The organism is Streptomyces sp. BK79, from assembly GCF_044142145.1.
Classification (GTDB): domain Bacteria; phylum Actinomycetota; class Actinomycetes; order Streptomycetales; family Streptomycetaceae; genus Streptomyces.
In genome coordinates this window covers 171,034-261,764 of record NZ_JBHVOC010000010.1, presented here as the reverse complement: position 1 = coordinate 261,764, position 90,731 = coordinate 171,034, and the positions used below count along the sequence as shown (strand labels likewise).

Annotated in this window: 77 protein-coding genes and 3 tRNA genes (1 of these 80 running past the window's edge); 47 read left to right on the top strand and 33 right to left on the bottom strand. The window is 71.4% G+C overall.

Annotated elements, in window-relative coordinates:
• A partial coding sequence (locus ACFIF2_RS15300) for a CCA tRNA nucleotidyltransferase (protein ID WP_395573172.1) occupies positions 1-1,412 on the bottom strand: 1,412 nt, incomplete at its 3' end.
• A 226-nt stretch (positions 1,413-1,638) separates the two neighbouring features.
• Between ACFIF2_RS15300 and ACFIF2_RS15295 the strand changes: the two genes are divergently transcribed.
• From ACFIF2_RS15295 to trxA, 7 genes are all read left to right on the top strand, one after another.
• On the top strand, positions 1,639-4,035 hold the full coding sequence (locus ACFIF2_RS15295; protein ID WP_395573171.1) for a DUF6049 family protein: 2,397 nt from the start codon (positions 1,639-1,641) through the stop codon (positions 4,033-4,035).
• A 43-nt stretch (positions 4,036-4,078) separates the two neighbouring features.
• Positions 4,079-6,484, top strand: coding sequence for a murein biosynthesis integral membrane protein MurJ (gene murJ, locus ACFIF2_RS15290; RefSeq protein WP_395573170.1), 2,406 nt, complete (start codon positions 4,079-4,081; stop codon positions 6,482-6,484).
• A 140-nt stretch (positions 6,485-6,624) separates the two neighbouring features.
• A complete protein-coding gene (locus tag ACFIF2_RS15285; protein WP_395573169.1) occupies positions 6,625-8,316 on the top strand; it encodes a protein kinase family protein in 1,692 nt (563 codons plus the stop codon).
• A 29-nt stretch (positions 8,317-8,345) separates the two neighbouring features.
• A complete protein-coding gene (sigM, locus tag ACFIF2_RS15280) occupies positions 8,346-9,068 on the top strand; it encodes an RNA polymerase sigma factor SigM (RefSeq protein WP_395573168.1) in 723 nt (240 codons plus the stop codon).
• 17 nt (positions 9,069-9,085) lie between these two features.
• Positions 9,086-9,973 (top strand): anti-sigma factor family protein, encoded by an 888-nt coding sequence (locus ACFIF2_RS15275; RefSeq protein ID WP_395573186.1) that lies wholly within the window; start codon positions 9,086-9,088, stop codon positions 9,971-9,973.
• A gap of 172 nt (positions 9,974-10,145) precedes the next feature.
• A complete protein-coding gene (gene trxB / locus ACFIF2_RS15270; protein ID WP_395573167.1) occupies positions 10,146-11,114 on the top strand; it encodes a thioredoxin-disulfide reductase in 969 nt (322 codons plus the stop codon).
• Between the two features lie 43 nt (positions 11,115-11,157).
• The gene (gene trxA, locus ACFIF2_RS15265; protein WP_063482508.1) at positions 11,158-11,490 is read left to right on the top strand and encodes a thioredoxin; all 333 of its coding nucleotides are present in this window, start codon (positions 11,158-11,160) and stop codon (positions 11,488-11,490) included.
• Positions 11,491-11,571: 81 nt separating this feature from the next.
• On the opposite strand, the gene ACFIF2_RS15260 is transcribed toward trxA, so the two are convergent.
• The 9 genes from ACFIF2_RS15260 to rpmH all read right to left on the bottom strand — a co-directional run bounded on the left by ACFIF2_RS15260 (position 11,572) and on the right by rpmH (position 18,509).
• Complete coding sequence (locus tag ACFIF2_RS15260) at positions 11,572-12,189, bottom strand: GNAT family N-acetyltransferase (RefSeq protein WP_395573166.1); 618 nt, start codon at positions 12,187-12,189, stop codon at positions 11,572-11,574.
• 329 nt (positions 12,190-12,518) lie between these two features.
• Positions 12,519-13,619 carry a ParB/RepB/Spo0J family partition protein gene (locus ACFIF2_RS15255; protein ID WP_395573165.1) on the bottom strand — a complete coding sequence of 367 codons (1,101 nt, stop codon included), beginning with the start codon at positions 13,617-13,619 and terminating at the stop codon, positions 12,519-12,521.
• Complete coding sequence (locus ACFIF2_RS15250) at positions 13,616-14,689, bottom strand: ParA family protein (RefSeq protein WP_395573185.1); 1,074 nt, start codon at positions 14,687-14,689, stop codon at positions 13,616-13,618. Before ACFIF2_RS15250 ends, ACFIF2_RS15255 begins: the two co-directional genes overlap by 4 nt.
• A gap of 263 nt (positions 14,690-14,952) precedes the next feature.
• Positions 14,953-15,672: a 16S rRNA (guanine(527)-N(7))-methyltransferase RsmG gene (rsmG, locus tag ACFIF2_RS15245; RefSeq protein WP_395573164.1), complete on the bottom strand. Its 720-nt coding sequence runs from the start codon at positions 15,670-15,672 to the stop codon at positions 14,953-14,955.
• Between the two features lie 126 nt (positions 15,673-15,798).
• Positions 15,799-16,311: a protein jag gene (locus tag ACFIF2_RS15240; protein ID WP_395573163.1), complete on the bottom strand. Its 513-nt coding sequence runs from the start codon at positions 16,309-16,311 to the stop codon at positions 15,799-15,801.
• A gap of 15 nt (positions 16,312-16,326) precedes the next feature.
• Positions 16,327-17,604 carry a membrane protein insertase YidC gene (gene yidC, locus ACFIF2_RS15235; protein WP_395573162.1) on the bottom strand — a complete coding sequence of 426 codons (1,278 nt, stop codon included), beginning with the start codon at positions 17,602-17,604 and terminating at the stop codon, positions 16,327-16,329.
• Between the two features lie 3 nt (positions 17,605-17,607).
• On the bottom strand, positions 17,608-17,982 hold the full coding sequence (gene yidD / locus ACFIF2_RS15230; RefSeq protein WP_395573161.1) for a membrane protein insertion efficiency factor YidD: 375 nt from the start codon (positions 17,980-17,982) through the stop codon (positions 17,608-17,610).
• Positions 17,979-18,350 carry a ribonuclease P protein component gene (rnpA, locus tag ACFIF2_RS15225; RefSeq protein WP_395573160.1) on the bottom strand — a complete coding sequence of 124 codons (372 nt, stop codon included), beginning with the start codon at positions 18,348-18,350 and terminating at the stop codon, positions 17,979-17,981. The genes yidD and rnpA overlap by 4 nt, the downstream gene beginning before the upstream one ends.
• Positions 18,351-18,371: 21 nt before the next feature.
• Positions 18,372-18,509, bottom strand: a complete 138-nt coding sequence (gene rpmH, locus ACFIF2_RS15220) for a 50S ribosomal protein L34 (RefSeq protein ID WP_003975051.1) — start codon at positions 18,507-18,509, stop codon at positions 18,372-18,374.
• Between the two features lie 376 nt (positions 18,510-18,885).
• Between rpmH and dnaA the strand changes: the two genes are divergently transcribed.
• The 9 genes from dnaA (at position 18,886) to ACFIF2_RS15175 (ending at position 31,975) form a co-directional block, all read left to right on the top strand.
• Positions 18,886-20,865, top strand: a complete 1,980-nt coding sequence (dnaA, locus tag ACFIF2_RS15215; protein WP_395573159.1) for a chromosomal replication initiator protein DnaA — start codon at positions 18,886-18,888, stop codon at positions 20,863-20,865.
• A 1,058-nt stretch (positions 20,866-21,923) separates the two neighbouring features.
• Positions 21,924-23,054 carry a DNA polymerase III subunit beta gene (gene dnaN, locus ACFIF2_RS15210; RefSeq protein ID WP_395573184.1) on the top strand — a complete coding sequence of 377 codons (1,131 nt, stop codon included), beginning with the start codon at positions 21,924-21,926 and terminating at the stop codon, positions 23,052-23,054.
• Between the two features lie 227 nt (positions 23,055-23,281).
• The gene (gene gnd / locus ACFIF2_RS15205; RefSeq protein ID WP_395573158.1) at positions 23,282-24,157 is read left to right on the top strand and encodes a phosphogluconate dehydrogenase (NAD(+)-dependent, decarboxylating); all 876 of its coding nucleotides are present in this window, start codon (positions 23,282-23,284) and stop codon (positions 24,155-24,157) included.
• Between the two features lie 63 nt (positions 24,158-24,220).
• Positions 24,221-25,342 carry a DNA replication/repair protein RecF gene (gene recF / locus ACFIF2_RS15200; protein ID WP_395573157.1) on the top strand — a complete coding sequence of 374 codons (1,122 nt, stop codon included), beginning with the start codon at positions 24,221-24,223 and terminating at the stop codon, positions 25,340-25,342.
• Positions 25,339-25,899, top strand: coding sequence for a DUF721 domain-containing protein (locus ACFIF2_RS15195; protein ID WP_395573156.1), 561 nt, complete (start codon positions 25,339-25,341; stop codon positions 25,897-25,899). Before recF ends, ACFIF2_RS15195 begins: the two co-directional genes overlap by 4 nt.
• A 457-nt stretch (positions 25,900-26,356) precedes the next feature.
• Positions 26,357-28,417: a DNA topoisomerase (ATP-hydrolyzing) subunit B gene (gene gyrB, locus ACFIF2_RS15190; RefSeq protein ID WP_395573155.1), complete on the top strand. Its 2,061-nt coding sequence runs from the start codon at positions 26,357-26,359 to the stop codon at positions 28,415-28,417.
• Between the two features lie 42 nt (positions 28,418-28,459).
• Entirely contained in the window at positions 28,460-31,054 is a 2,595-nt protein-coding gene (gene gyrA / locus ACFIF2_RS15185) for a DNA gyrase subunit A (RefSeq protein ID WP_395573154.1), read from the top strand.
• Between the two features lie 18 nt (positions 31,055-31,072).
• Positions 31,073-31,798: a DUF3566 domain-containing protein gene (locus ACFIF2_RS15180; RefSeq protein WP_395573153.1), complete on the top strand. Its 726-nt coding sequence runs from the start codon at positions 31,073-31,075 to the stop codon at positions 31,796-31,798.
• A 100-nt stretch (positions 31,799-31,898) separates the two neighbouring features.
• Positions 31,899-31,975: transfer RNA gene (locus ACFIF2_RS15175), tRNA-Ile, on the top strand.
• Between the two features lie 62 nt (positions 31,976-32,037).
• Here the strand turns inward: ACFIF2_RS15175 and ACFIF2_RS15170 are convergent.
• The gene (locus ACFIF2_RS15170) at positions 32,038-32,376 is read right to left on the bottom strand and encodes a hypothetical protein (RefSeq protein ID WP_395573152.1); all 339 of its coding nucleotides are present in this window, start codon (positions 32,374-32,376) and stop codon (positions 32,038-32,040) included.
• A gap of 345 nt (positions 32,377-32,721) precedes the next feature.
• Positions 32,722-36,873 carry a hypothetical protein gene (locus ACFIF2_RS15165; protein ID WP_395573151.1) on the bottom strand — a complete coding sequence of 1,384 codons (4,152 nt, stop codon included), beginning with the start codon at positions 36,871-36,873 and terminating at the stop codon, positions 32,722-32,724.
• 488 nt (positions 36,874-37,361) lie between these two features.
• Between ACFIF2_RS15165 and ACFIF2_RS15160 the strand changes: the two genes are divergently transcribed.
• Both ACFIF2_RS15160 and ACFIF2_RS15155 read left to right on the top strand, forming a co-directional pair.
• Entirely contained in the window at positions 37,362-37,556 is a 195-nt protein-coding gene (locus tag ACFIF2_RS15160; RefSeq protein ID WP_395573150.1) for a ferredoxin, read from the top strand.
• Between the two features lie 62 nt (positions 37,557-37,618).
• Positions 37,619-38,506, top strand: a complete 888-nt coding sequence (locus ACFIF2_RS15155; RefSeq protein WP_395573183.1) for an FkbM family methyltransferase — start codon at positions 37,619-37,621, stop codon at positions 38,504-38,506.
• 37 nt (positions 38,507-38,543) lie between these two features.
• Here the strand turns inward: ACFIF2_RS15155 and ACFIF2_RS15150 are convergent, their stop codons facing one another.
• Together ACFIF2_RS15150 and ACFIF2_RS15145 are read right to left on the bottom strand one after the other, a co-directional pair.
• Positions 38,544-39,311, bottom strand: a complete 768-nt coding sequence (locus ACFIF2_RS15150; RefSeq protein ID WP_395573182.1) for a glycosyltransferase family 2 protein — start codon at positions 39,309-39,311, stop codon at positions 38,544-38,546.
• A 240-nt stretch (positions 39,312-39,551) separates the two neighbouring features.
• Positions 39,552-39,917: a DUF6344 domain-containing protein gene (locus tag ACFIF2_RS15145; protein WP_395573149.1), complete on the bottom strand. Its 366-nt coding sequence runs from the start codon at positions 39,915-39,917 to the stop codon at positions 39,552-39,554.
• Between the two features lie 349 nt (positions 39,918-40,266).
• Here ACFIF2_RS15145 and ACFIF2_RS15140 point away from each other — a divergent pair, with 349 nt between their 5' ends.
• Both ACFIF2_RS15140 and ACFIF2_RS15135 read left to right on the top strand, forming a co-directional pair.
• Positions 40,267-40,395: a DLW-39 family protein gene (locus ACFIF2_RS15140; RefSeq protein WP_003999697.1), complete on the top strand. Its 129-nt coding sequence runs from the start codon at positions 40,267-40,269 to the stop codon at positions 40,393-40,395.
• 379 nt (positions 40,396-40,774) lie between these two features.
• A complete protein-coding gene (locus ACFIF2_RS15135) occupies positions 40,775-42,058 on the top strand; it encodes a hypothetical protein (protein WP_395573148.1) in 1,284 nt (427 codons plus the stop codon).
• A gap of 48 nt (positions 42,059-42,106) precedes the next feature.
• Here the strand turns inward: ACFIF2_RS15135 and ACFIF2_RS15130 are convergent, their stop codons facing one another.
• On the bottom strand, positions 42,107-43,594 hold the full coding sequence (locus ACFIF2_RS15130) for a serine/threonine-protein kinase (RefSeq protein WP_395573147.1): 1,488 nt from the start codon (positions 43,592-43,594) through the stop codon (positions 42,107-42,109).
• Between the two features lie 86 nt (positions 43,595-43,680).
• Positions 43,681-44,229, bottom strand: a complete 549-nt coding sequence (locus ACFIF2_RS15125) for a helix-turn-helix domain-containing protein (RefSeq protein ID WP_395573146.1) — start codon at positions 44,227-44,229, stop codon at positions 43,681-43,683.
• 178 nt (positions 44,230-44,407) lie between these two features.
• Here ACFIF2_RS15125 and ACFIF2_RS15120 point away from each other — a divergent pair.
• Together ACFIF2_RS15120 and ACFIF2_RS15115 are read left to right on the top strand one after the other, a co-directional pair.
• Positions 44,408-44,480, top strand: a tRNA-Ala gene (locus ACFIF2_RS15120).
• Between the two features lie 482 nt (positions 44,481-44,962).
• Complete coding sequence (locus ACFIF2_RS15115; protein WP_395573145.1) at positions 44,963-45,739, top strand: isoprenyl transferase; 777 nt, start codon at positions 44,963-44,965, stop codon at positions 45,737-45,739.
• 89 nt (positions 45,740-45,828) lie between these two features.
• Here ACFIF2_RS15115 and ACFIF2_RS15110 read toward each other — a convergent pair whose 3' ends face one another.
• Positions 45,829-46,530 (bottom strand): DUF5324 family protein, encoded by a 702-nt coding sequence (locus tag ACFIF2_RS15110; RefSeq protein WP_395573144.1) that lies wholly within the window; start codon positions 46,528-46,530, stop codon positions 45,829-45,831.
• 395 nt (positions 46,531-46,925) lie between these two features.
• Between ACFIF2_RS15110 and ACFIF2_RS15105 the strand changes: the two genes are divergently transcribed.
• On the top strand, positions 46,926-47,459 hold the full coding sequence (locus ACFIF2_RS15105; protein ID WP_395573143.1) for a peptidylprolyl isomerase: 534 nt from the start codon (positions 46,926-46,928) through the stop codon (positions 47,457-47,459).
• A gap of 102 nt (positions 47,460-47,561) precedes the next feature.
• A complete protein-coding gene (locus ACFIF2_RS15100; protein WP_395573142.1) occupies positions 47,562-48,449 on the top strand; it encodes a rhomboid family intramembrane serine protease in 888 nt (295 codons plus the stop codon).
• Between the two features lie 246 nt (positions 48,450-48,695).
• Here the strand turns inward: ACFIF2_RS15100 and crgA are convergent, their stop codons facing one another.
• Positions 48,696-48,950: a cell division protein CrgA gene (gene crgA, locus ACFIF2_RS15095; protein ID WP_382718195.1), complete on the bottom strand. Its 255-nt coding sequence runs from the start codon at positions 48,948-48,950 to the stop codon at positions 48,696-48,698.
• A gap of 121 nt (positions 48,951-49,071) precedes the next feature.
• On the opposite strand from crgA, the gene ACFIF2_RS15090 reads away from it, so the two are divergent.
• Genes ACFIF2_RS15090 through ACFIF2_RS15070 form a run of 5 tightly spaced genes read left to right on the top strand, consistent with a single transcriptional unit; the run spans position 49,072 to position 52,559 of the window.
• Positions 49,072-49,851 carry a DUF881 domain-containing protein gene (locus tag ACFIF2_RS15090; RefSeq protein ID WP_395573141.1) on the top strand — a complete coding sequence of 260 codons (780 nt, stop codon included), beginning with the start codon at positions 49,072-49,074 and terminating at the stop codon, positions 49,849-49,851.
• A gap of 45 nt (positions 49,852-49,896) precedes the next feature.
• The gene (locus tag ACFIF2_RS15085) at positions 49,897-50,094 is read left to right on the top strand and encodes a hypothetical protein (protein ID WP_395573187.1); all 198 of its coding nucleotides are present in this window, start codon (positions 49,897-49,899) and stop codon (positions 50,092-50,094) included.
• Positions 50,091-50,729, top strand: coding sequence for an aminodeoxychorismate/anthranilate synthase component II (locus tag ACFIF2_RS15080; RefSeq protein WP_395573140.1), 639 nt, complete (start codon positions 50,091-50,093; stop codon positions 50,727-50,729). The genes ACFIF2_RS15085 and ACFIF2_RS15080 overlap by 4 nt, the downstream gene beginning before the upstream one ends.
• A complete protein-coding gene (locus ACFIF2_RS15075) occupies positions 50,726-51,772 on the top strand; it encodes a class E sortase (protein ID WP_395573139.1) in 1,047 nt (348 codons plus the stop codon). Before ACFIF2_RS15080 ends, ACFIF2_RS15075 begins: the two co-directional genes overlap by 4 nt.
• Before the next feature lie 13 nt (positions 51,773-51,785).
• Positions 51,786-52,559: a class E sortase gene (locus tag ACFIF2_RS15070; protein ID WP_395573138.1), complete on the top strand. Its 774-nt coding sequence runs from the start codon at positions 51,786-51,788 to the stop codon at positions 52,557-52,559.
• 548 nt (positions 52,560-53,107) lie between these two features.
• Here ACFIF2_RS15070 and pknB read toward each other — a convergent pair.
• The 6 genes from pknB to fhaA form a co-directional block, all read right to left on the bottom strand.
• The gene (pknB, locus tag ACFIF2_RS15065) at positions 53,108-55,132 is read right to left on the bottom strand and encodes a Stk1 family PASTA domain-containing Ser/Thr kinase (protein WP_395573137.1); all 2,025 of its coding nucleotides are present in this window, start codon (positions 55,130-55,132) and stop codon (positions 53,108-53,110) included.
• 189 nt (positions 55,133-55,321) lie between these two features.
• Complete coding sequence (locus ACFIF2_RS15060) at positions 55,322-56,794, bottom strand: peptidoglycan D,D-transpeptidase FtsI family protein (RefSeq protein ID WP_395573136.1); 1,473 nt, start codon at positions 56,792-56,794, stop codon at positions 55,322-55,324.
• Positions 56,791-58,227, bottom strand: a complete 1,437-nt coding sequence (locus ACFIF2_RS15055; RefSeq protein ID WP_395573135.1) for an FtsW/RodA/SpoVE family cell cycle protein — start codon at positions 58,225-58,227, stop codon at positions 56,791-56,793. The genes ACFIF2_RS15060 and ACFIF2_RS15055 overlap by 4 nt, the downstream gene beginning before the upstream one ends.
• A 27-nt stretch (positions 58,228-58,254) precedes the next feature.
• Complete coding sequence (locus ACFIF2_RS15050) at positions 58,255-59,814, bottom strand: Stp1/IreP family PP2C-type Ser/Thr phosphatase (protein WP_395573134.1); 1,560 nt, start codon at positions 59,812-59,814, stop codon at positions 58,255-58,257.
• A 141-nt stretch (positions 59,815-59,955) separates the two neighbouring features.
• Positions 59,956-60,474 (bottom strand): FHA domain-containing protein, encoded by a 519-nt coding sequence (locus ACFIF2_RS15045; protein WP_395573133.1) that lies wholly within the window; start codon positions 60,472-60,474, stop codon positions 59,956-59,958.
• A gap of 10 nt (positions 60,475-60,484) precedes the next feature.
• Positions 60,485-61,375 carry an antibiotic biosynthesis regulator FhaA gene (fhaA, locus tag ACFIF2_RS15040; protein ID WP_395573132.1) on the bottom strand — a complete coding sequence of 297 codons (891 nt, stop codon included), beginning with the start codon at positions 61,373-61,375 and terminating at the stop codon, positions 60,485-60,487.
• 523 nt (positions 61,376-61,898) lie between these two features.
• Here fhaA and ACFIF2_RS15035 point away from each other — a divergent pair.
• Positions 61,899-61,985: transfer RNA gene (locus ACFIF2_RS15035), tRNA-Leu, on the top strand.
• 99 nt (positions 61,986-62,084) lie between these two features.
• Here the strand turns inward: ACFIF2_RS15035 and ACFIF2_RS15030 are convergent.
• Positions 62,085-62,960 (bottom strand): carbohydrate-binding protein, encoded by an 876-nt coding sequence (locus ACFIF2_RS15030; protein WP_395573131.1) that lies wholly within the window; start codon positions 62,958-62,960, stop codon positions 62,085-62,087.
• A gap of 370 nt (positions 62,961-63,330) precedes the next feature.
• Between ACFIF2_RS15030 and ACFIF2_RS15025 the strand changes: the two genes are divergently transcribed.
• The 6 genes from ACFIF2_RS15025 (at position 63,331) to ACFIF2_RS15000 (ending at position 69,194) form a co-directional block, all read left to right on the top strand.
• Entirely contained in the window at positions 63,331-64,827 is a 1,497-nt protein-coding gene (locus ACFIF2_RS15025; protein ID WP_395573130.1) for a DUF2252 domain-containing protein, read from the top strand.
• A 58-nt stretch (positions 64,828-64,885) separates the two neighbouring features.
• Positions 64,886-65,701, top strand: a complete 816-nt coding sequence (locus ACFIF2_RS15020) for a hypothetical protein (RefSeq protein WP_395573129.1) — start codon at positions 64,886-64,888, stop codon at positions 65,699-65,701.
• 49 nt (positions 65,702-65,750) lie between these two features.
• Entirely contained in the window at positions 65,751-66,080 is a 330-nt protein-coding gene (locus ACFIF2_RS15015; RefSeq protein ID WP_395573181.1) for a rhodanese-like domain-containing protein, read from the top strand.
• A 182-nt stretch (positions 66,081-66,262) separates the two neighbouring features.
• Entirely contained in the window at positions 66,263-67,081 is an 819-nt protein-coding gene (locus ACFIF2_RS15010) for a DUF5819 family protein (RefSeq protein ID WP_395573128.1), read from the top strand.
• The gene (locus ACFIF2_RS15005) at positions 67,078-68,430 is read left to right on the top strand and encodes an HTTM domain-containing protein (RefSeq protein ID WP_395573127.1); all 1,353 of its coding nucleotides are present in this window, start codon (positions 67,078-67,080) and stop codon (positions 68,428-68,430) included. The genes ACFIF2_RS15010 and ACFIF2_RS15005 overlap by 4 nt, the downstream gene beginning before the upstream one ends.
• Entirely contained in the window at positions 68,427-69,194 is a 768-nt protein-coding gene (locus tag ACFIF2_RS15000; protein WP_395573126.1) for a TrmH family RNA methyltransferase, read from the top strand. Before ACFIF2_RS15005 ends, ACFIF2_RS15000 begins: the two co-directional genes overlap by 4 nt.
• On the opposite strand, the gene paaN is transcribed toward ACFIF2_RS15000, so the two are convergent.
• Positions 69,191-70,885: a phenylacetic acid degradation protein PaaN gene (gene paaN, locus ACFIF2_RS14995; protein WP_395573125.1), complete on the bottom strand. Its 1,695-nt coding sequence runs from the start codon at positions 70,883-70,885 to the stop codon at positions 69,191-69,193. The genes ACFIF2_RS15000 and paaN overlap by 4 nt on opposite strands.
• Positions 70,886-71,058: 173 nt before the next feature.
• On the opposite strand from paaN, the gene ACFIF2_RS14990 reads away from it, so the two are divergent.
• Together ACFIF2_RS14990 and ACFIF2_RS14985 are read left to right on the top strand one after the other, a co-directional pair.
• A complete protein-coding gene (locus ACFIF2_RS14990; RefSeq protein WP_395573124.1) occupies positions 71,059-72,576 on the top strand; it encodes a 3-hydroxyacyl-CoA dehydrogenase in 1,518 nt (505 codons plus the stop codon).
• Positions 72,573-73,175, top strand: a complete 603-nt coding sequence (locus tag ACFIF2_RS14985) for a TetR/AcrR family transcriptional regulator (RefSeq protein WP_395573123.1) — start codon at positions 72,573-72,575, stop codon at positions 73,173-73,175. Before ACFIF2_RS14990 ends, ACFIF2_RS14985 begins: the two co-directional genes overlap by 4 nt.
• Positions 73,176-73,289: 114 nt before the next feature.
• On the opposite strand, the gene ACFIF2_RS14980 is transcribed toward ACFIF2_RS14985, so the two are convergent.
• Entirely contained in the window at positions 73,290-73,814 is a 525-nt protein-coding gene (locus ACFIF2_RS14980) for an Lrp/AsnC family transcriptional regulator (protein ID WP_395573122.1), read from the bottom strand.
• 174 nt (positions 73,815-73,988) lie between these two features.
• Here ACFIF2_RS14980 and pdhA point away from each other — a divergent pair, with 174 nt between their 5' ends.
• From pdhA to ACFIF2_RS14950, 6 genes are all read left to right on the top strand, one after another.
• Positions 73,989-75,146 (top strand): pyruvate dehydrogenase (acetyl-transferring) E1 component subunit alpha, encoded by a 1,158-nt coding sequence (pdhA, locus tag ACFIF2_RS14975; RefSeq protein ID WP_395573121.1) that lies wholly within the window; start codon positions 73,989-73,991, stop codon positions 75,144-75,146.
• Positions 75,143-76,147, top strand: a complete 1,005-nt coding sequence (locus ACFIF2_RS14970) for an alpha-ketoacid dehydrogenase subunit beta (RefSeq protein WP_395573120.1) — start codon at positions 75,143-75,145, stop codon at positions 76,145-76,147. Before pdhA ends, ACFIF2_RS14970 begins: the two co-directional genes overlap by 4 nt.
• Entirely contained in the window at positions 76,147-77,670 is a 1,524-nt protein-coding gene (locus ACFIF2_RS14965) for a dihydrolipoamide acetyltransferase family protein (RefSeq protein WP_395573119.1), read from the top strand. Before ACFIF2_RS14970 ends, ACFIF2_RS14965 begins: the two co-directional genes overlap by 1 nt.
• Before the next feature lie 92 nt (positions 77,671-77,762).
• Positions 77,763-78,833, top strand: a complete 1,071-nt coding sequence (locus tag ACFIF2_RS14960) for an NTP transferase domain-containing protein (protein WP_395573118.1) — start codon at positions 77,763-77,765, stop codon at positions 78,831-78,833.
• Entirely contained in the window at positions 78,830-80,221 is a 1,392-nt protein-coding gene (locus tag ACFIF2_RS14955) for a molybdopterin molybdotransferase MoeA (protein WP_395573117.1), read from the top strand. The genes ACFIF2_RS14960 and ACFIF2_RS14955 overlap by 4 nt, the downstream gene beginning before the upstream one ends.
• Positions 80,218-81,315 (top strand): potassium channel family protein, encoded by a 1,098-nt coding sequence (locus ACFIF2_RS14950; RefSeq protein WP_395573116.1) that lies wholly within the window; start codon positions 80,218-80,220, stop codon positions 81,313-81,315. The genes ACFIF2_RS14955 and ACFIF2_RS14950 overlap by 4 nt, the downstream gene beginning before the upstream one ends.
• Before the next feature lie 88 nt (positions 81,316-81,403).
• Here ACFIF2_RS14950 and ACFIF2_RS14945 read toward each other — a convergent pair whose 3' ends face one another.
• Together ACFIF2_RS14945 and ACFIF2_RS14940 are read right to left on the bottom strand one after the other, a co-directional pair.
• A complete protein-coding gene (locus ACFIF2_RS14945; RefSeq protein WP_395573115.1) occupies positions 81,404-82,252 on the bottom strand; it encodes an ABC transporter permease in 849 nt (282 codons plus the stop codon).
• Entirely contained in the window at positions 82,249-83,289 is a 1,041-nt protein-coding gene (locus ACFIF2_RS14940; RefSeq protein WP_395573114.1) for an ATP-binding cassette domain-containing protein, read from the bottom strand. Before ACFIF2_RS14940 ends, ACFIF2_RS14945 begins: the two co-directional genes overlap by 4 nt.
• Before the next feature lie 207 nt (positions 83,290-83,496).
• On the opposite strand from ACFIF2_RS14940, the gene ACFIF2_RS14935 reads away from it, so the two are divergent.
• Complete coding sequence (locus ACFIF2_RS14935; protein WP_395573113.1) at positions 83,497-84,477, top strand: NAD(P)H-quinone oxidoreductase; 981 nt, start codon at positions 83,497-83,499, stop codon at positions 84,475-84,477.
• A 46-nt stretch (positions 84,478-84,523) separates the two neighbouring features.
• Here ACFIF2_RS14935 and ACFIF2_RS14930 read toward each other — a convergent pair whose 3' ends face one another.
• Positions 84,524-85,330, bottom strand: a complete 807-nt coding sequence (locus ACFIF2_RS14930; protein ID WP_395573112.1) for a hypothetical protein — start codon at positions 85,328-85,330, stop codon at positions 84,524-84,526.
• Between the two features lie 180 nt (positions 85,331-85,510).
• On the opposite strand from ACFIF2_RS14930, the gene ACFIF2_RS14925 reads away from it, so the two are divergent.
• Positions 85,511-86,053 (top strand): bacterial proteasome activator family protein, encoded by a 543-nt coding sequence (locus tag ACFIF2_RS14925; RefSeq protein ID WP_395573111.1) that lies wholly within the window; start codon positions 85,511-85,513, stop codon positions 86,051-86,053.
• A gap of 103 nt (positions 86,054-86,156) precedes the next feature.
• Here ACFIF2_RS14925 and ACFIF2_RS14920 read toward each other — a convergent pair whose 3' ends face one another.
• A complete protein-coding gene (locus tag ACFIF2_RS14920; protein ID WP_395573110.1) occupies positions 86,157-87,821 on the bottom strand; it encodes a protein kinase in 1,665 nt (554 codons plus the stop codon).
• A 346-nt stretch (positions 87,822-88,167) separates the two neighbouring features.
• Here ACFIF2_RS14920 and ACFIF2_RS14915 point away from each other — a divergent pair, with 346 nt between their 5' ends.
• On the top strand, positions 88,168-89,790 hold the full coding sequence (locus ACFIF2_RS14915) for a protein kinase (protein WP_395573109.1): 1,623 nt from the start codon (positions 88,168-88,170) through the stop codon (positions 89,788-89,790).
• Positions 89,791-89,872: 82 nt separating this feature from the next.
• On the opposite strand, the gene ACFIF2_RS14910 is transcribed toward ACFIF2_RS14915, so the two are convergent.
• Both ACFIF2_RS14910 and ACFIF2_RS14905 read right to left on the bottom strand, forming a co-directional pair.
• Positions 89,873-90,286, bottom strand: a complete 414-nt coding sequence (locus tag ACFIF2_RS14910; RefSeq protein WP_395573108.1) for a pyridoxamine 5'-phosphate oxidase family protein — start codon at positions 90,284-90,286, stop codon at positions 89,873-89,875.
• A gap of 107 nt (positions 90,287-90,393) precedes the next feature.
• Positions 90,394-90,731, bottom strand: partial view of a response regulator gene (locus tag ACFIF2_RS14905; protein WP_395573107.1) — the 3' portion only. Its footprint extends 319 nt past the window's final position; 338 of the gene's 657 nt are visible here — the last part of the coding sequence; the start codon falls outside the window, past its right edge; the stop codon is at positions 90,394-90,396.

Below are 90,731 nucleotides of genomic sequence, written 5' to 3'. Positions count from 1 at the left end.
GCGGCCACCGCGGCGTCGTGCCCCATCGGTCCGTTCTCCAGGCGGAGCTCCAGCAGATGCTTGTAGGCCTGACCGACGGCGGGCCCGGGACGGATACCGAGGATTTCCATGATCTGGTTGCCGTCGAGGTCCGGGCGGATCGAGTCCAGCTCCTCCTGCTCCTGCAGCTTCGCGATCCGCTCCTCCAGCCCGTCGTACGCACGGGAGAGCGCAGCGGCCTTGCGCTTGTTGCGCGTGGTGCAGTCGGAGCGGGTCAGCTTGTGGAGACGGTCGAGCAGGGGGCCGGCGTCCCGGACGTACCGGCGGACCGCCGAGTCCGTCCACTCGCCCGTCCCGTACCCGTGGAAGCGCAGGTGCAGCTCGACCAGGCGCGAGACGTCCTTCACCAGGTCGTTGGAGTACTTGAGCGCGGTCATGCGCTTCTTCGTCATCTTGGCCCCCACCACCTCGTGGTGATGGAACGAGACCCGGCCGTCCTTCTCGAAGCGGCGTGTACGCGGCTTGCCGATGTCATGCAGCAGAGCGGCCAGGCGGAGGGTCAGATCGGGCCCTTCGCTCTCCAAGGCCATCGCCTGTTCCAGGACGATGAGCGTGTGGTCGTAGACGTCCTTGTGCCGGTGGTGCTCGTCCCGCTCCAGCCGCAGTGCCGGCAGCTCGGGCAGGACCCGGTCGGCGAGACCGGTGTCCACCAGCAGGGTCAGGCCCTTGCGCGGGTGCGCGGAGAGGACCAGTTTGTTCACCTCGTCCCGGACCCGCTCGGCCGAGACGATGTCGATACGCCCGGCCATGTCCTTCATGGCGGCGACCACCTCGGGCGCCACCTCGAAATCGAGCTGTGCGGCGAAACGCGCGGCCCGCATCATCCGCAGCGGGTCGTCCGAGAAGGACTCCTCCGGAGTGCCCGGGGTGCGCAGCACGCGCGCCGCGAGGTCGTCGAGTCCTCCGTGCGGGTCGATGAACACCTTCTCCGGCAGCGCCACGGCCATCGCGTTCACCGTGAAGTCGCGCCGGACGAGATCGTCCTCGATGGAGTCGCCGTACGACACCTCAGGCTTGCGGGAGGTGCGGTCGTACGCCTCCGACCGGTAGGTGGTCACCTCGATCTGGAAGCCGTCCTTCTGCGCCCCGACCGTACCGAAGGCGATCCCGACCTCCCAGACGGCGTCCGCCCACGGCCGCACGATCTTCAGCACGTCCTGCGGGCGGGCGTCGGTCGTGAAATCCAGGTCATTGCCGAGCCGCCCGAGCAACGCGTCCCGGACCGAGCCGCCGACCAGGGCAAGAGAGAACCCGGCCTCCTGGAATCGGCGGGCGAGGTCGTCGGCGACAGGGGCGACCCGCAGCGGTTCACTCACCACGCGGTGCTGCTCCTGGCTCACGGCACTGAGGCTGGCTTCATTGGCGTTCGGCACAACAGAACAGGGTACGTGGCCCGGACCAAGACCCGCGCCCCCATTGATCCCGTACCGAACCCCCCTACTCTCGCCCCGCTCCCTCTATAGGCGCACATACGGCACAGCCACGCTCCACGGCGGATCTTGTGGCGTACGCCGCGGCACTTCCCCTCGGCGCGCATCGTTACCATGCGTGGACGCACATTCCGACGACCACTGACGACGACGAGGGACGGGCGAGCGCGTGGCCGAGGCGGCAGACTTCCAGGGGACCAGTCCCTCACCTGCCCGCCGGTGGCTACGGCGCAGCACGGCACTGCTGGCCGGGGCGCCGCTGCTGGCGGGCCTGGTCCAGCTCCCCGCCGCCGGCCCGGCGCACGCCGACGAGCCGTCCTCCCCCAAGGCCGCCGGTGACTCCGGCTCGGTGACCGTCGCCGTCGACTCGCTCACCCCCTCCGCGCCCACGGACGGGGACACCGTGACCGTCTCGGGCACCGTGACCAACAAGGGCGAGCAGACCGTCACCGACGCCCACGTGGGCCTGCGCGTGGGCCCCGAGGTCCACACCCGGTCGTCCGTCGACAGGATCGCCAAGGACGGTGACGATCTCCAAGGGACCATCGCTCCGGAGATCGACGACAAGTACACCGACAAGTTCGCCAAGCTCGCCCCCGGTGTCGCCGAGCACTTCAACATCTCCGTACCCGTCGACGACCTCCCCCTCGGTGAGGACGGCGTCTACGAGTTCGCCGTCTCGCTGTCCGGGGAGACCTCCGCCCAGCCGTGGGAGCAGATCCTCGGCATCCAGCGGACCTTCCTCCCCTGGCAGCCCGACGCCGCCGGCACCAAGACGAGGACAACGGCTCTGTGGCCGCTCGTCTCCACCACGCACATGGCCGCCGAGACGGGACCGAACGAGGAACAGACGCCGGTCTTCCTCAACGACGACCTGGCCAAGGAGATCTCCCCGGGGGGCCGGCTGAACCAGATGGTGACGCTGGGCAAGGATCTCGACGTCACCTGGGTGGTCGACCCCGACCTGCTGGCCTCCGTCGACGCGATGACAGGCAGCTACCGCGTCCGGGACGGTGACAAGACGGTCGCGGGCACCCACCAGGCGGTCGCCAAGCAGTGGCTCGCCGACCTTCAGGACGCGGTCGCCGACGAGGAAGTCGTCGCCCTGCCCTTCGCCGACCCGGACCTCGCGTCCCTGGCGCACAACGGCACCGACGTCACCGGCTCGCTCAACCAGCTCAAGAGCGCCACGGACGTCATCGACTACACGGTCCCGCCGATCCTCCACGTGAAACCGAACACCGACTTCGCCTGGCCCGTGGACGGCGCCGTCGACCGCTCGATCGTCAAGGTCGCCACCTCCGCGGGCGCCGACAAGGTGATCGTCCGCAGCGACAGCCTCGAGGAGGGCGACGGCCTCTCCTACACGCCCTCCGCGGCCCGGCCGATCGGCGGCGGCACGACAGCCGTCGTCTCGGACGCGAGGCTGTCCACGGCGTTCGAGGGCGATCTGACGAAGGCGTCCGCGTCCACGCTCGCGGTGCAGCGGTTCCTCGCCCAGAGCCTCGCCCTGGGCCTCCAGACCGGCAAGCAACGCAGCATCGTCATCGCCCCCCAGCGGATGCCCACGGGCAGCCAGGCACGGGCGATGGCCGAGGCTCTGCGGACACTGCAGGACGGCACCTGGTCCGAGCCCCAGAAGCTGGCCGCGGCCTCCGCCGCCAAGCCGGACCCGGACGCCACCACGAGGGTGCCGGGAACCTCCTCCTACCCCTCGGCGCTGCGCAAGAAGGAACTGCCGCGGTCGGCGTTCGTGCAGACCGCGCGGACCCAGGACACGCTCGACAACTTCAAGGTCGTCCTGTCGGACCCGTCCCGGGTCGTGACGCCCTTCGGGCGCGCTCTCAACCGGGAGATGTCCGCGTCCTGGCGCGGGCGTGCCGCCGAGGCCCAGTCGTTCCGCGCCGGCGTGAAGAAGTACCTCGACGGACTGACCGGCCGGGTCAGACTGATCGACAAGTCCGAGACGAAGCTCTCCGGCCGCAGCGCCACGATCCCCGTGACGGTGCAGAACAACCTCGTGCAGGACGTCGGCCCCCTGGTCCTGCGGCTCACCTCGACCAACCCGACGCGCCTGGAGATCGACGGCGCCGACTACGAGGAACAGCCGATCTCGGTCTCCGGCGGCCACAGTCAGTCGGTGAAGTTCACCACGTCGGCCAACGCCAACGGCCGGGCCACGGTGATCGCCCAGCTGTACACGATGGACGGACGCAAGTACGGCGAGCCCGTCACCTTCGACGTGAAGGTCACCGAGATCACGGCCACCGTGATGCTCGTCATCGGCGGCGGCGTCCTGCTGCTCGTCCTCGCCGGCTTCCGGATGTACACGCAGCGCAAGCGGGCCGCCGCCCGCGACGCCGCCAAGGCCGAGTCCGGTGACGCGGACGGGCCCGATGACACCGAGGCCGACCCGGACGACCCGGAAGGCACCGACGAACACCTCGACGAGGAGTCCGACGCCCGCCCTGGGGCAGGCGAGGCCGAGCAGCCGAGTGACCCGACCCCGGACACCGCAGCGGAAAGCGCCGACCCGTCCGGCACGGGTGAGAGAGTGGACCGTTGAGGATGTCGTGGCCGTGGGCCCGGGACGATGAGGTGGGGTAACCATGAACGCGCCGTACGACGGTGACCGCGGTCAGACCGTGGACGGCTCGGGTCACCCCGAGGGTCCGCCGCCCGGCCCCGGCCAGACACCGCCGCAGCCACCCGCGGACATGTACCTCCAGGACGCCTACGACCAGGATCCCTACCGGGCGCAGGACCTCTCCGCCCAGGACCCGGTCTCCGAGGCGCTCTACGACCGCGCCGCGCACCCTCCGCCGCCGCCGGGCACGTACCCGCCGCAACAGCAGCTGTACTCCCAGCCCGCCCAGTCTCCCTACGCCCCCGACCCCCGCGTCTGGGCCCAGACGCCGGCCCCCGAGCCGGACGGGGCGACGCAGTACCTGCCGTACGGCGACGACCCGCGCACCACCCAGTACGTCGGCGTCGACGACCTGGTCACGCAGGCCGGGGAGCAGCGGCACGAGCCGGACGCCTTCGCCCACCTGTTCCGCGACCAGCAGCAGGGCGGCGGCCACCCCTCCTACGACGACCACGCGTCCGTGCCCGCCCCCGCCCCCGCACCGGGGCAGTACGGCGGGCCCCCCGGAGCGGGGCAGTACGGCGGCACCCCGGCGCCGGGCCAGTACGGCGGCCACCAGGGGCCCGACCCGTACGGAAACGCTCCGGCACCCGGCCAGTACGAGACTCCGGCACCGGCGCAGTACGCGGCGCCCGCGCCGGGCCAGTTCGCGGCGGCACCCACGCCGGAAGCGGCCGAGGCCACTCTCCAGGCGCCCGAGCCCGCCCCCGCGGCGCCGGCCGCCGCGCCCAGGAAGGGCGGGCGTGCGGGTGGCCTGCTGAAGTCCAGCGCGGTCATGGCGGCCGGCACGATGGTGTCGCGGCTCACCGGATTCATCCGGTCCGCGATGATCGTCTCAGCCCTGGGCCTCGCGCTGCTCGGCGAGTCGTTCCAGATCGCCTACCAGCTGCCGACGATGATCTACATCCTCACCGTCGGCGGCGGTCTCAACTCGGTCTTCGTCCCCCAGCTCGTCCGTGCCATGAAGGACGACGACGACGGCGGCGAGGCGTACGCCAACCGGCTCCTGACCCTCGTCATGGTGGCCCTGGGCGTCCTCACCGCGCTCGCCATGCTCGCGGCCCCCCTGCTGGTGCGGGCGCTGTCCAACCCCGTCGCCACGAACCCCGCCGCCAACGAGGCGGCCGTCACCTTCACCCGGTACTTCCTGCCCTCCATCTTCTTCATGGGCGTCCACGTGGTGATGGGGCAGATCCTCAACGCCCGCGGCCGCTTCGGCGCGATGATGTGGACCCCGGTCCTCAACAACATCGTCATCATCGTCACGCTCGGCACCTTCATCTGGGTCTACGGCACCGCCGCCGACTCCGGAATGACGGTGGACAACATCCCGCCGGAGGGCGAGCGACTGCTCGGCGTCGGCGTTCTCCTCGGCCTCGTGGTCCAGGCCCTGGCGATGGTCCCCTACCTCCGCGAGACCGGGTTCAAGCTGCGGCTGCGGTTCGACTGGCGGGGTCACGGCCTGGGCAAGGCCGCGATGCTCGCCAAGTGGACGATCCTCTTCGTCCTCGCCAACCAGGCGGGCGCGCTCGTCGTCACCCAGCTGGCCACGGCGTCGGTCACCGACACCAACATCCCCGGCACGGGCTTCAGCGCATACGCCAACGCCCAGCTGATCTGGGGCCTGCCGCAGGCCATCATCACCGTCTCCCTGATGGCCGCCCTCCTGCCGCGCATCTCCCGCTCGGCGTCCGAGGACGACGCGGGCGCGGTCCGCGACGACATCTCCCAAGGTCTGCGCACGACGGCCGTCGCCATCGTCCCGGTCTCCTTCGGCTTCGTCGCCCTCGGCATCCCGATGTGCACCCTGATCTTCGGGTCCTCGGGCACGGGCGCGGCCACCAACATGGGCTACATGTTGATGGCCTTCGGCCTCGGCCTCATCCCCTACTCGGTGCAGTACGTCGTCCTGCGCGCGTTCTACGCCTACGAGGACACCCGGACGCCCTTCTACAACACCGTCATCGTGGCCGTCGTCAACGCGACGGCGTCGGGAATGTGTTACGTCCTGCTGCCCGCGCGCTGGGCCGTCGTCGGCATGGCCGCCTCCTACGGCCTGGCCTACGTCATCGGCGTCGGTGTCGCCTGGCGCAGGCTGCGAAAGCGGCTCGGCGGAGACCTGGACGGCGCCCGCGTGCTGCGGACGTACGCCCGCCTGTGCATCGCGTCCGTGCCCGCCGCCCTGCTCAGCGGTGCGGCCTGCTACGCGATCAGCAGGGAGCTCGGCCAGGGCGTCCTGGGATCGTTCGCCGCACTGCTGGCCGGCGGGCTGCTCCTGTTCGGCGTCTTCTTCGTCGCCGCCCGCCGCATGCGCATCGAGGAAGTCAACTCGCTGGTCGGCATGGTGCGCGGACGCCTGGGACGCTGAGACCCGGGGTAGGCGCACAACCATCGTCCGCCGCCGTGTGTCGTGCATAGCGGCGGACTGTGGGCACAATTGGGTTCGGCGTCGGACTGCGCGCATCGGGAGCCGGCCGGCGCGCAACGAATGGGGAGGCAGGAACGACGGTGGCGGAACGGAGCACAGCTGCCGTCGACGTGGCAGACAACAGCGGTGACGAGCCGCTGACCGCACAGGCGGACCAGTCCACGGCCGACGGGGTGGCCAACAACCGGGAGCGGGACACGGACAGCGACGAGGTACAGGGGAACCCCACGAGCGAGGGCTCCGGCAAGAACTCGCCCCCCGAACTGCACAGCGGACACAAACTCGCCAGACGCTACCGCCTCGAGGAATGCGTCACCCGTCTGGACGGCTTCAGCAGTTGGCGGGCCGTCGACGAGAAGCTCCGCCGCGCCGTCGGCGTCCACATCCTCCCGGCGGACCACCCGCGCGCCCGCTCCGTACTGGCCGCGGCACGCTCCTCCGCCCTGCTCGGCGACCCCCGCTTCGTCCAGGTCCTCGACGCCGTCGAGGACAACGACCTCGTCTACGTCGTGCACGAGTGGCTTCCCGACGCCACCGAGCTGACCGCGCTCCTCGCCTCCGGGCCACTGGAGGCGTACGACGCCTACCAGATGGTCAGTCAGGTCTCCTCCGCCATGGCGGCCGCCCACCGCGAGGGCCTCGCCCACCTGCGCCTCAGCCCCACCGCCGTACTGCGGACCTCGACGGGCCAGTGGCGGATCCGGGGACTCGCCGTCAACGCCGCGCTGCGCGGCATCAGTTCCGACACTCCCCAGCGCACCGACACCGAGGCCATCGGCGCCCTGCTGTACGCCACCCTCACCCAGCGCTGGCCCTACGAGAGCGACGCCCACGGCCTGGCCGGTCTGCCCAAGGACATCGGACTGATCCCGCCGGACCAGGTGCGCGCGGGCGTCCACCGCGGCCTGTCCGAGCTCGCCATGCGGGCGCTCGCCAACGACGGCGCCACCGCCTCCCGCCACGAGTCCCCGTGCACCACGCCGGAGGAACTGGTGAAGGCGATCAGCGAGATGCCTCGCATCCGCCCGCCGGAGCCGACGTACACCGCCCCGCCCACGTACCAGCGCACGGCCTATCAGCAGGGTGCCTACGGCCGTCCGGCACCGCATCTCGGTGTGACCCAGCCGGTGCCCTCGCCTCCGCCCCCTCTGCAGAGCCGTACCGGCAGGGCACTGAAGTGGAGCGTCTCCGCCCTGCTCATCGCCGCGCTCGGTCTCGGCAGCTGGCAGCTCGCGGACGCGCTCATGGAGCGGGGCGGCAAAGCCGACGACCAGAACCAGACGCAGACGGTGGATGGGGACAACGACAAGGGTCAGAAGAAGCCGGTGAGCCGGCCGATCTCGATCGCGGGCGGGCACGACTTCGATCCGTTCGCCCCCGACGGTTCCGAATACCCAGAGGACGTCAGCAAGGCCTACGACGGCGACCCCGCCACCTTCTGGCAGACGAGCCACTACGCGAGTGCCGACTTCGGACGGTTGAAGCAGGGCGTGGGCATCGTGATCGACCTGGGCAAGGTGCAGCAGGTCGGCAAGGTGGCGGTGTCGTTCGTTGGCGACACGTCGGTGGAGCTCCGCGCCGGAGGCGACACAGAGTCGGAACCGCAGTCCTTCAACGGCTACACGAAGGTGACCAAAGGCTCCGGCACGACCGTGGAACTCCAGCCGGACGAGACACTCAAGTCCCGCTACCTGCTGGTCTGGCTGACCGAGCTGCCACTGACGGACGGGCAGTTCCGAGGCCGCGTCACCGATATCAAGGTGGCCAGCTGAGGTCGTCTGCCGACAGGGGAGAAGGTCCGATGGCGGAAGGCGCCGAGTACGCCGGGGTGAGCGATCAGGACCTGCTCGCCCGCCATGTCGAAGGCGACCCCGAGGCCTTCGGTGAGCTCGTCCGGCGGCACCGTGACCGTCTCTGGGCGGTGGCCCTGCGGACTCTGGGAGACCGCGAGGAGGCCGCTGACGCCGTCCAGGACGCCTTGGTCTCCGCCTACAGGGCCGCCCACACCTTCCGCGGGCAGGCCGCCGTCACCACCTGGCTGCACCGGATCACGGTGAACGCCTGCCTGGACCGCGCCCGCAAGGCCGCTTCCCGGAAGACCGCCCCCGTCGATGACACCGAGCGCCTGGAGCAGCTCCTGGAGCCGCACGAGTCGGCCGCGGCACCCGCCGAGCGCAACGACCTGCACCGTCAGCTCCTGGAAGCCCTGGGCACCCTGCCGGCCGATCAGCGGGCGGCCCTCGTCCTGGTGGACATGCAGGGCTATCCCGTCGCCGAGGCGGCCCGCATCCTCGACGTGGCGACCGGCACGATCAAGAGCCGGTGCGCCCGTGGCCGGGCGAAGCTCCTGCCGCTGCTCACCCACCTGCGTCCGGACGGCGGCGAGACCAGGAAGATGACCGCGGAACGGAACCGGACGCAGGAGGCATCCGTCCCACCCGCAGCGGGACCCGGCCGTGCGGGCTCCCCGGACACGGACCAGAGTGACGCGGCAGCAGTGAAGGGCGGAGGTGGACGAGCGTGACGTCGTCGACGACAGACATGGCCGGGCACCCGGACGTCGCGGAGATCTCCGACCTCGCGGAGGGCCTCCTCCCGCCCTCCCGGACCACGGAGCTACGACTGCATCTGGAGTCCTGCGAGCTCTGCGAGGACGTCTACGCCTCACTGAAGGAGATCCAGGGGCTGCTCGGAACGCTCCCAGGGCCGTCACGGATGCCCGACGACATCGCCGGCCGTATCGACGCCGCCCTTGCGGCCGAGGCACTGCTGAGCGCCTCGGCACCCGGCCTCCCGGAGAGTGCGGCTTCCGCTCCGTCGCCCGGGCACGGCGACCGTGGTGACGACAGCACCCGTGTTTCACGTGAAACATCGGCGACAGGAAGCCGTCCCGCCGGGCACGCCCGTCCCTCCGCCACCGGTCCCGGTCGTAAGCAACGCCGGAGCGGCGGACGGCGCAGGATCGCCCTTCTCGGGGCGGTCGCCGCCGCTGCCGCCATCGGGCTCGGTTCCGTGATCGTCTCCTCGGTGACCGGGGAGGACCCGTCCGACAGCACCGCCCTCGCGGACACCTTCTCCGAGGGAAAGCTGAAGGCAGAGGTCACCGGCCTGATCGCGGACGAGCCGGACTCCCAGAGCGGGCCGCGCACGCCGCGCAGCTTCGGAATGGAATCCGAGACCGGCACCGAGAACCGCGTGTTCAAGCAACCGGCGGTCCCCGAGTGCGTGCAGAAGGGCATCGGCCGCGACGACCCGGCGCTCGCCACCAAGGAAGGCGTCTACAAGGGGAAGGAAGCCCTTCTCGTGGTGCTGCCCGACGCCGCCAACGACAGCAGGGTGACCGCCTACATCGTTGAGTCCAGCTGTGTGGATCAGCCTGCCGTCAGCAAGGCCGAGGTCATGCTCACCCACTCGTACGCGCGTTCTTGAACGTCTGACGAGCCCCGGCAGCGGGTTCCTGCCTCCATGCCCAGGCCCTCGGCTCCGTGTGCCCGGACACAGCGGGAATGCGCGCCCCGTAGGATCCGTTGGGTGGGGTGAGAGTTCCGAGAGAAGCTCCGCCCGGCCCTGAAGACGCAGTCCAGAGACGAGGAATGAAGCCGTGAGCGACGTCCGAAACGTGATCATCATCGGCTCCGGGCCCGCCGGCTACACGGCGGCGCTCTACACCGCGCGCGCGTCGCTGAAGCCGCTGGTGTTCGAGGGCGCCGTCACCGCGGGCGGGGCACTGATGAACACCACCGAGGTGGAGAACTTCCCGGGCTTCCAGGACGGCATCATGGGCCCCGAGCTCATGGACAACATGCGCGCCCAGGCGGAGCGCTTCGGCGCCGAGCTGATCCCGGACGATGTCGTCGCCGTCGACCTGACCGGTGAGATCAAGACCGTCACCGACACCGCCGGCACGGTGCACCGGGCCAAGGCCGTCATCGTCACCACCGGCTCCCAGCACCGCAAGCTGGGCCTGCCGAACGAGGACGCGCTGTCCGGCCGGGGCGTCTCCTGGTGCGCGACCTGTGACGGGTTCTTCTTCAAGGACCAGGACATCGCCGTGATCGGCGGCGGTGACACCGCGATGGAGGAGGCCACGTTCCTCTCCCGCTTCGCGAAGTCCGTGACGATCGTCCACCGCCGTGACACGCTGCGCGCCTCCAAGGCGATGCAGGAGCGCGCGTTCGCCGACCCCAAGATCTCTTTCGTCTGGGACAGCGAGGTCGCCGAGGTCCAGGGTGACCAGAAGCTGTCGGGTCTGAAGCTGCGCAACGTCAAGACGGGCGAGCTCTCGGATCTGGCAGTGACCGGCCTGTTCATCGCGATCGGTCACGACCCGCGCACCGAGCTCTTCAAGGGCCAGCTCGAGCTGGACCCGGAGGGCTACCTGAAGGTGGAAGCCCCCTCGACCCGCACCAACCTCACTGGTGTCTTCGGTGCCGGTGACGTGGTCGACCACACCTACCGCCAGGCGATCACCGCCGCCGGTACCGGTTGCTCCGCAGCCCTCGACGCGGAGCGCTACCTCGCCGCGCTCACGGACGAGGACAAGGCCGAGCCCGAGAAGACGGCCGTCTGAACCCCTACCCCACCCCACGCACCAACCAGTTAAGGAGCCCGCCGTGGCCGGCACCCTGAAGCAAGTGACCGACGACTCCTTCGAGCAGGATGTCCTCAAGAGCGACAAGCCCGTCCTGGTGGACTTCTGGGCCGCCTGGTGCGGTCCGTGCCGCCAGATCGCCCCGTCCCTCGAGGCCATCGCCGCCGAGTACGGCGACAAGATCGAGATCGTCAAGCTCAACATCGACGAGAACCCGGGTACGGCCGCCAAGTACGGCGTCATGTCCATCCCGACCCTGAACGTCTACCAGGGTGGCGAGGTCGCCAAGACCATCGTCGGCGCCAAGCCCAAGGCCGCGATCGTTCGCGACCTCGAGGACTTCATCGCCGACTGACGTTTCACGTGAAACACGAAGGGGCCGACCCCGGCGGGTCGGCCCCTTCGCCGTGCCTCGGTGTCCTGCGCCGCCGTCGCCCTACAGCGGACGCAGCGCAGGCTCCTTCTGCACGGCTCCCAACAGGCGGTCCAAGGCCATCTCGACGTCTTCCTTCCAGGACAGCGTGGACCGAAGATCCAACCGAAGCCGCGGATGACTGGGATGGGGGCGTACCGTCTTGAAGCCCACGGCCAGTAGATGATCGGCCGGCAGGACGCAGGCGGGCTCCTTCCAGCGGGCATCCCCGAACGCCTCGATCGCCTTGAAGCCCCGGCGCAACAGATCCTTGGCGACCGTCTGGACCATCACCCGCCCCAGCCCCTGACCCTGGTAGTCCGGCAGGACGAACGCCGTCATCAGCTGGACCGCGTCGGGCGAGACAGGACTCGTGGGAAACACCGCCGAGCGGGGGATGTAGGCGGGAGGCGCGTACAGGACGAAGCCCACCGGAACATCGTCGACGTAGACCACCCGGCCGCACGATCCCCAGTCCAGCAGGACGGCGGAGATCCAGGACTCCTTCTCCAGCGCCGCCGTGCCCGCCCTTACCGCGGCTTCACCGCTGACGGGGTCCAGCTCCCAGAAGACGCACGTGCGACAGCGCTGGGGAAGGTCCTGAAGGTTGTCCAGCGTGAGCGGTACGAGCCGGCGCCCCATGAAGGCTGTTCCTCGCTTCCTTCGCCCGCCGCGTCGCGGGCGGCTGTCAGAGCGCTCCGTTCCCTGAGCAGGCTGCCGATGAACCCACCGACCGCGCCCAGCCCCAAGCCCGCGCTCACCAGGCCGGTACGGCTCATGGTCCGCATGGCCCCTGCCTTCCTCTCAGAAGTACTGCCAGGTGACTGCGCCATCCCGATCGCATCGTATCCACGATGGAGTGCCCCCGACACCGACGGAAAGCAAAGGGCGGGCCGTGTCCCGGTACTCACCGGACACGACCCGCCCCGTCGGCCGGCGGAGCACCGGTCAGTGCTCCGCCGACCCGAGCATCAGGAGTCGAGCTCGTCCTCTTCACTGTCCAGGAGGCCCTTCTGCAGCACGGGCCCCTCACCGGGAGCGAGGCTCCCGAGGATCCGCTCCAGGTCCTCCATGGAGGCGAACTCCACGGTGATCTTGCCCTTCTTCTGCCCCAGGTCGACCTTCACCCGCGTCTCGAAACGGTCCGAGAGCCGCGTCGCCAGGTCCGACAGCGCCGGGGAGACCAGTGAGCCGGCCCGGGGGCCCTTGGCCCGCTGCGGCTTCTGGGGCCGGGAACCCATGAGCGTCACGATCTCCTCGACCGCCCGTACCGAGAGCCCTTCGGCCACGATCCGGTGGGCCAGCCGCTCCTGCTCCTCCGAGTCCTCGACAGAGAGCAGCGCCCGTGCATGGCCGGCGGAGAGCACTCCGGCGGCCACCCGGTTCTGGACCTTCGGGGAGAGCTTCAGAAGACGCAGCGTGTTGGAGACCTGGGGACGGGAACGCCCGATGCGGTCGGCCAGCTGGTCATGGGTGCAGTTGAAGTCCTTGAGCAGCTGGTCGTAGGCAGCGGCTTCTTCCAGCGGGTTCAGCTGAGCCCGGTGCAGGTTCTCCAGCAGCGCGTCCAGGAGGAGCTTCTCGTCCTCCGTGGCACGCACGATCGCCGGGATGGCGTCCAGACCGGCCTCACGGCAGGCCCGCCAGCGGCGCTCACCCATGATGAGTTCGTAGCGCGCCGGCCCCACCTGACGGACGACGACCGGCTGGAGGAGGCCGACCTCCTTGATGGAGGTGACCAGCTCGGCCAGAGCGTCACTGTCGAAGACCACACGCGGCTGCTGCGGGTTCGGCGTGATGGCCTCGATGGGGATCTCGGCGAAGTGGGCTCCCGGGGGAGGCGTCGGAGTGTCCGCACCACCCCATACCGACGGCTCCTCTGTTTCACGTGAAACAGGCGGCAGCGTGGCCACCTTCGCCGCGGCGACGCCACGGTCGCTGGGCACCAGGGGCATCGCGCCCTGGGAAGCGGGGCCCGCATGACCCAGCGCTGCCGAAGCCACCGACTTCTCCGTCGGGGCATTGGGGATCAGTGCGCCCAGACCACGACCCAGCCCCCTTCGTCGCTCACTCATTGGATCCCCTCCGCCATGCTCGAGTCATTCTGTGCGCCGATGTGGGCGTGCGTGGCGTCATAGCTGACCCCCACCCCCTTCAACGCGATCTCGCGGGCCGCCTCCAGATAGGAGAGGGCTCCGCTCGATCCTGGATCGTAAGTCAGTACCGTCTGCCCGTAACTCGGGGCCTCCGAGATACGCACCGAGCGGGGAATGCTCGTCCGCAGCACTTCGTCACCGAAGTGGCTGCGCACCTCGTCGGCGACCTGGGACGCGAGCCGCGTCCGGCCGTCGTACATGGTGAGCAGGATCGTCGACACGTGCAGGGTGGGATTGAGATGCCCCCGCACCAGGTCGACGTTGCGGAGCAGCTGCCCCAGCCCTTCCAGCGCGTAATACTCGCACTGGATCGGGATGAGTACCTCCTGGCCGGCGACGAGCGCGTTGACCGTCAGCAGGCCGAGGGAAGGCGGGCAGTCGATGAGGATGTAGTCCAGCGGCTGCTCATACGCCTGGATCGCACGCTGAAGCCGGCTCTCACGAGCCACCAGGGACACCAGCTCGATCTCCGCACCGGCAAGATCGATCGTGGCAGGAGCGCAGAAGAGACCCTCGACGTCAGGAACCGGCTGGACCACCTCCGACAGGGGCCTGCTCTCTACGAGCACGTCGTAGATGGACGGCACATCGGCGTGGTGGTCGATACCGAGCGCGGTGGAGGCGTTGCCCTGTGGATCGAGATCGACGACCAGGACCCGGGCACCGTGCAGAGCGAGCGACGCGGCAAGGTTGACGGTCGTCGTCGTCTTGCCCACTCCGCCCTTCTGGTTGGCGACCACCATGACCCTGGTCTGCTCGGGCCGTGGCAGGCCCTCGCCGGCGCGGCCGAGAGCCTCCACCGCCAGTTGGGCAGCACGACCGATCGGAGTGTCGTCCATCGGAGGCGGTGTTTCACGTGAAACATCCGCCCCCATCGACTCGGTTCGGGGACCGGGGACCGGATCGGTCATCGGTCCCGCGATGTTGGCGTCGGACCGCAAGGATTCACTCTCCTCGACTTCAGGCTCGCAATGAACAGAGCCTCCCATGTCTTCGGGGTCATGAACCAGTGAGGCCTGGCGTTCTGTGGAGAAATCCACCTCTGTGGACAACTCCGTGCCCTCTCCGAGCGACCCGAGAGGCTTTCGGTCACGGGGGTCGGCCGCAGCGCGGCCCCGACTGATGATGCCGTGCAGCAGTGAGCGACGTTTCACGTGAAACACGATGCACAGCAGCCGATGCCGAACTGTCGCGACACTCCGGCATGCCTAGGTTCGGCAGCTTGTGTGGAGTACGGCCGACCGCCAGACGGCTAGCCCCGACGCCGCCGGGTCCGTCCCGTCCTCGCCGCCTTGGCACGCTTGGCGGCGAAACGCACGCCGCCAGGGCTCTCCCCCACCTCGACCCGCACCACGGTGGACATGGGGTCCACCACGCCGTCACCCACGTGCAGGATGGACGTCTCCACCGCACCCAGCTTGCTCAGCGCCGTGGCCGCCGCCTTCAGCTCTTCCTCGGCCGTGTCACCCTTCAGGGCGAGCATCTCGCCGTACGGGCGCAGCAACGGCACCCCCCAGGTGGCCAGGCGGTCCAGCGGGGCCACGGCCCGGGCCGTCACCACGTGCACGGGCGGCAGCTTGCCCATGACCTCCTCGGCCCGGCCCCGCACGACGGTCACGTGGTCCAGGCCCAGCAGCTCGACGACCTCGGTCAGGAAGTTCGTGCGCCGCAGCAGCGGTTCCAGAAGGGTGATCTTGAGATCGTCCCGCACCAGCGCCAGCGGGATCCCGGGCAGCCCGGCACCGGAACCGACGTCGCACACCGTCACACCCTCGGGCACGACCTCGGAGAGCACCGCGCAGTTCAGCAGGTGCCGCTCCCAAAGGCGCGGCACCTCACGCGGGCCGATCAGACCACGCTTCACCCCTGCCTCGGCGAGCAGCTCGGCGTAGCGGACCGCGTCCGCGTACCGATCGCCGAACACGTCGCGTGCCTGCTCGGGCACAGGGGGAAGCTCCGCTGCCTCCGTCACGGGGGACCGTCCTTCCGTACGACACCGGCGTACCAGGCGCCGCTGCCAGAACCACCAGAACTATCAGGCTGACAAAAATTCGGCCCCGCCTGCGCAACAGACGGGGCCGGAGAACGTGGGAACCGATCAGGCGGGCAGAACGACGACGAAGCGCTCCGGCTCCTCGCCCTCGGACTCGCTGCGCAGTCCCGCCGCCTTGATCGCGTCGTGCACGACCTTGCGCTCGAACGGTGTCATCGGCTTCAGCCGCACGGACTCGCCGCTGCTCCTGACCTCGGCCGCGGCCTTGGCACCCAGCTCGGACAGCTCGGCGCGCTTCGTGGCCCGGTAACCCGCGATGTCGAGCATCAGCCGGCTGCGGTCACCGGTCTCGCGGTGCACGGCCAGGCGCGTGAGCTCCTGGAGAGCCTCCAGCACCTCGCCGTCCCGGCCGACCAGCTTCTGCAGGTCACGGCTGTTCGTGTCGCTGATGATCGAGACAGCGGCCCGGTCGGCCTCGACGTCCATGTCGATGTCACCGTCGAGGTCGGCGATGTCGAGCAGACCCTCCAGGTAGTCCGCGGCGATCTCGCCCTCGTTCTCGAGGCGAGTCAGGGTGTCTGTGCCCTCGGCAGCGGCGGAGGTGGTGCCTTCCGTCACGGGATGGACTCCTTCTTACTTCTTCGACGGGGACTTGGGCCGCTGCGGACCCTTGCGCTGTCCGGACTGGGCCTTGCTGCGGCCACCGCCCCCGGACTTCTGCGCCGGCTTCTTGGCGGCCGCGGGCTTGCTGTCCTGCTTGCCGTCCTGCGGCTCGTCCGACTTGGTCAGCGAGGTCTTCGGTTCGGTCTCACCGACCGCCCTGGCCTGGCGCTGGGACTTGCTCTGCCGCTTGGGCTGCTGACGCTTGGGCGTGGCCGCGGTGGTCACCGCGCCGTCCTCGGTCTGGGCGGTGACAGCGGTCTCGCTCTTCACCACGGTTCCGTCGGCCTGGGCCGCCAGACCCGCCTTGTTGAGACCGTTGATGAACTTGCGCTCGAACTCGTTGCGGTCCCGGCCCTTGGCGACGATGGCCTTCACGATGGCCCGCTGACCACGACCGCGCGTCTTGCCGCTCTCGGTGACGTGCTTGTGCAGTCGCTCCAGGTAGGCGGCCTGAGCCTTGGAACCGGGAGTCGGGTTGTTGCGGATGACGTACATCTGCTGGCCCATGGTCCACACGTTGGTGGTCAGCCAGTAGACGAGGACACCGACGGGGAAGTTGATGCCGAAGACGGCGAACATGACCGGGAAGACGTACATCAGCATCTTCTGCTGCTGCATGAACGGCGTCTTCACCGTCGTGTCGACGTTCTTGGTCATCAGCTGGCGCTGGGTGAAGAACTGCGACGCCGACATCAGCACGATCATGATCGCGGTGACCACGCGGACGTCCGTCAGCGAGGACCCCAGGGCCTCCACCTTGGCCGAGCCGTCGGTGAACTTCGCGGCCAGCGGAGCACCGAAGATGTGGGCCTTCTGCGCGCTCTCCAGCAGACGTTCGTTGATCACGCCGATGGTGTCGTTCGACGCGATGCTGTTGAGCACGTGGTACAGGGCGAAGAAGAACGGGGACTGCGCCAGGATGGGAAGGCACGAGGAGAGCGGGTTGGTACCCGTCTCCTTGTACAGCTTCATCATCTCTTCGGACTGGCGCTGCTTGTCGTTCTTGTAGCGCTCCTGGATCTTCTTCATCTCCGGCTGGAGCGTCTGCATCCCGCGCGTCGCCTTGATCTGCTTCACGAAGAGCGGGATCAGGCAGATACGGATCAGGATCACCAGGGACACGATGGACAGGCCCCAGGCCCATCCCGTGTCAGGGCCGAAGAGGGCGCCGTACACGCTGTGGAACTGGACGATGACCCAGGAGACAGGTGTCGTGATGAAGCTGAAGAGGCTGGCAATCGTGTCCACTAATCATGCTCCTTGGGCATGGGACTGGGTCTCTGCGGCCGGGCTCGGAGGACCGGGCGGACTCGTGGGAGAGGCCTGTCCTTCGATGGCCGGTTCGGCGGCGGAGGGCCCGCCCCTACGTGCACGCCACGCGTCACGCAGCATTTCGTGCCACCGCGGGCGCTTGCGCTGCGGGACATGGTCCACACCGCCCGGCGACCACGGGTTGCACCGCAGGATGCGCCAAGCGGTGAGCGCCGTGCCCTTGATGGCACCGTGCCGGTCGATGGCCGTGTAGCCGTAGTGGGAGCACGACGGGTAGTACTTGCAGACCGGCCCCAGCAGCGGACTGATCGTCCACTGGTACAGCTTGATCAGAGCCAGCAGCGGGTACTTCATCGCGCGCCCCCTCCCAGTAGCCGCTCCAGGGCGGCGTCCAGGTCTCGGGCCAGCTGTGCATGGTCGGCGTCACCCGCAGGGGGCAGCGCTCGTACGACTACCAGGCTACCGGGGGGAAACCGGTCGACCCGGTCGCGCATCAGATGGCGAAGCCTGCGCTTCACCTTGTTGCGCACCACCGCACCACCCACAGCTTTGCTCACGACGAAACCCGCACGTGTCGGGGGAGCGCTCTCCCCAGGCGCGTGCGGGTCCGTGGCACCGCTTCGAAGGTGGACGACGAGGGCCGGGCGGCCGGCCCGGCGACCTCGTCGTACCGCGGTCGCGAAGTCCTCGCGCCGCCTCAGCCGGTTCTCGGTGGGCAGCACGATGTCATGACCTGACCGGGATCAGGCGGACAGACGGGCGCGACCCTTGCTGCGGCGGGTCGCGAGAATCGCGCGGCCGGCACGGGTGCGCATACGCAGCCGGAAGCCGTGGGTCTTGGCGCGACGACGGTTGTTCGGCTGGAAGGTGCGCTTGCTCACTCGGGGGCTCCAGAAAGAATCGGGGTTGGCGGGGTGCCGTCCTGGCTGTCACCGTGCGCCCACGAGTAGCTCGCGTTACGCCCGAGTGCACCGCTTTTGGATCACCTTGGACGTGACCTGTGCCCATCGGAGGCAGGCGGCAGCAGCCATCGACAACTCGACCTGGTCACGGTACGTGGGACTGCGCCATTCGGTCAAACCAACGATGACCGGGAGACACTTGTCCACAGGCTGGGGACAACAACTTGAACCCTACCGGTCGCGCTGACTACCGTGACTGGACTCCGATTCGTTCCCTTATCCCTGCCCCACCCGAGTTTCATCCCGACCCGTCCCCGAATCACACCTTCGAGGGACTCGTGAGAGAGCGTGCCCTGTGGCTGACGTACCTGCCGATCTTGCCGCAGTGTGGCCACGCGTACTGGAGCAACTCCTCGGAGAGGGCCGCGGGCAGGGCGTCGAGTCGAAGGACGAGCGCTGGATCCGGCGCTGCCAGCCCCTCGCGCTGGTCGCCGACACCGCCCTGCTCGCCGTACCGAACGAATTTGCGAAAGGCGTACTGGAGGGCCGCCTCGCCCCCGTCGTCAGCGAAACCCTGAGCCGGGAATGCGGCCGCCCCATCCGCATCGCGATCACCGTCGACGACACCGCCGGCGAACCCGCGGGCCCCACCCCCCAGGCACCGCCCACCCGCCCCCAGCCCCGCTACGAGGAGCCCGAGCTCCCCGCCCCGGGCCAGGGCCAGGGCCAGGGCGGCCGCGACGAGTACGAGGGATACGGCCGCCACCGCGCCGACCAGCTCCCCACCGCCCGCCCCGCCTACCCGCAGGAGTACCAGCGCCCCGAGCCCGGCTCCTGGCCCCGCCAGCCGCAACAGGACGACTACGGCTGGCAGCAGCAGCGCCTCGGCTTCCCCGAGCGGGACCCCTACGCGTCCCCACCGCAGGACGGGTACGACCAGGAGCCGTACCCGCAGGACAAGTACCCGCAGAACTACCGCCCGCAGGCACCCGAACGCCCGTCGTACGACGCCCAGCGCGGCGGCTCCCAGCGCGGCGACTACGAACGTGCCGACTACGAACGCGGCGAGTACGAACGCGGCGGCGACTACGAGCAGTCCCGCAAGGACTACGACCAGCAGCGCGGTGATTACGACCAGCAGCGCGGCGACTACGAGCAGCGTCCCCCCCGCCGCGACCTCCCCGAGCCGCCGCCCGGATCCGGCCACGTCCACCGCGGCGGCCCCGTCGGCCCCGGGCCCGCCACCGGTGCCCCCGGCCCGCTGGCCGCGCAGCCCGCGCCGGCGACCGGGCCGGGCGAGCCGACCGCGCGCCTGAACCCGAAGTACCTCTTCGACACCTTCGTCATCGGCGCGTCCAACCGCTTCGCCCACGCGGCGGCCGTCGCCGTCGCGGAAGCACCCGCGAAGGCCTACAACCCCCTCTTCATCTACGGCGAGTCGGGCCTCGGCAAGACCCACCTCCTGCACGCCATCGGGCACTACGCGCGCAGCCTCTACCCCGGCACGCGCGTGCGGTACGTGAGCTCCGAGGAGTTCACCAACGAGTTCATCAACTCCATCCGCGACGGCAAGGGCGACAGCTTCCGCAAGCGCTACCGGGAGATGGACATCCTGCTCGTCGACGACATCCAGTTCCTCGCGGACAAGGAGTCGACGCAGGAGGAGTTCTTCCACACCTTCAACACGCTCCACAACGCCAACAAGCAGATCGTGCTCTCCTCCGACCGGCCGCCCAAGCAGCTGGTCACACTGGAGGACCGGCTGCGGAACCGTTTCGAGTGGGGCCTGATCACCGACGTCCAGCCGCCCGAGCTGGAGACGCGCATCGCGATCCTGCGCAAGAAGGCCGTGCAGGAACAGCTCAACGCGCCCCCGGAGGTGCTGGAGTTCATCGCCTCGCGGATCTCGCGCAACATCCGCGAGCTGGAGGGCGCGTTGATCCGGGTGACGGCGTTCGCGTCGCTCAACCGGCAGCCGGTCGACCTGGGCCTGACGGAGATCGTCCTGAAGGACCTCATCCCCGGCGGCGAGGACTCGGCACCGGAGATCACCTCCACGGCCATCATGGGCGCGACCGCCGACTACTTCGGCCTCACCGTCGAGGACCTGTGCGGTACCTCGCGCGGGCGCGCGCTGGTGACGGCCCGGCAGATCGCGATGTACCTGTGCCGCGAGCTGACGGACCTCTCCCTGCCGAAGATCGGCGCGCTGTTCGGCGGCCGGGACCACACCACGGTGATGCACGCCGACCGCAAGATCCGCAACCTGATGGCCGAGCGGCGCTCCATCTACAACCAGGTGACCGAGCTGACCAACCGCATCAAGAACGGCTGACGGCCGCCGGAACCACTCCCGACGAGGCGCCCCCACGGAGACCTGGGGGCGCCTTTTCCATGCCCTGGCGGCGATTTCCACGCCGCGCCGCCGGCGGCTTCCCCGCCCCACCACCGGGCCTTGCACGCCTCACCGTCGGCGCCTTGCACGCCCCGTCGGCGGCGGTTTCCGTGCCTCGGTGCCGCCGCGTACGCCCCCGACCCGCCCCTCGCACCGGCTCGCACCGGCTCGTCCCGTCCTCGGCTCCCCCTGCGGCTCGCACGCACGCTCCCCCCGGTGTTCGAATACCTGCCGGGTTACGGCCGCTCTCCACAGATTCGGTGACTTTTTTCCGTCCACACCTTGGGGACTGGGAAGTTGTCCCGATCCTGTCCACAGGCCAGAGTGTTGAAGGATCATCAGGCCAGGTCAGCTGCCTGTGGATTCGTGGACGAACGATCTCCACAGGCTGTGGACGAAGAAATGATCCACAGGCTGTGCATCGAGTTGTCCACCGGCAACCCACAGGCTGGAGCCGGTTGTCCCCAGCGATCCCCAGCTTCTCCACATGCCTGTCCACTGTTCGGCAACGTGACGCGCCCTCTCACCGCCCCGAGTGAAAGGCGTCACACCAAGGTGCCAGGTTGGCCTGTGGGAAAGTCGGGTAAAACTGGGGACGGCGCTGGGGAGAAGTCGCCCTTGCCTGTGCACGGAGTGTGCAGAACTTTCTGTTCTCCACAGATACGCCCGGTTGTCCACCGGCTCCGCCCACAGGCCCGGTGGACAAAGTTCGTGCTCTGACCTGGGAAAACGAGGTTATCCACGGTATCCACAGGCCCTACTACTACTCCCGACTAGAGAGAGTGCGGAATCCGTTTCGAAGCGGGGCCTGTGCACAACTCGCTCTCTCGAGCCCGACCGCCCCTCGGCACGACTTGACCCCGAACGGCACCTACTGTCAGTGGGGTGCGTCAGACTGGTCCCCGGTGTTCTGCCCCCGAGGGGGACCGATGACACCGACCCAGACGACGAAGGCCAGGCAGGGCGAGCAGCGCCGGCAACAGCAGGAGGCGGCAACAGTGAAGATCCGGGTGGAACGCGACGTACTCGCGGAGGCAGTGGCCTGGGCGGCTCGCAGCCTCCCGGCCCGTCCGCCGGCGCCGGTCCTCGCGGGCCTGCTGCTGAAGGCCGAGGAGGGGCAGCTGAGCCTGTCCAGCTTCGACTACGAGGTCTCCGCGCGGGTGTCCGTCGAGGCGGAGATCGAGGAGGAGGGCACGGTCCTCGTCTCGGGCCGTCTGCTCGCCGACATCTCCCGCGCCCTCCCCAACCGGCCGGTGGAGATTTCCACAGACGGTGTACGGGCGACGGTGGTCTGCGGCTCCTCGCGGTTCACCCTCCACACCCTGCCGGTGGAGGAGTACCCGTCCCTGCCGCAGATGCCGGAGGCCACGGGCACCGTCCCGGGCGAGGTCTTCGCCGCTGCCGTGCAGCAGGTGGCCATCGCCGCGGGCCGCGACGACACGCTGCCCGTGCTCACCGGTGTGCGCATCGAGATCGAGGGCGACTCGGTGACCCTGGCCTCCACCGACCGGTACCGCTTCGCGGTCCGCGAGTTCCTGTGGAAGCCGGAGAACCCGGAGGTCTCCGCGGTCGCCCTGGTGCCCGCCAAGACGCTCCAGGACACCGCCAAGGCGCTGACCAGCGGTGACCAGGTGATCCTGGCGCTGTCGGGCTCCGGTGCGGGCGAGGGCCTGATCGGTTTCGAGGGCGCGGGCCGCCGGACGACGACGCGGCTGCTGGAGGGCGACCTCCCGAAGTACAAGACGCTGTTCCCGACGGAGTTCAACAGCGTCGCCGTGATTGAGACCGCCCCCTTCGTGGAGGCCGTCAAGCGCGTGGCCCTGGTCGCCGAACGCAACACCCCGGTGCGGCTCAGCTTCGAGCAGGGTGTGCTGATCCTGGAGGCCGGCTCCAGTGACGACGCACAGGCTGTGGAAAGGGTTGACGCCCAGCTGGAGGGCGACGACATCTCGATCGCCTTCAACCCGACGTTCCTGCTGGACGGCCTGAGCGCGATCGACTCGCCGGTGGCCCAGCTGTCCTTCACGACGTCCACGAAGCCGGCGCTGCTCAGCGGCAAGCCCGCGGTGGACGCCGAGGCGGACGAGGCCTACAAGTACCTGATCATGCCGGTGCGGCTGAGCGGCTGAGCGGCTGGATGCCCTGAGCCCGGCAGGGGTGCGACGTCGGTTGTCCCGGTTGTCCACAGGGTGAGGACAAACCCGCAGGTGGGGGCGTACGTCTGAGCGCGTACGCCCACAGCTGTGCACGGACGTCCGGGTTTAGGCTCGGACGTGGGTACGAAAGTGCCGCGGCACGCATCCGGCGGGTCAGGACGTGCCGTCCCGCCACCTCGCACACCTAAGGAACGCAACTGATGGAGCTCGGTCTCGTCGGCCTCGGCAAGATGGGCGGCAACATGCGCGAGCGGATCCGCCGCGCGGGCCACACCGTCGTCGGATACGACCGCAACCCGGACCTCGCCGACGTCCACAGCCTCGAGGAGCTTGTGGGCAAGCTCAGCGCACCGCGCGTGGTCTGGGTCATGGTCCCGGCCGGTGAGGCCACCCAGGCCACCGTCGACCGCCTCGGGGAGCTGCTGGAGCCCGGTGACGTGGTCGTCGACGGCGGGAACTCCCGCTGGACGGACGACGAGAAGCACGCCGGGGAGCTGGCCGCCAAGGGCATCGGCTTCGTCGACTGCGGCGTCTCCGGCGGCGTCTGGGGCCTGGAGAACGGCTACGCGCTGATGTACGGCGGCGACGCGGAGAACGTCGCCAAGGTGCAGCCGGTCTTCGACGCCCTCAAGCCGGAGGGCGACTTCGGCGCCGTGCACGCCGGCAAGGTCGGCGCGGGCCACTTCGCGAAGATGGTCCACAACGGCATCGAGTACGCCATGATGCAGGCCTACGCCGAGGGCTGGGAGCTGCTGGAGAAGGTCGACTCCGTGGAGAACGTCCGCGAGGTCTTCCGCTCCTGGCAGGAGGGCACGGTCATCCGTTCCTGGCTGCTGGACCTGGCCGTCAACGCGCTCGACGACGACGAGCACCTGGAGGGCCTGCGCGGCTACGCCCAGGACTCCGGTGAGGGACGCTGGACCGTGGAGGCCGCCATCGACAACGCGGTGCCGCTGCCGGCGATCACCGCGTCGCTGTTCGCGCGGTTCGCGTCCCGGCAGGACGACTCGCCGCAGATGAAGATGATCGCCGCGCTGCGCAATCAGTTCGGCGGGCACGCGGTCGAGAAGAAGTAGGCAGTACCCGAGGGCCGAGGCCCGAAGGTCAACACCCGAAGGTTGGGAGGTCGGCGAACGACCATGCACGTCACGCATCTGTCGCTGGCCGACTTCCGTTCGTACGTCCGGGTCGAGGTCCCGCTGGACCCGGGCGTCACCGCCTTCGTCGGTCCGAACGGGCAGGGCAAGACGAATCTCGTCGAGGCGGTCGGCTATCTCGCCACCCTCGGCAGCCACCGGGTGTCCTCCGACGCGCCCCTGGTGCGCATGGGCGCCGAGCGCGCGGTGATCCGCGCGCAGGTGAAGCAGGGTGAGCGGCAGCAGCTGATCGAGCTGGAGCTGAACCCGGGCCGCGCCAACCGTGCCCGTATCAACAGGTCCTCGCAGGTCAGGCCGCGTGATGTGCTCGGCATCGTGCGCACCGTGCTGTTCGCGCCGGAGGATCTCGCGCTGGTGAAGGGCGATCCCGGTGAGCGGCGCCGCTTCCTGGACGAGTTGATCACCGCCCGTTCCCCGCGGATGGCCGGGGTGCGCTCGGACTACGACCGGGTCCTCAAGCAGCGCAACACCCTGCTGAAGTCGGCGGCGCTCGCCCGCCGGCACGGGGGTCGCACGATGGACCTGTCCACGCTGGACGTCTGGGACCAGCACCTCGCGCGCGCGGGCGCCGAGCTGCTCGCCCAGCGTCTCGATCTGATCGCCGCCGTGCAGCCGCTGGCCGACAAGGCGTACGAGCAGCTGGCCCCGGGGGGCGGTCCCGTCACCCTGGAGTACAAGCCGTCGGCGCCCGGCGAGGCGCACACGCGCGAGGACCTCTACGAGCAGCTCATCGCAGCGCTCGCCGAGGCCCGTAAGCAGGAGATCGAGCGGGGCGTCACCCTGGTGGGGCCGCACCGGGACGATCTGCTGCTGAAACTGGGCTCGCTGCCCGCCAAGGGGTACGCCTCCCACGGCGAGTCCTGGTCGTACGCGCTGGCGCTGCGTCTCGCGTCGTTCGACCTGCTGCGGGCGGAGGGCAATGAGCCGGTCCTCGTCCTGGACGACGTCTTCGCCGAGCTGGACGCGCGGCGTCGAGAGCGGCTGGCGGAGCTGGTGGCGCCCGGTGAGCAGGTGCTGGTGACGGCCGCGGTCGACGACGACGTGCCGGGGGTGCTGGCGGGGGCGCGGTTCTCGGTGGCGGAGGGGTCGGTGGAGCGCGTATGAGCGCGGACGGGCCGGTTCCGGAGCAGGCGCCCGGTGCGGGCGGCAAGGCGCCGCAGCCCTCGGGTGTCGATCTGGCGCGCGTGGCGCTCAGGGCGGCGCGGGAGGCGGCACGCGCGCGTGGGGACGCGGCGCAGCAGAAGAAGCAGGCGCGGCGTGGCGGGCTGCGCTCGGGGGCGCGGGCCGACGGCCGTGATCCGATGGCGCTGGGGTCGGCGATCAACCGGCTGATCACGGAGCGCGGCTGGGAGACGCCGGCCGCGGTGGGCGGGGTGATGGGCCGGTGGCCGCAGATCGTCGGTGAGGACGTGGCGAAGCACTGTGTGCCGGAGCGGTACGACGAGGACGAGCGGGTGCTGGTGGTCCGTTGTGACTCGACGGCCTGGGCGACGAATCTGCGGTTGCTCGCGCCGACGCTGGTGGCCCGTCTCAACGAGGATCTCGGCCATGGTTCGGTGCGGGTGATCAAGGTGCTGGGGCCGGGGGGTGCCGGTCCGGGGCGGCGGTACGGGCCGTTGCGCGCGCCCGGGAGCAAGGGGCCGGGCGACACCTACGGGTGACCTTCCGGTGGTCGGCGGGGCGGTCCGCGGGGGCTCTGGCGGCCCGTCAGGCGTGGGTGATGTACCTCACATTATTGGGCGTCTTCGGTGGGTGTGAACCGTCGGCGCCCTCCTTGTCGTGCCACCGCACACGGTTGCGAATCGCGATCTGACTCCCAAGTAGCCAAGGGTTGACGCCCCGAAGCGCTGAGTGCCGCTGTGAGCCTCCTGGGGCCCCCATCCGCATATCGGGAGTCGGACGAGCCTGGTTCAGGGCGGCACATGCGGACTCAGGTACCGGCAAACCCCCATCAGTGTCAGTGCTACCGGTAGAATGGAAGACAATCCCGCCCCGATCGTGGGGACCGTCCGGGACGACGCTGAGCAACGCTGATCAAGGCTTACCAACGCAACATGCCGCAGCCGCTCCGGCAACCGCCGACGAGCCCGGCTCGTGCTGTGCCAGAAAGGGCGCTTCGTGGCCGATTCCGGCAACCCCAACGAGAACAACCCGTCCACCGACACCGGCGTGAACGACGCGGTGGGCACCTCGTCCGGCGAGGTGCCCACTTCGTACGACGCCAGTGCCATCACCGTCCTCGAGGGTCTGGACGCGGTCCGCAAGCGACCGGGTATGTACATCGGTTCGACCGGTGAACGCGGTCTGCACCACCTGGTGCAGGAGGTCGTGGACAACTCCGTCGACGAGGCGCTGGCGGGCCACGCGGACACGATCGACGTCACGATCCTCGCGGACGGCGGTGTCCGGGTCGTCGACAACGGCCGTGGCATCCCGGTGGGCATCGTCCCCTCCGAGGGCAAGCCCGCCCTCGAGGTCGTGCTGACCGTGCTGCACGCGGGCGGCAAGTTCGGCGGCGGCGGCTACGCGGTCTCCGGTGGTCTGCACGGCGTGGGTGTCTCCGTGGTCAACGCCCTCTCCACGCGGGTCGCGGTCGAGGTCAAGACCGACGGTCACCGCTGGACGCAGGACTACAAGCTGGGTGTCCCCACGGCGCCGCTGGCCCGGCACGAGGCCACCGAGGAGACCGGTACGGCGGTCACCTTCTGGGCCGACGGCGACATCTTCGAGACCACCGACTACTCCTTCGAGACGCTCTCCCGGCGCTTCCAGGAGATGGCGTTCCTCAACAAGGGTCTGAGGATCAACCTCACCGACGAGCGCGAGTCGGCGAAGGCCACCGCCGGTGCGGACGAGGCGGGCGAGGACGAGAAGCACGAGGTCAAGACCGTCTCGTATCACTACGAGGGCGGCATCGTCGACTTCGTGAAGTACCTCAACTCCCGCAAGGGAGACCTGGTGCACCCCACGGTGATCGACCTCGAGGCCGAGGACAAGGACAAGAGCCTGTCCCTCGAGATCGCGATGCAGTGGAACGGCGGCTACACCGAGGGCGTGTACTCGTTCGCCAACATCATCCACACGCACGAGGGCGGTACGCACGAAGAGGGCTTCCGCGCGGCGCTCACCTCGCTGATCAACAAGTACGCGCGGGACAAGAAGCTGCTGCGGGAGAAGGACGACAACCTCACGGGTGACGACATCCGCGAGGGTCTGACCGCGATCATCTCGGTGAAGCTGAGCGAGCCGCAGTTCGAGGGCCAGACCAAGACGAAGCTGGGCAACACCGAGGTGAAGACCTTCGTCCAGAAGGTCGTCTACGAGCACCTGACCGACTGGCTCGACCGCAACCCGAACGAGGCCGCGGACATCATCCGCAAGGGCATCCAGGCGGCCACCGCGCGTGTGGCGGCCCGCAAGGCCCGCGACCTGACCCGTCGCAAGGGCCTGCTGGAGTCGGCTTCGCTGCCGGGCAAGCTGTCCGACTGCCAGTCGAACGACCCGACCAAGTGCGAGATCTTCATCGTCGAGGGCGACTCCGCCGGCGGCTCCGCCAAGTCCGGCCGGAACCCGCAGTACCAGGCGATCCTCCCGATCCGCGGCAAGATCCTCAACGTCGAGAAGGCGCGCATCGACCGGATCCTGCAGAACCAGGAGATCCAGGCGATGATCTCCGCGTTCGGCACGGGCGTGCACGAGGACTTCGACATCGAGAAGCTCCGCTATCACAAGATCATCCTGATGGCGGACGCCGACGTCGACGGCCAGCACATCAACACCCTGCTGCTGACCTTCCTGTTCCGCTTCATGCGGCCGCTGGTCGAGGCCGGGCACGTGTACCTGTCCCGCCCGCCGCTCTACAAGATCAAGTGGGGCCGGGACGACTTCGAGTACGCGTACTCCGACCGCGAGCGCGACGCGCTGATCGAGATGGGCCGCAACGCCGGCAAGCGCATCCGCGAGGACTCCGTGCAGCGCTTCAAGGGCCTCGGCGAGATGAACGCCGAGGAACTGCGCATCACGACCATGGACCAGGAGCACCGCGTCCTCGGCCAGGTCACGCTGGACGACGCCGCACAGGCCGACGACCTGTTCTCGGTGCTGATGGGCGAGGACGTCGAGGCCCGGCGCGCGTTCATCCAGCGCAACGCCAAGGACGTCCGCTTCCTCGACATCTGAGTCGGTCTCAGCTGACCGCACCAGGAAGGACCTTCACCAGCAATGACCGACGAGAACACTCCTGTGACGACGCCCGAGGGTGACGCCCTGGCGATGCGTGTCGAGCCCGTCGGGCTCGAGACGGAGATGCAGCGCTCGTACCTCGACTACGCGATGTCCGTCATCGTCTCGCGCGCGCTGCCCGACGTCCGGGACGGCCTCAAGCCCGTCCACCGCCGGGTGCTCTACGCCATGTACGACGGCGGCTACCGCCCCGAGCGCGGCTTCTACAAGTGCGCCCGCGTCGTCGGCGACGTCATGGGCAACTACCACCCCCACGGCGACTCCTCCATCTACGACGCCCTGGTCCGCCTCGCCCAGCCCTGGTCGATGCGGATGCCGCTCGTCGACTCCAACGGCAACTTCGGCTCGCCGGGCAACGACCCGGCGGCGGCCATGCGCTACACCGAGTGCAAGATGGCGCCGCTGTCGATGGAGATGGTCCGCGACATCGACGAGGAGACCGTCGACTTCACGGACAACTACGACGGCCGCTCCCAGGAGCCGACCGTCCTGCCGGCCCGCTTCCCGAACCTGCTGATCAACGGCTCGGCCGGTATCGCGGTCGGCATGGCGACCAACATTCCGCCGCACAACCTGCGCGAGGTCGCGGCCGGCGCCCAGTGGTACCTGGAGAACTACGAGGCCAGCCACGAGGAGCTGCTCGACGCGCTCATCGAGCGCATCAAGGGCCCCGACTTCCCGACCGGGGCGCTCGTGGTGGGCCGCCGGGGCATCGAGGAGGCGTACCGCACCGGGCGCGGCTCGATCACCATGCGCGCGGTCGTCGAGGTCGAGGAGATCCAGAACCGCCAGTGCCTGGTGGTCACGGAGCTGCCGTACCAGACCAACCCCGACAACCTCGCGCAGAAGATCGCCGACCTGGTGAAGGACGGCAAGATCGGCGGCATCGCGGACGTCCGCGACGAGACGTCGTCCCGCACCGGCCAGCGCCTGGTCATCGTCCTCAAGCGGGACGCGGTCGCCAAGGTCGTCCTGAACAACCTGTACAAGCACACCGACCTGCAGTCGAACTTCGGCGCCAACATGCTGGCCCTGGTCGACGGTGTGCCGCGCACCCTCTCCCTGGACGCGTTCATCCGCCACTGGGTGAACCACCAGATCGAGGTCATCGTCCGCCGGACCAAGTTCCGGCTGCGCAAGGCCGAGGAGCGGGCCCACATCCTGCGCGGCCTGCTCAAGGCCTTGGACGCCATCGACGAGGTCATCGCGCTGATCCGGCGCAGTGACACGGTCGAGATCGCGCGCGGCGGCCTGATGGACCTCCTGGAGATCGACGAGATCCAGGCCAACGCGATCCTGGAGATGCAGCTCCGCCGACTGGCCGCCCTGGAGCGCCAGAAGATCGTCCAGGAGCACGACGAGCTCCAGCGGAAGATCAACGAGTACAACGAGATCCTCGCCTCCCCGGTCCGCCAGCGCGGGATCGTCAGCGAGGAGCTGGCCGCGCTCGTCGAGAAGTACGGCGACGACCGCAAGACGAAGCTGATCCCCTACGAGGGCGACATGTCCATCGAGGACCTGATCGCCGAGGAGGACATCGTCGTCACGGTCACCCGGGGCGGCTACATCAAGCGCACCAAGACCGACGACTACCGCGCCCAGAAGAGGGGTGGCAAGGGCGTGCGCGGCGCGAAGCTCAAGGAAGACGACATCGTCAACCACTTCTTCGTGTCCACCACGCACCACTGGCTGCTGTTCTTCACCAACAAGGGCCGGGTCTACCGGGTGAAGGCGTACGAGCTGCCCGACGCCGGCCGGGACGCGCGCGGTCAGCACGTGGCGAACCTGCTGGCCTTCCAGCCGGACGAGACGATCGCCCAGATCCGCGCGATCCGCGACTACGAGGCGGTGCCCTACCTGGTCCTGGCCACCAAGGCCGGTCTGGTGAAGAAGACGCCGCTGAAGGACTACGACTCGCCGCGCTCCGGTGGCGTGATCGCCATCAACCTGCGCGAGCAGGAGGACGGCAGCGACGACGAGCTGATCGGAGCCGAACTCGTCTCGGCCGAGGACGATCTGCTGCTGATCAGCAAGAAGGCACAGTCGATCAGGTTCACCGCCTCGGACGACACGCTGCGCCCGATGGGGCGCGCCACCTCGGGCGTAAAGGGCATGAGTTTCCGCGAAGGGGACGAGCTGCTCTCGATGAATGTTGTTCGAGCCGGTACGTTCGTGTTCACTGCCACTGACGGCGGTTACGCGAAGCGGACCTCCGTCGACGAGTACCGCGTCCAGGGCCGCGGCGGCCTCGGCATCAAGGCTGCCAAGATCGTCGAGGACCGCGGATCGCTCGTGGGCGCGCTGGTGGTCGAGGAGCACGACGAGATCCTCGCCATCACACTCTCGGGCGGAGTGATTCGCACGCGAGTCAGCGGGGTCAGGGAGACGGGCCGTGACACCATGGGCGTCCAACTGATCAATCTGGGCAAGCGCGATGCCGTCGTCGGCATCGCACGCAACGCCGAGGCGGGACGCGAGGCGGAGGAGGTCGACGGCGATGTGGTCGTCGACGAGACCGCCGAAGGTGCCGCGACCACCGGCACGGACGAGGGTGAGGCGCCCTCGGACGAGTAGCACGAGGAGAGAGTCATCGTGAGCGGAGCCACGGGCGCCGGATCGGCCGGTACCTCCAGGGGTACGGAAACGGACGGCGGCGGCCGTGGCTCCGCCGCGCGTGCGACGGATTCGCACACGACTCAACTGCGCAAGATCGACGACGGAGCGCCCGATTCGCACGCGGCGAGCTCGTCCAAGACGCATGGATCCCAGGGGGGAACTGTGACGGACACCCGAGGCCAGCAGACGCAAGCGGCGGCCTCGCCGCTGCCGGGCGAACGGCAGCCCCAGCAGCCCGGCGGGCCGTACCACCCGCCGCAGGCCTACCAGACCCAGGGCGGCAACGCGTCCGCCGTGCGCCGTCCGCGCACCGGCGCGCGCACCACCCCCCGCGTCCGCAAGGCTCGGCTGCGGGTGTCGAAGGCCGACCCGTGGTCGGTGATGAAGGTCAGCTTCCTGCTCTCCATCGCGCTCGGCATCTGCACGATCGTCGCCTCCGCCGTGCTGTGGATGGTCATGGACGCCATGGGCGTCTTCTCCACCGTCGGCAGCACCATCTCCGAGGCGACCGGCTCGAACGAGTCCAACGGCTTCGACCTGCAGTCCTTCCTGTCGCTGCCCAACGTGCTGCTGTTCGCGACGGTCATCGCGGTCATCGACGTCGTCCTCGCGACGGCCCTGGCCACCCTCGGCGCGTTCATCTACAACCTGTCCGCCGGCTTCGTCGGCGGCGTGGAGCTGACGCTCGCCGAGGACGAGTGAGCGCCGCTCACCGGTCTCACGCCAACCGATTTTGGGACTGCCCGCCTCGTGCGCTAATCTTCAGGAGTCAGCGCGCGGGACACACACCGCAGAGCGCGGCGGGGCTATAGCTCAGTTGGTTAGAGCGCATCCCTGATAAGGATGAGGCCACAGGTTCAAATCCTGTTAGCCCCACCAGCGAGAAGACCCCCAGTCGATACCGGCTGGGGGTTTTCGCGTCCGGCTTCCCGGCTGTCCGGTCAAGCGGAGGCGGCGGCGAGGCGGGCCACGCCCCACAGGATGACCAGGTCGAGCGTCATCACACTGATCGACCACAGGGGGTAGTAGGGGATGAACATGAACTGGGTCACCAGGCTGATCGCGGCGATCGTCACCGCCGCCGCGCGGCCCCAGCTCATCGCCCGCAGCACCGCCACCCCGACCAGCACCAGCGCGACACCCACGACGAGGTGGATCCAGCCCCAGCTGGTGAGGTCGAACCGGTACTCGTAGTGGCGTGGCACGCCGAACAGGCGGTCCTTGGCGATGCCGGCGATGCCCTGGAGGATGCTCAGCACGCCGCTGATGAGGAGCGGCACACCGAAGTACCTCATCGGTCCGGCCGACGGGCCATCGTTCTGGGCGCCTCTGGTCTCCTGCCGTGCTCCATGAGGCATGTCCACCATGACCTGTCGACCCTTCGTCTCGGGGGCGGCCGTCACCGCGCCTTACGGCGTGGCGGGAAGCGAACGCATCCCTTCACGGTCACAGCGTCACCCCGAAGCGGTCGCGCGGCGACCGCACTGGGGCATACGGGTCTGTTCCAGGGGCACGGCCCCCGGCAGGTACGGCTTACGAGAACGCCCGGCCGCTGGCGACGGGGGATGCGCCAGCGGCCGGGCTGTGGCCAAGGCTAACAAGGGCGGATGCCCGGCGGGAGTCCGTCACCGGTCGCACGGGGGCTCGTAGGAGAGGCGTGGCAGGTACTCGTGCCACTTCTCCTCGGTCAGCACCCCCCGGGTGGCCGAGCAGATGCGGTCGATGGCGTCGTCCACGTCGAGGTTCCACAGTCGGACGGTGTCCGTGCCGCTGGACACCCCGAGCATGCGGCGCACGGGGCTGAAGGACAGGTAGCTCCCCGTCTGGGCGTTGGGACTCATCGACTCCCCGATGGGGGCCGCGCCGGTGGGCGTGCGGACGTCCCAGAGCCGCACCGTGTTGTCGTTGGCGCCGCTGGCCAGGGTGGAGCCGTCCTCGCTGAACGTCAGGGACATGACCGAGTCGGTGTGCCCGGAGAGCGTGGCGTCGGGCCGGGCGGGCCCGGGGCGGCCGGTGACGTTCCAGAGGCGGACCGTGCCGTCGTCGCTGCCGCTGGCCAGGGTGTGGCCGTCCGGAGCGAAGGCGAGGGTGTTGACGGGGCCGAGATGCGCGGTGCGCGGTGCGCCGAGGCGGGTGGCGCGGTGGGGGTCGCTCACGTCCCACAGGCGGACGGTGTCGTCGGCGCTGCCACTGGCGAGGGTGCGTCCGTCCGGGCTGAAGGCGAGGGTGTTGACGTACCCCGTGTGGCCGGTGAGCGGCTCGCCCAGCCGGCGGGGGCGGGACGGGTCGCCCGTGTCCCACAGCTGGACGGTGCGATCGTCGTAGGCCGTGGCGAGGGTGCGGCCGTCGGGGCCGAAGGCCAGGGCGTCGGGGCCCGCGTAGCGGGTGCGCAGCGTCACGGGCGGCCCGTGGGCGGTGGGCCGGGCCGGGTCCGTGACGTTCCACAGCTGGACCGCGCGGCTGCCCGTGAGCACCGCGAGCGTGTCGCCGTCCGGGGAGAACACCAGGGAACGGACGTCTCCCTCCCCCGGTCTGAAGGGCTCCCCCAGGGACACGGGCAGGGCCGGGTCGGTCACCTTCCACAGCCGGACCCGGCCGTCGCGCGCCGCCGTGGCCAGGACGTGCCCGTCGGGACGGAAGGCGCCGGTGCGGCCGATCATGTCGGAGGTGGGCAGCGACCACAGGCGGACCTTGCTGTCGCCGGTGCCGGTGGCGAGGGTGCGGCCGTCGGGGCTGAAGCCCAGGGCGTACATCTCGCCGCTGCTTCCCGCCAGCGGCATGCCGACCTGCGACGGGTAGGCCGGGTCGCTGACGTTCCACAGGCTCGCGGTGCTGTCCGCGCTGCCCGCGGCGAGCATGTCCCCGTCGGGACTGAACGCCACCGACCAGATGGGTCCGGTGTGGCCGGTCAGGGGCGCGCCGATGCGTGTCGCGTCGTCCGGGTCGGCCACGTTCCACAGGCGTACGGTGTCGTCCGCGGCGCCGCTGGCGAGGGTGCGCCCGTCGGGGCTGAACGCCACGGAGTGCACGAGGGCGGTATGGCCGGTCAGCGGTGTGCCGACGGGCTCGGGCCGGGCCGGGTCGGCGACGTTCCACAGCCGGACCTTCTCGTCGTCGCCGCCGGCCGCCAGCGTCCGCCCGTCCGGGCTGAACGCCACCGAGCGCACCGCCGCGGTGGAGCCCCGCAGGGTGCCGAGGGCCTCCGGCCGGCCGGGATCGGCCACCTTCCACAGCCGTACGGCGCGGTCGTCGTGGGCGGAGGCCAGCGTGCGGCCGTCGGGGCTGAAGGCGAGCAGGTAGACGGTGCCGCCGTGGCCGGGCAGGGGAGCGCCCAGCGGGCGGGGACGGCTCGGGTCGCCGATGTCCCACAGCCGGATGGTGCCGTCGTCCGACGCGCTGGCCAGGGTGCGGCCGTCGGGGCTGAACACCGCGGAGCTGACCCAGCTCCGGTGGCCGGTGAGCGGCTCGCCCAGCGGTTCGGGACGCGCGGGGTCCGACACGTCCCACAGTCGCACGGTCCGGTCGTAACTGGCCGTCGCCAGGATCCGTCCGTCCGGGCTGAAGGAGGTCAGGTAGACGGCGCCCGTGTGCCCGAGCAGCGGTGTGGCCAGCGGCGCGTTCACGATCGAGATCAGCCTGTTGCGTACGTCCTCGTCGTCCGGCCGCAGTCGATGGGCCGCCAGGTCGAGCTGGGCCGACAGCGACGGGTCCGTGTACTGGACGCGGTCCGCCTCGGCGACGACCTGCTCGAAGACGGCGTCGTTGCGCTGCTGCCAGGCGACCACCGCCGATCCGGCCGCGACGAGCGCCAGGACGACCAGCGCCGACACCGCGGCGCGCCTGATCAGGACGGTGCGCCGGCGCAGCCGGTCCGCCGCGGCCAGGAACTCCACCGCGCTCCGCGTCAGGTAGGTGCCGCCCGCCGATCGCGACCAGCCGTGGGCCTGTTCCAGCCGGGAGCCCCGGTAGAGCAGCGAGGTGTCGCGGCCGGACTCCTCCCAGGAGCGGCCGTCCTCCTCCAGCCGCTGGCGCAGCAGGTTGCCGGTGCGGTCCTCGTCGATCCAGTCGCGCAGGCGCGGCCAGGCGTGCAGCAGGGCCTCGTGGGTGATCTCCACGGTGTCCGCGTCGAGCGTCACCAGCCGGGCGCGGACCAGCGCCTCCAGTGACTCCTCCGTCTTGTCCGGGTCCCGTGACTCCTGCGCCAGCCGGCGCCGGGCGCCCCGCCTGCGGGTGGCCTGGGAGTCCTCGCTCAGCCGGACCAGCCGGAGCAGCAGCAGCCGCGCGGCCTCGCGCGCCGCCGGGTCGAGGTCGGACCAGGCCCGCTCGGCGGTCGCCGCCACCGCCCCCTGGATGCCGCCGGCCGCGCGGTAGCCGGCCAGCGTCAGTCTGCCCGCCTTGCGGCGCTGCCAGGTGGCGAGCAGGGCGTGGGACAGGAGCGGCAGCACGCCCGCGTCGTGGGCGCCGTGCGGGCCGTCGGTGCCCACCTCGCGGACGATCAGCTCGGCCAGGCCCGGTTCGAGTTCCATGCCCACGGCCCTGGCCGGCCCCGTCACCGCCTCGCGCAGTTCGGCGGTGGTGAGCGGCCCGAGCACCATGTGCCGGTGCTGGAGGGCCTCGGCCAGCTCGGGGTACCTGAGGCACTGCTCGTAGAAGTCGGCGCGTACGCCGAGGGCCACCAGCACGGGCGCCGGGTCGTCGGGGCCGCCGTGCGTGCAGGCGGCCTGGAGGGCGCGGATGAACGCGCGCCGGTCCGACTCGTCGGCGCAGAGGGTGAAGACTTCCTCGAACTGGTCGACGATGATGACCGGACGGGCCGGTGCGGATGCCGGTGCCTGCGGCTGTGTCCGCGGCTGTGCCGGTACGGAGGTCGGTGTGGATGCCGGTGCCGGTGCCGGTGCCGGTGCCGGTGCCGGTGTCGTGGTGGGTGGTGGCGTCTCGGTCCTGCCGCGTGCCCATGCCGCGAAGGCCTCGCGCACCACCCGCGCGGCGTCCGGGGCCTCGGACGGCGGTGCTCCGGACTCCGGTGTTCCGGACTCCGGTGTTCCGGGCTCCTCCCCGAGGGAGGCGACGGTCGCGAGTCCCGGTATCCGGCGGGTCAGCTCCCCGAGCGGGTCGCCTCCCGGCACGAGCTGGAGGACCTCCCGCGGCGGACCCGCCCCGCTGTCCGGCGCGCCGTTCCTCAGGGCGGGCACCAGCCCGGCGTTCAGCAGGGACGACTTCCCGGCCCCCGACGCGCCCACCAGCATGACCAGGCCGCCCGTGTCCTCGGCGGCGCGGAGCTGGGCGACCAGGGCCTCGGTGCTCCGCTCCCGCCCGAAGAACCAGCCGGCGTCCTGCTGCCGGTAGGCGGCCAGCCCGCGGTAGGGACAGACACCGCCGGCGTCGGTGGCCTGGGCGGGTTCCTCCTCCGCCGCGGCCGGTGCCGGACGTTCACCGCCCGGGTCGGCCACCGCCCGCTCCCACAGGCGCTGCCACTGGCCCAGGTCGTACAGGCCCGGCGAGACCGGTACGGGACGCGCGCGCCGCGCCTGGGGGATGAGGACGTGCAGCACCGCCGCGAGGGCGGGGAACTGGGCGGGCACGTTCTTGGCCCGCCGCCAGTCGCTGATCCGCTGGGCGGAGACCCGTACGGGCCGTCCTCGTTCGTCGACCCGCTGGAGCCGGACGACCGCTTCGGAGACGCGTTTGAGGGGAGGGTTACCGGCCTCCCCGTACAGGAGTGCGAGACGTTCCGCGAAGGCCGTGCGTGCCCCTGAGTCGAAACTCAAGGTCTCCACTCCTTACTTCCCCCGCACCTGGACGTCCGGACCGGAAAACTCACTCTATACGCCTGACCTGCGACTACGTCATGGTCGCGACACTGGAACCTCCTCGTCGGCGACCGCAGCTGGCAGGATCACGCCGCAGGGCGAGTCGACCGCCCGGCACCCGGACAGGTCAGCGGCCCGGCGTCCGCGGGGCCGCCCCGCGAGGCCGCACGTTCTCGGCCGGATTTCCGTGGCCTGACACCAGCGCTCCCGACCCAGACCCCCACCCAGACCCCACCTACCCGGTCCGGTACCGCGTACTACTCGGCGCCGGCCTGATTTGGCACCGGTCCCCACGAGGGGAGGGACCGGTGCCGAACCATGTCGGCGGGCGCGGGCACCCGTGACGGGCGGGTCACGGTGTGCGGCGGGACAGACGGGGGAGCGGGGCGGATTCAGCGGGCCGGTCGGCGGGCAGGCACGTCGTGTTGGTTCCGACGATCCGCGCTGGAGTGCGAATGAGGATCTCCGTCGACCCGGAGCAGTGCTACGGCTCCGGCGACTGCGTCCACCGCGCCCCGTCCGTCTTCACGCAGGTGGACGGTCTGGGCGCCGTGATACCCGGACGGGAGAACGCCGTCGACGTGCCGAGGGTGCGTGAGGCGGCCGAGGGGTGCCCCGCCGCCGCGATCACCATCACGGGGGAGGACTGAGCATCCGACAGGAACCGGGCACGGCCGTGTCGGAGGCCCTGGTCACCCTGGGCAGCCGCTACGTGCGGACCGGCCCCGGCACGTTCGGGAAGGCGACGCTCGCCGCCCGCTGGCTCAACGCCCACCTGCGCGAGCATCCCCGCCGCAGGGTCGTCACCGTGCGGTCCGGCGACCGGTTCGCCGTGGACACGCGGGACCTGATCCAGCGGTACCTCTACCTGTTCGGTACGTGGGAGCCGCACCTGACGGCCTGGCTGCGGCGCCGACTGCGGCCGGGGGACGGCTTCGTGGACGTCGGCGCGAACATCGGTGTGTTCAGCCTCCTCGCGTCACGGCTCGTCGGGGACGAGGGCCGCGTCGTCGCGATCGAGGCGTCCCCCGCCCTGCACGGCCGTCTGGTGCGGCACGTCCTGCTCAACGCCCGCACGAACATCCGCGCGGTCAACGCCGCCGTCTCCGACGCCCGCAAGCCCCTGACCTTCGTGCTCGCCAGCTCGCGCAACACCGGCGCGAACAGCATCGTCCCGTACGACGGTCCGGCGGAGTCCACCTTCGAGACCGAGGCGCGTCCGCTGCCGGAACTCCTCGAACCCGCCGAGATCGCCGCCGCCCGGGTGATCAAGATCGACGTCGAGGGCGCCGAGGGAAGCGTCGTCCGCGGGCTGGCGCCGCTGCTGGGCGGCCTGCGGCCCGACGCGGAGATCACCATCGAGGTGACGCCCGAGCGCATGGCGCTGCTCGGGGACCGTGCCGACGAGCTGCTCGCGGTGATGCGCGACGCGGGCTACCACGTGTACCGGCTGGCCAACGACTACGCGCCCGAGAGCTACCCCCCGGCGCTCGGCGGCGCGTCCGGTGGTGCGCTCGGCGTGCCGGTGCGGTGGCGGGGGCCCGTGACCGGTGAGAGCGACCTGATCTTCTCCCGGGTCGACGCGGAGACGCTGCCCTGACCGGCGGGTGCCGCCCGGTCCACGGGAGCCGCGCCTGTCAGGCTTCGGCCGGGGAACGCCACGCCAGGGAGGCCAGTGCCCTGGCCCGGGCCTCCACGACCGCCATCCGCGCGTTCCGTTCGGCCGGGTCCACATGGGACGCCTGGCCGGTCACCTGGCCCTCCCACTTGCGGTAGAACAGGCCCACCTCGCGGGAGAACCACCCCCTGCTCACGGAGTTGAGCGCCAGCAGCAGGCCGGTGTCCTCGGACGCGGGCAGGGCCATCCAGCCGCCGACGGCGAGCAGCAGGTCACGCCGGACCAGGAGGGTCGCCGGGTGGACCTGGGCGCGGAAGCCGTTGGCCTTCCAGAAGTCGAGCACCGCCCCGCGTTCGATAGGTCCCTGCCCGGGGTCGCCCGGGAAACCGGCCGTCGAGCCGTCGGGCAGGAGGTCCAGGGCGCGGGACGTCGCCCACCCGAGCGTCGGGTCGGCCTGCAGGGCGTCCAGGTCGCGGGCCAGGGCCCCCGGCCCGAGCCGGTCGTCGGCGTCCAGGACCTTCACGTACGCGCCGTCCGCGTGGGCCAGGGCGAGGGTGCGGGCCACGCCGGGGCCGCCCTGCCGGTCCTGCCGTCCCTGCCGGAAGACGACGCGCGGGTCGTCGGGCACGTGCGGACGTACGTCTTCCGTGCGGCCGTCCTCCTGGATCACCCACCGCCACTCCCAGCCGTCGGGCAGCTCCTGCGCGCACAACGACGCGTAGGCCTCCGCGAGGAAGGGGGCGGAGGGGCCGTGGACGGCCGTGACGACGGTGACGCGCCGGTTCACGGCGCGGAGATCGTCCGCGATGTCTTCGTACGCCTTGGTCACTGGTACTCACCGGTTCCGGTCCGGGTCCTGTTGCGGCTTCAGCGTACGGCTCGTCAGAAGGGGTTGAGGCAGGCGCCCTTGTGAAGGGGCCTCGCATGGCGGCGGCCCGGCGCTCGTTCCGAGCGGCCGGGCCGTTTCTCGCGTGCGGTGCTGTACGCAGAACGCCGGTGGTGTCAGGTCCGGGTGGTGGCGGGTCGCTCAGCGCTGAAGCGGGGCGGAGTGCTGTGCGGCGGTCCCGGCGGCCTCGTCGGCGTCCTCGCACAGGAGGGGCGTGCCGGCGGCGGCGTCGGTGTGCGGGCGGTGGCGGCAGCTGGGGGCCTTGCCGTGGGCCTCGGCGCGGATGCGCTGTTTCATCGTGGGGGGCAGGGAGCCGGTGCGTGACCGGGACCAGGGTGCCGCCGCCGCGGGTGCCGCCTCGGGGGAGGCGCTCTCCGTGTTGCTGTGCGTTCGGGTCTGCGGTACGGCCGCGGAGGCGGTCGTCGTGATGAGTCCGAGCGCCGTGCACAGCGCGAGGAAGGCGGTGACGATGGTGGTCCACAGCGTCATGACCTTGTTCCGGGCCATAACCCCTCACTTTCGGGTTGGGCGATTTGCGTACTTTCCTCATGATGTGTATGTGGATCGCGAAGTGGTGGACCGACGCCCGTGGCGCGGCGATGTTCAGATGAACACCACCCGGATGGGTGCAAGGGGCTGAAAAGGGTGCCGATACGGGAGGAAGCCGGGCGAATCTCACCGTCCGTAGGGGTGTGATCACCCTCCGATCGGAACGGTCTCCTCGCGCCCGGCAGGGCCTTATCGGGCTCCGACGACGGGCAGTTGACCTGTCGACGCAGGTCACCGATCGGTATCGGCCGGTGTGTATAGTCGGGCGCCAGAGGTCCCCTACGTCAAGGAAAGACGAGGTCGCGCGGTGAAGAAGCTTCTCCTGGTCGCACTGGCCGCCATCGGCGGGCTCCTCGTGTACCGCCAGATCCAGGCGGATCGCGCCGAGCAGGATCTGTGGACGGAGGCGACTGACTCCGTGCCCACGGGTTCGTGAGTACGACCGACATCCGGTCCTGAGCAGACCCCGGCCGTCAAACGGTCGGGGTTTTGTGTTGCCCGGAACCCGCCGGAGCACGCCGGGGCCTGTCCGGGCACGGCCGGATCGCCTGCGGGGACACCGGGCCGCGCGGCAGGATGGGCCACGGTCCGGTCCGGGTGGCGCAGACGGCGCCGGTGAGCGCGAGGAGTGGCGGGTGAGGGGACGGTGGTGTACGGCTCGACGTCGTACCGGACCGCGGCAGGACTGGCCTTCGCTGCAGGACTGGCCTTCGCGGCGGGAAAGGTCGTCGCGGCAGGAAAGGTCGTCGCCGCAGGGGGTCGCGCCCCTGGCCGCACCCGCGGACTCCGGTAGGCCCACCACGCGCGGAGCCCGTGTGCGGCCGCGCGTCGTGGCCGCCGTACTCGCGACGGCCGCCACCCTGCTCGCCCCCGCCGGCCTCGCCCCCGCGGCACTCGCCGCCGGTCCTGCCGCCGACTACGCCTTCGCCGAGGACGCCCGCCGGATCGAGGGCGCGAGCGGCCCCACGGACGCAGCGCCCCTGGAACCCGGCGCCACCTACCGCAGCTCCCTGCCGAGAGACGGCACCTTCTACTACCGCCTCGAACTCGACGCCGCCTCGGACGCCTACGTCTCCGTCACCGCCGTACCCGAACCCGGGCCCGCCGGGGAGGTCACCGCGGCCGACGGCATACGCCTCTCCGTGCGGGACCCCGACGGCGCCCCCTGTTCCCTGGACACCACGACCTTCGGCGCCGCCCGCAGTCCCCGCCCCCTCACGGCATGGGGCACGCGGGAGATCGCCGCCGGCGGGACCCGGTGCCAGGACCCCGGCACCTATTACGTCACCGTCGAGCGGGCCCGGCCCCAGGATTCCCCGCCGGGGGACTGGGACCTGGAGATCGCCCCCGTCACCGAACCGCGCCCGGGACGGACCGGCCCGACCACCGCGCCCGAGACCTGGGACAGCGCCTCTCCCGAGCCCCTCGCCGGTGAGCCGGAACGACGGTCGGGCGGCAGCGGCTTCGCCCACGCCACCCCCGTCGGCCAGGGAGCCTGGCGCGACGCCGTCCGGCCCGGCCAGACCCTCTACTACAAGGTCCCCGTCGACTGGGGCCGCCAGGTGTACGCGACCGCCGAACTCGACGCGTCCGACGGCGGTTCCGGCTACACCACCAGCGCCCTGCGCCTGGCCCTCCACAACCCCGCCCGCGGTGAGGCCGACGACGCCGCCAAGGGCTACACCGGCCGCCGGACCACGGTGAGCCTCGCTCCCCTGCCGCCGGTCGCCTACGCCAACCGGTACGCCACCGACGGACAGACCGGCGCGATGCGGTTCGCCGGCGGGTACTACCTCGTCGTGCACCTCGCCGCGCAGGTGGCCGACGACTTCGGCGAGGGCCCCTTCGGGCTGACGCTGCGCGTACGGCTCGGCGGAGCGTCGAAGGCCGGCCCGGAGTACGCGGGCGAGTCCGCGCCGAAGGGCGTCTTCGAGGTGTCGGCCCGGGACCGGTCGGCCGCGCCGGACGGCGGGGCCGAAGGCGGCGGCAGCGCGATGAAGGCGCTCGCCGTGGGCGGCATCGGCACCGGCAGCCTGCTGCTGGCGGGCCTCGGCGTGTGGACGGCGGCGGCACGGCGCGGAGCCGGCCGCCGGGTCTAGGCGGGCGGACGGCCCCGGCGGATGCCCCGGGCGGTCGGAGGCGTCGGCTCAGATACGGGTGAGGGCCCAGAAGCCCACGGCGTAGCAGGCCAGCGCCAGGAGCAGCAGCGGCACCGCCACCCTGGCCGGAGGACCCGGCCGACGCCGCCTGCGCGCACCGCGGCGCTGCGCGGGCGGCCGCGTGACGGAGGGCGCCGGTGGCGTCCGCGCGGTGTAGGAGGCGGTCGTGGCGTCACCACGCCGCGGTGGAGGCGAGAGCGGGGGCGGCGCGTACGGGAGGTGCTGGTGCGGGCCGCCGTCCGGACGCGGCGATGACTGTGAGTGAGGGTGAGCGGGCGGCTGCGGCTGCGGCTGCGGCTGCGGCTCGGCCTGGCCCTGCGGCTGCGGCTGCGGCCGGCTCTGGCTCTGGCTCTGGCTCTGCGGCTGGCTCTGGGGCTGGCTCTGGGCCTGTGCCTGGCGGCCGGGCGCCTGCGACGAGGTGCCGGTCACCTGCGGCGGCGGCAGGCGGAAGCTCCCGGTCTCCGACATCGCCGACGGCGTACCGCCCGGGGGAGGAGCGGTGGTCACCGGAGCCGGTGTGCTGTCCCGGGGGTCCTGCGGGACGGTCTGCGGCCGGGACGTCTCCGGTGCGGCGTCGTCCAGTCCCGACGCCCGTTTCGACGGGCCGTCGGGGCCGAACCCCGCGGGCAAGGGGCCGACTTGATCGAAGATCTCGATCAGCTCGTCGTCCGGACCGGGCACCGGCAGCAGCTCCGCCGCCGCGGCCAGCGCCTTGCGCGCCCCCGTCGCCGTACGGAACCTCCCCACCGGATCCGGCTGCACCAGCGTCGCCACCACCTGCCACAACGGCTCGGGAATCCCCTGCGGCGCGGGCGGCGTCCCGTGCTCGGCGAAGTGCTGCACCAGCGCCTTGGCGTCCGGCTTGGCCCCCTCCAGCAGATACAGCGCGACCAGGCCCACGGCGAACAGGTCGGCCGGGAAGTCCGGCTCCGCGCCCATCATCTGTTCCGGCGCGAGATAACCGGGCGTCCCCACCACGAGGTTGGTCTCCGTCAGCCGCGGCTCGCCCAGCCGCATCGCGATGCCGAAGTCGGACAGCCGCAACCGGGGCCGGCCCGTACCGGTCGCCTCGAGCAGCAGGTTGGCGGGCTTGATGTCACGGTGCACCACGTCCTCCGCGTGCACCGCCGCCAGACCCGACAGGAGCTGGTCGAGCAGCGTGCAGACGTAGGCGGGCGGCAGGGGACCGTAGTCCCCGACCAAGTGGACCAGCGAACCGCCCGTGACCAGATCCATGGTGAACAGGACCTGGTCGTCGTCGGCGGCCCAGCTCGCGGGCGCCAGCACATGGGGGTGGTCGATCCGCAGCGCCTGTTCCCGCACGAACCGCAGCAGCGCGTGCGCGTCCCGCTGCTGGAGCACCTTGGCGGCCACGTAACGCCGCCGCCGGTGGTCCCAGGCACGCCAGACGGCACCGACCCCGCCCCGGCCGATCGGATCGACCAGTTCGTACCGGCCCGCGAAGACCTCACCCATGGCTGTGCGCCGCTCCTCCCCTGGGACCTGTCGCGCCACTCCCGCCGCCCGGCCGCCGCACCCCCCACGGCGACCGGGCCCCGGGGTCAGTTCTGGTGGGACTGGTAGTGCGCCACCGCGTCCGAGGTCCGGCCGGCGCCGTAGACCCGGAGGAACTCCGCCAGCTCCGGGTGCGACGGCGACAGGGCGTCCGCCGCGTCGATGATGTCCCCGGCCGCCGCCACCGAGCGCAGCAGCGACTGGATCTCACGGACCACCCGCTTGACCGTGGGCGCTCCCGAACTGGTCGTGGTGGTCGTGGTGTTGCTGAGCACCGAGCCCCCCTGAGACTTCTTGATCTCGTCCATGCGCTCCGTGGCCTCGGCCGCGCTCACGCTGCCGTCCGCGACCTGCCCCGCCAGGTCCTGGAGCAGCTGCACCCGCTGGACCACCGCGGGATTGCCGATCTTCGCCCGCTGGCCGCTCATCAGCTGCGACAACATCGGGGCGGACAGCCCCAGCACCCCCGCGAGACGGGCCTGGTTGAGGCCGAGATCATCGATAAGCCTGCGGAAGAGCGCCCCCAGCGGCTCCCCGTACCAGTTCCGCTGCAGTTCCCGCGCTCTTGCGGTGGCTTCCTGCTGTGCGGCGTCCATTGCGTCTCCCCATCGCTTCCCCAAAAACCGCAGTTCGCTCCAGCGAACCACGCCGAGCATCTTACGGAGCGTGGTCGTTCCCCGGGAGTCCCAATCATTTGTGAGATACGGGGGGCGACCCGGTACTCTGGTCCCCGGCGCCCGCCGGTACGCGGTACCCCGGCCGGACGTCCCCTCCGGGGCCTTAGCTCAGTTGGTAGAGCGCTGTCTTTGCATGGCAGATGTCAGGGGTTCGACTCCCCTAGGCTCCACCCCGGAAAGCCCCCTTGAACTGCTCGAACGCGGTCCGAGGGGGCTTTCGCACGCCGCCTGCCGGAGGACCGCGAGCCGATCGTGGGTGCCCGGCTCCCTCACGCAAAGCCCCTGGTGGGCCCCGCCCGCAGGGCACCGGCGCGCACCGCCGGCCCCGACCGCGGACGACTCGCCCGGCGAGTGACACGGAACACCCGGACCCCCTCCCCGCGACGCGCGAGCCCACCCCGGAGCATCGCCAACCACCCTGTCAAGGCGAACAGTTGGCCGGAACACGTCGTCGGACCACACGATCGGTGCGACCGTGGTACCGAGGCACGCACCGACGACGCGGGGCCCCGCCGAGCACGAGGGCCGCGCTGTCTGCTCTTGATATCGTCACCCCACAGGGCACCAGCGCCACACCCCTGCGGCGCGGTGCCACGTGGCTCATCGCCGTCGGAGCCGTCCGGCCGCTGCCGACGAGGTGGAAGGGGTAACCATGCGGGCGAAGGTACGAGCCGCTCTCGACAAGCTCTATATGAAGCGCCTGGTCAGGGAGTTGGAGGGACGCCCACGCCCCCAGCACATCGGCATCATGCTCGACGGCAACCGCCGGTGGGCCAAGATGTCGGGCATCGACGACCCCCGAGAGGGCTACCGGGCCGGCGGGGCGAAAGTGCTGGACTTCCTGCGCTGGTGCGACTCCGCGCAGATCGAGCACGTCACCCTGTTCATGCTCTCCGACGACAACCTCCACCGGCCCGAAGAGCAGCTCAACCCGCTCATCGACATCATCGCCGAGGTCGTCGAGCAACTGGCCGCACCCGGCAACCCCTGGCCCGTCGAAGCGGTCGGCGCCCTGGACCTGCTGCCCGCCGAGTCCGCGAGCCGCCTCAAGACCGCCACCGCCGCCACCCAGGACCGCAAGGGCGGCACCAAGGTCGACGTCGCCGTGGGCTACGGAGGCCGCCGGGAGATCGTCGACGCCGTACGGTCGGCCCTGACCGAGCACAGCTCCCAGGGCGGTGACATCGACGAGTTCATCGAGACCTTCACCATGGAGCACATCTCCAAGCACCTGTACTCCAAGACACGGTCCGAGTCCGACCTCATCATCCGCACCTCCGGCGAGCAGCGCCTCTCCGGCTTCCTGCTCTGGCAGTCCGCCTACGCCGAAGTCCACTTCTGCGAGACCTACTGGCCGGACTTCCGCGAGATCGACTTCCTGCGAGCCCTGCGCTCCTACTCCCTGCGCGAACGCCGCTACGGCCGCTGAGCGCCGGTTTCACGTGAAACACCGCCGCGGGGCGGGAGACCCTCAGAGGTCTCCCGCCCCGCGGCGGTGCGAAGTCACCCGGCGATGACCTAACGAGGCTCGTCACCCTCCGCCGCCTCGTCCTGCGCCTGCTTGGCCTGCACCTCCGGGTCCAGAATCGCCTCACCGGTGCCGTCCACCGACGTCAGCCGCCCCGACTCCGGCACTTCCGTCGCCTCGGGCGGCTCCACCAGCCAGTCCGGGTTGGCCTGCTTGTCCCACCACTTCCAGGCAGCGAAGGCACCGCCCACGACGATGCCCGCCACCAGCACAACCTTGGCGGCACGCCCGGCCTTGGCCCGTCGCTGATGCTTGCGCGTCAGCTTCGCGATCTCCTTGGCCGTGACCTGGCCCCGCAGCGCGGCCAACGCCGCGGCACCCCGCGCGGCGGCCTCGTCCCGGACGGGACCGGCCGCGGCCACCGCCTGCTCGATCTTCGGCCGGGAATACTCAGCCGCCTGCCGGGCGGCCAGACGCGTACGGACGGCGGCCTCCTGAGCGGCCGCGTCCACCTTCGGCGGCACATGCGTCCGAGCCTGATCCAGCCGCGGCGCGACATGCGCGCCGTACTGGTGGCGAGCCTGGCACGCGGCCTGCGACACCTTGGGCGCCAGCCGTACGCGCGCCTCCTGTGCGTAGTGAGCGGCCCTGTCCTTGGCCGTGTCGGCGTAGGGCGCCACCACTTCCGCGGCGTGCAGCACGCTGTCCTTCGCCGAACCGGTCGCGGCGCGCACGCTGTCGATGCGGGTCACGGGTTCCTCCTCCTCGGTGGCGTACGGTACTTCGACTTTCCACCCTTTTACGGATCATGCCTGCGGGCGCACCACCAGGCATGTGAGGGCGGGCATCCGGGTAACGAACGATGCCTTAGAGCCCTCTGGGACAAGTGATGATGAAGGTGTGAACAAGAGTCGATCAACATCAATAACGGATGAATACCGGGCAACAGGAGCCTGCCGACGACAATGCCACGGATCGGCGCGTCGCGCTCGCGACCCAGGACTACTCAGCCGAACTCCCCAGCAGAACCAGCCGGACATCCGCAACCGACATCGCCGGATCGGAGCAGGAAACACCCGCCGGACACCGCACCCGCCAACGACCGTGCGAGGATCGACGCGCACCAAGAGATGACGGAAGGCACCCCGTGGCCGAGCAGCTTTACGCCACCCTGAAGACCAACCAGGGCGACATCGTGATCCGGCTCCTGCCCGACCACGCCCCCGAGACGGTCAAGAACTTCGTCGAGCTCGCCCGGGGCGAGCGCGAATGGACCCACCCCGCCACCGGCGAGAAGTCCACCGGCAGGCTCTACGACGGCACGGTCTTCCACCGGGTGATCAGCGGCTTCATGATCCAGGGCGGCGACCCGCTCGCCAACGGCACCGGCGGCCCCGGCTACCGGTTCGCGGACGAGCTCCACCCCGACCTCGCCTTCGACCGCCCCTACCTGCTCGCCATGGCCAACGCCGGCCCCGACACCAACGGCTCGCAGTTCTTCATCACCGTCTCCCCGACCACCTGGCTCAACCACAAGCGCACCATCTTCGGCGAGATCACCGACCCGGCCAGCCAGAAGGTCGTCGACACCATCGCCGGCACCCCGACCAACCCGCGCACCGAACGCCCGCTGACCGACATCGTCATCGAGACGGTCTCCGTCGAGACCCGCGAGGGCTGACCCGCCGCCCACCGGGCAGGAACCAAACGCCCCGCTCATCCGTAAAGATGGACGGTGCGGTGCAATTGCGCACACCGCCCGCAGGACGAACGAGGGGAAGCCATGGACCACGCGGCAGCCAGCTCACCCGACGCCCCCAGCACGCCCGGCTGCTACCGCCACCCGGACCGCGAAACCGGCATCCGCTGCACCCGCTGCGAACGCCCCATCTGCACGGACTGCATGGTCAACGCCTCCGTAGGCTTCCACTGCCCCGACTGCGCGAGCGGCCGCACCGGCGGCGGACCGGCCCCGGCCGCCTCCCAGCCCCGCACCCTCGCCGGCGGCACGATCGCGGCCGACCCACGGCTCGTCACCAAACTGCTGATCGGCGTCAACCTCGCCCTCTTCCTGGTCCAGCTCTCCGTCGGCGACCGCTTCACCAACCGGTTCGAGCTGCTCGGCCACGCATACCTCTCGTTCCCCGGCCCCGTCGAGGGCGTCGCCGAGGGCCAGTGGTACCGGCTGCTGACCGCGATGTTCCTGCACGGCAGCTACATGCACATCCTGTTCAACATGCTCAGCCTCTGGTGGCTCGGCGGACCGCTGGAAGCAGCCCTCGGCCGCGCCCGCTACCTCGCCCTCTACTTCTGCTCGGGACTGGCCGGCAGCGCGCTCACCTACCTGATCGCCGAGCCGAACCAGCCCTCGCTGGGCGCCTCCGGCGCGATCTTCGGCCTCTTCGGGGCGACCGCCGCCCTCGTCCGCCGCCTCAACGCCGACATGCGTCCGGTCGTCATCCTCCTGGCGATCAACCTGGTCTTCACCTTCACCTGGGCCGACATCGCCTGGCAGGCCCACGTCGGCGGCCTCGTCGCGGGCGCGGTGATCGGCTTCGCCATGCTCCACGCCCCGCGCGAGCGGCGTGCCCTCGTGCAGTACGGCGCCTGTGCGCTGGTCCTCGTGGTGGTCGTCGGACTGACCCTGTTGAGAACCGCACAGCTCACCTGAGCGCACGCGTTGTCCACAGCGGGTGGCCGATCTTGTGCATAGCGTGCGGGAACAGCTGTGCCCCCTGTCACTGACCCGTGTTTCCGCAGGTCAGGCAGGGGGCGAACGTGCTTTCGGTTGCCGGTACTTCCGTCACACCGGCGTCAATGTCCAGTGGGTTATCCACAGATCGTCTTTCTTTTCCCCACGTGTGGACAACGCCTGTGGATAACTCCGTGGATAGCCCTGGGGAGAGCTACTGAGCGGCTACTTCCACTGCGTCGAGACACCGAATCCGGCGGCGATGAAACCGAAGCCCACCACGATGTTCCAGTTCCCCAGGGAGTCGATCGGCAGGGAGCCGTCGGTGACGTAGAAGACCACGATCCAGGCCAGGCCGATGACGAACATGGCCAGCATGACGGGTGCGACCCAGCTGCGATTCGTCAGCTTGATGCTGGTCGTCTGCTTCGACGGCGGCGGCGTGTAATCGGCCTTCTTGCGGATACGTGACTTCGGCACGAGGGTCTCTCCTGTCGATGCGCTGCGTGGCCGCGCAGGGAACGGGGTCGGGGACTTCGAGCGCTCCCCCGGGCGTCCGTTAGCGTAGTGCTTCCGTGGCGCCGAAGGAGATAAGGGTACGTTGAGCAATTCTGCCGACTCCCCCGGGACGGGATCCACCCCTGTCCGCAGGCGCCGTCTCCGGCCCGTGCGGGTGCTCACGGCGGCCGTCTTCGCGCTCGCGGGGCTCATCTTCTTCACCAGCTTCAATACCGCGAAGGGCACCAATATCCGGACGGACGCCTCTTTGCTCAAGTTGTCCGACCTCATTCACGAGCGCAGCCAGGACAACGGCCGGCTGGAGGAGTCCAACGCCGCCCTGCGGGAGGACATCGACGCGCTCGCCGGCCGGGACGACGGGAGCACGAAGGCGGAGGACGACGAGCTCGCGGAGCTGGAGCGGAAGGCGGGCACGCAGAAGCTGAAGGGCGAGGCGATCTCGGTCACCCTCGACGACGCCCCGCCGGACGCCACCGCGAAGCTCCCCGGTTATCCGGAGCCGCAGCCCGACTACCTGGTCATCCACCAGCAGGACCTCCAGGCCGTCGTGAACGCCCTGTGGCAGGGCGGCGCCGAGGGGATCAAGGTCATGGACCAGCGGCTGATCTCGACCAGCGCGGTGCGCTGCGTGGGCAACACCCTGATCCTCCAGGGCCGCGTCTACTCGCCGCCGTACAAGATCCAGGCGGTCGGTGACCCGGAGAGGCTGAAGGAGGCCCTGGCCGCGTCCGAGGCGATCCAGAACTACATGGTGTACGTCAACGTCTACGGGCTCGGCTGGAAGGTCGAGGACGACGGGGAGGTGACGCTGCCGGGCTACTCGGGCACGGCCGACCTGCACTATGCGCGGCCTGTGGAGTGACGCCGTTCCGGAGGGCCCCGCGCCGTTAGTCTGGTGCGGTACGGCGTGAGTCTGGCGCCGTGGTGCGACGGAAGGGACGGCATGTACGGCTGGATCTGGCGGCATCTGCCGGGGAACGTGTGGGTGAAGGCGCTGCTCTCGCTCGTCCTGGCCGTGGCCGTGGTCTACGTCCTCTTCCAGTACGTCTTCCCGTGGGCGGAACCGCTGCTTCCCTTCAATGATGTGACGGTGGACAACCAGTGAGCGCGCGCATCCTCGTCGTCGACAACTACGACAGCTTCGTCTTCAACCTGGTCCAGTACCTGTACCAGCTGGGTGCCGAGTGCGAGGTGCTGCGCAACGACGAGGTGTCGACGGCGCACGCCCAGGACGGTTTCGACGGTGTGCTGCTCTCCCCCGGGCCGGGTGCGCCGGAGCAGGCGGGGGTGTGCGTCGACATGGTCCGGCACTGCGCGGCGACCGGGGTGCCGGTCTTCGGCGTCTGCCTCGGCATGCAGTCGATGCAGGTGGCGTACGGCGGTGTGGTGGACCGGGCGCCGGAGCTGCTGCACGGCAAGACCTCGCCGGTCGAGCACGCGGGCCGGGGCGTCTTCGCGGGCCTGCCCTCGCCGTTCACGGCGACCCGGTACCACTCTCTGGCCGCCGAGCCGGCCACGGTCCCGGCGGAGCTGGAGGTGACGGCGCGGACGCACGACGGGATCGTGATGGGTCTGCGTCACCGGGAGCTGCCCGTCGAGGGCGTGCAGTTCCATCCGGAGTCGGTGCTGACCGAGCACGGGCACCGGATGCTGGCCAACTGGCTTGCGGAGTGCGGGGACCAGGGCGCGGTGGCGAGGTCGGCGGGGCTCGCCCCGGTGGTGGGCAGGGCCACGGCGTGACCGCGCTGCGCCCCGAGCGCGAATCCGGCGCGGCCGGTGACCAGGGATCCTCGTACGGGCTGCCGTACGGGGATTCCGGTGCGTTCGGGGACGGTTGGTCCGAGGGCTCCGCCGCGGGGGAGGCGTATCGGCCGGTGGCCGACGACGAGACGGTGGCGCTGCGGGTGCCAGGTCCGCCGCCGGAGCGGGCGGCTTCCTCCGCGGGGACCGGACCGGCGGGCGGGGGGCGTGCGGCGCGCAGGAAGGCGGCGAAACGGCGTCACGGGCGCCGTGGGGCGCCTCGGAGGGCGTCGGCGGTACCGGAGGCGGTCGGGGCGCCGGGAGCGCCTCTGTCGCGCGTGGAGGCCCGTCGTCAGGCGCGGGCGCGCAAGCCGGGCGCGGCGGTGGTCGCCAGCCGGGTGATAGGGGAGCTGTTCATCACGACCGGTGTGCTGATGCTGCTGTTCGTCACGTACCAGTTGTGGTGGACGAACGTGCGGGCGCAGGCGCAGGCGGACAAGGCGGCGAGCAGCCTCCAGGACGACTGGGCGAACGGGAAGCGCAATCCGGGGGTGTTCGAGCCGGGGCAGGGTTTCGCGCTGCTGCACATTCCCAAGCTGGACGTGGTGGTGCCGATCGCGGAGGGCATCGACGACAAGAAGGTGCTGGACCGGGGGATGGTGGGGCACTACGCGGAGGGGGCGCTGAAGACGGCGATGCCGGAGGCGAAGGCGGGGAACTTCGGGCTGGCGGGGCACCGGAACACGCACGGTGAGCCCTTCCGGTACATCAACAAGCTGAGCCCGGGAGATCCGATCGTGGTGGAGACGCAGGACGAGTACTTCGTCTACAAGATGGCGTCGATCCTGCCGGTGACGTCGCCGAGCAATGTGAGTGTTCTCGATCCGGTGCCGAAGCAGTCGGGTTTCACCGGTCCGGGCCGTTACATCACCTTGACCACGTGTACGCCGGAGTTCACGAGCAAGTACCGGATGATCGTCTGGGGCAAGATGGTCGAGGAACGGCCGCGCAGCAAGGGCAAGCCGGATGCGCTCGTCAGTTAAGGGCGGATGACCAGTGGCAGCGACCACCGACACGGAGCACGAAGAGCACACCGGCGCGGGCGGCTCCGCGGGGCCGGCGGCACGCCGTCGCGGTGGCGGGGTGGGGCGGTTCGTCGCGCGGGCCGTCAGCGTCTTCGGGGAGCTGCTCATCACGGCGGGCGTGGTGCTCGGTCTGTTCGTCGTCTACTCCCTGTGGTGGACCAACGTGGTCGCCGACCGCGCGGCGGACCAGCAGGCGGACGAGGTCCGTGACAACTGGGCGCAGGACAGGGTCGGCGCGGACGGTCCGGGGGCGCTGGACACCAAGGCGGGCATCGGCTTCCTGCACGTACCGGCGATGAGCGAGGGCGACATCCTGGTGGAGAAGGGCACGTCGATGAAGGTCCTCAACGACGGCGTGGCCGGCTACTACACGGACCCGGTCGAGTCGGCGCTGCCGACCTCCGGGAAGAAGGGCAACTTCTCGCTGGCGGCGCACCGGGACGGGCACGGCGCGAAGTTCCACCGCATCGACAAGATCGAGAAGGGTGACCCGATCGTCTTCGAGACGAAGGACACCTGGTACGTCTACAAGACCTACGCCATCCTCCCCGAGACCTCGAAGTTCAACGTCAAGGTCCTCGACCCGGTCCCGAAGGAGTCCGGCAAGAAGAAGGCCGGCCACTACATCACGCTGACGACGTGCACGCCGGTCTACACGAGCCGCTACCGGTACGTGGTGTGGGGCGAGCTGGTCCGCACGGAGAAGGTGGACGGGGAGCGGACGCCACCGGCGGAGCTGCGCTGATCGGCCCCTCTTGCGGGAGGTCAGTCCCCTAACATGGCGGAGGCCCGAAGCCGCAACCACCTTTTGCGGCTTCGGGCCTCTTGCGGCCGTCGGCGGTCCGTCCGGTGAGTTTGCTCCTGACCTCGTCGGTGGGGGTGTCTCCTTCCAGGGCGGCGAGGCGTTGAACATCGGCACGACGGTCTTGCCGAGGATGTGGGTGATGCGCTGGTCGATGTGGGCGGCGAGGGCGACGGACGGCGCGGCGGGAGAAGAACGCCATCGAGCGCGCACGCGACTGAATCCCACTGGGGTCCTTGAAGGACCTCAGTGGGTCGCCGGTCAGAAGGTGGTAGCCGTTGGCATCCAGCTCTGCCCGGTGGTCCTTGACGAGTGACTTGATCGCCTCCATGCCGACCTCGAAGTACGTCGCCACCATCGCCGTCGTCACATGCATGCCGTCCGGAAGCAGTGACAATGCCTTGACGCGGTCGACGGACGGCGGTGCGTACGACAGAGCCCCGGTCCCTGCGTCGAGGGGCCGGGGCTTCTGGCTGCTGGGCGGGGTGGGGTCAGTCGTCGCCGCGGAGGCCGCCGATGAAGCCGCCGCCGTTGTCGCCGCCGCCGTTGTTCCCGTTGCCGCCACCAGGCGCGGTGGTGAGCGTGATCGGCGTGGCGGCCGGGTCGTCGACCTCGGTGCCGGGCTGCGGGTCCATGGCGATCACCAGGGCGTTGTCCTCGCCCGGGGCGCCCGGCGCCACCTGCACGTTGGTGAAGCCGCTCTGCTGGAGGATCTGGCGGGCCTCACCGAGGGTCTTGGTGCGGACCTCCGGCACCTTCGTCTTCTCCGCTACCTTGCCGACGAAGATCTGCACCGAGGAGCCCTTGTCGACCTGCTGGTTGGCCGACGGGGTGGTGGAGATGACCTTGCCGTTCTGGTTCGGGTCGGTCGTGGGCTGTTCCGTGCAGGTGGCGACGAGGTCGTTGTTCTCCATCTGGGACTTCGCCTCGTCGCAGGACCGGCCGAGCACGTCCGGCACGGTGGCCTTCTCCTCGGCCTTGGCGACCTCCAGGGTCACCGTGGAGCCCTTCTCCAGCTCGGTGCCCGGGTCGGGGTCCTGGCTGAGGACCGTGCCCTCGTCCTGGGAGGACTCGGTCTGCTTGGTCTCGACCTCGAAGCCCTTGGCCTCGAGCTGCTGCTTGGCCTCGTCGACGTTCTTGTCGATCACGTTCGGCAGGGCGACCTTGGGCGCGCCGGTGGAGACGACCAGGTTGACGGTGGTCTCCTTCTTGACCGAGGTGCCCTGCGCGGGGTCCTGCGAGCAGATGTTGCCCTTCTTCTGGTCTTCGCAGGGCTTCTGCGTGAAGGCCAGTTCCAGGTTGGCGTTGGTCGCCAGCTGTTGGGCGTCCTGCCTGGTCTGGCCGACGAAGGCGGGCACCTCGACGTTGTCGTTGCTCGGCCCTCCGTCGTCCCCGAACAGCTGCATGCCGATGAGGATCGCGCCGACGAGGACGAGGACGCCGGCCAGTACGAGGAAGATCGTAGAGGTGTTCGACTTGCGGGGCTGCTGCCGGCGTCGGTCGGGGCGCTCGTCGTAGCCGTAGCCGCCGTCGTCCGGGTTCATGGGCGGCAGCATGGTCGTGGCGCCCGCGCCCGCGCCGGCGTCGGAGCGCAGGGCGGTGGTCGGCTGGTCGTCGGGGTAGGCGCCGTAGCCGCCGGCGGCCATGGCGCCCATCGCGGCGGTGGCGGCGACGGGCTGGCCGTCGAGGCAGGCCTCGATGTCGGCGCGCATCTCGTCGGCCGACTGGTAGCGGTAGTCGGGGTCCTTGACGAGGGCCTTCAGCACGATCGCGTCCATCTCGGGCGTGATCTCGGGGTCGAAGACGCTCGGCGCCTGCGGTTCCTCGCGGACGTGCTGGTAGGCGACGGCGACCGGGGAGTCGCCGACGAAGGGCGGGCGGACGGTCAGCAGCTCGTAGAGCAGGCAGCCCGTGGAGTACAGGTCGGAGCGGGCGTCGACCTGTTCGCCCTTGGCCTGCTCCGGGGAGAGGTACTGGGCGGTGCCGATGACCGCGGCGGTCTGCGTCATGGTCATGCCGGAGTCGCCCATGGCGCGGGCGATGCCGAAGTCCATGACCTTGACCTGGCCGCCGCGCGTCAGCATGACGTTGGCGGGCTTGATGTCGCGGTGGACGATGCCCGCCCGGTGCGAGTACTCCAGCGCCTGGAGGATGCCGATGGTCATCTCCAGCGTCCGCTCCGGCAGCAGTTTGCGGCCGGAGTGGAGCAGCTCGCGGAGTGTGGAGCCGTCGACGTACTCCATGACGATGTACGGGATCGAGACCCCGTCGATGTAGTCCTCGCCCGTGTCGTAGACCGCCACGATCGCGGGGTGGTTGAGCGAGGCGGCCGACTGGGCCTCCCGGCGGAAGCGGGCCTGGAAGGACGGGTCGCGCGCGAGGTCCGCGCGCAGCGTCTTCACCGCCACCTGGCGTCCGAGCCGGGTGTCATGTGCGTGGTAAACCTCCGCCATGCCACCACGGCCGAGCACCGGGCCCAGCTCGTACCGGCCGCCGAGGCGACGCGGCTCTTCCATGGTTACTACCAGCCCTCTCCGTCGGTCCCGACCGGCATGCTTGTACGGTCGGAGGCTGCCGTCCGGCCTACGGTACCCGGCTCGCTTTGTGTGACTTGGCCAAGCCCGGTACCCGATACAGGACCGGTATCGCAACGTGCGCCGATGTGAAGGGGACGTGAGCGGAGTCACGTCCCGTTCATGGTGTGGTCACTTCTGGCTGTCGATGACGGCCTCCATCACGCTCTTCGCGATCGGCGCCGCGAGGCCGCCGCCGGAGATGTCGTCACGGTTGGCGTTCTCGTCCTCGATCACCACGGCGACGGCGACGGGTGAGCCGCCGTCCTCGTTCTTGGCGTAGGAGATGAACCAGGCGTAGGGGTTCTCGCTGTTGTCCACGCCGTGCTGCGCGGTGCCGGTCTTGCCGCCCACGGTGACGCCGTCGATCTTCGCGTTGGTTCCCGTGCCGTCCTCGACGACGGTCTCCATCATGGACTGGAGGATCTGGGCGTTGTCCGCGGACAGCGGCTTGCTCAGCTCCTCGGGGTCCGTCTTCTCGATGGTGTCGAGGTTGGGTGCCTGGAGTTCGTCGACCATGTACGGCTTCATCAGGGTGCCGTTGTTGGCGATGGCCGAGGTGACCATGGCCATCTGGAGGGGGGTGGCGGCGGTGTTGTACTGGCCGATGGAGGAGAGCGCGGTCTGCGACGGGTTCATGTCGTCGGAGAAGACGGACGCGCTGGAGCGGACCGGGACGAACTGTTCCTCGGTGAAGCCGAACTTCTTGGCGGTCTCCAGCATCTCGTCGTTGCCGAGGTCGGAGCCGATCTTGCCGAAGACGGTGTTGCAGGAGACGCGCAGCGCGTCGCGCAGGGTGGCGTTCTCGCAGGGGAGGTCGCCCTCGTTGGGCAGTTCGGTCTGGGTGCCGGGCATCGTCCACGGGAGCGGCGAGTCGGTCTTCTCGTCGGCCGAGTCGTACAGGCCGTGTTCGAGGGCGGCGGCCGCGGTGAGGACCTTGAAGGTGGAGCCCGGCGGGTAGACCTCGCGCAGGGCGCGGTTGAGCATCGGGTCGTCGGGGTTGTTCTTCTTCTGGAGCCTGTTCCACGCCTCGCCGTCGGACTCGCCGCCGCCGGCGATCGCCGAGGGGTCGTACGAGGGGTACGAGGCCATGGAGAGGATCTTGCCGGTGGACGGTTCGAGGGCGACGACGGCTCCCTTGGCGCCCTGCTTCCTCAGTCCGTCGTAGGCGGCCTGCTGGGCGGCGCTGTCGAGGGTGGTGACGACGTTGCCGCCCTCGCGCTTCCTGCCGGTGATCATGTCGAGGGTGTTGCGGAAGAAGAGCCGGTCGTCGTTGCCGGTGAGGATGCCGTCGTCGATGGCCTCGAGCTGGGTGGCGCCGTAGGCCTGGGAGACGTACCCGGTGACGGGCGCCCACATGGCGCCGTCCTTGTAGGTGCGCTTGTACTTGAAGTCGCCCCTGGTGGTGGCGTGGCCGGTGATGGCCTTGCCGTCGACGATGATGTCGCCGCGGGGGGTGGCGTAGCGCTCGATGGCGACGCGGCGGTTGTGCTCGTCCTCCTTCAGCTCGTCCGCCTGGACGTACTGGAGCCAGTTGTCGCGGATGAGGAGGGTGAGGACGAGGAGGCCGCAGAAGAGCGCGATGCGGCGCAGTGGCTTGTTCACGGTCGGACCACCTGGGTCATCTCGGCGTCCGGGTTGGCGGGGGCTGAGGGGGCGGGCCTGCGGGCGGTGTCGCTGATGCGCAGCAGGATGCCGATCAGGGCCCAGTTGGCGATGACGGAGGAGCCTCCGTACGCCAGGAAGGGCATCGTCATGCCGGTGAGCGGGATGAGGCCCATGACGCCGCCGGCGACGACGAAGACCTGGAGGGCGAAGGCGCCGGAGAGGCCGATGGCGAGGAGCTTGCCGAAGGGGTCGCGGGCGGCGAGGGCGGTGCGTACGCCGCGTTCGACGATCAACGCGTAGAGCAGGAGCAGCGCCATGAGGCCGGCCAGGCCGAGTTCCTCGCCGAAGGTGGCGAGGATGAAGTCGGAGTTGGCGGCGAAGCGGATCAGCTCGGAGTGGCCCTGGCCCCAGCCGGTGCCGAGGGTGCCGCCGGAGCCGAAGGCCCACAGGGCCTGCATGGCCTGCTCGGAGTGGCCGCCGACGCCCGCGCGGGAGAGCGTGTACTCCTTCATCGGGTCGAGCCAGGCGTCGACGCGCTGCTGGATGTGCGGTTCGAAGCTGGCGACGCCGACGGCGCCGACGGCGGACATCATCAGGCCGAAGACGATCCAGCTGGTCCGCTCGGTGGCGACGTACAGCATGATCACGAACATGCCGAAGAACAGCAGCGAGGTGCCGAGGTCGGTCTCGAAGACCAGGATGAGGATGGAGACCATCCAGACGACGAGGATGGGGCCGAGGTCGCGGCCGCGGGGCAGGTAGAGGCCCATGAAGCGGCGGCTGGCGAGGGCCAGCGCGTCGCGCTTCACCATCAGGTAGCCGGCGAAGAAGATCGCGAGGACGATCTTGGCGAACTCTCCGGGCTGGATGGAGAAGGAGCCGACCTGGATCCAGATCTTGGCGCCGTAGATGTTCTTGCCCAGGCCCGGTACCAGCGGCAGGAGCAGCAGGAACAGGGCGCCGACCATGGAGATGTAGGTGTAGCGCTGCAGGACGCGGTGGTCCTTGAGGAAGACCATCACGGCGACGAACAGGGCGATGCCCAGCGCGGTGTACATCAGTTGGCGGGGCGCGGCGGTGCCTGCCTGCTGGATGTCCTGGAGCAGCTCGGACTGGTCGAGGCGCCAGATGGCGACGAGTCCCAGTCCGTTGAGCAGGGTGGCCAGCGGCAGCATCAGCGGGTCCGCGTACGGCGCGAACTTGCGCACGACGAGGTGTCCGACGCCGGCCAGGAGGCCGAGGCCGAGGCCGTAGCTCAGCAGGCCGGCGGGCACCTCGTCGTTGATGGCCAGTCCCACGTTGGCGTAGGCGAAGACCGGGATGACGACGGCGAACACGAGCAGCGCCAGCTCGGTGTTGCGCCGGCTGGGGGCGCCGATGGCGCCGATGGTGGACGTGTGGTGCGTCGGCGAGTTGGAAGTACTGCTCATCGTGTGACAGGGCCTCTCACGGCTTGCCTACTGCTTACCGCACAGCGAGACGACCTTCTGCTCTTCCTCCGAGAGGGTCGGGCCGGGGCCAGGAGTGGGTGCGGTCGTGGACGGGGACTCGGACGATTCGGGTGCCTTCGACCCCGACGGGTTCGGGGACGCGTTCGGGGTGGGTGTGGCCTTGGACGTGAAGGAGGCGGGAGTGGTTCCCGTGGTGCCTCCGGCCTCGCCCTCGCCCGTCTTCGCGTTCTGCTCGGTCTGAGCGGTGCGCCGGTCGGCCTGCTTCTTGCAGGCGGAGGCCTGTACCGCCAGTTCCTCGATCTTCGCCCGGGCGTCGTTCAGGTCGCTCTCGGGGATCGTGGCCTCGACCAGTTTCTGCTGGTAGGGCGGCAGGTACTTGAGTTCGATCTCGGGGTGGTCCTTCTGGACCTTCGACAGCGAGACCCAGGCCAGGTCCTGGCTGATGCCCCGGTACAGCGCGAGGTGGTCGTCCTTGGTGCCGACGTAGTACTGGGTCTGGGTCCAGCGCCAGCCGCCGTAGGTGCCGCCGCCGATGACGGCGAGGGCGAGGACGGTGTAGAGGGATCTCTTGAGCCACTTGCGGTTCTTGCGGGGCTTGACGAAGTCGTCGGGGCCGTAGTCGTCGAAGTCGCCGGCGGGGAGGTAGCCGGTGGTGTCGCCGCTGCCGGGCGGGCCGAACTCGCCGCCCCCGCCGCGCCGGCCGCCGCCCTGGCGGCCGAGGCCGGCGGCGCGGCCGGCCGGGGTCTGCATGATGCCGTTGTCGCCGATCTGCGCCTGGTTCTCGGCGACGGCGCCGACCACCACGGGCGTGTCGGACAGCTGCCCGGCGAGGGTGTCGCCGGTGTCGAGGTCGAGGACGTCGGCGACGATGACGGTGATGTTGTCCGGGCCGCCGCCGCGCAGGGCGAGCTGGATCAGCTCCTGCACGGTCTCCTGGGGGCCCTGGTAGCTGGCGAGGGTGTCCTCCATCGTCTGGTGGGACACGACGCCGGAGAGCCCGTCGGAGCAGATGAGGTAGCGGTCGCCGGCCCGGACCTCGCGGATGGAGAGGTCGGGTTCGACGTGGTCGCCGCTGCCGAGCGCGCGCATCAGCAGGGAGCGCTGCGGGTGGGTGCCCGCCTCCTCCTCGGTGATGCGGCCCTCGTCGACCAGGCGCTGCACCCAGGTGTGGTCCTGCGTGATCTGGGTGAGGACGCCGTCGCGCAGGAGGTAGGCGCGGGAGTCGCCGACGTGTACGAGGCCGAGGCGCTGGCCGGTCCACAGCAGGGCGGTGAGGGTGGTCCCCATGCCTTCGAGGGCGGGGTCCTCCTCGACCATCTGCCGCAGTTGGTCGTTGGCGCGCTGCACGGCGGTGCCGAGCGAGGTGAGGAGGTCGGAGCCGGGCACGTCGTCGTCGAGGGCGACGATGGTGGAGATCACCTCGGAGGAGGCGACCTCGCCGGCGGCCTGGCCGCCCATGCCGTCGGCGATGGCGAGCAGGCGGGGGCCGGCGTAACCGGAGTCCTCGTTGCCCTCCCGGATCATGCCCTTGTGCGATCCGGCGGCGAAGCGCAGTGACAGACTCATGCGCACCTCGCCCGTCGGCTCCGACTGCAGCCGGTCGTGTCGAGCCACACTGCCCACCCTCCGGTCGGGAGCGCGCCGGGGCCCGGGGTGCCGGCCGCCGCTGCGTGCTCGCTCCGCTCGCGCTCAATCATTGGTGTAGCACTACTTCCGCAGCTCGATGACGGTCTTGCCGATGCGGATCGGCGCACCCAGCGAAATGGGCGTGGGGGTCGTGAGCCGGGACCGGTCCAGGTACGTGCCGTTGGTGGAGCCCAGGTCCTCGACGATCCACTGACCGTTCTGGTCCGGGTAGATCCTGGCATGGCGGCTGGAGGCGTAGTCGTCGTCCAGCACGATCGTCGAGTCGTGTGCCCGGCCGAGCGTGATGGTCTGGCCCTGGAGGGCAACGGTGGTGCCGGTGAGGGTGCCCTCCGTCACGACGAGTTTGGTGGGAGCGTTGCGGCGGCCCCGGCCGCCGCTCGGCTGCTGGCGCTGCGGTGGAGGCGCCTGGTTCTGGCGCGCGGCGGCCTGCTGCGGCCGGTCGGCACCGCGCCGCGCTCCGCGCTGGGTGACCCGCGTGCCGAACAGGTCGCTGCGGATGACCTGCACGGCCACGATCACGAACAGCCACAGTACGGCCAGGAAACCCAGCCGCATGACCGTGAGGGTCAGCTCTGACATTGCCCCCGGATCACCCTTCGGCTTGCCTATAGATAACGGTGGTGCTGCCCACGACGATCCGCGAGCCGTCGCGGAGCGTAGCGCGGGTGGTGTGCTGCCCGTCCACCACGATGCCGTTGGTGGACCCGAGATCCTGGATCGTCGAGGGCGTTCCGGTCCGGATCTCGCAGTGCCGGCGGGAGACGCCGGGGTCGTCGATCCGCACGTCGGCCTCGGTGCTGCGTCCGAGCACGAGCGTCGCGCGGGAGATCTGATGGCGGGTGCCGTTGATCTCGATCCAGTGGCGGGTGCGTCCGCCGGCCGCGGGTGCGGCCGGGGGCTGCTGGCCGCCCGCGGGCTGCGGGTAGCCGTAACCGCCGGGACGGCCGCCGGGCGGCGGCGCCGCCGGCATCGGCGGGGCGCCCGCGGGGGCGGCGGCCGGCGGGTAGCCGTAGCCCCCGCCGGGTCCGCCGGGTCCCGCGGGCCGTCCGGTGGGAGCGGGGGGTGCGGCCGGGCCCGCGGGGCCCGGGCCGCCCTGGTGGCTGCTGGAGGAGGCGAGCGTGCGGCTGCGCACCCGGTACAGGCCGGTGTCGAGGTCGTCGGCCTTCTCCAGGTGGACCTTGATCGGTCCCATGAAGGTGTAGCGCTGCTGCTTGGCGTAGTCGCGGACCATGCCGGCCAGCTCGTCGCCGAGCTGTCCGGAGTAGGGGCTGAGGCGCTCGAAGTCGGGCGTGCTCAGCTCCACGATGAAGTCGTTGGGGACGACGGTGCGGTCGCGGTTCCAGATGGTCGCGTTGTTGTCGCATTCGCGCTGGAGCGCTCCCGCGATCTCCACGGGCTGCACCTCGGACTTGAACACCTTCGCGAAGGTGCCGTTGACCAGACCTTCGAGACGCTGCTCGAACTTCTTCAGGACTCCCATGGGGCACCTCCTCCGTCGCTGCCGTCCTGTCCACTGCCGTGCGTACTGCCGTGTCGCGTACTGCCGCCTCGCGTCCTGCTTGTGCCCGTATCGCTCACCCGCGCACTGCCTACCTGGTACTGCTTACTGATCGTATCCACGCGCCGGTCGATCGGCTGGTTCCCCCTGTCGGCCCGGTCGACGGGTGTCGACGCCTCTCGGAGTTCCCGCCGGAGTTCCCCTTCGAACTCCCGGGGCCCCGCGGGATGTGCTCCCGCAGGTAACTCATGCCCAGGATCGTAGAGGCGGCCGCAGACCAGTGTCCCGCACCTGACCGCGGACCCCTACCGGCTCGTGGGCGGACGGGCCGGACCGGTACGAGGTTGATACGTGAACGGCCACGGGCCGGGACGAGTGCCCGGGGCCGGCGGGCGGTCCCGGCCCCCGGGCGGAAAGGGATGTGAATCCACCCCTTCCAGCGTGCTAATGTTCTCGTGTCGGAAGGCGCCGCACCGCAAGGAAAGGCCCGGAAGACACACCCAATGCGCGGGTGGCGGAATAGGCAGACGCGCTGGATTCAGGTTCCAGTGCCCGCAAGGGCGTGGGGGTTCAACTCCCCCCTCGCGCACCAGCCGAAAGCCCCCCAGGTCCCAGACCTGGGGGGCTTTCGCATGCTCGCTCAGGGCTGCCGCGGGACGCGGTGCGGCGGGGTCGCGCTGTGAGGAAGGTCTCAGGGCTCGCGGCGCCACAGGGCTGGCACCCGGGGCGGCTCCCAGCCGGCCGTCGAGGTGTGCGCCTGGAGGCAGCGGTAGGCGCCCGCGTCGTACGTCACCCGGTCCCCGACGGCGTACGGGCGTCCGGGCGCCCAGGTGCCGCCCGGCGGGTCGGTGGGGTCCGGGCCCGGGCCGCCGTCGACGTCCAGGACGAAGTCGAAGGTGCCCTCCTTGCGGCCGCCGGCGTCGCGGACGTTCATCAGCAGCGCGGGGTCGAAGAGGGCGTCCGTGCCGTTGCGGGGCTCACCGGGGAAGTACAGCTGGGTGGTCAGCACGGGCCGGCCGGGTGCCTGCGCCTTGACGTGGAGGTGCCGGGTGCGGCCCGGGTAGAGGCCGGGGACGATCGTGCGCAGGGTGAAGGCGCCGGTGGCGTCGGTGAACTGGTGGCCGCGGAAGGCGTACCCGGCCATGTCGTAGGCGCCGGCGTGGTCGGCCTGCCAGAAGTCGAGGAGCACGCCGGACAGCGGCACGCAGTCCCGGCCGAAGACGTAGCCGCTGACGACCAGCCGGGTGCCGGGGGCGCCGGGCGCCACCAGGTCGGTGCGCGAGGGGGAGCGCGGCTTGAAGTAGGGGCCCTCCATCTGGTCGGGCGTCGGGTCGTCGCCGTCGTCGCAGAACGGGGTCGGGGGCAGGGTCCCGCCGGAGGGGGAGCGGGCGGCGTCCCGGGCGAGCGCGAAGGAGCCGCCGGCGAGCAGCGGGACGGCGGCGCCCGCGGCGACGGCCGCCCTCAGCAGTGCCTTGCGGCTGACACCGCGGCCGCGGTCGCCGCCGGGGTCGGTGCCGGTGCCGGGTCGGTCGGGTTCGGTGGGGGTGGTGGGCGTGTCGGAGGTCATGGCGGGTCCTCGGTCTCCTCGGTGGGGGTGCCCCCTGGGAAGGCGGACGAGACGTGGGGCATCCGGGACGTGGGGGACGGACAGGGAGCGCGTCCGCCGGCGCGGGGCAGGCGGTGTCGCCGGCGGACGCGTTCCGTGGTGATCGCTGGACACCGTAGGCGCGGCGGCGGGGGCGCGGGCACCTCCCGCTCCGCCCCCTGCCCGGCGTTATGCGGGCGGGAAGACGGGGCCGTGTACGGGCGGTCCGGCCGGGGGTACGGTCGTGGCGCGCCGCGTCGGCGGAAGCGACGGCGGACGCGTGCGGCGCGGGTGGGGGCGCGGCTCGGAATCCGGGCGCGGCTCACGTACGAGAACGGGGAGGGCGGCCGGTATGACCGAGGGAACGACGGTGACGGGCGGAGGCACGGACGGGCCGGCGCGTGCGGCGGGGGGCGACGCCGGGCGGGCCGTACGGGAGCCGGGCGGCGACGCCGGGCGCGGCGACGGGCGGGTGCCGGTCGTGCCGGGGTTCGCGACGTGGCCCGACGGCGGCTCGCCCAAGGCGGAGGGCAAGGCGCTGCGCTCGCGCGTCGCGCGGTCCGCGCACGCCGCCCTGGACCTGGACGCCTCCCGGCCGGACGTGGTGAGCGCGGTCGAGGAGTCCAACCGGGGCCGGATCCCCGGGCTCACCCCGATGCGTGCCGGGCGGATGGCCGCCACGCCCTTCGCCTTCCTGCGCGGCTCCGCCGGCCTGATGGCGTACGACCTGGCACGCACCCCGGTCACCGGGATCGGCGCCCAGATCTGCGGCGACGCGCACGCCGCCAACTTCGGCCTCTACGGTGACGCGCGCGGCGGCCTGGTCATCGACCTGAACGACTTCGACGAGACCGTCCACGGTCCCTGGGAGTGGGACCTGAAGCGGCTCGCCACCTCGATCGTCCTCGCGGGCCGGGAGGCCGGCGCCGACGAGGACACCTGCCGCGAGGCCGCCCACGGCACGGCGGGCGCCTACCGGCGCACCATGCGGCTGCTGGCGAAGCTGCCCGCGCTGGACGCCTGGAACGCCATCGCCGACGAGGAACTCGTCTCCCACACCGACGCCCATGACCTGCTCGGCACCCTGGAACGGGTCTCCGAGAAGGCGCGGGCCAACACCAGCGGGCGCTTCGCCGCCCGGTCGACCGAGGCGACCGGGGACGGCGGGCGGCGCTTCGTGGACGCCCCGCCGGTGCTGCGGAGGATCCCCGCCCAGGAGGCGGCGTCGGTCGCCTCGGCCCTGGAGCCGTACCTGGCCACCCTCTCCGAGGACCGGCTGCCGCTGCTGGCCCGGTACGCGGTGCACGACGTCGCCTTCCGGGTCGTGGGCACCGGCAGCGTGGGCACGCGGTCGTACGTCGTGCTGCTCCTGGACCACCGGGGGGAGCCGCTCGTGCTCCAGGTGAAGGAGGCCCGGCCCTCCGCGCTGCTGCCGCACCTGCCGACCGCCGGGTTCGACGTTCCCCAGGCCGGTCACGAGGGGCGCCGGGTGGTCATGGGGCAGAAGCGGATGCAGGTGGTCAGCGACATGCTGCTGGGCTGGACCACGGTCGACGGGCGGCCCTTCCAGGTGCGGCAGTTCCGCAACCGCAAGGGCAGCGTCGACGCGACCGCCCTGGCCGCCGACCAGATGGACGACTACGGCCGCATGACCGGCGCCCTGCTGGCCCGCGCCCACGCGCACAGCGCCGACCCGCGGCTGATCGCCGGCTACTGCGGCAAGAACGGTGAGCTGGACGAGGCGGTGGCCGCCTTCGCCGTGGCCTACGCCGACCGCACGGAGGCCGATCACGCCGATCTGGTCGCCGCGGTGCGGGCGGGGCGGGTCGCGGCGGAGCTGGGGGTGTGAGGGCGTACGGGGGCCGCGGGGGGCGGTCCCGTCCGCCCGCAGGGCCTAGGCTGGACGGGTGACGACGCCGGAGACTGAGCCCGAGCAGGGGGGTGCGCCGCGTCCCGAGGAACGGCTGGAACAGGCCGTACGGGCCGCCGAGCAGGCACTCATCGAGTACGAGATCGCGCTGGAGACCTTCCGGGTGGAGGTCGAGAACTTCTCCCGGCTGCACGAACAGCGGCTCGGCCCGGTGTACGCGCGCCTCGAGGAGCTGGAGGCGCGGATCCTGGAGGCCCGGGCCGCCCGTACCGGTGACGCCGAGGACCGGCGCCGGGCCGACGAGGCGCGGGCCGCGCTGCTACCGATCCCCGGAGTCGAGGAGCTGCTGCACGGCTGGATGGACGGGGACGGGCTGTTCCCGGAGGCCACGGCGATGCTCACGGACCAGGCGGTACGGCCCCCGCAGCGGGTGCGGCCCGGCGAGGAGGCCCGCAAGCTCTACCGCGAGCTGGCCCGCAAGGCCCACCCCGACCTGGCGCAGGAGGAGGACGAGCGCGTCCGGCGCGAGGAGTTCATCACCCGGGTCAACGCCGCCTACGCCCGCGGCGACGCGGCCGGACTGCGGGAGCTGGCCGAGGAGTGGGCCGCCGGGCCGGTTCCCGAGCGGCGCCCGAGCCGGGGCGAGGAGCTGTACGCCCGCCTCGAATGGCTCGACCGGCGCAAGGAGATGCTGACGCTGCTCGCCAAGGAGCTGGAGGACAGCGCGATCGGCGCCATGCTCCGGCTGGCCCCGGACGATCCCGACCGGCTGCTGGAGGAGATCGCCGAGCAGCTCGCGAACCAGGTGCGCGAGCGCGAGGCGGAGCTGGCGGCGGCGCTCGGGCAGGACTGAGGCCGGCGGTGGCTCCGGTAGCGTCTGAGGCATGAGTTTCGGAGCTGGTGTGCCCACGGTCGAGGTCGCGGACCTCAAGGACGACGACTTCCTGCTGGACGTCCGCGAGGACGACGAGTGGCAGGCGGGTCACGCCGCCGGGGCGCTGCACATTCCCCTCAGCGAGTTCGTGGCCCGGTACGGTGAGCTGACCGAGGCCGCGCCCCGGGACGGCCGGGTCCACGTGATCTGCCGTTCCGGCGGGCGTTCGGCCCAGGTCACCATGTACCTGGCCCAGCAGGGCGTCGACGCCGTGAACGTCGACGGGGGCATGCAGGTGTGGGCCGCGGCCGGGCGGCCCGTGGTGAACGGGCGGGGCGAGCCGGGGCACGTTCTCTGAGGAGGGGGCCGAGGCTGTCCCGCGGATGTGGTGACGGCCACGGTGCGGCCGGACCGCCGGGGGCTGTGCGGGCGGCCGGTCCTGAGTACCGTTCCCGTTCGAACGTTGCCGAGCGGCCGCGTGCGCGGTGTGCGAGCGCCCCGGGCGGGCGGAACGACGGATCGGGACCGGAACGGGGCGGGATGGACGCGTACGACACAGGCTCGGACGCCCGGCGGGGGCGCGGCGGGCGGGATGAGCGGGACACCGTCGAGGGCTTGGAGGCGGCCGGCCCTTCCGGCGCCGCCGAGCCCCGTGCCGGGGTCGCCGCGCTCTCCCTGCGCTACCGGATCGGTGCCGTGGTCGCCCTCGCGGTGGTCGCCGTCGCCGTGTGCGCCCACATCGGCCTCGTGTTCCTGCACGTGGCGCCGTCCAACACCCTGACCAAGAAGCACGGCGAGGCCGTGGACGAGTGGGTCTTCCCGGAGTTCGAGCAGAACTGGAAGCTCTTCGCGCCCAACCCGCTCCAGCAGAACATCTCCGTCCAGGTCCGCGCCGAGGTGAGCACGGCGGACGGCGCGATACGCACGACCGGCTGGTACGACCTGTCCGCCGAGGACGGCCGGGCGATCGACGGCAATCCGCTGCCCAGCCACACCCAGCAGAACGAACTCCGCCGGGCCTGGGACTTCTTCGTCGCCACCCACGACTCCGACGAACGCCCGGTGGGCCTGCGCGGCACCCTTTCCGAGACCTACCTGCGGCGCATAGCGGTGCTGCGCCTGGACCGCGTCGACGCCGCCGGAGAGGGCGGGGTCGTCGAGCGCGTCCAGTACCGTTCCCGGACCACCAACGTGGAGCCGCCCTCATGGAGCGGGGAGAAAGTCTCCGACCGGCCCGTCTACCGCGAGCTGCCGTGGTGGCCGGTGTCCGGCGACCTGGAGACCGGTGACGCGAAGACCGGTGACGTGAAGACCGGTGACGTGAAGACCGGTGACGTGAAGGGAGGGGACGCCGCGTGAACGGCTTCGCCCTCTCGGTCTCCCGCGGCATCGCCCGCGTCACCGGCGCCGCGCTCGGTCCGTACCAGACCGCCGTGATCCGCATCGGCTTCAGCGCCACCTGGCTGCTCTTCCTGCTGCGCGAACTGCCCCACCGGGGCGAGCTGTACGGCCCCGACAGCCCCTGGAGCCACGACCTGGCCGAGCGGCTGATCGCGGACAACGGCGCGTTCACGGTGCTGATGTGGTCGGACGGGCGGCTCTGGTTCGAGATCGTCTACGCGCTGGCCGTCCTGAGCAGTGTGCTGCTCCTGCTGGGCTGGCGCACCCGTACCGTCTCGGTCCTGTTCATGGTCGGCGTGCTCTCGCTGCAGAACCGCAGTGTCTTCATGGGGGACGGCGGCGACAACGTCCTGCACCTGATGAGCATCTACCTGGTCCTCACCCGCTGCGGCCAGGTGTGGTCGCTGGACGCGCGCCGGGCGCGGCGTGCCGAGGGGGCACGCGCGCGCGGGGAGCGGGTCGTGGACCGGGTCGGTCCGGCGCTGTGGTGCGTGCTCGGCTTCGCGCTGCTGACGGTGACGCTGGCGGGCGGGCTGGGCGGCGACTGGCTGGTTCCGGCACTGCTGTGGGCGGTGTGGGTCGCGCAGGGCCTGTGGTGGGCCGTGGGGCGCGGAGGGAAGAGCGGCGAGCCGCGGATCCTGCTCGACGTCATCACCAACGTCGTGCACAACGGCGCGCTGGTCGTGATCATGGCGGAGGCCTGTCTGATCTACGCGACGGCCGGCTGGTACAAGATCCAGGGCTCGCGCTGGCAGGACGGCACCGCGGTCTACTACCCGCTGCACCTGGACTACTTCTCGCCCTGGCCCGCCCTCTCCGACGCACTGGCGAGCAACGGCACGATGGTCATGCTCATCACGTACGGCACGGTCGCCGTGCAGGTCGCCTTCCCGTTCACGCTGTTCAACCGGCGGGTCAAGAACGTGCTGCTGGCCGCGATGATGACCGAGCACGCGGTGATCGCCGTGGTGCTGGGGCTGCCGTTCTTCTCGCTGGCGATGATCGCCGCGGACGCGGTGTTCCTGCCGACCTCCTTCCTGCGCCGCCTGGGCGAGGGGGCGGTGCGCGCGCGGGACCGCCTGCTGAACCGCCTGCCGGGCCGGCTTCGGGGCGGGCGGGGTGGCGGCGGGCGCGGTGAAGCCGGTGCGGCGACGGTCCCCGGGCCTCGCGACGCCGGGGACGAGGGGGACGACGGGGATGCCGGGGATGCCGGGGACGAGGGGGACAAGGGGGATGCCGGGGGCGAGGGGGACGAGGGCGTCGGCACGCCGGGCGCCGGGGGTCCGCACGTAGGCTTCCGGGCATGACCGTCCCCGCCCCCGACCCGACGGCCGCCTGGCGTCGGCACGCCGGCCACTGCGTGCTGCTCGACGGCTTCCACGCCCTCAAGCACGCGCTGCGTTTCGGCGCCGAGGTGCCGGTGGCCGTCACCGCCGACCGCGCGGGCGCCCTGGCCCTCGCCGACGAGCTGGCGCCCGACGTGCGGGACGCCCTGGACGGGCTGCTCGCGGAGGTGGACCAGGAGACGTACGCGTCCCTCGTGCCGCGCCCGCACCCCACCGCCGTGGCCGCCCTCGCGGTACGGCCCTCGCGCGCGGACCACCTGCGGGCGCTGGCGCACACCCCCCGCCGTACGCCGGTCGTCGTCCTGGACCAGCCGCGCAACCTCGGCAACGCGGGGGCGGTGATCCGCCTGGCCGCCGGTTTCGGGGCGACCGGCGTGGTCACCACCGGCACCCTCGACCCGTGGCACCCCACGGTGGTGCGCGGCGGTGCGGGGCTGCACTTCGCGACCGCCGTGGAGCGGCTGGAGGTGGCGGAGCTGCCGTCCGGGCCGGTGTTCGCGCTGGACCCGGAGGGCGAGGACATCCGGGGGCTGAAGCTGCCGGACGACGCGCTGCTCGCGTTCGGCTCCGAGCGCAGCGGGCTGTCGCGGGAGCTGCGCGCGCGGGCCGACCATCTGGTGGCGCTGCCGATGCGCCCCCAGGTCTCCAGCTACAACCTCGCGACCAGCGTGGCCATGACGCTGTACCACTGGAGCGCCGGCGGGGGCGCACCGCGCCTGTCCTAGCGGGCCTGGCGGCGGACCTCCACCACCCGGAAGCGGTTGGCGACGAACGCGCCGTCGCACAGGGCCGCGTTGGCCGCCGGGTTGCCGCCCGAGCCGTGGAAGTCGGAGAAGGCGGCGGTCTGGTTGACGTACACCCCGCCGGTGAGGTTGAGGGAGAGCTGGGCCGCCTCCTCCAGGCAGGCCTCCCGCACGGCTTCCTCGACCTCGGGGTCGGTCGTGTACGCGCCCACGGTCATCGCGCCCTTCTCGCGGACGCTGCGGCGCAGCAGCTCCACGGCGTGGGCGGCGGAGTCGACCGCGACGGCGAAGGAGACGGGGCCGAAGCACTCGCTGGTGTAGGCGGCCTCGTCGTCGGGCTTGGCGCCGTCCAGCTTGACGATCACCGGGGTGCGCACGACCGCGTCCGGGAACTCCGGGTGGGTCACCTCGCGGGAGGCGAGGGCGACCTCGCCGAGGCCGGCGGCGGCCTCCAGGCGGGCCTTGACGTCCGGGTTGACGATCGCGCCGAGCAGGGCGTTCGCGCGGGCGTCGTCGCCGAGGAGGCCGTCTACGGCGCGGGCGAGGTCGGCGGTCACCTCGTCGTACGTCCTGGGGCCCTGGTCGGTGCGGATGCCGTCGCGGGGGATCAGCAGGTTCTGCGGGGTGGTGCACATCTGGCCGCTGTAGAGGGACAGCGAGAAGGCCAGGTTGGCGAGCATGCCCTTGTAGTCGTCGGTGGAGTCGATGATCACCGTGTTGACGCCGGCCTTCTCGGTGAAGACCTGGGCCTGGCGGGCGTGGGCCTCCAGCCAGTCGCCGAAGGAGGTGGAGCCGGTGTAGTCGATGATCCGGATCTCGGGGCGGGTCGCCAGGGTCTTGGCGATGCCCTCGCCGGGGCGCTCGGCGGCCAGCGCGACCAGGTTCGCGTCGAAGCCGGCCTCGGTGAGGACGTCGCGGGCCACCTGGACGGTGAGCGCGAGCGGCAGCACCGCGCGCGGGTGGGGCTTGACCAGGACCGCGTTGCCGGTGGCGAGGGAGGCGAACAGGCCCGGGTAGCCGTTCCACGTCGGGAAGGTGTTGCAGCCGATCACCAGGCCGATGCCGCGCGGGACCGGCGTGAAGTGCTTGGTCAGCGCCAGCGGGTCGCGCTTGCCCTGCGGCTTGGTCCACTCGGCCGTGTCGGGGGTGCGGGACTGCTCCACGTACGCGTACGCCACGGCCTCCAGGCCGCGGTCCTGCGCGTGCGGGCCGCCCGCCTGGAAGGCCATCATGAAGGCCTGTCCGGAGGTGTGCATGACCGCCTGCGCGAACTCCATCGTGCGGTCGGCGATCCGCCGCAGGATCTCCAGGCAGACCATCGCGCGCAGCTCCGCGCCAGCGTCCCGCCACGCCCGCCGGCCGGCCTTCATGGCGGGCAGCAGTACGTCGAGGTCCGCGTGCGGGTACTCCACGCCCAGCTCGATGCCGTACGGGGAGACCTCGCCGCCCACCCAGTCGTCGGTGCCGGGCTGGCCGAGGTCGAGGCGGGTGCTGAGCAGGGCGTCGAAGGCGGCCTTGCCGGCGGCCGTGTCCAGGCTGCCGTTCTCCCCGTAGGCCTTGGGGTGCTCGGGGTGCGGGGACCAGTACGCGCGCGTGCGGATCGTCTCCAGCGCCTGGTCCAGGGTCGGCCGGTGCCGGTCGATCAGCTGGTGCGCGGTGAGTTCGGCGGCCATGCGGGACCAACTCCTCGTCTCTCACGAACTCGTCGGCGGCTTGGGCGTCGAGTTCGCGACCTGGGGGAAACCTGGGCAGGAACAGGCGGACACGGCTAGAGTAACCGAACGATCGGTCGGGACAAGGGGGACCGCCGCATCTGTGGAAAACCCCGTGCGGGAGGATCGCGCACATGACAGCACTCGACCTCAGCAGCCCCGTGGCCGTCGTCGGCACCGGCACCATGGGACAGGGCATCGCCCAGGTGGCGCTGGTCGCGGGCCATTCCGTACGGCTGTACGACGCCGCCCCCGGACGCGCCAGGGAGGCGGCCGACGCGATCGGCGCCCGGCTCGACCGGCTCGTCGAGAAGGGCCGGCTCACCGGCGCCGGGCGCGACGCGGCCCGCGCCCGGCTGGAGCCCGCCGGGACCCTCGCGGAACTGGCCGACTGCGCGCTGGTCGTCGAGGCGGTCCTGGAGCGGCTGGACGTCAAGCAGGAGCTGTTCCGCGCGCTGGAGGACGTCGTCGGCGACGACTGCCTGCTCGCCACCAACACCTCCTCGCTGTCCGTCACCGCCATCGGCGGCGCGCTGCGCGTCCCGGGGCGCTTCGTCGGCCTGCACTTCTTCAACCCCGCGCCGCTGCTGCCGCTGGTGGAGGTGGTCTCCGGCTTCGCCACCGACGTCGCGTCGGCCACGCGCGCGTACGAGACGGCCCGCGCCTGGGGCAAGACCCCGGTCGCCTGCGCCGACACCCCCGGCTTCATCGTCAACCGCGTCGCCCGGCCCTTCTACGCCGAGGCCCTCGCGGTGTACGAGGACCAGGGCGCGGACCCGGCCACCATCGACGCCGTGCTGCGCGAGTCGGGCGGCTTCCGGATGGGCGCCTTCGAGCTGACCGACCTCATCGGGCAGGACGTCAACGAGTCCGTCACGCACTCCGTGTGGCAGGCGTTCTTCCAGGACGTGCGCTTCACTCCGTCGCTGGCCCAGCGCCGCCTGGTCGAGTCCGGCCGACTCGGCCGCAAGAGCGGGCAGGGCTGGTACGACTACCGCGACGGCGCCGAGCGGCCCGAACCGCACACCGCCGAGCCGGCCGGCCCGCCCGCGTACGTCGTCGTCGAGGGCGACCTCGGCCCCGCCGCCGAGGTGGTCGCGCTGATCCGCGAGGCGGGCATCGAGGTCCGCGAGGAGCCGGAGGACAACGGCACGCGGCTCGTGCTGCCGAGCGGCGGGCAGCTCGTGCTCGCCGACGGGCAGACGTCGGTCGAGTTCCGGGACGTCGTGTACTTCGACCTCGCGCTGGACTACCGCGAGGCCACCCGCGTCGCCCTGTCCGCCTCGCAGTTCACCTCGCCGCGGACGGTCGCCCAGGCCACCGGCCTGTTCCAGGCGCTCGGCAAGAAGGTCAGCGTCATCGGTGACGTCCCCGGCATGATCGTCGCCCGTACCGTCGCGCGGATCATCGACCTGGCCGTCGAGGCGGTCGCCAAGGGCGTGGCCACCGAGGAGGACGTCGACACCGCGATGCGCCTCGGCGTCAACTACCCGCTCGGGCCGCTGGAATGGAGCCGCCGCCTGGGCGGCGACTGGGCCTGCGGGGTACTCGACAACCTGCACGAGTGCGCCCCCACGGGCCGGTACGCGCCCTCCCTGGCGCTCTACCGTCACGCGTACGCCTCCGACAAGCAGGAGGGCGGTCCCTCATGACCACCGTCAGGCGCGACACGTACACGCCCGAGACGCTGCTCTCCGTCGCCGTGCAGGTCTTCATCGAGCGCGGTTACGACGGCACCTCCATGGAGCACCTCTCCAAAGCGGCCGGCATCTCCAAGTCGTCGATCTACCACCACGTCACCGGCAAGGAGGAGCTCCTGCGCCGGGCCGTGAGCCGGGCCCTGGACGAGCTGTTCGGGATCCTCGACGAGGAGCACGCGCGCGTGGGCACCGCTGCCGAGCGGCTGGAGTACGTCGTGCGGCGCATGGTCGAGGTGCTCATGGCCGAACTGCCCTACGTGACCCTGCTGCTGCGGGTGCGCGGCAACACGGGCACCGAGCGGTGGGCGCTGGAGCGGCGGCGCGAGTTCGACCACCGGGTCGCGGACCTGCTGCGGGCGGCGGCGGCCGAGGGGGACGTGCGCGCGGACGTGGAGGTCCGGCTCGCGACGCGGCTGGTCTTCGGCATGATCAACTCGATCGTCGAGTGGTACCGGCCCGAGGTCCCCGAGGGCCGCGGTGGCGCGGGCGAGCGCGAAGTGGTCGACGCGGTGGCGCGGTTGGTGTTCGGGGGGCTGCGCAAGGCGTCCTGAGGCGGTCCTGGGCGGTTCTGGGGCGGCTCTGGGACGGTCCGTCTTGGGGCGGTCCTGGGGCGGTCCGTCTTGGGGCGGGCCTGCGGCGGCGCTGGAGGGGTGGCGGCCCGGCGGTCAGTTCTGCGGTTCGAGGTCCTCCGTCTCGAACACCAGCAGGGTGCGCGTGCTGAGCACCTCGGGGATGGCCTGGAGACGGGTCAGCACCAGCTCGCGCAGGGCGCGGTTGTCGGGGGTGTGCACCAGCAGCAGGACGTCGAAGTCGCCGCCCACCAGGGCGATGTGGGAGGCGCCGGGGAGCTGCCGGAGCTGGGCGCGGACCGTCCGCCATGAGTTCTGGACGATCTTCAGGGTGATGTACGCCGACGTGCCGTGCCCCGCCCGCTCGTGGTCGACGCGGGCGCCGAAGCCCCGGATGACGCCGTCCTCGACGAGCCGGTTGATGCGGGCGTAGGCGTTGGCGCGGGAGACGTGCACCCGGTCGGCGACCGAGCGTATCGAGGCGCGACCGTCCGCCTGGAGCATGCGCAGGATGTCCTGGTCGATGGCGTCCAGCGGGCGCGGGGGCGGGGCGGGCGCGGGGCCGGTGTCCTCGGGGGCGCCGGCGTCGTCCGGGCGTTCGGCCATTTGTTCAGATGCCATGTCCCCCCGCCTTCTCACGATGGACGTACTGCGTCCATCTCAGGCTGTGGAGAACCGTTTGTCCACAGCCTGGGGCCGCCTGTAGCCAAAATGTGCCGACGACCGAACAATCGGTAGGTGAGGCCCGTCACACCCGTGGCGAGCCCGAAGCCGCTCCCACGAGGAGGTGCCGTCATGACGGTCATGGAGCAGCGGGGCGCTTACCGGCCCACACCGCCGCCCGCCTGGCAGCCCCGTACCGACCCCGCGCCGCTGCTGCCCGACGCGGAGCCGTACCGCGTCCTCGGCACCAAGGCCGCCGACACCGCCGACCCCGCGCTGCTGCGCGCCCTGTACGCCCGTCTGGTGCTCGGCCGGCGCTACAACGCGCAGGCCACGGCGCTGACCAAGCAGGGCCGGCTGGCCGTCTACCCCTCCAGCACCGGCCAGGAGGCCTGCGAGGTCGCCGCCGCGCTGGCCCTCCAGGAGCGGGACTGGCTGTTCCCCAGCTACCGCGACACGCTCGCCGTCGTCTCCCGGGGAGTAGACCCCGTCGACGCCCTCACCCTGCTGCGCGGCGACTGGCACACCGGCTACGACCCCTACGAGCACCGGGTCGCCCCCCTGTCCACCCCGCTGGCCACCCAGCTGCCGCACGCGGTCGGCCTCGCGCACGCCGCCCGGCTCAAGGGCGACGACGTGGTCGCGCTGGCCATGGTCGGCGACGGCGGCACCAGCGAGGGCGACTTCCACGAGGCGCTGAACTTCGCCGCCGTCTGGCAGGCCCCGGTCGTCTTCCTCGTGCAGAACAACGGCTTCGCGATCTCCGTCCCGCTCGCCAAGCAGACCGCGGCCCCGTCGCTGGCCCACAAGGCCGTCGGCTACGGCATGCCCGGCCGCCTGGTCGACGGCAACGACGCCGCCGCCGTGCACGAGGTCCTCACCGACGCCGTGCGCCACGCGCGCGCGGGCGGCGGTCCCACGCTGGTGGAGGCGGTGACGTACCGCGTCGAGGCGCACACCAACGCCGACGACGCCACGCGCTACCGGGGCGACGCCGAGGTCGAGGCCTGGCGCCGGCACGACCCGGTCGAGCTGCTGGAGCGGGAGCTGACCGAGCGGGGCCTGCTCGACGAGGAGGCGGTGCGGGCGGCCCGCGAGGACGCCGAGACCATGGCCGCCGACCTGCGCGCCCGCATGAACCAGGACCCGAGGCTCGACCCGATGGACCTGTTCGCGCACGTCTACGCCGAGCCCACGCCGCAGCTGCGCGAGCAGCGGGACCTGCTGCGCGCGGAGCTGGCGGCCGAGGCGGAGACGGCGTCCGGGGCGCCCGAAGGGGGACACCGATGACCACCGTCGCCGTCAAGCCGGCCACCATGGCGCAGGCCCTCACGCGCGCACTGCGCGACGCCATGGCCGCCGACCCGGGCGTGCACGTCCTGGGCGAGGACGTCGGCACCCTCGGCGGCGTCTTCCGCGTCACCGACGGCCTCGCCGCGGAGTTCGGCGAGGACCGCTGCACCGACACCCCGCTCGCCGAGGCCGGGATCCTCGGCACCGCCGTCGGCATGGCGATGTACGGGCTGCGCCCGGTCGTGGAGATGCAGTTCGACGCATTCGCCTACCCGGCGTTCGAGCAGGTCGTCAGCCATGTCACCAAGATGCGCAACCGCACCCGCGGCAGGATGCCCCTGCCGCTGACCATCCGCGTCCCCTACGGCGGCGGCATCGGCGGCGTCGAGCACCACAGCGACTCGTCCGAGGCGTACTACATGGCGACTCCGGGGCTCCATGTCGTCACGCCCGCGACCGTCGCCGACGCCTACGGGCTGCTGCGCGCGTCCATCGCCTCCGACGACCCGGTCGTCTTCCTCGAACCCAAGCGTCTGTACTGGTCGAAGGACGCCTGGAACCCTGAGGAGCCGGCACCCGTTGAGCCGGTGGGCCGCGCGGTGGTGCGGCGCCCCGGTCGGAGCGCCACACTCATCACGTACGGGCCGTCGCTGACCGTCTGCATGGAGGCGGCCGAGGCGGCCCGGGCCGAGGGCTGGGACCTCGAAGTCGTGGATCTGCGCTCCCTGGTGCCGTTCGACGACGAGACGGTGTGCGCTTCGGTACGGCGGACGGGACGCGCTGTCGTCGTCCACGAGTCGGGTTCCTTCGGGGGCCCGGGCGGGGAGATCGCGGCCCGGGTCACGGAGCGCTGCTTCCACCACCTGGAGGCGCCGGTGCTGCGTGTGGCAGGGTTCGACATCCCGTACCCGCCGCCGATGCTGGAGCGCCACCACCTGCCCGGCGTGGACCGGATCCTGGACGCCGTGGGGCGCCTGCAGTGGGAGGCCGAGAGCTGATGGCACACGCTTCTGAGGGGCGCGGTCGGGAGTTCAGGCTCCCCGACCTCGGTGAGGGGCTCACCGAGGCGGAGATCGTGCGCTGGATGGTCGAGGTGGGCGACGTCGTCGCCGTGGACCAGCCGGTCGTCGAGGTCGAGACGGCCAAGGCGATGGTCGAGGTGCCCTGCCCCTACGGCGGCGTGGTCACCGCCCGCTTCGGCGAGGAGGGCACGGAGCTGCCCGTCGGGGCGCCGCTGCTGACGGTGGCTGCGGACGAGGGGGCCGGGGCGGCGGACCGTCCGGTGAACGGCTCGGGTCCGGGCGCCGTCCCGGGCACTGGCTCGGGCGCGGGCTCGGAGCGGTCCCGTGTGGAGCGGCTTCGGCCTGGGCAGCCCCCTGCCGAGCAGTCCTCCGCCGGGGAGCCCGGCGCGGGGCGGGGGAAGGCCGAGGGATCGGGCAACGTCCTGGTCGGGTACGGCACCTCGGAGGCGCCCGCGCGCCGGCGCCGGGTGCGACCGGACCACCGGGCGCCCGCCGTGGCGGCCGGACGGGCGAACGGCCAGGTCCGTCCCGTCCCCGATCCGCCGGACGGTCCCGTCCCCGTGATCTCTCCGCTGGTGCGCCGGCTGGCCCGGCAGAACGACCTGGACCTGCGCGAGCTGACCGGCTCCGGCCCGGACGGACTGATCCTGCGCGCGGACGTGGAGTACGCCCTGCGGGCCGCCGCCGCTCAGGGCGGCCGCACGGCGGCGCAGCCGGACGCGCCGCACGTCGCCGGGACGGGCCCGGCACCGTCGTCCCCCGTGTCCCCCGTGTCCGCCCTGTCGTCCGCGTCCTCCGCGGCCCGGTCCGGCGGCGTCCGCACCCCCCTCAAGGGCGTCCGCGGCGCCGTGGCCGACAAGCTCTCCCGCAGCCGGCGCGAGATCCCGGACGCGACCTGCTGGGTGGACGCCGACGCGACCGAGCTGATGCGGGCGCGCACCGCGATGAACGCCGCCGGAGGGCCGAAGATCTCCCTCGTCGCCCTGCTGGCCCGGATCTGCACGGCCGCGCTGGCCCGCTTCCCCGAGCTGAACTCCACGGTCGACACGGATGCCCGGGAGATCGTCCAACTCGACCACGTCCACCTCGGTTTCGCCGCCCAGACGGCCCGGGGGCTGGTCGTTCCGGTCGTCCGGGACGCGCACGCCCGCGACGCCGAGGGGCTCTCCGCCGAGTTCGCCCGGCTGACCGAGGCGGCCCGGGACGGGCGGCTGACGCCCGGTGAACTGACCGGGGGCACCTTCACGTTGAACAACTACGGCGTGTTCGGCGTCGACGGCTCCACGCCGATCCTCAACCACCCGGAGGCCGCCATGCTCGGTGTCGGCCGCATCGTCCCGAAGCCCTGGGTGCACGACGGCGAGCTGGCGGTGCGTCAGGTCGTTCAGCTGTCGCTCACCTTCGACCACCGGGTGTGCGACGGCGGCACGGCGGGCGGTTTCCTGCGGTACGTGGCGGACTGCGTGGAGCAGCCGGCGGTGCTGCTGCGGACCCTGTGACGGAGCCGCCGCCCCGGACGCCGGCGCGCACACTCTGATCGCGCGGGCTCCCCCGCGTTCCCTGTGATCGCGCGGCACCGCATACTCGGGGGGTGACCGCGTACGAGCCCTCCGGAGAACCCGGCGCCGGTACCGATCCCGCGCCGGGCCCGGCCCGCGCCGGATACGACGCCGTCGTGCTCGCCGGCGGGGCCGCGCGGCGGCTCGGCGGTGCCGACAAGCCCGGCCTCCGGGTCGGCGGACGGGCGTTGCTGGACCGGGTGCTCGCCGCCTGCGCCGGGGCGAGGACGACGGTCGTGGTCGCCGATCCCAGGCCCACCGTCCGCCCGGTGACCTGGGCGCGCGAGGACCCACCCGGCGGCGGACCGCTCGCCGCCCTCGCCGCCGGCCTCGGGCCGACCACGGCGGAGCATGTCGTGGTGCTCTCCGCCGACCTGCCGTTCCTCGCCGAGGACAGCGTCGGACGCCTTCTGTCGGCCCTCGCGGCGGGCGACGCGGACGGCGTGCTGCTCACCGACGCCGACGGCCGGGACCAGCCCCTCGTCGCCGCCTACCGCGCGTCCGCGCTGCGCCGCGAACTGTCGGCGCTCACCCGGGACCGGGCGGCCCGGACGGACGGTGCAGGCCGGGCGGACCTCTCGGGACTGCCCCTGCGCCGGCTGACCGGCGCCCTCCGTCTCGCCCGGATCCCGGACGCCGTCGCGTCCTTCGACTGCGACACCTGGGACGACATCGCCACCGCAAGGGCACGCATCAGGGAGCATGGTCACGTGTTGGATGAATGGATCACCGCAGCCAAGGACGAGTTGGGCATCGACCTCGACGTCGACACCGGCGTCCTGCTCGACCTCGCCCGGGACGCCGCCCACGGGGTGGCCAGGCCCGCGGCCCCGTTGACCACCTTCCTCGTCGGCTACGCGGTGGGTCGCTCCGGAGGCGGGCCCGAAGCCGTCGCCGAGGCGTCCCGCAAGGCCGCCGCCCTCGCCCGGCGCTGGGCCGAGGAGGCAGCCGACGCCGGTCCCGCCCCGGTCCCGGACACCGGTTCCGCCCCGGCGGGGGACATCGGTCCCGCCCCGGCCGCCGACGCCGGTTCCGCCCCGGCCGCCGGTGAACCCGGCGCGGCTCCCGGCGCCACCCCCGACACCCGCCCGGACGCGCGATGACCTCCCCCGGCACACGGGCCGATGAGGAAGCGGAGGACCGCCACGTCGAGGAGGCGCTCGCCCTCGTGAAGGAGCAGCCCGGCGCCGCGCACGGCGACCACGGCCACGCGGCGAGGCCCGCGCCCGCCACGTCCCACGGCCACCAGGGCGCCCCGCCCCAGCAGACGGGCTCCCATCACCGGGCGACCGCCTGGCCCGAAGCCCGGGCGATCGCCGAGCGTGCCGCCCGCGCCGCCGTCCGCGCCGCCCGCCGGGCCCCGGTCTCCGTGCCCCTCGACGCGGCCCTCGGCCTCACCCTCGCCGCGCCGCTCACCGCCCTCACCGATCTGCCCTCCTTCGACACCTCCGCGATGGACGGCTGGGCCGTCGCCGGACCGGGCCCCTGGGCCGTGCGCGACGAAGGCGTCCTGGCCGGACACGCGCAGCCCGCGCCCCTCACCGACGGCGAGGCCGTCCGTATCGCCACCGGCGCCCGCATCCCCCCGGACACCACCGCCGTCCTGCGCAGCGAGCACGGCCGGACCGACGAACGCGACCGCCTGCACCCCACCCGCGAGGTCGTCCACGGCCAGGACATCCGCCCGCGCGGTCAGGAGTGCCGCGGCGGCGACCAGCTGCTCCCCGTCGGGACCCTGGCCACCCCGCCCGTCCTGGGCCTCGCGGCGGCCGCCGGCTACGACACCCTCACCGTGGTCCCCCGCCCCCGCGTCGACGTCCTGGTCCTCGGCGACGAACTGCTCACCGAGGGCCTCCCGCACGACGGCCTGATCCGGGACGCCCTCGGCCCGATGCTGCCGCCCTGGCTGCGTGCCCTGGGCGCCGACGTCCGCGCGGTCCGCCGCGTCGGCGACGACGCCGACGCCCTGCACCGCGCCGTCACGGCCAGCGACGCCGACCTGATCGTCACGACCGGCGGTACCGCCGCGGGGCCCGTCGACCACGTCCACCCGATCCTGGGCCGGACCGGCGCCGAACTCCTCGTGGACGGCGTCAAGGTCCGCCCCGGCCACCCCATGCTGCTGGCCCGGCTGAGGGACGACCAGCACCTCGTCGGCCTGCCCGGCAACCCCCTGGCCGCCGTCTCCGGTCTGTTCACCCTCGCCGAGCCCTTCCTGCGCATCCTCGCCGCCCGCCCGGCGCCCGAGCCGTACACGCTGCCGCTGCGGGACGCGGTGCACGGGCATCCGTACGACACCCGGCTCGTCCCGGTCGTGCTGCGCGGCGACGGTGCCGTGCCGCTGCACTACAACGGTCCGGCCATGCTGCGCGGCATCGCCGCCGCCGACGCCCTGGCCGTCGTACCCCCGGGCGGTGCGCGGTCGGGGCAGGAGGCCGAACTGCTCGACCTGCCCTGGACCACCGGCGGAATCGGAGTGTGTTTCACGTGAAACTTCCGGGCCAGGACGCGATCGCCCGCCAGGCGGACGAACACCTCGTGACCCATCGGGTGAAACTCCCGAGGAAGATGGTCGAGCACCCGATCCGCCAGGTCGGCAAGCGGCTGTCGATGGCCCTCGTGGTGCTGTTGGCGACCGCGTTCATCGTCTATGCCGACCACGACGGCTACACGGACAACTCGGACGACGCGGTCGACCTCCTGGACGCCTTCTACTACGCCACCGTCACCCTCTCCACCACCGGGTACGGCGACATCACACCTGTGAGCGACGCCGCCCGGCTGACCAACATCTTCGTCATCACGCCCCTGCGTGTGATCTTCCTGATCATCCTGGTCGGCACCACGCTGGAAGCCCTCACCGAGCGCACTCGGGAGGAGTGGCGCCTGAACCGCTGGAGGTCCACCTTGCGCGATCACACCGTCGTCATCGGTTTCGGCACCAAGGGACGGTCGGCGGTCGAGACCGTCTGCACGACCGGGCTGCGCAAGGAGCAGGTCGTCGTGGTCGACCCCAGCGGCAAGGCCATCGAGGCCGCCACGGCCCACGGCTACGCGGGTGTGATCGGCGACGCGACGCGCAGTGACGTGCTGAACCGGGCCGAGGTGTACCGGGCGAAGCAGATCATCATCGCCACCCAGCGCGACGACACGGCCGTGCTGGTGACGCTCACGGCCCGGCAGCTCAACCGGGGCGCGAAGATCGTGGTCGCGGTCCGCGAGGAGGAGAACGCGCCGCTGCTCAAGCAGTCCGGCGCCGACGCAGTGATCACCAGTGCCAGCGCCGCCGGCCGTCTGCTCGGCCTCTCCGTGCTCAGTCCCGCCGCCGGCATGGTCATGGAGGACCTGATCAGCCAGGGCAGCGGGCTCGACCTGGTCGAGCGGCCGGTCATAAAGGCCGAGGTGGGCAAGAAGCCGCGCGAGACGGACGACCTGGTGGTGAGCGTCGTACGCGGGCACCGGGTGCTCGGGTACGACGATCCGGCCGTCGGCGGACTGGAGCTGACGGACCGCCTGATCACGATCGTGCGGGCGACACCGGCCACCCACGTGGCTCCCGACGCCCGCCCGCTGCCCCGCGACTGACGGCGCCGGACCGCAGTCGGCGCCCCGCGAGCCGCACGGCTCGCGGGGCGCCGATCGCGTACCGGCCCGTGGTTCACGGGCCGGTAGGTCACTTGCGGTTGTACAGCCGCATCGTGACCGGGCCGAAGACCAGGAGGAGCGCGCCCGCCCAGCCCAGCGTCCAGGCGATCTCGACACCGGGCCACTCGCCCGCCATCAGGCCGCGCACCGCGGACGCCAGGTGGGTGATCGGGCTGTTGTTGACGAACGCCTGGAGCCAGCCCGGCATGGTCCTCGGGTCGACGAAGACGTTGGACAGGAAGGTGAGCGGGAAGATCACCATCATGCTGACGCTCATCACCGACTTCTCGGTGCGCAGCATCAGCCCGAACATCGTCCAGATCCACGAGAAGGCGAACGAGAACACCAGCAGCAGCGCGATCCCGGCCACCACGCCGCCGACCCCGCCGTCGGGCCGGTAGCCGAGCAGCAGGCCCACGGCGAGCATCACGACGGAGGCGATCGTGTAGCGCAGCGCGTCGCCGAGCAGGTAGCCGACCATCGCCGAGGGCCGCCAGATCGGCAGCGAGCGGAAGCGGTCGAAGACACCCTTCTCGATGTCGACGTTCACCGAGATCCCGGTGTACATCGTGATCATCACGACGGACATCACGAGGATGCCCGGCAGCACGAACTGGATGTAGTCACCGGGCGAACCCGCCAGCGCACCGCCGAAGAGGTACGTGAACATCAGCAGGTTCATGATCGGGAAGGCGGTGACGTCGAAGAGCTGCTCCGGCACGTGCTTGATCTTGAGGATCGCGCGCCAGCCGAACGTCAGGGACGTGGACAGGGCGCTGGGCCGCGGCGGACGCTCCTTGGCGACCAGCAGTGCCGCCAGCGACTCGGTGCTGACCGCGGAGAGCTCCTTGCTCTCGGTGCTCGTGGCCGTGCTCATGCCGCCACCTCGTCCTTCGTGTCGGGGCCGGTCCCGGAGCCGGGGCCGCTGCCGTTCTGGGTGGCCTGGCCGGTGTCGTGACCGGTCAGCGCCAGGAAGACCTCGTCGAGGCTGGGCTGCCCCAGGGAGAAGTTGTCGACGGTGATGCCGGCCCGGGACAGCTCGGACAGCGCCCGGGCGGCCTGGTCGGCGGCCGTGTCGCCCGGAGTCACCCCGAGGCGGGCGGTCAGAGCCACCGGGTCGGGTTCCAGCTGCACCTCGGCGACCAGCAGGTCACGCAGCAGCCGCTCGGTCTCCGGCCGCTGGCCGGCGTCGCGCAGCCGCAGGTGGACGGAGCCCGCGCCGACGGACGCCTTCAGCTCGCCCTTGGTGCCCTCGGCGATCACCCGGCCCTTGTCGATGACGGCGATCCGGGACGCCAGCTGGTCGGCCTCGTCCAGGTACTGGGTGGTCAGCAGCACCGTCGTGCCCTGGGCGACGACCGCGCGCACGATGTCCCAGACCTGGTTGCGGCTGCGCGGGTCGAGACCGGTGGTCGGCTCGTCGAGGAAGAGCAGGTCGGGGGTGTTGAGGATGGACGCGGCGATGTCGATGCGCCGCCGCATGCCACCGGAGTAGTGCTTGACCTGCTTGGACGCCGCGTCCGTCAGCCCGAAGGCGGCTAGCAGCTGCTCGCCCCGCTGCCGCGCGGCGGTCTTGCCGTGCCCGAGGAGGCGGCCCAGCAGGATCAGGTTCTCGGAGCCGGTCAGGTCCTCGTCCACGGACGCGTACTGCCCGGTGAGGCTCACCCGGGCGCGCACCTCGTCGGCCTGGTGCACGACGTCGTGGCCGAAGACGCGGGCCTGGCCGCCGTCCGGCCGCAGGAGGGTGGCGAGCATCTTCACCGTCGTGGTCTTGCCGGCGCCGTTCGGGCCGAGGACGCCGTAGACCGTGCCGGTGGGCACCGCGAGGTCCACGCCGTCCACGGCCCGGGTGTCGCCGAACGTCTTCACCAGTCCCGCGGTCTCGATCGCCAGTCCGGACGTGTGCGTGCTCATGCTGGGGTCCTTCCACGTTCTTCGACTACGCGTCGCGTGCCGCGAGTGCGCGCACTTGGGTCACGCATGGGAAGACCTTTACCGTCGCGCAAATTCATCGGTGGCGCACAGGGATTTCCCGGCGGACCGTCCGAAAGTCCGAGGGGGCTCCGACCGGGGACCCAGGTGCAGGGGCCGGCGCCGGACGGGGGGAGTAGCGTCGCCCTCATGCATGCGATCACGATTTCCGAACCCGGGGGCCCCGAGGCGCTGCTCTGGACCGAGGTCCCCGACCCGGTGCCCGGCGAGGGCGAGGTCCTGGTCGAGGTGACGGCCAGCGCCGTCAACCGGGCCGACATCATGCAGCGCCAGGGCTTCTACGACCCCCCGCCCGGTGCCTCCCCCTACCCGGGCCTGGAATGCTCCGGGCGGGTCGCCGCGCTCGGGCCGGGCGTGTCCGGCTGGTCCGTCGGCGACGAGGTGTGCGCGCTGCTCGCGGGCGGCGGCTACGCCGAGAAGGTCGCCGTCCCGGCCGGCCAGCTGCTGCCGGTGCCCGACGGCGTCGGTCTGAAGGAGGCGGCGGCACTGCCCGAGGTGGTGTGCACCGTCTGGTCGAACGTCTTCATGGTCTCCCACCTGCGCCCCGGCGAGACGCTCCTCGTCCACGGCGGCTCCAGCGGCATCGGCACCATGGCGATCCAGCTGGCCAAGGCCGTCGGCGCGAAGGTCGCCGTGACGGCGGGCAGCAAGGAGAAGCTGGAGCGCTGCGCCGAACTGGGCGCCGACATCCTGATCAACTACCGGGAGCAGGACTTCGTCGCCGAGGTGAAGGACGCCACGGGCGGCGCGGGCGCCGACGTCATCCTCGACAACATGGGCGCCAAGTACCTGGACCGCAACGTCCAGGCCCTCGCCGTCAACGGCCGGCTCGCGATCATCGGCATGCAGGGCGGCCGCAAGGGCGAGCTGAACATCGGCGCCCTCCTCGCCAAGCGCGCCGCCGTCAGCGCGACCTCGCTGCGCGCCCGCCCAGGGACGGAGAAGGCGGCCATCGTGGCGGCCGTGCGCGAGCACGTCTGGCCGCTGCTCGCGCAGGGCCACGTCCGCCCGATCGTCGACCGCGAGCTCCCGATGAGCGACGCCCCGGCCGCGCACCGGGTCCTGGAGGAGAGCGGCCACATCGGCAAGGTGCTGCTGGTCGCCCCGTAGGACCGCGGGCGGAGGGGCGCTGAGGGGTGCGATGGGCCGGAGTGCGTCAGCCACGCCGCATGCGGAGTCCGACGAAGGCCAGGCCGAGGCCGAGGCCGACGAGGACCAGTCCGCTGCCCAGCGGCAGGGACCGCAGCACGGGCTCACCGGCGTCCTCGGTGTGCGCGGCCTGCCGCGCGCCCCGGGACGCGGGCGCCGTGGGCACCGGGGCGGTCTCCTCGGGCGGTACGGCGGTGGCCGGGGCGTCGGTGAGGCCCTCACCGGCGTCGTCGTCCGTCCGGTGGCCGGTGACGCCGTCCGCGCCGGCCTCCTCCGGATCCCGCTCCTCGGGCCGCCCGGGCCGCTGCCGCCCCTCGCCCGGCCGGCTCCCCGCCCGGGAGGGCTCCGGGCCGGTCGCCGAGGCGTCCATCGCCCCGGCGCCGGACGCCGACGGGGACGGCGTCGCGGAGCCGCGTGCCGCGCTGCCCGCCGGGCCGGACGCACCGGCCGACGGTGAGGCGGACCCGGCGGCTCCCGGTCCGTCCTGACCCTCCTGACCTTCGTGACGCTCGTGATCCCCGTGACCCCCGTGACCTTCGCGACCGTCGTCCCGCTGAGGACGCTCGCGGCCGGTCTTGCCGGTGTGGCCGGGGCGAACGCTGTGGCCGTCGCCGCCGCCGGGGCCGTCGCTGCCGCCGGGACCGTCCGGCTCGCGAGCCGCCGCCGGTTCCGAAGCCGCCTGAGACCCCGAGGGAGACGGGAGCACGACCGCCCCCACCGTCTCGGACCCGACGCCGTACGCCACCCCCGCCCCGCTCGGCGACAGCAGCGCGCACACCCCCACCACCCCCGCCAGTCCCGTCGCTCGCAGCATGCGCCGCCATGGAGTCACGCCCGTGACCCCCTCCCGGTGATGACAAGTCATGGAAATCGACGGAACAAGCCTCACATCTCCCTGCCACGCCGGCATTCCGGACACCGCCGGACGCGGGTGGAGCACGCCGTGCCGGGGGCACCGCCCGGGCGGGACGCGGGGGTGCGCGACAATGGCGGCATGGAGATGCCGAGGAACGACAGGTCGCCGGAGAACCCCCAGATCCTGGTCGTCGGCCAGGACGGAATGGCGCTCAGCGGCGGTGGCGGCGGGGACGACGAGTCGCGCGAGATCCCGGTGACCGAGCAGGTGGAACAGCCTGCCAAGGTCATGCGGATCGGCAGCATGATCAAGCAGCTGCTGGAGGAGGTGCGCGTAGCGCCCCTGGACGAGGCGAGCCGGGCCCGGCTCAAGGAGATCCACGCCAGCTCGGTCAAGGAGCTGGAGGACGGCCTGGCGCCGGAGCTGGTCGAGGAGCTGGAGCGGCTTTCCCTCCCCTTCACGGACGACGTGACCCCGACCGACGCCGAACTGCGGATCGCCCAGGCGCAGCTGGTCGGCTGGCTGGAGGGCCTGTTCCACGGCATCCAGACCACCCTGTTCGCCCAGCAGATGGCCGCGCGGGCCCAGCTGGAGCAGATGCGCCGCGCGCTGCCGCCCGGCGTGGGCCAGGACGGCGAGGAGCCGGGTCCCGCCGGCCGCACCGGCGGCCCTTACCTGTAGGGAACACCCGAGTAGGGGCGACAGCGCTCCGCGAGGACCGCGAAGGGCCCGGCAGCCACGGCTGCCGGGCCCTTTCTCACGTCTGCGGTTTCTCCGTCCGCGGTCAGGCGGACGGCGGGTTGCCCGTCGAGACCTTGAGCTGGATCTCCGGCATGTCATCGGGGTCGACGTCCGTGCCGGGCGCCGGGAACTGGTCCCGGACCGAGCCCTCGCCGTAGGTGTTCTCGTCGACTTCCACGACCTTCATCCGCCAGCCGGCGGAGTTGAAGCACTCCTTGACCGAGCCGATGTACTTGAAGGTGAAGTCCGGCACCTTGATCTTCTCGGGGTCGTTGTACGACTCCTCAGGCTCGGTGCACTCGTCCTTCTCGATCGTCTTGGTCTTGTCCGGCCCGCGGTAGCCCGCCGCCTTCTCGGGCGACGCGGACGCGCTGGCGGTGGTGTCCCCGCCCTTGGCGTCGTCGTCCCCGCCGTTGTTCATCATCAGCGCGCCGATCAGACCGCCGACCACCAGGACGGCGACCACGATCGAGCCGATGACGACCGTCCTGTTGCCCTTGCCGCCGCCCGGGGAACCGGCCGCCGGGGTGGAGGGCGTGAGGTTGTACGGCGGCGGCGTGGGCGCGCCCTGGTGCTGGGGGGCGTACGGCGACGGGGTCGGGCCCGTCTGGTAGCCGCCCTGCTGCGGGTAGCCGTACGCCGGCGAGTGCGCCGCGGGTGCCGGGGTGCCGTACGGGTTCGGGCCCGGGTGCGGCGTCGGCTGGTACGGCGTCTGGACGTGGCCCGGGGGCGCCGGCGCGGCTTGGTCGACCGGCGGGAACACCGCGGAGCCGACGCCCGCGCCGCTCGGCGTGCTCGCGCCCGGCACGATGCTCGGCGGGGCCGCCTGGAAGGAGGCCGCCACCCGCAGGCACTCGTCGCGCATGGCCTCGGCGCTGGGGAAGCGCTCGTTGGGGTTCTTCTTCAGCGCGCGGGCCACCAGCGCGTCCACGGCCGGCGGCAGGGCGCGGTTGACGGAGGACGGGGCGACCGGCTCCTCCTGCACGTGCGCGTACGCGATGGCCAGCGGGGAGTCCGCGTCGAACGGCAGGCGCCCGGTGACCAGTTGGAACAGCATGATGCCGACCGAGTACAGGTCGGAGCGGGCGTCCACACCGCGGCCGAGGGCCTGCTCGGGCGAGAGGTACTGCGGGGTGCCGACGACCATGCCGGTCTGCGTCATCGACGTGACGCCGGACTGCATGGCGCGGGCGATGCCGAAGTCCATGACCTTGACCACGCCGCGCTTGGTCATCATCACGTTGCCCGGCTTGATGTCGCGGTGGACCAGGCCCATCTCGTGGCTGATCTCCAGCGCCGCCAGCACGTCCGCGGTGATCTTCAGCGCCTTGTCGGCGGGCATCGCGCCCTGCTGCCGGACGTCCTCGTCGAGGACGGAGCCCAGCGGCCGCCCCTCGACGTACTCCATGACGATGTACGGCGTCGTCATGCCGCCGAGATCGTCCTCGCCGGTGTCGAAGACGGAGACGATGTTGGTGTGCGTGAGCTTGGCCACGGCCTGGGCCTCGCGGCGGAAGCGCTCGCGGAAGGCCTGCTCCCGGCCCAGCTCGGTGTGCAGCGTCTTGATCGCGACCTGACGGTCCAGCACCGAGTCGTACGCCAGGTGCACCGACGCCATGCCGCCCTCACCGAGCAAGTCGCGCAGCTGGTAGCGGCCGCCGGCGAGCGCGCGCCCCGCGTACCGGCCCTGTCCGGCGTCCTGGCTCATGTGTCTGCGTCCCCCATAGGCGTCGGCGCCGGTGGCGGCGGCACGCACGCTCGTGATCGAAAGTGCTATTCCCGGCCAAGTCTGCCCGAGGGCACTGACACGTCAAGCGCGGTGCCCGTTCCGTGACCGTACGCGAAGGAAGCGTCGCGGAAGCGTTACAGCCGGCGTACCGCCGGTACACGGAATTTGCACGACAGTACGGAACCAGGGTTTCATGACCGGTCCGTCTCGATGCCGGTCCCGGCAGCCCATCTCGGACCGGAGGCTTGCGCGGAGGCTGTAGCGTGGCCGACGGAGACCGTAACAACACCGCGCGTACCGCGGGCAGAAACGACGGCGAGGACTGATGGCACAGCAGCAGCGCGCCCAGGGCCCGTCCGAACCCGAGGCATCTGGCGGCGGTATGTCTGACGCGCCGGAGAACTGGGGCAACGGCGGCCTGGTCGGCGACGGCCGGTACCGGCTGACCCGCAGACTCGGGCGGGGCGGCATGGCCGAGGTGTTCGCCGCCGAGGACGTCCGCCTCGGACGCACCGTGGCGGTCAAGCTGCTGCGCGCCGACCTCGCCGAGGACCCGGTCTCCAAGGCCCGCTTCACGCGCGAGGCCCAGTCGGTGGCCGGCCTCAACCACCACGCGATCGTCGCCGTGTACGACTCCGGCGAGGACTTCGTCGGCGGTCAGTCCGTGCCGTACATCGTGATGGAGATCGTCGAGGGCCGCACCATCCGCGACCTCCTCCTCAACGCGGAGGCGCCCGGTCCCGAGCAGGCGCTGATCATCGTCTCCGGGGTCCTGGAGGCGCTCGCCTACTCCCACCAGCACGGCATCGTCCACCGCGACATCAAGCCGGCCAACGTCATCATCACGCACAACGGCGCGGTGAAGGTGATGGACTTCGGCATCGCCCGCGCCCTGCACGGCGCGTCCACGACGATGACCCAGACCGGCATGGTCATGGGCACCCCGCAGTACCTCTCCCCGGAGCAGGCCCTCGGCAAGGCCGTCGACCACCGCTCCGACCTGTACGCGACGGGCTGCCTGCTCTACGAACTGCTCGCGCTGCGCCCGCCGTTCACCGGCGAGACCCCGCTGTCGGTGGTCTACCAGCACGTCCAGGACATCCCGACGCCGCCGTCCGAGGTCTCCGACGCCACTCCGCCGGAGCTGGACGGCCTGGTGATGCGCTCGCTGGCCAAGGAGCCCGACGACCGTTTCCAGACCGCCGAGGAGATGCGCGGCCTGGTGCAGTACGGGCTGCAGATGCTGTACGAGCAGGGCGGCCACACCGGCACCTGGAACACCGGCCCGGTCACCGCGCACGACGGCCGGCACGCCGCGGCGGCCGGTTTCGCGGGCACCTCGGTGCTGCCGCACTCCGACCACGGCGCGTCCGGCACCCAGCAGATCCCCCAGCCGATCCTGCCGGGCGGCGGGTACGGCGGCCGTGACGACGGCGGCTTCGAGGGGCACGGCAACAAGGGCGGCGGCCGCGGCAAGCTGTGGATCCTGGCCGTCCTCGCGGTGATCGCCATCGCCGCGGGCGTCGCGCTGGCCCTGAACAACGGCGACGGCGGCAAGGGCGGCACCGACACGGACAAGAGTCCGACGGCGACGACCTCGCAGAGCAGCGACAAGGAGTCGCCCAGCTCCTCGCCCAGCGACGAGGAGACGCAGGAGACCACGGACCCGGGCACGGAGCAGGGCAACGGCGGGGGCGGCACGGGCGACGGGGGCTACACCCCGCCGTACACGCCGTCGTACACGCCGTCGGAGACCGTGACGGAGGAGCCGACCGGGGACCCGACGGGCGACCCGACCACGGATCCCACGACGCCGACGGACGACCCGACGGACGATCCGACCGGCGACCCGACGGGCGGTACCGACGGGGGCGCGACCGGCGACCCGACGGGCGGTACCGTCGGCGGCCCGACCGGCGACCCGGGCGGCGACCCGCTGGGCGACTGACGGGGAACCCACTCCACGCGCGCGTGCGGCCCGGAAACGGGCTTCACGCGCGCGTCGCGTTCTACCGGGCGTCGCGCGGACGTCACCCGGAGACGGCGGCGACGGCGCCGTCCGTGACGTGCACGGAGCCGAACCGCGGCTCGATCCGCAGGTAGACCGGCTCGAACGGCACCCCGTCCACCTCGCGCGGCGCGGGGCCGAACCGCTCGATCTCGGCGGCGCTCGGCTCATGGACCTCGCACCGGCCCACGACCTGGACCACCCACAGGCCCTCGCCGAGCCCGGCACGGCCGAGGTTGTCGGCGCCGTACGCGACGACGCTCCCGGCGCACACCTCGTGGTAGCCGAAGCTCCTGGGCATCCGCAGCAGGACCCGGCCGTCGGCCACGATGTGCCGCGCGAAGGCGAGGAAGGGCAGGGCGCGCAGGCTGGTGGCGGCCCGGCCGTGGGAGGCGCGGCCGAGCAGGCCGACGGCGAGCTGTGCGTCGGAGGGCATGGACCCACCGTGCGGGAGCGGCGGGCCGCCCGGACAGGGGCGCCCGGCCCGGCATGAGGGGACGTAAGTCCCGAATGAACCCGGCCCGCGAAACCGGCGCGGGTCGCTCAGCGGTTCTCGGCCTGGAGCCGGGCCACGAAAGCGGCGGCCTGCGAACGCCGCTGCATTCCGAGTTTGGCCAGCAGGCTCGACACGTAATTCTTGATCGTCTTCTCGGCCAGGTGCAGCCGCTCGCCGATCGCGCGGTTGGTCATCCCCTCGCCGATCAGCTCCAGGATGCGCCGTTCCTGCTCGGTGAGGCGGGCGAGCCGGTCGTCGGTGCGGGTGCCGCCGTCCCGCAGCCGCTCCAGTACGCGCGCGGTGGCCGCCGGGTCCAGCAGGGACTTGCCCGCGGCCACCTCGCGTACGGCGCCCAGCAGCTCGGCGCCCCGGATGTCCTTGAGGA

Coding starts and splice junctions, on each gene's coding strand:
- ACFIF2_RS15250 (WP_395573185.1), bottom strand. CDS start 14,689: ATGGGAGGCTCTGTTCATTGCGAGCCTGAAGTCGAGGAGAGTGAATCC.
- ACFIF2_RS15050 (WP_395573134.1), bottom strand. CDS start 59,814: ATGAGTCTGTCACTGCGCTTCGCCGCCGGATCGCACAAGGGCATGATC.
- ACFIF2_RS15030 (WP_395573131.1), bottom strand. CDS start 62,960: ATGACCTCCGACACGCCCACCACCCCCACCGAACCCGACCGACCCGGC.
- recF (WP_395573157.1), top strand. CDS start 24,221: ATGCACGTCACGCATCTGTCGCTGGCCGACTTCCGTTCGTACGTCCGG.
- ACFIF2_RS14990 (WP_395573124.1), top strand. CDS start 71,059: ATGACAGCACTCGACCTCAGCAGCCCCGTGGCCGTCGTCGGCACCGGC.
- ACFIF2_RS15275 (WP_395573186.1), top strand. CDS start 9,086: ATGGCCGGGCACCCGGACGTCGCGGAGATCTCCGACCTCGCGGAGGGC.
- ACFIF2_RS15125 (WP_395573146.1), bottom strand. CDS start 44,229: ATGGACGCCGCACAGCAGGAAGCCACCGCAAGAGCGCGGGAACTGCAG.
- ACFIF2_RS15055 (WP_395573135.1), bottom strand. CDS start 58,227: ATGAGCAGTACTTCCAACTCGCCGACGCACCACACGTCCACCATCGGC.
- pdhA (WP_395573121.1), top strand. CDS start 73,989: ATGACGGTCATGGAGCAGCGGGGCGCTTACCGGCCCACACCGCCGCCC.
- paaN (WP_395573125.1), bottom strand. CDS start 70,885: ATGGCCGCCGAACTCACCGCGCACCAGCTGATCGACCGGCACCGGCCG.
- ACFIF2_RS15025 (WP_395573130.1), top strand. CDS start 63,331: ATGACCGAGGGAACGACGGTGACGGGCGGAGGCACGGACGGGCCGGCG.
- sigM (WP_395573168.1), top strand. CDS start 8,346: ATGGCGGAAGGCGCCGAGTACGCCGGGGTGAGCGATCAGGACCTGCTC.
- gyrA (WP_395573154.1), top strand. CDS start 28,460: ATGACCGACGAGAACACTCCTGTGACGACGCCCGAGGGTGACGCCCTG.
- ACFIF2_RS14910 (WP_395573108.1), bottom strand. CDS start 90,286: ATGCCCTCCGACGCACAGCTCGCCGTCGGCCTGCTCGGCCGCGCCTCC.
- ACFIF2_RS14965 (WP_395573119.1), top strand. CDS start 76,147: ATGGCACACGCTTCTGAGGGGCGCGGTCGGGAGTTCAGGCTCCCCGAC.
- ACFIF2_RS15160 (WP_395573150.1), top strand. CDS start 37,362: ATGAGGATCTCCGTCGACCCGGAGCAGTGCTACGGCTCCGGCGACTGC.
- fhaA (WP_395573132.1), bottom strand. CDS start 61,375: ATGGGAGTCCTGAAGAAGTTCGAGCAGCGTCTCGAAGGTCTGGTCAAC.
- ACFIF2_RS14980 (WP_395573122.1), bottom strand. CDS start 73,814: ATGGCATCTGAACAAATGGCCGAACGCCCGGACGACGCCGGCGCCCCC.
- ACFIF2_RS14915 (WP_395573109.1), top strand. CDS start 88,168: ATGGCACAGCAGCAGCGCGCCCAGGGCCCGTCCGAACCCGAGGCATCT.
- ACFIF2_RS14925 (WP_395573111.1), top strand. CDS start 85,511: ATGGAGATGCCGAGGAACGACAGGTCGCCGGAGAACCCCCAGATCCTG.
- ACFIF2_RS14920 (WP_395573110.1), bottom strand. CDS start 87,821: ATGAGCCAGGACGCCGGACAGGGCCGGTACGCGGGGCGCGCGCTCGCC.
- ACFIF2_RS15130 (WP_395573147.1), bottom strand. CDS start 43,594: ATGGGTGAGGTCTTCGCGGGCCGGTACGAACTGGTCGATCCGATCGGC.
- ACFIF2_RS15045 (WP_395573133.1), bottom strand. CDS start 60,474: ATGTCAGAGCTGACCCTCACGGTCATGCGGCTGGGTTTCCTGGCCGTA.
- ACFIF2_RS15115 (WP_395573145.1), top strand. CDS start 44,963: ATGCGGGCGAAGGTACGAGCCGCTCTCGACAAGCTCTATATGAAGCGC.
- ACFIF2_RS15000 (WP_395573126.1), top strand. CDS start 68,427: ATGACCGTCCCCGCCCCCGACCCGACGGCCGCCTGGCGTCGGCACGCC.
- ACFIF2_RS14985 (WP_395573123.1), top strand. CDS start 72,573: ATGACCACCGTCAGGCGCGACACGTACACGCCCGAGACGCTGCTCTCC.
- ACFIF2_RS14955 (WP_395573117.1), top strand. CDS start 78,830: ATGACCTCCCCCGGCACACGGGCCGATGAGGAAGCGGAGGACCGCCAC.
- ACFIF2_RS14935 (WP_395573113.1), top strand. CDS start 83,497: ATGCATGCGATCACGATTTCCGAACCCGGGGGCCCCGAGGCGCTGCTC.
- ACFIF2_RS15255 (WP_395573165.1), bottom strand. CDS start 13,619: ATGAGTGAGCGACGAAGGGGGCTGGGTCGTGGTCTGGGCGCACTGATC.
- murJ (WP_395573170.1), top strand. CDS start 4,079: ATGAACGCGCCGTACGACGGTGACCGCGGTCAGACCGTGGACGGCTCG.
- ACFIF2_RS14930 (WP_395573112.1), bottom strand. CDS start 85,330: ATGCTGCGAGCGACGGGACTGGCGGGGGTGGTGGGGGTGTGCGCGCTG.
- ACFIF2_RS15260 (WP_395573166.1), bottom strand. CDS start 12,189: ATGGGGCGCCGGCTCGTACCGCTCACGCTGGACAACCTTCAGGACCTT.
- ACFIF2_RS14945 (WP_395573115.1), bottom strand. CDS start 82,252: ATGAGCACGGCCACGAGCACCGAGAGCAAGGAGCTCTCCGCGGTCAGC.
- ACFIF2_RS15010 (WP_395573128.1), top strand. CDS start 66,263: ATGGACGCGTACGACACAGGCTCGGACGCCCGGCGGGGGCGCGGCGGG.
- ACFIF2_RS15145 (WP_395573149.1), bottom strand. CDS start 39,917: ATGGCCCGGAACAAGGTCATGACGCTGTGGACCACCATCGTCACCGCC.
- pknB (WP_395573137.1), bottom strand. CDS start 55,132: ATGGAAGAGCCGCGTCGCCTCGGCGGCCGGTACGAGCTGGGCCCGGTG.
- gnd (WP_395573158.1), top strand. CDS start 23,282: ATGGAGCTCGGTCTCGTCGGCCTCGGCAAGATGGGCGGCAACATGCGC.
- ACFIF2_RS15100 (WP_395573142.1), top strand. CDS start 47,562: ATGGACCACGCGGCAGCCAGCTCACCCGACGCCCCCAGCACGCCCGGC.
- ACFIF2_RS14940 (WP_395573114.1), bottom strand. CDS start 83,289: ATGAGCACGCACACGTCCGGACTGGCGATCGAGACCGCGGGACTGGTG.
- yidD (WP_395573161.1), bottom strand. CDS start 17,982: ATGAAGTACCCGCTGCTGGCTCTGATCAAGCTGTACCAGTGGACGATC.
- ACFIF2_RS15195 (WP_395573156.1), top strand. CDS start 25,339: ATGAGCGCGGACGGGCCGGTTCCGGAGCAGGCGCCCGGTGCGGGCGGC.
- ACFIF2_RS14970 (WP_395573120.1), top strand. CDS start 75,143: ATGACCACCGTCGCCGTCAAGCCGGCCACCATGGCGCAGGCCCTCACG.